The organism is Pseudomonas sp. NFACC02 (assembly GCF_900110765.1).
Classification (GTDB): Bacteria; Pseudomonadota; Gammaproteobacteria; order Pseudomonadales; family Pseudomonadaceae; genus Aquipseudomonas.
The window spans coordinates 1-115343 of sequence record NZ_FOEO01000015.1 but is presented as its reverse complement, the minus strand read 5'-3'; the positions used below and the strand labels follow the sequence as shown (position 1 = coordinate 115343).

Annotated in this window: 91 protein-coding genes, 2 tRNA genes, 1 other RNA gene and 1 pseudogene (1 of these 95 running past the window's edge); 57 read left to right on the top strand and 38 right to left on the bottom strand. The window is 57.8% G+C overall.

The annotated features are described in order from the left end of the window. The 4 genes from BMY73_RS14765 to BMY73_RS14750 all read right to left on the bottom strand — a co-directional run. A protein-coding gene (locus tag BMY73_RS14765) for an ABC transporter ATP-binding protein (RefSeq protein WP_092407964.1) crosses the window boundary here: on the bottom strand, window positions 1-888 show its 5' portion. Its footprint begins 129 nt before the window's first position; 888 of the gene's 1017 nt are visible here — the first part of the coding sequence; it begins with the start codon at window positions 886-888; its stop codon lies beyond the left edge, outside the window. 50 nt (window positions 889-938) lie between these two features. Continuing rightward, the gene (locus BMY73_RS14760) at window positions 939-1841 is read right to left on the bottom strand and encodes an ABC transporter permease (RefSeq protein WP_092407962.1); all 903 of its coding nucleotides are present in this window, start codon (window positions 1839-1841) and stop codon (window positions 939-941) included. A 9-nt stretch (window positions 1842-1850) separates the two neighbouring features. Beyond that, window positions 1851-2768 carry an ABC transporter permease gene (locus BMY73_RS14755; protein WP_062378674.1) on the bottom strand — a complete coding sequence of 306 codons (918 nt, stop codon included), beginning with the start codon at window positions 2766-2768 and terminating at the stop codon, window positions 1851-1853. 105 nt (window positions 2769-2873) lie between these two features. Further along, window positions 2874-4394 carry an ABC transporter substrate-binding protein gene (locus BMY73_RS14750; RefSeq protein WP_092407960.1) on the bottom strand — a complete coding sequence of 507 codons (1521 nt, stop codon included), beginning with the start codon at window positions 4392-4394 and terminating at the stop codon, window positions 2874-2876. A 188-nt stretch (window positions 4395-4582) separates the two neighbouring features. Between BMY73_RS14750 and BMY73_RS14745 the strand changes: the two genes are divergently transcribed. The 5 genes from BMY73_RS14745 (at window position 4583) to BMY73_RS14725 (ending at window position 13404) form a co-directional block, all read left to right on the top strand. Next, window positions 4583-5500, top strand: a complete 918-nt coding sequence (locus BMY73_RS14745) for a LysR substrate-binding domain-containing protein (protein WP_092407958.1) — start codon at window positions 4583-4585, stop codon at window positions 5498-5500. A gap of 417 nt (window positions 5501-5917) precedes the next feature. Continuing rightward, entirely contained in the window at window positions 5918-7417 is a 1500-nt protein-coding gene (locus tag BMY73_RS14740; RefSeq protein ID WP_092407956.1) for a type I restriction-modification system subunit M, read from the top strand. Then, on the top strand, window positions 7414-7593 hold the full coding sequence (locus BMY73_RS14735; protein WP_092407954.1) for a hypothetical protein: 180 nt from the start codon (window positions 7414-7416) through the stop codon (window positions 7591-7593). Before BMY73_RS14740 ends, BMY73_RS14735 begins: the two co-directional genes overlap by 4 nt. After that, window positions 7586-10351 carry an N-6 DNA methylase gene (locus BMY73_RS14730; protein WP_092407952.1) on the top strand — a complete coding sequence of 922 codons (2766 nt, stop codon included), beginning with the start codon at window positions 7586-7588 and terminating at the stop codon, window positions 10349-10351. Before BMY73_RS14735 ends, BMY73_RS14730 begins: the two co-directional genes overlap by 8 nt. 2 nt (window positions 10352-10353) lie before the next feature. Further along, a complete protein-coding gene (locus tag BMY73_RS14725; RefSeq protein ID WP_092407950.1) occupies window positions 10354-13404 on the top strand; it encodes a type I restriction endonuclease subunit R in 3051 nt (1016 codons plus the stop codon). Between the two features lie 277 nt (window positions 13405-13681). Here the strand turns inward: BMY73_RS14725 and BMY73_RS14720 are convergent, their stop codons facing one another. The 5 genes from BMY73_RS14720 to BMY73_RS14700 form a co-directional block, all read right to left on the bottom strand. After that, window positions 13682-15472: a TIGR04141 family sporadically distributed protein gene (locus BMY73_RS14720; RefSeq protein ID WP_092407948.1), complete on the bottom strand. Its 1791-nt coding sequence runs from the start codon at window positions 15470-15472 to the stop codon at window positions 13682-13684. Window positions 15473-15613: 141 nt separating this feature from the next. After that, complete coding sequence (locus BMY73_RS14715) at window positions 15614-15895, bottom strand: hypothetical protein (protein ID WP_092407946.1); 282 nt, start codon at window positions 15893-15895, stop codon at window positions 15614-15616. Next, window positions 15892-16872, bottom strand: coding sequence for an integrase domain-containing protein (locus tag BMY73_RS14710; RefSeq protein WP_092408000.1), 981 nt, complete (start codon window positions 16870-16872; stop codon window positions 15892-15894). The genes BMY73_RS14715 and BMY73_RS14710 overlap by 4 nt, the downstream gene beginning before the upstream one ends. After that, window positions 16850-17209 carry a hypothetical protein gene (locus BMY73_RS14705; RefSeq protein WP_092407944.1) on the bottom strand — a complete coding sequence of 120 codons (360 nt, stop codon included), beginning with the start codon at window positions 17207-17209 and terminating at the stop codon, window positions 16850-16852. The genes BMY73_RS14710 and BMY73_RS14705 overlap by 23 nt, the downstream gene beginning before the upstream one ends. Further along, window positions 17193-18593, bottom strand: a complete 1401-nt coding sequence (locus BMY73_RS14700; RefSeq protein WP_092407942.1) for a YfjI family protein — start codon at window positions 18591-18593, stop codon at window positions 17193-17195. The genes BMY73_RS14705 and BMY73_RS14700 overlap by 17 nt, the downstream gene beginning before the upstream one ends. Before the next feature lie 1409 nt (window positions 18594-20002). Here BMY73_RS14700 and BMY73_RS14690 point away from each other — a divergent pair. The 6 genes from BMY73_RS14690 (at window position 20003) to BMY73_RS14665 (ending at window position 30020) form a co-directional block, all read left to right on the top strand. Then, window positions 20003-22165, top strand: coding sequence for a type I restriction enzyme HsdR N-terminal domain-containing protein (locus BMY73_RS14690; protein WP_092202081.1), 2163 nt, complete (start codon window positions 20003-20005; stop codon window positions 22163-22165). Then, entirely contained in the window at window positions 22162-23337 is a 1176-nt protein-coding gene (locus BMY73_RS14685) for a hypothetical protein (RefSeq protein WP_092407940.1), read from the top strand. The genes BMY73_RS14690 and BMY73_RS14685 overlap by 4 nt, the downstream gene beginning before the upstream one ends. A 234-nt stretch (window positions 23338-23571) precedes the next feature. Beyond that, entirely contained in the window at window positions 23572-25356 is a 1785-nt protein-coding gene (locus tag BMY73_RS14680) for a GmrSD restriction endonuclease domain-containing protein (protein WP_092407938.1), read from the top strand. After that, window positions 25353-27536, top strand: coding sequence for a DUF262 domain-containing protein (locus BMY73_RS14675; RefSeq protein WP_092407936.1), 2184 nt, complete (start codon window positions 25353-25355; stop codon window positions 27534-27536). Before BMY73_RS14680 ends, BMY73_RS14675 begins: the two co-directional genes overlap by 4 nt. A gap of 362 nt (window positions 27537-27898) precedes the next feature. Continuing rightward, on the top strand, window positions 27899-29068 hold the full coding sequence (locus BMY73_RS14670) for a hypothetical protein (RefSeq protein WP_139214231.1): 1170 nt from the start codon (window positions 27899-27901) through the stop codon (window positions 29066-29068). A 193-nt stretch (window positions 29069-29261) separates the two neighbouring features. After that, window positions 29262-30020, top strand: a complete 759-nt coding sequence (locus tag BMY73_RS14665; RefSeq protein WP_092407932.1) for a restriction endonuclease — start codon at window positions 29262-29264, stop codon at window positions 30018-30020. A gap of 483 nt (window positions 30021-30503) precedes the next feature. Here BMY73_RS14665 and BMY73_RS14660 read toward each other — a convergent pair whose 3' ends face one another. The 6 genes from BMY73_RS14660 to BMY73_RS14635 form a co-directional block, all read right to left on the bottom strand. Continuing rightward, entirely contained in the window at window positions 30504-31760 is a 1257-nt protein-coding gene (locus BMY73_RS14660) for an integrase domain-containing protein (RefSeq protein WP_092407930.1), read from the bottom strand. Between the two features lie 187 nt (window positions 31761-31947). Then, window positions 31948-32348: a transfer-messenger RNA gene (gene ssrA / locus BMY73_RS14655) on the bottom strand. 113 nt (window positions 32349-32461) lie between these two features. After that, window positions 32462-32752 (bottom strand): hypothetical protein, encoded by a 291-nt coding sequence (locus BMY73_RS14650; protein WP_092407928.1) that lies wholly within the window; start codon window positions 32750-32752, stop codon window positions 32462-32464. 208 nt (window positions 32753-32960) lie between these two features. After that, window positions 32961-35771, bottom strand: a complete 2811-nt coding sequence (locus tag BMY73_RS14645) for an FAD-binding and (Fe-S)-binding domain-containing protein (protein ID WP_092407926.1) — start codon at window positions 35769-35771, stop codon at window positions 32961-32963. A 75-nt stretch (window positions 35772-35846) separates the two neighbouring features. After that, a complete protein-coding gene (gene lldD / locus BMY73_RS14640; protein WP_092407924.1) occupies window positions 35847-36992 on the bottom strand; it encodes an FMN-dependent L-lactate dehydrogenase LldD in 1146 nt (381 codons plus the stop codon). 67 nt (window positions 36993-37059) lie between these two features. Then, a complete protein-coding gene (locus tag BMY73_RS14635) occupies window positions 37060-38757 on the bottom strand; it encodes a lactate permease LctP family transporter (protein ID WP_092407998.1) in 1698 nt (565 codons plus the stop codon). A 415-nt stretch (window positions 38758-39172) separates the two neighbouring features. On the opposite strand from BMY73_RS14635, the gene BMY73_RS14630 reads away from it, so the two are divergent. Beyond that, window positions 39173-39940, top strand: a complete 768-nt coding sequence (locus tag BMY73_RS14630) for a GntR family transcriptional regulator (protein ID WP_062389791.1) — start codon at window positions 39173-39175, stop codon at window positions 39938-39940. A gap of 133 nt (window positions 39941-40073) precedes the next feature. Here BMY73_RS14630 and smpB read toward each other — a convergent pair whose 3' ends face one another. Then, window positions 40074-40556, bottom strand: a complete 483-nt coding sequence (smpB, locus tag BMY73_RS14625; protein ID WP_062389795.1) for an SsrA-binding protein SmpB — start codon at window positions 40554-40556, stop codon at window positions 40074-40076. 128 nt (window positions 40557-40684) lie between these two features. Between smpB and BMY73_RS14620 the strand changes: the two genes are divergently transcribed. The 3 genes from BMY73_RS14620 to BMY73_RS14610 are packed head-to-tail and all read left to right on the top strand — an operon-like array spanning window position 40685 to window position 42843. Then, window positions 40685-42088, top strand: coding sequence for a sodium-dependent transporter (locus BMY73_RS14620; protein WP_062390105.1), 1404 nt, complete (start codon window positions 40685-40687; stop codon window positions 42086-42088). Between the two features lie 7 nt (window positions 42089-42095). After that, window positions 42096-42530 carry a type II toxin-antitoxin system RatA family toxin gene (locus BMY73_RS14615; protein WP_062389798.1) on the top strand — a complete coding sequence of 145 codons (435 nt, stop codon included), beginning with the start codon at window positions 42096-42098 and terminating at the stop codon, window positions 42528-42530. A gap of 4 nt (window positions 42531-42534) precedes the next feature. Next, window positions 42535-42843 carry an RnfH family protein gene (locus BMY73_RS14610; RefSeq protein WP_092407996.1) on the top strand — a complete coding sequence of 103 codons (309 nt, stop codon included), beginning with the start codon at window positions 42535-42537 and terminating at the stop codon, window positions 42841-42843. 89 nt (window positions 42844-42932) lie between these two features. Here the strand turns inward: BMY73_RS14610 and BMY73_RS14605 are convergent, their stop codons facing one another. Then, the gene (locus BMY73_RS14605; protein WP_062389804.1) at window positions 42933-43457 is read right to left on the bottom strand and encodes an outer membrane protein assembly factor BamE; all 525 of its coding nucleotides are present in this window, start codon (window positions 43455-43457) and stop codon (window positions 42933-42935) included. A 98-nt stretch (window positions 43458-43555) separates the two neighbouring features. Here BMY73_RS14605 and fur point away from each other — a divergent pair, with 98 nt between their 5' ends. Then, a complete protein-coding gene (gene fur / locus BMY73_RS14600; RefSeq protein ID WP_062389807.1) occupies window positions 43556-43969 on the top strand; it encodes a ferric iron uptake transcriptional regulator in 414 nt (137 codons plus the stop codon). Window positions 43970-44033: 64 nt separating this feature from the next. On the opposite strand, the gene recN is transcribed toward fur, so the two are convergent. Beyond that, window positions 44034-45707, bottom strand: coding sequence for a DNA repair protein RecN (recN, locus tag BMY73_RS14595; protein ID WP_092407922.1), 1674 nt, complete (start codon window positions 45705-45707; stop codon window positions 44034-44036). 277 nt (window positions 45708-45984) lie between these two features. On the opposite strand from recN, the gene grpE reads away from it, so the two are divergent. The 7 genes from grpE to greA all read left to right on the top strand — a co-directional run bounded on the left by grpE (window position 45985) and on the right by greA (window position 56115). Continuing rightward, on the top strand, window positions 45985-46551 hold the full coding sequence (gene grpE / locus BMY73_RS14590; protein ID WP_062389814.1) for a nucleotide exchange factor GrpE: 567 nt from the start codon (window positions 45985-45987) through the stop codon (window positions 46549-46551). 104 nt (window positions 46552-46655) lie between these two features. Next, window positions 46656-48575, top strand: coding sequence for a molecular chaperone DnaK (gene dnaK / locus BMY73_RS14585; RefSeq protein WP_062389817.1), 1920 nt, complete (start codon window positions 46656-46658; stop codon window positions 48573-48575). A gap of 337 nt (window positions 48576-48912) precedes the next feature. Further along, window positions 48913-50043, top strand: coding sequence for a molecular chaperone DnaJ (gene dnaJ / locus BMY73_RS14580; protein ID WP_074756386.1), 1131 nt, complete (start codon window positions 48913-48915; stop codon window positions 50041-50043). Window positions 50044-50053: 10 nt separating this feature from the next. Continuing rightward, window positions 50054-50860, top strand: coding sequence for a 4-hydroxy-tetrahydrodipicolinate reductase (gene dapB / locus BMY73_RS14575; protein ID WP_092407920.1), 807 nt, complete (start codon window positions 50054-50056; stop codon window positions 50858-50860). Window positions 50861-51152: 292 nt separating this feature from the next. Beyond that, window positions 51153-52289 carry a glutamine-hydrolyzing carbamoyl-phosphate synthase small subunit gene (gene carA, locus BMY73_RS14570; RefSeq protein WP_062389826.1) on the top strand — a complete coding sequence of 379 codons (1137 nt, stop codon included), beginning with the start codon at window positions 51153-51155 and terminating at the stop codon, window positions 52287-52289. A gap of 125 nt (window positions 52290-52414) precedes the next feature. Beyond that, window positions 52415-55636, top strand: a complete 3222-nt coding sequence (carB, locus tag BMY73_RS14565; protein WP_092407918.1) for a carbamoyl-phosphate synthase large subunit — start codon at window positions 52415-52417, stop codon at window positions 55634-55636. 2 nt (window positions 55637-55638) lie between these two features. Further along, entirely contained in the window at window positions 55639-56115 is a 477-nt protein-coding gene (gene greA, locus BMY73_RS14560; RefSeq protein ID WP_062390108.1) for a transcription elongation factor GreA, read from the top strand. A gap of 141 nt (window positions 56116-56256) precedes the next feature. Here greA and yhbY read toward each other — a convergent pair whose 3' ends face one another. After that, complete coding sequence (gene yhbY / locus BMY73_RS14555) at window positions 56257-56565, bottom strand: ribosome assembly RNA-binding protein YhbY (RefSeq protein ID WP_062390112.1); 309 nt, start codon at window positions 56563-56565, stop codon at window positions 56257-56259. Between the two features lie 102 nt (window positions 56566-56667). On the opposite strand from yhbY, the gene rlmE reads away from it, so the two are divergent. From rlmE to BMY73_RS14455, 20 genes are all read left to right on the top strand, one after another. Then, a complete protein-coding gene (gene rlmE / locus BMY73_RS14550; protein WP_092407916.1) occupies window positions 56668-57318 on the top strand; it encodes a 23S rRNA (uridine(2552)-2'-O)-methyltransferase RlmE in 651 nt (216 codons plus the stop codon). A gap of 187 nt (window positions 57319-57505) precedes the next feature. Further along, on the top strand, window positions 57506-59416 hold the full coding sequence (gene ftsH, locus BMY73_RS14545; protein ID WP_062389837.1) for an ATP-dependent zinc metalloprotease FtsH: 1911 nt from the start codon (window positions 57506-57508) through the stop codon (window positions 59414-59416). Between the two features lie 8 nt (window positions 59417-59424). Further along, entirely contained in the window at window positions 59425-60276 is an 852-nt protein-coding gene (folP, locus tag BMY73_RS14540; RefSeq protein WP_062389841.1) for a dihydropteroate synthase, read from the top strand. 15 nt (window positions 60277-60291) lie between these two features. Continuing rightward, complete coding sequence (gene glmM, locus BMY73_RS14535) at window positions 60292-61635, top strand: phosphoglucosamine mutase (RefSeq protein WP_092407914.1); 1344 nt, start codon at window positions 60292-60294, stop codon at window positions 61633-61635. A gap of 66 nt (window positions 61636-61701) precedes the next feature. Further along, complete coding sequence (gene tpiA / locus BMY73_RS14530) at window positions 61702-62457, top strand: triose-phosphate isomerase (protein WP_092407912.1); 756 nt, start codon at window positions 61702-61704, stop codon at window positions 62455-62457. A 4-nt stretch (window positions 62458-62461) separates the two neighbouring features. Continuing rightward, window positions 62462-62845: a preprotein translocase subunit SecG gene (gene secG / locus BMY73_RS14525; protein WP_062389851.1), complete on the top strand. Its 384-nt coding sequence runs from the start codon at window positions 62462-62464 to the stop codon at window positions 62843-62845. Window positions 62846-62889: 44 nt separating this feature from the next. Next, window positions 62890-62975: transfer RNA gene (locus BMY73_RS14520), tRNA-Leu, on the top strand. Between the two features lie 98 nt (window positions 62976-63073). After that, window positions 63074-63150 (top strand) — tRNA-Met (locus BMY73_RS14515). A 130-nt stretch (window positions 63151-63280) separates the two neighbouring features. Then, window positions 63281-63739: a ribosome maturation factor RimP gene (gene rimP, locus BMY73_RS14510; RefSeq protein WP_062390115.1), complete on the top strand. Its 459-nt coding sequence runs from the start codon at window positions 63281-63283 to the stop codon at window positions 63737-63739. A 47-nt stretch (window positions 63740-63786) separates the two neighbouring features. Then, the gene (gene nusA / locus BMY73_RS14505; protein WP_062389856.1) at window positions 63787-65268 is read left to right on the top strand and encodes a transcription termination factor NusA; all 1482 of its coding nucleotides are present in this window, start codon (window positions 63787-63789) and stop codon (window positions 65266-65268) included. A gap of 27 nt (window positions 65269-65295) precedes the next feature. Next, the gene (gene infB, locus BMY73_RS14500) at window positions 65296-67827 is read left to right on the top strand and encodes a translation initiation factor IF-2 (protein WP_092407910.1); all 2532 of its coding nucleotides are present in this window, start codon (window positions 65296-65298) and stop codon (window positions 67825-67827) included. A 157-nt stretch (window positions 67828-67984) separates the two neighbouring features. After that, the gene (rbfA, locus tag BMY73_RS14495; protein ID WP_062389862.1) at window positions 67985-68386 is read left to right on the top strand and encodes a 30S ribosome-binding factor RbfA; all 402 of its coding nucleotides are present in this window, start codon (window positions 67985-67987) and stop codon (window positions 68384-68386) included. Window positions 68387-68390: 4 nt separating this feature from the next. Continuing rightward, on the top strand, window positions 68391-69308 hold the full coding sequence (gene truB / locus BMY73_RS14490) for a tRNA pseudouridine(55) synthase TruB (protein WP_062389866.1): 918 nt from the start codon (window positions 68391-68393) through the stop codon (window positions 69306-69308). A gap of 150 nt (window positions 69309-69458) precedes the next feature. Beyond that, entirely contained in the window at window positions 69459-69728 is a 270-nt protein-coding gene (gene rpsO / locus BMY73_RS14485) for a 30S ribosomal protein S15 (RefSeq protein ID WP_046820615.1), read from the top strand. A gap of 202 nt (window positions 69729-69930) precedes the next feature. Further along, window positions 69931-72036 (top strand): polyribonucleotide nucleotidyltransferase, encoded by a 2106-nt coding sequence (gene pnp / locus BMY73_RS14480; RefSeq protein ID WP_062389870.1) that lies wholly within the window; start codon window positions 69931-69933, stop codon window positions 72034-72036. 297 nt (window positions 72037-72333) lie between these two features. Next, window positions 72334-72684 carry a BON domain-containing protein gene (locus tag BMY73_RS14475; RefSeq protein ID WP_062389875.1) on the top strand — a complete coding sequence of 117 codons (351 nt, stop codon included), beginning with the start codon at window positions 72334-72336 and terminating at the stop codon, window positions 72682-72684. A gap of 400 nt (window positions 72685-73084) precedes the next feature. Beyond that, a complete protein-coding gene (locus BMY73_RS14470; protein WP_092407908.1) occupies window positions 73085-74575 on the top strand; it encodes a sensor histidine kinase in 1491 nt (496 codons plus the stop codon). Beyond that, complete coding sequence (locus BMY73_RS14465; protein WP_092407906.1) at window positions 74575-75195, top strand: response regulator transcription factor; 621 nt, start codon at window positions 74575-74577, stop codon at window positions 75193-75195. The genes BMY73_RS14470 and BMY73_RS14465 overlap by 1 nt, the downstream gene beginning before the upstream one ends. A 301-nt stretch (window positions 75196-75496) precedes the next feature. Beyond that, entirely contained in the window at window positions 75497-75862 is a 366-nt protein-coding gene (locus BMY73_RS14460) for a response regulator transcription factor (RefSeq protein WP_202967457.1), read from the top strand. An 11-nt stretch (window positions 75863-75873) separates the two neighbouring features. Further along, a complete protein-coding gene (locus BMY73_RS14455; protein ID WP_092407904.1) occupies window positions 75874-76194 on the top strand; it encodes a GGDEF domain-containing protein in 321 nt (106 codons plus the stop codon). Window positions 76195-76280: 86 nt separating this feature from the next. Here the strand turns inward: BMY73_RS14455 and BMY73_RS14450 are convergent, their stop codons facing one another. The 5 genes from BMY73_RS14450 to vapB form a co-directional block, all read right to left on the bottom strand. After that, complete coding sequence (locus BMY73_RS14450) at window positions 76281-77042, bottom strand: hypothetical protein (RefSeq protein ID WP_256571184.1); 762 nt, start codon at window positions 77040-77042, stop codon at window positions 76281-76283. A gap of 279 nt (window positions 77043-77321) precedes the next feature. After that, window positions 77322-78209 carry an SMP-30/gluconolactonase/LRE family protein gene (locus BMY73_RS14445; RefSeq protein ID WP_092407900.1) on the bottom strand — a complete coding sequence of 296 codons (888 nt, stop codon included), beginning with the start codon at window positions 78207-78209 and terminating at the stop codon, window positions 77322-77324. A 66-nt stretch (window positions 78210-78275) separates the two neighbouring features. After that, window positions 78276-79100 carry an NAD-dependent epimerase/dehydratase family protein gene (locus BMY73_RS14440; protein WP_092407898.1) on the bottom strand — a complete coding sequence of 275 codons (825 nt, stop codon included), beginning with the start codon at window positions 79098-79100 and terminating at the stop codon, window positions 78276-78278. A gap of 219 nt (window positions 79101-79319) precedes the next feature. Continuing rightward, the gene (gene vapC / locus BMY73_RS14435) at window positions 79320-79724 is read right to left on the bottom strand and encodes a type II toxin-antitoxin system tRNA(fMet)-specific endonuclease VapC (protein ID WP_092407896.1); all 405 of its coding nucleotides are present in this window, start codon (window positions 79722-79724) and stop codon (window positions 79320-79322) included. Next, window positions 79724-79954 carry a type II toxin-antitoxin system VapB family antitoxin gene (gene vapB / locus BMY73_RS14430; RefSeq protein ID WP_092407894.1) on the bottom strand — a complete coding sequence of 77 codons (231 nt, stop codon included), beginning with the start codon at window positions 79952-79954 and terminating at the stop codon, window positions 79724-79726. Before vapB ends, vapC begins: the two co-directional genes overlap by 1 nt. A 197-nt stretch (window positions 79955-80151) precedes the next feature. Here vapB and BMY73_RS14425 point away from each other — a divergent pair, with 197 nt between their 5' ends. The 6 genes from BMY73_RS14425 (at window position 80152) to BMY73_RS14400 (ending at window position 87385) form a co-directional block, all read left to right on the top strand. Then, entirely contained in the window at window positions 80152-81099 is a 948-nt protein-coding gene (locus tag BMY73_RS14425) for a substrate-binding domain-containing protein (RefSeq protein ID WP_062389899.1), read from the top strand. A gap of 90 nt (window positions 81100-81189) precedes the next feature. Beyond that, on the top strand, window positions 81190-82701 hold the full coding sequence (locus tag BMY73_RS14420) for a sugar ABC transporter ATP-binding protein (RefSeq protein WP_092407892.1): 1512 nt from the start codon (window positions 81190-81192) through the stop codon (window positions 82699-82701). Window positions 82702-82705: 4 nt separating this feature from the next. Beyond that, entirely contained in the window at window positions 82706-83665 is a 960-nt protein-coding gene (locus BMY73_RS14415; RefSeq protein ID WP_062390118.1) for an ABC transporter permease, read from the top strand. Between the two features lie 140 nt (window positions 83666-83805). Next, window positions 83806-84891: an alcohol dehydrogenase catalytic domain-containing protein gene (locus tag BMY73_RS14410; protein WP_062389905.1), complete on the top strand. Its 1086-nt coding sequence runs from the start codon at window positions 83806-83808 to the stop codon at window positions 84889-84891. A 221-nt stretch (window positions 84892-85112) separates the two neighbouring features. Beyond that, entirely contained in the window at window positions 85113-86645 is a 1533-nt protein-coding gene (locus BMY73_RS14405) for an FGGY-family carbohydrate kinase (RefSeq protein ID WP_092407890.1), read from the top strand. Between the two features lie 2 nt (window positions 86646-86647). Further along, a complete protein-coding gene (locus tag BMY73_RS14400; RefSeq protein ID WP_092407888.1) occupies window positions 86648-87385 on the top strand; it encodes an SDR family oxidoreductase in 738 nt (245 codons plus the stop codon). Between the two features lie 132 nt (window positions 87386-87517). Here the strand turns inward: BMY73_RS14400 and BMY73_RS14395 are convergent, their stop codons facing one another. Then, entirely contained in the window at window positions 87518-88534 is a 1017-nt protein-coding gene (locus BMY73_RS14395) for a LacI family DNA-binding transcriptional regulator (RefSeq protein WP_092407886.1), read from the bottom strand. Window positions 88535-88807: 273 nt separating this feature from the next. On the opposite strand from BMY73_RS14395, the gene BMY73_RS14390 reads away from it, so the two are divergent. After that, on the top strand, window positions 88808-90013 hold the full coding sequence (locus tag BMY73_RS14390; protein ID WP_092407884.1) for an MFS transporter: 1206 nt from the start codon (window positions 88808-88810) through the stop codon (window positions 90011-90013). Between the two features lie 3 nt (window positions 90014-90016). Further along, window positions 90017-90484 carry a metallophosphoesterase family protein gene (locus BMY73_RS14385; protein ID WP_175500183.1) on the top strand — a complete coding sequence of 156 codons (468 nt, stop codon included), beginning with the start codon at window positions 90017-90019 and terminating at the stop codon, window positions 90482-90484. Window positions 90485-90540: 56 nt separating this feature from the next. Here the strand turns inward: BMY73_RS14385 and BMY73_RS14380 are convergent, their stop codons facing one another. The 3 genes and pseudogenes from BMY73_RS14380 to BMY73_RS28870 form a co-directional block, all read right to left on the bottom strand. Further along, window positions 90541-91332 carry a substrate-binding domain-containing protein gene (locus BMY73_RS14380; protein WP_092407882.1) on the bottom strand — a complete coding sequence of 264 codons (792 nt, stop codon included), beginning with the start codon at window positions 91330-91332 and terminating at the stop codon, window positions 90541-90543. A 185-nt stretch (window positions 91333-91517) separates the two neighbouring features. Then, a complete protein-coding gene (locus tag BMY73_RS28875; protein ID WP_370588166.1) occupies window positions 91518-92381 on the bottom strand; it encodes a methyl-accepting chemotaxis protein in 864 nt (287 codons plus the stop codon). Then, a pseudogene (locus BMY73_RS28870) lies at window positions 92373-93326 on the bottom strand (methyl-accepting chemotaxis protein); the annotation flags it as partial. The gene BMY73_RS28875 and the pseudogene BMY73_RS28870, both read right to left, overlap by 9 nt. Window positions 93327-93971: 645 nt before the next feature. Here BMY73_RS28870 and BMY73_RS14370 point away from each other — a divergent pair. Continuing rightward, complete coding sequence (locus BMY73_RS14370) at window positions 93972-95153, top strand: acyltransferase family protein (RefSeq protein WP_062389928.1); 1182 nt, start codon at window positions 93972-93974, stop codon at window positions 95151-95153. Window positions 95154-95194: 41 nt separating this feature from the next. Here BMY73_RS14370 and BMY73_RS14365 read toward each other — a convergent pair whose 3' ends face one another. Both BMY73_RS14365 and BMY73_RS14360 read right to left on the bottom strand, forming a co-directional pair. After that, window positions 95195-96430, bottom strand: coding sequence for a TIGR03862 family flavoprotein (locus BMY73_RS14365; protein ID WP_062390124.1), 1236 nt, complete (start codon window positions 96428-96430; stop codon window positions 95195-95197). A gap of 196 nt (window positions 96431-96626) precedes the next feature. Beyond that, a complete protein-coding gene (locus BMY73_RS14360; protein ID WP_062389931.1) occupies window positions 96627-97544 on the bottom strand; it encodes a histone deacetylase family protein in 918 nt (305 codons plus the stop codon). A gap of 127 nt (window positions 97545-97671) precedes the next feature. Between BMY73_RS14360 and BMY73_RS14355 the strand changes: the two genes are divergently transcribed. The 3 genes from BMY73_RS14355 (at window position 97672) to BMY73_RS14345 (ending at window position 99833) form a co-directional block, all read left to right on the top strand. Continuing rightward, a complete protein-coding gene (locus BMY73_RS14355; protein ID WP_062389936.1) occupies window positions 97672-98235 on the top strand; it encodes a GNAT family N-acetyltransferase in 564 nt (187 codons plus the stop codon). A 126-nt stretch (window positions 98236-98361) separates the two neighbouring features. Further along, entirely contained in the window at window positions 98362-99231 is an 870-nt protein-coding gene (tesB, locus tag BMY73_RS14350; protein ID WP_092407878.1) for an acyl-CoA thioesterase II, read from the top strand. Continuing rightward, entirely contained in the window at window positions 99228-99833 is a 606-nt protein-coding gene (locus tag BMY73_RS14345) for an HAD family hydrolase (protein WP_062389942.1), read from the top strand. Before tesB ends, BMY73_RS14345 begins: the two co-directional genes overlap by 4 nt. 162 nt (window positions 99834-99995) lie before the next feature. Here BMY73_RS14345 and BMY73_RS14340 read toward each other — a convergent pair whose 3' ends face one another. Together BMY73_RS14340 and BMY73_RS14335 are read right to left on the bottom strand one after the other, a co-directional pair. Further along, complete coding sequence (locus tag BMY73_RS14340; protein ID WP_092407876.1) at window positions 99996-100985, bottom strand: hypothetical protein; 990 nt, start codon at window positions 100983-100985, stop codon at window positions 99996-99998. Between the two features lie 4 nt (window positions 100986-100989). Further along, window positions 100990-101883, bottom strand: coding sequence for a KPN_02809 family neutral zinc metallopeptidase (locus BMY73_RS14335; RefSeq protein ID WP_092407874.1), 894 nt, complete (start codon window positions 101881-101883; stop codon window positions 100990-100992). A gap of 308 nt (window positions 101884-102191) precedes the next feature. Here BMY73_RS14335 and BMY73_RS14330 point away from each other — a divergent pair, with 308 nt between their 5' ends. Together BMY73_RS14330 and BMY73_RS14325 are read left to right on the top strand one after the other, a co-directional pair. Next, a complete protein-coding gene (locus BMY73_RS14330; RefSeq protein ID WP_139214229.1) occupies window positions 102192-103274 on the top strand; it encodes a type III secretion system chaperone in 1083 nt (360 codons plus the stop codon). After that, window positions 103271-105088, top strand: a complete 1818-nt coding sequence (locus BMY73_RS14325; RefSeq protein ID WP_092407870.1) for a hypothetical protein — start codon at window positions 103271-103273, stop codon at window positions 105086-105088. Before BMY73_RS14330 ends, BMY73_RS14325 begins: the two co-directional genes overlap by 4 nt. A 345-nt stretch (window positions 105089-105433) precedes the next feature. On the opposite strand, the gene BMY73_RS14320 is transcribed toward BMY73_RS14325, so the two are convergent. The 6 genes from BMY73_RS14320 to BMY73_RS14295 all read right to left on the bottom strand — a co-directional run bounded on the left by BMY73_RS14320 (window position 105434) and on the right by BMY73_RS14295 (window position 115100). Next, window positions 105434-106399, bottom strand: coding sequence for a hypothetical protein (locus tag BMY73_RS14320; protein WP_062389959.1), 966 nt, complete (start codon window positions 106397-106399; stop codon window positions 105434-105436). After that, window positions 106386-107129, bottom strand: coding sequence for a hypothetical protein (locus tag BMY73_RS14315; protein WP_062389963.1), 744 nt, complete (start codon window positions 107127-107129; stop codon window positions 106386-106388). The genes BMY73_RS14320 and BMY73_RS14315 overlap by 14 nt, the downstream gene beginning before the upstream one ends. Further along, a complete protein-coding gene (locus BMY73_RS14310; RefSeq protein ID WP_062389966.1) occupies window positions 107122-110619 on the bottom strand; it encodes a T6SS effector BTH_I2691 family protein in 3498 nt (1165 codons plus the stop codon). Before BMY73_RS14310 ends, BMY73_RS14315 begins: the two co-directional genes overlap by 8 nt. Then, the gene (locus BMY73_RS14305) at window positions 110616-111497 is read right to left on the bottom strand and encodes a DUF4123 domain-containing protein (RefSeq protein WP_062389969.1); all 882 of its coding nucleotides are present in this window, start codon (window positions 111495-111497) and stop codon (window positions 110616-110618) included. The genes BMY73_RS14310 and BMY73_RS14305 overlap by 4 nt, the downstream gene beginning before the upstream one ends. A 474-nt stretch (window positions 111498-111971) precedes the next feature. Further along, on the bottom strand, window positions 111972-113603 hold the full coding sequence (locus BMY73_RS14300) for a methyl-accepting chemotaxis protein (protein WP_092407868.1): 1632 nt from the start codon (window positions 113601-113603) through the stop codon (window positions 111972-111974). 204 nt (window positions 113604-113807) lie between these two features. Continuing rightward, window positions 113808-115100 carry an MFS transporter gene (locus BMY73_RS14295; RefSeq protein ID WP_062389975.1) on the bottom strand — a complete coding sequence of 431 codons (1293 nt, stop codon included), beginning with the start codon at window positions 115098-115100 and terminating at the stop codon, window positions 113808-113810. Between the last annotated feature and the right edge of the window lie 243 nt (window positions 115101-115343).

The window sequence follows — 115343 nt, the reverse complement described above, 5'->3', positions numbered from 1 at the left end:
CCGATTGCGGAACGCACACCCTTGCTGTTCACCCACCAGGCTCGGCACCAGGCCTGGAATCGAACCCAGCGCCTCACCCGGTCGGGTCCGACCAGGGATTGGAATACTGGCCAGCAGACCACGGGTGTACGGATGCTGCGGGCTCTCGAACAGTTGCAGGGCAGGGGCGGTTTCGACGATTTCCCCGGCATACATCACGGCGACCCGATCGGCGATCCGGGCCACTAGCCCAAGGTCGTGGGTGATGAAGATCACGGCCAGGCCGAGTTCTTTCTGAATGTCGCGGATCAAGCGCAGGATCTGCGCTTGAATGGTCACGTCCAGCGCCGTGGTTGGCTCATCAGCGATGATCAGGTCCGGCTCGCACATCAACGCCATGGCGATGATCACCCGCTGGCGCAAACCGCCAGACAGCTGATGCGGATACTGACGCAAGCGCTCGGTAGCGTTGCTGATGCCGACTTTCTCCAGCATCTGCGCGGCGCGAGCCAGCGCCTCCTTGCGCGACACCTTGCGATGCTGAGTCAGCACTTCGCTGAGCTGATCGCCAATGCTGTAGGCCGGGTTCAGCGAGGTCATCGGTTCCTGGAAGATCATCGCCAGGCGGTTGCCGCGCAAGTCGCACATGCGCCGTTCGCTCTGGCTCAGCATGTCGATACCGTCCAGCGTCAGCCGGGACGCGGTGCGTTTGGCCTGGCGTGGCAACAGGTCAATCAGCGCCAGCGAGGTCAGGGATTTACCGCAGCCGGACTCGCCGACGATGCACAGCATTTCACCGCGCTCGACTTCAAAATCCAGACCACGCACGGCATGCAGCATGTCATCCGGCGTCGGGCTGTTGCCCATGGGGATGTCCACGCGCAGGTTTTCCACATGGAGTAGTGCCATGATTCGGTGCCCTCTATCAGTTACGGCGGTCTATTAGTGACGGTCGTCTATCAGTTGCGGCCGTCAGGCAGGATCAGATCGCGCAGACCATCGCCGACCAGGTTGATGCCCAGCACCAGAATCATCAGGGCGACGCCAGGAATGGCGATGACCCATGGGGAAAAGAACATGTAGGGTTTGCCTTCAGCGATCATCAAACCCCAGGATGGCGTCGGCGGCTGCACGCCAACCCCGAGGAACGACAGTGCCGACTCCAGGAGGATCGCGTGGGCCATTTCCAGCGTCGCGACAACGATCAGCGGGCCGACCAGATTGGGCAGGATTTCACTGACCAGAATGCGCAGGGTCGAGCAGCCAAGCGCCTGGGCTGACGCCACGTATTCAGCGTCGCGAATCTGTTGCACCGAAGCCCTGACGACCACCGCGAAGCGATCCCATAACAGGCAGCCGAGCAGCACGATGACCACTTTCAGTGAGCCGCCCATCAGTGAGGCCGATGCCAGTGCGACCATTACGACCGGCATCGCCAGTCGGGTGGTGATCAGGTAGCTGATAAACGCATCGACCTTGCCCCCGTAGTAACCCGCCAACAGCCCCATGACGGTGCCGATGAAGCCGGAAATCATCGCCGCCGCAATGCCGATGAACAGCGAAATGCGTGCGCCGTAGAGCAGTCGTGACAAGTAGTCGCGGCCCAGCTTGTCGGTGCCGAGGACGTATTCCCAGGTGCCGTGGGCCATCCATACCGGCGGTTTCATGCGCAGCATCACGTCTTGCGCATAAGGGTCGTAAGGCGCCAGCCACGGCGCGAACAGTGCACCAACGAAGATGATCAGCAACAACGCCGCGCCGATGGCGAACCCACGGTGACGAAAGCTCTTGCCAAGTACTCGGCTCAGGCTGCTCGGGGGTGGCAGGTAGTCATTGATCGCGAGGGTCGTGGGGGTGCTCATGTAAGCCTCCTAGCGCACGCGAATGCGCGGGTCGAGCAATGCGTTGAGCACGTCGGCCAGCAAGGTGAGGATGATGTAGATCACCGCAATCAGCAGGACCACGGCCTGTACCACCGGAAAGTCGTCACGGGCGATGGCGTCCCAGGCGAGTTGTCCGATGCCTTGCAGGGAGAACACGGTTTCGATCACCACCGAACCGCCGAGCATGAAGCCGAACTCCACCGCCGCCAGCGCGACGACCGGAATCAAGGCGTTGCGCAGTGCGTGCTTGAACAACACGCGGGCAGGGCGCAGGCCCTTGGCGCGAGCGGTGCGGATGTAATCGGAACTGAGCACATCAAGCATGCCGGCGCGGGTCAGACGCATGATGGCCGGCGTCGCGTAGTAGCCCAAGGCAATGGCCGGCATGACGAAGTGCAGCAGGGTTGAGTTGCCGGACACCGGCAGCCACTTGAGCGTCACCGCAAACACCACGATCAACATCAGCGCGAACCAGAAACTTGGCATTGCCTGACCCAGCACCGCAACGCTCAAGGCCAGTCGGTCAACCCAGGTGTCGCGTTTGACCGCCGCCAGCACGCCCAGTGGAATCGCCACCAGCAACGCGATAGCCAGCGCCATGGCACCCAATCCGAGGGTAATCGGCAAGCGGCTGGCGACGAGGTTGTAGACCGACTCCTGAAAGAAAAAAGAGTTGCCCAGGTCCAGCCGCAGCAAATCGCCCAGCCAGTTGAAGTACTGGGTCGGTAGCGGTTTGTTCAAGCCGTATTGCACGCGGATCTGTTCGATCTGTTCGCTACTGGCTTCCGGTCCGCCGATGGCCGTGGCCAGGTCGCCGGACAGATGCAAAAGAGAAAAACTGATCACCGACACGGTAATCGCAACGCAAATCGCGATGCCCAGACGGCGCAGAAGGAATCCAAGCATGGCAAGTTTCCTCGTATCCAATGGATGGCAGGTGTGAGGACGTGTCCGTGGTGAGGGTGAGTCCGCTCGCCACGGCACCTCTCGGTCAATCCGTCCGGTCGCGGATTATTTCCAGCTGGACTGAACGAAACGCGGCAGCTCATCCGGGTACGGCGTGAACGCGAGTTCGGAGGAGTAGGCGTAGTTCATCGAGTAGTTGAACAGCGGCGCCCAGTACGCCTGTTCGCTGATGCGCTGCAACGCCTTGCGGTAGTTGTCCTTGCGGATTTGCGGGTCGAGGGCGTTATCGGCGGTCTGTAACCAGCCCTGGACTTGTGGATCTTTGATGTTGTCGTCCGGATTGCCCTTGAACCAGGTGCCGGCCGATGCCGAGGTGTCGAGGATCGAGAACGAGCCCCAGGCCTGAAACGAAATCGGCACCTTGCCGGCACGTTGCTGATCGCGCAGGGCGGCGTACTTCAAGTAGCGCAGCTTGGCATTGATGCCCACCGCGCGCAGGTTGCCGATGATGGCTTCGACGTAGTCACGGTCGCGATAAGCGAAGATTTCCGTCTCGAAACCATTGGGGTAACCGGCTTCGGCGAGCAGTGCCTTGGCCTTGGCCGGGTCATAGTTGTAGACCGTGGCCGCGGTGGTATCGCAGCCAAACTGGCCTGGATAACACGCCACCTGCAAGGGTTTGGCTTCGCCACCGACCAGTTGCGTGGCCAGCGCACTGCGGTTGATCGCATAGTTGATGGCCTGACGCACCTTGAGGTTCTTCATCGGCGAGTTTTCCGTGGAGGTCCCACGAGCATCAAGAATCAGGAAGCCGATGCGCATGGTTTCGCCGCTGGTCACGGTCAGGTTCGGCATGCCTTTGAGGTCAACCGCCTGATCCGGGGTCACGCGCCAGATCCAGTCGACACCACCGGTCATCAACTCGGCCAGGCGGGTTTCTGCATCCGGGATCACCCGGAACCTGAGGTGGCCGATATGGGGCTTGCCTTGTGGGCTGTCCGGAAAGTAGTCCTTGTTGATCTCCATCGTCACGCCTTCACCAGCCACCACCGACACGGCTTTATACGGCCCGGTACCAATAGGCTTGCGACTGAATTCGGCCAGGCCGACCTTCTCGAAGTACTGCTTGGGGAATATCGGGACGGCATTGGACAGGTATTCCAGTGCCGGAGGGAAAGGCTTCTTCAAATGCAGGCGGACGCTGTAGTCACCGGTCTTTTCGGCGCTCTTGATCCAGTCCACGTTTTGCACGGCAACGACTTTCGCTTCGGGCGACACCACGTAGTTGAGGGTGAACACCACGTCGTCGGCGGTGAAGGCGTCGCCGTTGTGAAATTTGACGCCTTTGCGCAGCTCAAAGTCGATGGTGGTGTCGTCGACCTGTGTCCAACGGGTGGCCAGCATCGGTTTGTATTCGCCGCTGTCGGGATCGCGGTAGATCAGGTTGTCCCAGATCAGCCGGCCGAGAATCACTCCTTCGCGCAAATCGTTGTGATAGGGGCTGATGTTTTCAGGCTCGCTGTCGGAAGCGTAAATCAGGGTGTCGTTGGCTTTACCGGCATGAGCCGGAAAACTGCTGATGAGGCCCATCAGCGCAATACTGCAGGCGAAACCTTTGATGCCCATGCCGTCGTCTCCGTTGGCGAGAGTGGTTGAATCAAAGGGCAGCGGGTCGCAAATGCGTAAAGGAGGGTAAAGAAGGTCAGGTCATGTTGTTTTGATCTGGACACGAATGTAGGGAAAGGCTATCTATGCCACAAGAATAATATTTCGATACTTCCATTGCCGAAAAGGCAATCCTTGGGGGAGCGCCGATGCAGCTCTATGGTGTGCAGTCCACGGCACTGCGCTATTTTCTGGAAGTGGCGCGATGCGGATCGGTTAGCGAAGCCTCGGTGCGATTGAATGTCGCGGCATCAGCGGTGAGCCGACAGATTTCCAAGCTTGAGCTGGCCCTGAATGCCAGCCTGTTTGAGCGTCGTGCCCGGGGCATGGTGCTCAGCGAGGCGGGGGCGCGACTGGCGGCGTATGCGCGCAAGTCGCAGATTGAGGCCGAGCAGGTGGTGCTGGAAATCACCGAGCTGCATGGCCTGCAACGGGGTCATGTGCACGTCGCCTGCTCGGAAGGATTTGCACTGGAATACATGCCCAGGAACATCAGCGCGTTCAGGCGGGAGTATCAGGGCATCCATTTCACACTGGAGGTCTGTGCGCCTGCGGAAGCGACCGAGAAGGTTCGCTCCGGCGAAGCCGATCTGGCGATGACCTTCAGCCTGATGCCGCAAAAGGAAATCAAAGTCGAACACGTCCTGAGCGGGGCGATTTTTGCCGTCGTCGCCAATTCTCACCCCCTGGCCGGGCGTGAAGCGGTCACTCTCGCCGAGTTACAACCCTGGCCCATCGCCTTACCGAAGGCCGACACGACGATACGGCAACTGTTCGACATCTGTTGCGGCGTACAGGGCCTGCTGTTCGACCCGGTGCTGACCACCAATTACGTCGCCGCCCTCTACAGCTTCGTCCGCGAAGAAGGCGTGATCAGCCTGGCCAGCGAAATGACCTTGCACAAACAAGTGGCCGACAAGGTACTGCAATGCTTGCCGATCCTGGACGAAGGCATGCAGGCACGGCGCATCGAACTGCAAAGCATGGCTGGACGCAATCTACCGGCGGCGGTGTCTGCGTTCCGGGATTTTCTGATCGCCGACCTGGCGAAGGCGAAGCTTCGTTGAGGGGATGAGGGTAGTTGATGCTTCTGTCTTGTAGTCGGTCTGGCGTTTAGGTCGTGAAACCAACGTATTTCCTAGATTTCAGGAATAAAAAAGACGTCTGTGAACGTCTTTTTTTGAGCCGGGGTAAGTTGAACAGTATTTTTAACTTGTTGATTTTTATAGGTAATTATCTTTTAGAGATTTGTCTGGAATACCTTTTGGAATACCAGAGGTTTCCGCAGGCTGTTGGGATTCTCAGCGATATCTCTGCCAATTGTCTTGACTAAGCTGAAGCGCTTCCACCCTCACAGCGCTAAGGCCTCCGTGGTTTCGACATGCGGACCTTCGATTCAGTGATATCCAGTACACTTGCCCTATCTCTAGCCTGCCAGCGGAGCAGGCTACCCGAACAGCTGCTCAAGATTTTTTCGAGTAAAAATGACCCTGATTAAACTAAAAGACCTTGAAGCGCACCTATGGCACGCCGCACACATCATCACCGGCCCCATTGACGCCTCCGACTACAAAACCTACATATTCCCGATCCTATTCTTCAAACGGATCTGCGATGTATATGACGAAGAGTTTGAAGAGGTGCTGGCCAAGGTCGGAAGCGCGGAGCTGGCGCGCGAGAAAATCTTCCATCGCATCGAGGTTCCTGTTGGCAGCCACTGGGATGACGTGTTTGCCAAGTCCCACGATATCGGCAAGGCACTTAAGGATGCTTTTCTAGGCATAGAGCAAGCCAACACCCAGTTGCATGGCATCTTCGGCGATGCCAGTTGGACCAATAAAGAGCGCTTGCCGGATGAGCTGCTAGCCACGCTGCTCAACCACTTCAACAAAGTCGATCTAGGGGTTGCCAGCGTTCGTAACGACGATATGGGGCGCGCCTACGAATACCTGATCAAGCGCTTTGCTGACAAAGCCAACAAGAAAGCCGGTGAGTTCTACACCCCGCGCACCATTGTGCGGCTGATGGTCAACATTCTTGACCCCAAAGCGGGCGAAAGCGTTTATGACCCGGCTTGCGGTACGGGCGGCATGTTGCTGGAGACCATTCACCACGTTCGAGAAAACACGGGTGATCCCCGGCTGCTGAAGCTCAAAGGTCAGGAAAAGAACTTGACCACTGAAGCCATTGCCCGCATGAACCTGTTTCTCCACGGCCAGGAAGACTTTGAGATTGTTCGTGGAGATACCCTGCGTGAGCCCAAGTTTCTGATCTACGACCGGCTCGAAACCTTTGATTGTGTGATCGCCAATCCACCGTTCAGCCTCAGTGAGTGGGGTCATGAACAATGGGCGGCGGACGCCTACAGCCGCAACAGTCACGGCCTGGCCCCGAAAACCAACGGTGACTTTGCCTGGGTACAGCACATGTTCGCCTCCCTCAATGCCGATGGGCGAATGGCGGTTGTGTTGCCCCATGGCGTGCTGTTCCGTGGTGCGGCAGAGGGCCGAATCCGCACCAGCCTGCTCCAAGAAAACCGCATCGAAGCCATTATCGGCGTAGCGCCCAACCTGTTTTACGGCACCGCTATCCCGGCTTGCATCCTGTTGCTACGCAAGCAGCGCCCTGATGAGCATCGTGACCATGTACTTATCATCAATGCCGAGGAGATTTTCACCAAAGGCCGCGCGCAAAACACCCTGAGCAATGCCCAGGCGGATCAGATTTACCAGATCTACCTAGAGCAGTATCAGCAAGGCCCCTCTGCCATAGCATTGGAAGGAGTAGCGCGCTGGGTGCCGCTGGGTGAAATTGCCGAAAACGACTTCAACCTGAACATTGCTCGCTATGTGCAAAAGCCACTGGAAGAAGAAACAATCACCGTCGAAGAGGCGCTGAAAGACTTTCAGCAGAAACTGGCCGCACTGGAGCAGGCCGAGCAGGAGCTGGAAGAACTGCTGATCAAGGAAGGATTTGAGCTATGAGCATGGATAGCGCTGACAGCAACATCTCGCAGTTCATCAAGCAACACGCCGAGTCGCAGTACGAGCAGTTTCACCAGAAACGCCAACATGAAGTTGCCGCCAGCGCAGACAAACGCCTCGCCGACCTGAGCCAGCTTGCTCATCAGCTATTAGACAAGACTCGTAAGAATGATTGAGTACCAGAAAAACCAAGCCTCTCAACTTGGCAAAAAGAAACTCGAAGACCTCCTTTGGGGAGCGGCCGAGTTTCTTCGCGGGCAGATCGACGCCTCCGATTATAAGCAGTACATCTTCCCGCTATTGTTCTATAAACGCCTATCCGACGTTTACCTGGAAGAGTATGTCGAGGCCATGGAGGTCAACGAGGGCGATGCCGACTATTCCGTCATGCCCATGTTTCACCGCTTCCATATTCCCCAGGAGGCGCGCTGGGAAAAGGTACGCCATACCAGCAAGAACATTGGCGAAGCCATCCAGAATGCCCTGCGCCTGATCGAGACCCACAACGAACGCCTGCACGGCGTATTCGGCGATGCCCAGTGGACCAACAAAGAGCGTCTACCCGACCACCTGCTGGCCGACCTGATTCAGCACTTCAGCAAGATCCCCCTTGGCATCAAGTCGGTGGCCCAGGATGACCTGGGCGAAGCTTACGAATACCTGATCAAGAAGTTCGCCGACGACTCTGGCCACACCGCCGCCGAGTTCTACACCAATCGCACCGTGGTGCACCTGATGACCCGCATCATGGGTCTCAAACCCGGTGAAACCGCCTATGACCCCACCTGCGGCACCGGCGGCATGCTGCTCAATGCGGTGATGGACCTGCGGGACGAAGGTAAAGAATGGCGCAGTGTCAAACTCTATGGCCAGGAAGTGAACCTGCTCACCTCCGCCATAGCCCGTATGAACATGTTCCTGCACGAGATCGAAGAGTTTGAAGTGCTGCGCGGCGATACCTTGGCCGAGCCCAAGTTTATCGATAACGACCAGCTCAAACAGTTCGACGTGATCTTCGCTAACCCGCCGTACTCCATCAAAAAATGGAACCGCGACAAGTTCGCTGCCGACCCTTATGGCCGTAACTTTTACGGCGTGCCACCCCAGGGCTGCGCCGACTATGGCTTTTACACCCATATCATCAAGAGCCTGAAGCCCGACACCGGCCGCGCCGCCATGCTCTGGCCCCACGGCGTGCTGTTCCGTGACTCGGAACAGGCCATCCGTAAGCAGGTGATCGAGTCGGACATTATCGAAGCAGTGATTGGCCTTGGCCCCAATCTCTTCTATAACTCGCCGATGGAATCCTGCGTGGTGGTGCTCAACTGCAACAAACCCACTGAGCGCAAAGGCAAGATCCTGTTTATCAATGGAATCGAACATGTCACACGCGAGCGCGCACATAGTCGACTCTCGGACGATGACCTCGCCGTACTAACCGAAGCCTACTTCGCGCCGGACAAATCTCCGGCCATTACTGCGCTGGTGGATATCGAAGCGATTCGCGAGAACCAACACAATTTGTCGATACCGCTTTATGTGCAGTCCCCCAGCGATGGGGATTTGCATGAGATCGAACACGCCATTGAAGCCTGGAAAGTCAGTCGCGTCCGTTTGAAAAAGCAAACTAGCAGATTGTTAAAAAACCTCGCTGAATTGGGTTTTTCTTCAGAAGAAATATCTACCACCAAAACCTTGAGTCCAGTAATCGAGCGATTTGAAAGAGCATTGTCTGATGGTTGGCAGAGATTAAAATTTAGCGATGTCGCTAGGCAGTGTAAGGAATCTGTAGATCGAGAGAATAACCCCTTCGAAAGATATGTAGAGGGTGGTCATATGGATACCGAAGACTTAAGAGTGAGGAGGTATGGCACCTTCTCTGATGACTATGTGGGGCCCGCATTTCATCGCATATTTCGAAAAGGTCAAATACTCTATGGCTCAAGACGAACATATTTGAAGAAAGTGGCTGTAGCGGATTTTGATGGGGTCACCGCAAACACCACTTATGTCATAGAGCCAGCGGATTGTGATTTTTTTGATGGGCGCCTACTGCCATTCATCATGTTGTCCGAAGGATTCACGCGACATTCCGTTGTTAACTCAAAGGGGTCTACAAACCCATATATAAACTGGTCGGATATTGAAGGGTATGAGTTTTATATCCCTGATGTTAAGGCGCAGGCGGGGATATTGAAGATCCTCCAGAGAGTCGCTGACCAAGAAGAGGCAATTAGATCTATAATTTTCGCCCTTGAAGAATGCTTACGTGCAGTTCAATTGAACGCATTCAAAGACAGTTCCGATGTGGATGCAAAAAATAACTGCGAACTTGGTAGTGGCTGGATTAATTATCAAATTAAAGATATTTTGATGAGTCCCCCAGAAAGCGGAGACTCGGTTTCTGCAGTTGATAAAGAAACTGGTTTTTATGTCTTGAATCTAAACTGCTTGACCCGGCACGGATTTCAAACTAATGGATATAAATCTATAGAGGCTCAGAAATTTTCAAGAGAATTGAGGCTAGGCAATGGAGATCTATTGGTTTCTAGGGCAAACACAGCGGATTTAGTTGGTTTTGCAGGAATTTACAAAGATGAACTTGAAAGGAGTGCTATATTCCCTGACACAATGTGGCGATTGAATGTAAAGGAAAATCTTGTGTCGAAGGAGTTCTTAAAAAATTATCTGCTTTCGCCATGCGCTAGATCTCAAATAAAAATGATAGCTGCTGGCACAAGCGGGAGTATGAAAAAAATTAACAAGAGTTCATTTTCCAAGCTGAAAATAGCGATTCCTTCAGACACGCAGCAGAAGTTGATCAATAATTCCATTGGAGAACTTTTGGAATCTATCAATATTGCATCAATCAAGCTTTCTGATCTGAGAAGGTTAAGAACATCTATTTTTGAAGATTTCCTTAGGCGGGCGTGAGAATGTTTAACGAGCATACTGTCACCGAAAATGGAATTATCGACCGCTTAAAAAATTTAAGTGGGGGAAAGTGGACTTACTGCCACGGCGAGAGCCTGCCCAAGAAGGCGCAGGATATATTTGTCGATGAGTGGCTAAAAGACGCGTTGTGTTCGTTAAACCCAGCTATCGACAAACAGCCGGATTACGCCGATGAGGTAATTCATAAGCTGCGCGGTGTAATGCTGGAGGCCCCGCACAGTGGCCTGGTCCGGGCCAACGAGAATTTCCAGGCGTGGCTGCTGGCCGAAAAAACCTTGGCCTTTGGTGAGAATGGTGAACATGTCACCATCAATCTGATCGACTTCGAAAACCTCGACAACAACCACTTTGTAGTGGCCCAACAGGTGCACTATGTCGCGGCTGGCGAGGTGTTCTTCGATATTGTGCTGTATGTAAACGGCATCCCGCTGGTGGTAGGTGAAGTGAAAAGCGCCACTCGCCCCAGCGTCAGTTGGCAGGACGGTGCCGCTGACTTTATGGGCGGCAAAAAACACTATTGGCAGCATGCAAAAGCCTTTTTCGTACCCAACCTGCTGTGCTTCGCCAGTGAGGGCAAAACCTTTGCCTACGGAGCGATCAATGCCCGGGTCAAAGATTGGGGCCCCTGGCACCACACCGATCAGCGTGAGGATATTCCCGACACCCTGGCCTCCGTGCTGGCGAGCACCGAAGGGCTACTGAACCCGCAAACCCTGCTGCAACTGCTGGCTTCTTTTGCGCTGTTCTCTACCCATAAAACAGGTAAAGACACACCGCCCAAACGCATCAAATTGCTGCCGCGTTACCCGCAGTTCGAGACGGCCAAGCAGATTGTTGAGCGGGTCAAACAGGGTTACCCGAAAAAAGGCCTGATCTGGCACTTCCAAGGTTCGGGCAAGTCGCTGCTGATGCTTTATGCTGCCAAGATGCTGCGGGCCGACAACGAGCTGAAAAACCCCACCGTGCTGATCGTGGTCGATCGTCGCGACCTGGACAGCCAGATTAGCGAGACCTTCGGCGGCGCCGATGTGAAAAACCTGATCAAGGTGCAGAGCTGTAAAAAGCTCGGTGAACATATCGAGCAGGACAGCCGCGGCATCCTCATCACCACCATTTTCAAGTTCAAAGATGTTGAGATCGATGAGCACAACCTGGCGGGCCTAAACAGTCGCGACAACATCATCGTGCTGGTGGATGAAGCCCACCGCACCCAGGAAGGCGGCTTGGGCGAGAAGATGCGCTGGGCGCTGCCCAATGCCCACTTCTACGGCCTGACCGGCACCCCGATCTCCAGTATCGAACGCAATACCTTCAAGTTGTTCGGCGCCGATGAAGATCCCGGCCGCTATATGAACCGCTACAGCTACAAACAGTCGATCCGCGACGGAGCCACTAACCCGGTTAAGTTCGAGCCCCGTTTAGCCGAATTGCGGGTCGACCGTGAGGCGATCAACGAAGAGTTCGAGCAACTGGTCAAAGACAACAACCTGGACGAGGACGAAAAGGCCACTTTGTCCAAACGCGCCGGCAAGCTGGCCGTGATGCTTAAGGCACCGAAGCGCATGGAGGCCATCAGTGCCGACATTGCCGAACACTTCACCAGCCATGTGCAGCCGAAAAAGATGAAGGCCATGGTGGTGGTCTATGACCGCGATGCCTGCGTGCAGATGTATTACCTACTTGGTCACATGCTGGGTTTCGACGCACTGGAGGTGGTCATGAATCTCGACCAGGCTCCGGTGAAGGATGAGAACGGTAAGCTCAACAAGGACTGGAACAAGTGGAAGGAAGAGCTCGCTCTACCGATCAAGCAAGCCGACTTTGAGCGCTGGCAGAAATTCGATGGTGAAGAGCAGGCGCAGAAAAACCTGCTGGAAACCTACAAAGACCCGAAACAACCCCTGCAACTGCTGATCGTGACCGCCAAGCTGCTGACCGGTTTCGATGCGCCGATCTGCTACTGCATGTACCTGGATAAACCGCTGCGCGACCACACCTTGCTGCAGGCCATGTGCCGCACCAATCGCCTGTATGAGGCGGACGGGGTGGTCAAGCGTATGGGCCTGATCATCGATTATCTGGGCGTATTCGAAAACCTGCGCACGGCGCTGGCCTATAACCCGGAAGAGATCGACGGGATTGTCGAAGGTATCGAGAAATTCAAGGAGTTGCTGCCAGAGCAGTTGAAGCTGTGTCTGGCCTTCTTCCCGAACGTGGACCGCACCCTGGCAGGCTTCGACGGCATCCTGGCCGCACAGGAATGCTTGCCGGACAATAAAAAACGCGATGAGTTTGCCGCAGCCTTTGGCGTGCTGGCCAAACTCTGGTCGGCCATCAACCCCGACCCTTTCCTGACACCCTACCGCCAGGATTACAAATGGCTGGCGCAAATCTATGAATCAGTACGCCCGGTTGGTCAAACGGGGGCGCTGGTCTGGGCCGCGTTAGGGCCCGAGACCATCAAGATGATTCACGAGCACACCGATATCAGTCGCATACGCGATGACATCGATGAGCTAATCATGGATGAACACGCAATCTTCACCCTGACCGAGAAAGAGCAGGAAAAACGTGCCCGCCGACTGGAAATAGACTTGATGGGGCGTCTGCGCGGCCATGGCGAGGCTGTGTTCGTCGAGCTGGGCGAGCGCCTGGAGAAACTGCGCCGAGAATATGAAGCGGGTGTAATCAAGGCCATCGACTGGCTCAAGGGCCTATTGGATGCCGCCAAAGATACGGTGCAGGCCGAGCGTGAAACCGGTGACCCTGTAGTAACGGAGGCAGACAACAAGCAGGCGCTGACCAAACTCTTCCTGGAAACCCGCCCGGAAACAACGCCGAAGCTGATTGGTGATGTGGTCGAGCAGATCGACAAAATTGTGAACGCTACCCGCTTTGAGGGCTGGCAGAACTCCAACAGTGGTCCACGCGAAATCCAGAAAGCACTGATGCTGACCCTGGCGCAGTTTGGCCTAAGCAAAGACAAGGACCTGTTTGAAAGGGCATACGCCTATATTGAAGAACATTACTAAGTCGATGATGACGTACGGCCGTGCGATGAAGTTAGCTAAGCGCCCCCACCGTGAAGACGGTGGGATTTAGGAAGCGCTTACATTGCATCGACGAAATGCATGCTTACATTTGCTTGAGGCGCAGCTTTGGGTCACAACTGGCAGTTTCGACCCAAAGCTGCGCTTCACGAAGAAAGACGCGTAAGCCTCCCCGACCACTACGCCCGCTTTGAACGAGTAAAAGGGGCGTTTTCTGATTGAGAGAGGGCTTTTTGCCATTGGAAACAGGCACTTCAAGTCAAACTCCGGATTTTGGCTGGACGGTCTTCTTGCGGACTGTTTTTTTCTTTGTAACTGTTGTTTTCTTTTTGGAAGCTTTTGCTGCAGTTTTCTGGGCGACACTAGCAAGGTGAGCGGCAGATTCCGGAATATGCATCAACTTTACCCCGTAGCCGTATGAGTTGATGGTCTTTCCGTAGTTTTGTAGTGTTACCTTACTGAAAAAAGGTATATCTAGAGCTGTCGAGGCGGGTCCATCAATGATGGCATAGATAACGTCATTGCCACGCGCTTCAAAATTAACAGGAATTGCGTCAAATTTATTCTTCGCCAGTTGCAAGTTTACGTCTTTTACAAAGCCTGGCTCTCTTACCATGAGGGTCGAGGCCACAAAACCCTGCGCGAATAGATGGCTTAGCGTCGATGAGCCACGACCGCGTTTAACATGAATAAACTCACCCCGTTCGTTTTGAGTTTTCACTCTGTAAATGTCACAGACCTCAATTTTATCGTAGCTACCACCAAATCTGATCATTTGTCTGTCGAGCATTGCATGGGAACTCTGCGCTTGGGCGCAAACGTACTCATTATACGGACCTTCACCGGCGTGCGAATACTCTGTAAAAGGTGGCGCGAACTGTTTTCTCGGTAGTTCCGCGAAATACTTCTCTACTGCCGTCTGAAAGGACGCTTCTACCTTAAACCAATTCCCTGCGTTTAAAATATATAAATTTGCATCATGCTTGACTTCCGCATAGAGACACTTAAATGCAGGGAATGGTCTTGGAGGACTGCCGCTTGAAAGAATCAGAAAAATTTCGCGTCGCTTTAGCGTATCTAAAGTTGCTCCTTTCCTAAACGTAGAAAAAAATCTTCCCAAATCTAGCACAGGATCAATATCATCACTGTCAGGGGTTCGGTTGTAAGCGAATCCTGTAACGGAGGTCCAGTCAATTAGATCCGGTATGGCGAGCCACATGTCTTTGGTTTGATTAGAACTTAGAGAATTCCAAAGTTGAATGTCGAGAGCCTCGGAAAGCTCTTTGTCTTTAACCGGGAGTAAATTCTCAACCCAAGAAAACTCACTGGCATGTCCGTCTACATCTTTAGTGAGGTAGTCTTTTGAGGCGGAGCGCTCTAATGCCAGTTGCAGGAAGTTGCCTAGATCAGCAAGGTCTATCGCTATGGATGCCTTGAATGAATCAATGCCGGCGATTATTTTTCCAAAAACATCTGAGTAAGCGCTTTTTGTGTGTCCTACTAGTCCGCGAAGCAAGTCCTGCTCAGCATTAATCATATAATCTGACACAGATGCTGCTTTGATCGTTTGTGTCCTGCTTAGTCGTGGGGACGCGTCGAATGTCTGACGATCAATTGATGCTATCTTGTCGGGTGAGACACTGTTTAAAACGACCTTTATGCCAAATCTATCCTCGATTAATCTCGGCTCAATCAGATAGCGCCCATATCCAAAAGAAATAGCAAACTGGCGAGAGCCATTTTTCACAATCAGAATGGCGGAGATGCTTTTATTTTTCCACTTGGAAGTTTTCACTCCTTCATCTAGGCCCTTCTGAATGAAGTTCAACCATTCTGGAGCGGCCTCTACAAAAGGTTTCCGAATGAAGAGAGTGCCATATTCCCCTTCAGGACCAAGAGGGTACTGTTCTGTCCCAATTTGTTTAGGCTTTCCGTTCGGACCTATGGGGCTCGCTATAAAATCTTTATCTGTCCAGTAAGAGGCCGAATTTGGTGCCTCTTTGAGTAAGTAAACGTTCAGCGTAATCCTTTTGGGCTTTCCTGTGCTCATCAACGCTCCTCCTAAGCTTTGCGACCGGTATTTTGCTATCTCCGGCCTGATAGCTCCGTAGATATGGAGCGTGGCCTATAGCCATGACTTAGCTTACGTTAGAACTGGAGCTACTGTCAGTATTCGCTTTCATGGATAGGTCTACCCCATCATCAGGTGCGTTCGGCTTTTACCCATCCTCATCCAGATCAGGGCGGCGGTTAGTCGATAATAATATTGAGTAGATCCGGAACGGTCGTTGAGATAGTGAGCAAAAAACCAATGCACGTGCTTCAGTTGCCAGGACCAGGGGTTATCGCGCTGCCATCGTTGTTGAATGGCAGCTTGCATGATTTTGGCTTGCCGTAGGTGGCGTTGCTGCGTGATCTTCGAGCCGGTCAGTACGCCGCTCAGGAACAGCGCCATATCGAAGGGCTTGGTCACGCTCTACCTCCAATGTAAGCCGAAATCACATCAATCCGGTTATGCCCAAGCTCAAGGCTGATTTGTTGGCGCGCCCGTTGATCAAGGTCGCGGTCAATTCGATAGCAGTGGCCACCATTGACTGGGGCCGCGTGGCCAGTGAGCTGTTCGTAACGCTGGCAGGCATAGGCCGCTCGCAGTTCATGAAAGCCCTTCAGCCCTTGTTCATGCAGCACTTCGCGGGCGGGGAGTACGGTCTGTTGCAGGAATGCGGCGTAGCTTTCGCCTCGGGCCAGCAAGTTGCGGCTGCGGGGCGGCGACGCATTTCGGGCGAGCTGTAGCGCCACCTTCACCTCTTCATTAGCATTGATCCATCGCGGCGCTGATGCCCCTGAGCGGCCGCCTTTGGTGCCGTCCTGGATGTTGATGCGACCGAAGTGCTCGGCTTCACGGTGGAGACGTGGCAGATCAGCGAGGATCGCTTCGCGCAGGCGCATACCGGTAGCGCGGGCCAACAGGACTATCGCGGCCACCCGCTCGTGTTGCTGTTCGCCAAGCGCCTCGAGTACTCGCCGCACCTGCTGGTGGTCTTGGCCATCCGGCGCGTGGGTGCGTACGCCCGAGCGATGCTGTCCCAACGCCTGACTCGGGCTGGCGATTCTCACGTCTTGATCACCGCGCAGCGCGGCGAGGGTGCGGTTGACGCTGCTCAGGCGGTTCTGCGCGGTCGCGATGCAGAGTTCGCCTTGCAGGATCTGCTGGCGAAGGTAAGCGGCGTAGTCTTGCAGCGTCCGTCGATCGATCTGACGCGCATCGTTGAAACCGGGGCCGTCCTCTGACCGACACCAACGCACGAACGCTTGCCAGCGATCGCTATGCGCTTTGACCGTAGCGAAGTGGCCGCCGGCAAACAGATCCTTGAGCGCTTGTGGGCCGGCGTAGCTCAGCTGGCGGCCATAGCCAAAGTTGCGACCATCATGCCGACCGACCAAGGCCATCGTCATCACCGTTTTCGTTCGTTTGCAGAAAGAGCAGCAGGGCTTTCCAGTGAGGGCTGAGCCTGTCCATCTGCCGCCAGTGTGTCGGGCGGATCAGGAGGGCGTTCTCCTGGTGTTGCAGCAGTGCTCCTTCCTCACGCAGTTGCTCGATCAGTCGGGCGAGGTAGGCAGGGTCCAAGGGTGGTGTGGCGACAGCGGCGACAGTGGCGACAGCCCGCGTCGTTTCTGGCCTGGTGCGTGGCGACAGGGTGGCGACAGCGGCGGCGACACGCCGCGATTCTGGCTGCGGTTGATGTTGCGCCTGGTAACGGCGCACCGCGTCATTGAGGCGAAACATGGCGGACCTCGAAAGTTTTCCCGTCGCGGCTGCTCAGCCAGCGATGGGTGATCAGCACGACCAATAAAGAGGCAGTATGGTCAGCGCTCTTGCGGGCAAAACGAGGGCCGTTGCGATTGACGTCGCGAATGGTGAAGTGCGTCCAGCCTTTCTGCACCAGCCAGCGCAGCAGTCGATCCGCCTCTTCGCATCGGCTATTGACCGGCTCCTGTTCGGTAAGGCGCTGGATCTCGGCCAGGTAGTAATCCATCAGTGCGGAGGCGCGCTGGATGTGTGCTTCCTCCAACGCACTGGCCTCTTCAACCATGGCCAACACGCCCGCGATACGCAGTACATTTGCCGCCGCCTTGCTCGCGACAGGCTGGACGCCGGCCAGCTCGCCGAACTCGCCAGACTGGCACTCGATGGTGTCGTGAATATCAATCCAGGCACGACGGGCGCGGGCAGTCAGCTCCAGTGTGGCGGGATTGAGTGAGCCATCCTTGTGAAGCGACCAGGGCTTTTGCAGTAGGGCCGTGATCCGCTGTTGGTAGCGCTGGACTTTGGTATCCCGACTCAAGTCGATCGCCTTGTAGAGCCGCTGGCCGGCCAGGCGCTCGGGCCAACTGATCAGGCAACGACCGAGGATGCCTTGGCCATTGATCATCGGGTCTTTGAACAGCTGATTGGCTAGGTAGGGCTGCAGCATCAGATGCAGACTGAGGCGGCGGTCATAGGCACGTAGGCTTTCTCCGGCCATGGAGCGGGCCCGGTCGATCGGGCTGCCATCCCACAATGTCGACAAGGTGGTGATCGCCTTAAGCAGATTCTCTTTGCTCATGGTGCTGCTGCCCAAGAACTGGCCACCTTCATCATTGAACAAGCCCATGCTGGGCAAGCCATGGCACAAGCTTTTGACCAGGGCCTCAATGGTCGGCTCGGCAATGATCAATCTCGGCGGTACCGGCTCGGATAGTCCACCGCCTTCCGTATCCGAGTGTTTCTTTGAGGTTTTGGGTTTGGCAATGATGCTGCTGGCTGCGCGATAGGCTTTGAGCTTTTCCGCATACAGGGTCCACTGCTGTCGTTCCCAGTCGCGCGCCGCTTTCAGTGCCAGCTGATCCACCGCACTTTTGCGATCACCCGAGGACGCCACCGTCAGTAGGTAGAGGGACAGCGGATAGGTTCGACCGTCGAGTTGGGCATTGGCATGACCCTGGCTCGCCAAGGCCGTGGTAGCCAGCACCGATTGTGCAGCCATGGCGCAGGGCACGCCGATCACTTCGGCCAGTCGTTCGACCGCAGGGCTCAACAGATCCCCGAGTGCTTCGACCGGGTAGGGCAGTGGCACCTGCTGGTATTCCAGCAATGGTTGTGGTGGCTCGAACGCTTCGCGCAGTTGCATCGCTATTCTCCTGAGATTATCGACTTCGTCCTCACTCATCCCGCCACGGTTGTTGAGTGTTATCAGGGATCAAGGCCCCTGCGACCTGTGAGGTTTGTCCACTAACGTGGGACTGACGGCTCCTTACGGCCGGGAGCTTGGGCATCTCATGATCTGGCCTCCTGAACACTTCCGAAGACGTGGGCGGGTGGAGGCTGCGCTGGCTGACGAGACCAATGCCGCGAGATCCAGAGTCGGGTGAAGGCAGTGATGCGATGACCGGGGCATGCCTGACTGTCAGTCAGGTGCAGTCCATTCCTTGGGCTGCGGCACCATCATCGGCATCGCTGTGGCGAGTGAGCATTCGGTGTTTGTCACGCCGATTGTCACGAGGGGGAAAGCCGCAAAGCCCCATGCGAGCGGGGCTGCAGCAATGTGAGATGCGCCCGTCTCTTTAGGGAGCAAAGAGACGGGCAAAAGGTTGGCGCAAGAAATGGCCAAGCGGATAAGTTGCTGCAGAACAGCCAGGAGGGGGCATGAGTTGCCGCAGTGGGCATTCTGGAAGAAGTGGCATCCATCACATCGCTGTGACCGTGCGAGCCGCCGGACGCTAATCGCACTTGGGGAGAGCCACCACGATGTGGCGTAGCCTCAAAGGTTCTGGCTACCTGGGTACTGTCGAGGACAGCGCTGGTACGGTTCTGGTTTAGCGCTCGTTCTGCTTGCGGTCAACCGGATTTTGGGGGCGAATCTTGCGCCAATCGGTAGCGCTGGAAGACCTTGGAGGCCGGTGGCTTTCCATGGCCGGGTGGTCGTTCGTCGGTTTTTAATGTGAGCCTGCGTCATTGCATGGACTTGACCACCCATTTGCATCGTCACTGACCAGTCAATTGCATTCGTGCTGATCAACCGTTTGCATTCGATTTGACCAGCACACGCCGTAGTGACGACCGGCGGAGAACGGCCAGGAGCTGACACTCACCAAGGCCTGCTTCGGACTCGTGTTACCGGTGTTGGATGCCGTGTGACCAGGCGTAGATCACCCCCGGATGCTCGCCTTGCTACACAACAATAGGTGGGCGCAGATGGGCATCGAGGGTCAAGCCGAAGTTGAACTGCCTAGGGGACTACTCTCGAAACAGCCACGGGATGCCAAAATGCATATCGCGTAGTTGTGCTCCTGCCAACATGCAATTAAATCTCTAGGCCATAGCTTGATGATGTCGCACGTGCTCCGTGAGCTTTCTAACGCGGCAGAGTGCACAAGACATCGGTTGCCGGCAATGCCGACACACCCTTAGCATCCTGACCCAGTTATTCCACTCGATGTGTACTGCTATATCGTTTGATCACATGATAAAGTCCGCCTCCAGGCCTCGGACGATCGTTGTAGATCACTCGCCAGGACGGACAACGGAAGGGCAAGGAAGATGAATGAAAACCAGGCAGTGCAGCGTATCCATGCCTACCTGACTCATGAGCTCGGATACCCCACCGAACTGATTCAACGAGAATACCAGACTAGTCGTAACGCGCGCCTGGACTTGGTCGTGATGCTGGACGGTCGCATTAGGATCGTCTGTGAAGCCAAGCGCCTCGACAATCTGCCTCGGGACTCCAGGCTACTTCCGTTCGACGCCCTGATCCGCCAGATCCAATTCGCGGCGATCGAAGTTGGGGCGCGTTTCTTCCTTGTGTCCGATGGCCAGCAGATGCTCTGGTTCGAGACTGACGAATCGGGCCGGCCCTTGCGGCTAGCGACGCCGAAGACCTATCGAGACATGGTCTATGGAGGCTCCGACAGTCAGTCCCGCGCCAGTCGGATAGCGGGAGTCAGACGCACTTTGCGCAACATACTGGAGCTCTCGCGCCAGCAACGGTGGTCGCCCGAAGCCCTAGCCCTAATCTTTTATGCGCACCTGCAGCGGCGACGCGGCCGCGAGATGTTCTGCGATTTGCTGGTCGGCGGTTCCCATTCGCAGGCGGCGCTTGCCGCGGCCCGGTCGGAATGGCCGGGTGCATCGGACACCGGTTTCGAAGAGACGCTTGCCTTCGTCGCCAGACAGGACCTAACTCCGCCGCGAGCCTACGAAGAAGCACTCGACCTGCTCAATACCTCGGCGCTGGACAAGCTCGCGCCCGCCGACGCGCTGCCGCTGCTCGACGAGATCCTGAGCCGCTATCCCAAGTCATCGGGAGCCACCCGATTGCCGCGCTGGACCGCGGATTTGCTTGTGCGCCTCGCAGACATCGAACCCGGCGACCGGGTGCTCGATCTTCATTGTGGCCTGGGCAACTTATCAGCAGCTGTGCGCCTAGCGGGAACCACACCGCCCTCGCACATGGTCCTGTTTGCTCGCCATGCGACTGATGCCATGTGGGCCTGCGTGCAGCAGTTGGTGTTCGGTGCCGACCTACCCTCGATCTCGATCGGCGATCCACTCAAGTCCACGCGACCTCCGCACCGGCGGGAGGATCTATCCGACCGCATTTTCGTAGCGCCGCCCTTTGGGCTGACCGTCCGTCATGAGAGATTCAGCGACCGGCAAGGCGGCGTGCTGTCGAGCTCGGAGGCTTATATTCACCATGCGCTAACGCGCCTGTCTCCCACGGGCCGGATCGTCGCGTTGCTACCGAACGGTCCACTGGGCAATCCTGACAGGTCTCAGCTGCAGGAACTCCTGCTGCGTAATGGGCTGCAGGCCGTGCTTGACGTAGGCACCTTCCAGCCCGATTCGGGCGTGGCAGCGAGCATCGTCGTGCTCGACAAGTCGGCGCCCACAAGGGACGTCCTTTTCTTTGCAAAAGCCCAGAATCGCCAGCAGCAGGACAGCTTCGACTGCACGTCATTACCCGGGCTGCCCCATGTCTTGGAGCGATTTAGGTCGTGGATGCAGAATTATGACGTCGGGGACGATGACCTCGGTCTGACCGCGACGGCGACGCCTGCGCAAGGCGTGCTGAGCGCCGGCCCGTATCTTGCGCGCCAAGCGCAACGGCAGCTTCCCCTCGCCTCCTTCAAGCATCATTCGCTGGAAAGCCTCGCTCTCGTGACCAAAGGCGGCGCCATCCGACGCTCGAAGGACGCTGGAGATGTCGTGTTCATTGGGCCTGGCGCGATACGTCCGTTGGAGATACAGCTGGACCCGATGGATCGAGCAGACGACGCCGAGGTGCAGCAATACCCCAAGGCGGTCGCCAACGAAGGCGACATCGTGATGAACGGTCTGAGCACCTATTTAGGTGCCGCTGCGCTCATCGAGAGTGGCCGGTTTCCCATCAACCGGCACATCTTCCGCATTCGCGTGTACAACGCGCTCGTGCTGCCAGAGTACCTCGCGATCGCGATCAACAGTCGCTATGTGCATGAGGCCTTAATTGCGCGCGCCGGCGGGAGCGTAATGACGATGCTGAGGTTAGAGGCCTTGAAACAGGTTTTGATCCCCGTGCCTCCTCAGAATATCCAGGCCGAGATTGTCCGTCGAGTCGCCTTTGCCAAGGAGGAACGCGACGTTGTCGAAAGGTCGCTCCAGCAGAAAGAGCAGGCGCTCTCGGTCCTTGTGCGTGATCTCGACCTTGGAGAGACGGTATGAAGTACCCCGTTCATGTCAGCGGCAGGGTGCTAGAGCGGACACTTGATACTGTGCTCGAACTCTTGGGCGGCTCGCAACACCTGCTGTTCGCTGCCATGGACCGGTTGACAGTGGGCACGCCTTCGCATGTCGTCGCGCCGACCGGTCCCGCCGAATTCGGCAGGAAGAGAAACGAGATCGCGAGGATCTTCCAATCGCCGATGATGCTGCGAGGCCTAGCGATAGCGCTTCAACTGTTCGAGGAGGTCTACCGCGACGTCGACGAGCAAGGCGGCGTTCCGGGCTACCGGCCGCAAGATCTGCTGGATCGGCTGCGCATCGAGACAGAACAACCCGACGAAACAATCTCGCTTTCCACGGACATGCGTTGGATCGTGGAATGGCCTGTTCGCTTGCCGGCTGACGGACCGGAGACGCGCATGAGCTGCGAGTGGTTCGCTCGTCCCTGGGGCGCTGTCGTGCCGCCCTACGTCGTCAACTACCTCTCAAGCGCTGCGACGGCGCGACGGCAGAAGCGCAACGACGCTGCCGTGGCGCTGCTATCGATTGCGGCCGAGGCGACGCTGCGCGACGTCCTTTCGAGCCACGGCTATTCCTTCACGCACGGTGCGGTATCAAAGGACGTCTACGCCTACAGCCGCGCGCAGGTCACCGCGGACACCGCAACGGGCACCTACATCGTGAAGTTCCACGACCCGATGCCATTAGGCGTCACCGATTTCAGCGACTCGTTTGCCGATGCACCGGTAGAGATAAAGCTGAAACGCGTGCTGAAGAACATGAGCGGAACGCGCGTCGATCTCAACATCGTCGCGCCGAATCCACTCCACGAGCACTGGACAACCGCGACGGTGGAAACGGCCGGAGTTCCAACCGTTGGCGGCCTCGGCGTAGCGCTGGAGATCGCCCGGAACCAGCTAGCCTGCGTTACGGCGGAAGACCTCGCCCTGGATTTCGACGAAGTGCTGCAGGCGGTCCGGAACAACCTAGTGCACCTGTCGGGCGCGGCGCTCGATACACCGCTTCCGCGCTTCGACGTCCTCCAGAGCGGCTTCGCCTTGCGGGATTTCCTATTGAACGACCTACTGGTGCAGGATTTTGTCGCCGCCATCTCCAGGTTCGTCACGACCCAATACGTCAAGCTTCGTCACTCCGGGACGCTCTACACCTGAGCTGCTCAGAGAACACGCCGTCGACGATGCTAGGGGCGATTCAAGGTGCCCGGCAGATGGTAACATCTTGCCGATTTCCCCCAGCCTTGGGGAAATTCGCGGCCCAGGGTTAGCACGGTTTCAATCGGTCTGCTAGCGAACAAGCTTTAGCTATTTAAGGGAGAGCTGCCTGGAACGGACGGCCATCTCAAATCACACGGTTTGCGCTATGCGGGAACTACCCAACGAGGTCCTATGAGCACAGGTGATCTTCAGCTGCGCTCGGTCAGCCAGCTAATGACCGAGTCGTTCTTCATCCCCGCTTACCAGCGTGGCTATCGCTGGACCTCTCGGCAAGTTACTGAGTTGCTTGACGATGTGGCCGCTTTCACAGAAAGGAAAAGGCAGGTTCAGGGAGAGTTTTACTGCCTGCAGCCAATCGTCGTTACACAACGCAACGGCCACTGGGAACTCATTGATGGGCAGCAACGGCTTACCACGATCTTCCTGATCCTCTCCTATTTCAACAACCGCTTGGTAGCTGACGAGCGCAAGACTCTGTTCGCACTCAACTACGAGACTCGTCAGAACAGCGCGAGCTATCTGCGCACCCTCGACGAAGAGCTACATGAGGAGAACATCGATTTTTTCCATATCTGGCAGGCGTACCAAGCCGTTCGCGATTGGTTCAAGCCTAGGAGCAACCGGCTGAACTACATCGAGGCCGCCTTTCTGAATGAGGTCAGAGTCATCTGGTACGAGGTTGACCAGTCCGTCGAGCCGATTGACGTATTCACGCGCCTGAATGTTGGCAAAATCCCGCTCACGAACGCGGAGCTTGTGAAGGCCCTGTTCTTGCGAGGTGGCAATTTCGACGGTGAAGGAATACGCGCCAAGCAATTGCAGCAGTTGAGGATTGCCCAGGACTGGGATGAGATCGAGCGACGTCTGCAGGAAGAGGCTTTTTGGTACTTCTTGGCCAATCGACAACAAGAAGCGAATCGGATTGACCTAGTCCTTGGGTTACGGGCCGACGAACTACAGCAGGTTGCGAATCGCTGGGATACCAACAGCCTGTTCCTTGCATTCAACACGCATCTAACTGAAAAGCAGGACGCGGTTACAAGCGAGTGGGACGCAGTAAAACGAATGTTTCTGCAACTCGACGAGTGGTTCAGGGACCGGTTCTTGTATCACATTGTTGGCTTTCTCCTAAGCCAAGACGTCAAAGTGGGACAGATACGCGACCTCGCGCGAAGCTCTGGTTCCAAGACAGCCTTTCGAGCTGCGCTCAAGGCAGAAGTGTTCAAGCTGGTCTTTGGTAAATCTCGAAGTGTCGCGGGTGAAAGCGATTTGGCCCGGTTCGTTGAAGACCACGTCGCGCAGTTGGACTATGAGTCGCATCGTGAGTCCATCCGCCGTCTGCTCCTGCTGTTCAACATCGCTTCGTTACTGGAACTCGGCGATAGCGGGCCGTGGTTCCCTTTCGACCACTTTAAGAAAGATCAGTGGGACTTGGAACATATTCGCTCGGTAAAGTCTGACATGCCTCAGCGTATTGACGCCCAAAAAGCCTGGCTCGGACAGGCTGTCGAATACTTCTCCGAGCCCGAGTTGGCAGCGGTAGGCCGTGTCCCCCCCACATCCGAGCAGGAGCTGGTTGAGCGCTTGCGGACGCTGCGTGACAAGGAGCCCTTCGACGCTTCCGCATTTGAAGTTGCGTTCAACGACGTCATAGATCGCTACGATCCGGGTTCAGATATTGAAGTCGACAACAGCATTGGTAACTTGACACTGCTTGACGCTGGTACAAACCGAAGCTACGGGAACGCTATCTTCCCTCACAAGCGGCGCAAACTCATCGCGCTGGACAAGGCGGGGCGCTTCGTTCCGCCTTGTACAAAAAATGCCTTCCTGAAGTACTACAGCACCAAGATCGACGAAATGCTGGTCTGGAGTCGAGTAGATGCGAAGGAGCACCAGCACGCACTCAGTAGTACGCTGGTTCGCTTTTTCACATATAACGGAGCATGCGCATGAGCGAGGCACGGCAGCATTCATTCGCGACGCTCTTCTCAAGCGTAGATGGCGTTGAAATCCCTATCATCCAACGTGACTACGCCCAAGGCCGCAAGCAGTCCACCGACGTTTTGGATGGCTTTCTGACATCGTTGTGGGACGCATTGAACAGTGAGCACGAGTACGGGCTTGATCTCGACTTCATCTATGGAACATTCGAGGACGGCGCAGGAAGGGTGCTCTCGCTACTTGACGGCCAGCAGCGCCTAACAACTCTGTTCCTCCTGCACTGGTACACCGCAATGTGCGAGGGGCAACTGGAAGATTTCAGGGGGCGCTGGACAAAAGGCGGACGCTCTAGGTTCACCTATGCCACGCGGCCTAGTTCTGCTGAGTTCTTCGATGCGCTCGCAAACGCCGTCATTGCGCCCCCAGCGGACGGGAAGCATTGGAACGGCAAACTCTCGGCACACTTGGTCGACAGCAATTGGTTCTTCCTGTCGTGGCGCAGCGATCCTACTGTCGCGGCTTGTCTGACCACACTCAACTCCATTGCCCAGAAGTTTGGTGTCACTAAAGGCCTGTATGCGCGACTCGTGGATGAGCAGCAGCCCAAGATTACTTTCCACTTTCTCGACTTGGAGCGCTTCGGCCTGACCGACGATCTGTACATTAAAATGAATGCCCGGGGCAAACCGCTCACGCCCTTCGAGCATTTTAAGGCATGGCTTGTCAGGAGTGTGGCGTCAGAGCCTTGGGCCAGCAGATTCGATCTAGCAATGGACCAGAAGTGGATGGACCTTTTCTGGCGCCTTGCCTCCCAGAAAAAGGGCTTAGCCATTGGGCAAGCGGTTGACGAGCTTTACCTTCGCTTCATGTACGTGATGGCATTCTTCGACTCCTGTAATCGAATCGAGCGTGCTTATGGCGCATCAAGATCGACAATAGAATGGATCACGAAGTTGCGCCATGCGCGCGGCTACATCCCGCTGCGGGAACTCGAGGCCCAAGGGGCATTCAATCCCTCGAGTGCGCAAGTCGTCTCGGTGGTATTGGACCACTTCTGCGACACTGCCTCGGCGTCAGATCTGAAAACGCTGGAGAAAGCACTGGCACCTAACAGCGATTACCTCGATCTAATAAGACTGTTCTGCGTGGTTGCTTGGGTGGATAGTCCCGCGGCGAAGTCAGGCTCGCCTGAACTGGAGATAGAGCGGTCTAGATGGGATCGCATCACCTCAAACCTTCTCGCTAACCATCGTGTCGACGATGTCTACATAGCCATCCTTGCTGTCAAAGGGGTGCAGGCCCTGGCTTCTCACGTCGGAAATCTGTACGAATCGCTATCCAAAGCGATCGAGCCTCCCGCCGGCTTCAGTGGCGAGCAGGCAAAGGAAGAAGTGCGCAAGGTGGGACTGATTGTTGAAGATCCGACACGGGAGGCCTCGTTTATTGAAGCGGAGGCACATCCATACTTGCAAGGAAAAATTGGGTTTCTGCTTGACTTCAGCACTCCATCCGACGGGCCACTTGACCTTGACGCATTTGCCCGCTACTCGGAGCGAGCTAGAGCCGTCCTCGATGAGGGCGTGCGCGCCTCCACAGATCACCTTCTTGAGCGTGCTTTGTTGTCCATGGACGACTACCTGATTGGGCGTGGATCGTCCAAGTTCTCCTTCTGCCAACCCGATGCTGGTACCTATCGTGACAGGTCGGAGAATTGGTTGAGGGTGATCGGCCGGCGCGAGTTCCAGAATCTGCTCGACCGCATCGAAGGCAATGCGAATGCTGCGCTGCAGCAAATCATCGAGACTGCAGTCTGCACGGATTGGCGGAGGTATGTCGTAGCGGAGCCGCAGCTTATTGACTATTGCGGGGAACGTCTCATACACCGTGAAGAATCAGGTGACATTTATTTGTTGTCACGCAAGCGCCTTTCCGGGTACCACGCGGAGCTAAGTAGTTACGCTCTGTTCCTTGCGCTGAAACGTTCGAAAGGTGCATTGCCGGGAATGACTTACTACTACTCTGAGACCTATGACGACACCCAACCCGCACTTGTGCTTCAAGGCTCTCAGGAGTTGAGAGTCAGCTACGGTGCTGGCGCCTGGCAGTGCAGTGGCCCAACCGGACTGGCACCGCTCCCTGAGCTCTTGCTGAAGTTCATGGGCGAGCATTGCTTCATCGCGGCGAGAGACTAGCTTGGAGGCTCACTGGGCGGTGAGCTGAGGGACTCTGACGGCCAAAAGGAGCCGGTCTCGAACGGCAGCTTTCGCCAATAGCGGACGCTCAGGAACGACCGTTTCCGACCCATACAGTGCGACCTCTACGCTACGCAGTTAGCGGCTTGGGTCGAAATTGGACCGGAATATTGGTTAAATTGCCCCCTCGCCTTATTGGCTGGCTGGCGGTTGCAGTAGGCCCTATGAGCAGATTCCCTGGAGGCATCCGAAAACAGAAGGCTCAATGACATCATCCTGATATATTGGTTTGGAGAATACCTGGCCCGTTTCGACTCTTCACCTCAAATCCATGCACAGCTTTTCAGCCAAAAGATTTTGAAATGGAATATTCAGTTATGAAACCATTAAGGCGCTCAATTCAAAGTAGCATTCACAGTGTAAAACCACCGGAGAGCGACCCTGAGTTTGAGGATATCTGTCTAGATCTTTTCAAATTCATACTGAAAGATCATAACGTAAAGATACATAACAAAATAAGCCCTAGCTATGTAACTTACAAAGGCACGAAAGGAGACAGACAATATGGGTTTGACATCAAATGCAAGGCAAGCCTAGCCGTAGCTCAATGCAAACTTGTTGAGGGCTTATATCCCAGCGACTTAGAGCAAGAACTTACTAAGCTCAAAAAATATCAAGGAGTTGTATCTCACTATTTTTTTCTTATTTCGAATGACAGAGTGAAATCCTCACTTCAAGTTTGGGTAGATGAAAAAAACAGTGAAACAGAAGAGAAGGCAAACGAAGATAAACGGTTCCCGGTCGAGCCGGCTGTCCGTCTTCCTTGGTTTCACATAATTGGCTGGACCGAGATCAGAAACTACCTTCTAGAAAGCACCCTGCTTTCACTTAAGTGGGGGGCTTTACAAAGCCTCACCAATAAATACCCTTACCTTCATGGTCTAGATATAAGCCGACTTAAAGTCGCAGTCGAAAATATTTACCAAGCTAGCGAAAGCCTCTCCTGCTCCATAGCCGTTTCAGGTTGTGAAAGCTTAACTAGCCAGCTAAACCATAATGAAATCTCCCAGCTTGGTCGTTCATCAAGAGTCAGCTTATTTACGCTTAATGGAGTTTCAGGTTTTATCAAGCTTTACGAAGAAGCCCATAAAATCGCGCAAACCTATCACGGCACACTTAAGAAGCTAGAGTCCGAAGATCCTATAACTTACGAAGAAGGTTTGAGTCAGCTAAACACTCTTTCTTTATACTCTGCGAGAATATTCGCCCTTCAGTATTTGCGAAGAGCATATCTTGCCGCCCTCGATTTGAATGACATACTATTTCGAGATGAAGGCTACTATCACGAGGAAACTTATGGAGAGGAAGGCGAGGGTGGCTTTGACGAATTTTTGACCGGATATTTGCTTTTCAATTTTAGTAATCCTGATGAAAATGATAGTCCGTGGTATATCAACCCAACACCAGTTCAAGAATCAGCCTCTACACTTGTTAAGATGTTGCAAAATATTCATATATATCAGGCCGAGTGAGGTTTTCAAGCAGTCCGAGAGCCCTTCTATAAGAATGCGTTATTTTTGAAGCGGTGTACGCTAGTGCCTACATCTGCAATCGTCTGATTTTGGTCCATTGCCACCGCATTAGAATAGGGATTCGAAGCCCTTCGGTAGCTCATCCGGACCGCTCACTCTGGGCGAATATTTAAACAAAAGGAATGTTGGGATAATGTGGAAATTTTCTGGAAATATTCAATATGCCTGCGATTGCTGTAGTTACAGTGATTCGATATCAATTGAGGACTTTGATATTGAATGTGTCGGCGGATCAGAAAGAGGCATGGGTCAAGAAAATATTTATGAGGTTTTTTATGGGTTCGATTGCATAAAATGCGAAGATACGATCTTCCTGAGTTTTGAAGTTTCAGAATATCCTGAAGGTCTATTAAATTTCGTCATCAATAACTCAAAAGGTGTAGAAACACTTGGTGAGCCTTGCATCGAGCATCTTAGGGAAATATACAGCGCGGAGGATCTGCTACTATTTTATGAGTCAATACAAGAACTAGTAATCGCATTACAAATGAGTCCGGTTCTGGTGCGAGAAATCACAGCGAGAGAGTTCGAAGAGGTCGTAACTGAAATTTTCAGAGCAAAGGGATTTGAGGTCGATTTAACTCAGAGAACCGCCGATGGGGGTAAAGATATAATTGCAATACATACGGACTCACTTGGCATTCGCAACAAATACTTCATTGAGTGCAAGCGCTATGCAGAGGATAATAAAATTGGCGTAGCATTGGTAAGAGCGCTGCAAGGAGTGAAAAATACAAAAGATGGACCGAATAAAACAATTTTAGTTACAACTTCTACATTTACATCTGGAGCCAAAAAATTTGTCGAACATGAAACGTCAAGCAAATGGGATGTGACTTTGGCGGATTATGACGTATTAGTTCGATGGCTGAATGATTACAAAGAGGTATAGAGACCGGTAGTAGATACTCAAAACGGGAGCCAAAATCCCAAGCCAGTAACCGTATGTTTTTGAGTTCGGTTAGAGAGCTTAAGTCGGATCGTTTTCACCTTCTGAACGTCTGCTTCTGGCCGGTTGAGCCCTTCAGTACTTGGCTGACGCACTCGCACTGAGTGGCACCCGCTGACACCCATCAACTGCAAACGGCTGGTCAGCGCGAATCCAAATAACTGGTCAGTGGCAATGCAATTAGGTGGTCAAGTGAGATGCAATTACGCAGAGCCCATGCGAGTGGGAATGCGGAGCCTTCCCGCTCGCGTGGGCTTGGCCGAGAAGCCCAAGAGTGAGGCTTGCAACGGCGACAGTCGCCACTTTTGTCGCCATGCTGCAGGCCAGGTATTGCGCGGGTTGTCGCCGGTGTCGCCGGTGTCGCCAAATCAACCATCACTCCATCTAAGGAGTCATTTTCGGTTACCGGCGGCGTCCGGCGAGCGCTCACCGTATCGGCACGACGTTGTGGTCCCTGGTTTGATTGATCGCAGATGCCGAGAGGTTGCCAGTGGCCGCTTTCTGGATGTGCTCACTCCACCAAGCCATCATCGGACGCCGGCGTTCGATGTAGTCAGCTCGGTTGTAAGCGCTTCGGACTTCGTCCTTGTCGACATGCGCCAGCGCGACTTCGATCAGCTCCGGATCCCATCCATGCTCGTTCAGGATGGTGCTGGCCATGGAGCGCATGCCGTGGCTCACCAAGCGGTCCTGGAAGCCCATGCGTTTCAACGCCATGTTGGCGGTCTGGCTGTTGGCGTGGGTGCGCGGATTTCTATCTGCCGGGAACACGTATTCCCTGTGGCCGCTGTGGGGCTTGAGCGCCTCCAGTAACGCGAGTGCCTGTTCGGTCAGCGGGATGGTGTGCGGACGACGCTTTTTCATGCGCTCCGGCGGGATGGTCCAGATGCGTTTGTCGAAGTCGATGTCTGCCCACCGGGTGGTAGCCGCTTCGGCAGGACGGGTCATGGTGTGCAGTTGCCATTCGATCAGGCAGCGGGTGATCCGCTTGATGCTGGCGTTCGCGATTTCGATCATGAGCTCGGAAAGCTCATCGGGTCGTAGCGCGGCCATGTTCTGTTTTTTGGGTTTCTTGAATACCGCCCGAATGCCACTGAGGGGGTTAGCGAAAATCAACCCGGAGTTCACCCCGTAGGTCATGATCTCGTTGAGCCGTTGGCTCAATCGCTTCACTGTCTCGAGGCTGCCTTTGGCCTCGATTGGGCGAAGCAGTTCGATGACCATCGGTGCGGTAATTTTCGAGAGCGGCGTTGTTTTCAGGTCTGGAAATACGTGCAGCGTGAGCGATCGCCAAATGTCCTCGGCGTACGCTGGCGTGACGGAGTCCTTCTTCAGCTCGAACCAGGCGGTGGCCACGTTCTCGAACGTGTGTTCCGTCTCCGCTCGTTTGGCTTCGTCCTGTGTATTGCGTTGCACCTTGGGGTCAATGCCTTGTGCAAGCAGCTCGCGCGCTTCAACCACTTTTTTCCTGGCGTTCGCTAGTGAGAGCTCTGGGTACGTGCCCAGCCCCATATTGATACGGTTTTTGGTTACCGGCTCGCGGTAGTTGAAGTTCCACAGCATCGAGCCATTGCTCCTGACTCGGAGCTGAAGGCCGTCACCATCGCTGAGGACGTAATCCTTGTCTTCTGCCTTGACTGCCTTGAGCTGGCGGTCGGAAAGGCGAAGGGCTGGAGCAGGCATGAGAGCTACCTCTGACACCGTTTTGGTATTCCAAAAAATAGCACCGGATGGCTTGGAATACCATTTGGAATACCCAAACGGCTGGAACTCAAAAAACCTCTCCAGCGCCAAATAGCGCTTAAGCCCTTGATTTTGCTGGATTTCAGGCAAAAAAAAAGACGTCCGTGGACGTCTTTAGTTGATCAAATGGTGGAGCCGGGGGGATTTGAACCCCCGTCCGCCAGTACTCCGCTTTCGGGCCTACATGCTTAGCCGTGTCTATTAAGTTAACCCTCAGCGACCCGACGGGCAGGGTGCTTTGGGCGAGCTGTGTAAGTTTTAGCCGATTCGTCCACAGCGTACTGCACGGCGATCCTGTTCTGTATGACAATCACTTCGGGTTTACAGGCATCCCCTGGTGATTGCTGGAGCCGAAGCTGCCAGAACCAATTAGTCTAGTGACTGCAATTAAGCAGCCATCAGATCCTTTTGGCCGTAGGTATCGTCATTGGCAACTATAGAAAGTTGCAACAGTGGATTTACGACTTCTGTTACCAAGTCGGCATGCCCCTAGAGTTTCATCACCGGCGTCGAATCCTAATCGGCCCCAATTCTGCTGCTCTAGCAGTCAGGTCGCAGAGTGTACCCGAATCAACGGGATACGTCACCCCGAGCCTTCGCGCAGATCGGCGGGCCGGCTCGTGGCCGGCCCAGGCCGGGCATTACTTGGCGGTACCGCCGTCGGAGCCGTCACCGCCGGTTTTGAGGTCGGTGATCTCTTTGGTGGTCAGCTCGATGCATTTTTTCTCATCGTGCGCGGCTTGAGCCTTTTCCGCAGCATCAATCGTTTTTTCCAGTTCAGCCTTGCTGTCAGCACTCAGGTTGGTGCTGGTGGACGTATGGGCGTCCTTCAGGGTCTGCAGGTTGGCGCCGCACAGGTCATCAGCAGCGAATACCGGGGAACCCATCAGTGCAGCGGTCAGAAACAATCCAGTCAGTGCTGTGCGCTTCATGTGTATCTCCTTAAGCCTGTGGACTCGGTATGGCCGGTTCAATGAGGCGCATGTCCGAGATAGAGGAATAAGCGTCCCGTGGTGTGGCGCTTAAAGAGATGGACTGCCCTCGTACGCAGGGGTTCTATTTATTTTCGAAGTGGTGTGAAAAAGCCATGTTGCAGAATGTGTCATCCAAATGGGGCGAAAATCGCCCCATTTGGGTGCATCAAGCGGATCTTGGTTTTGTCACGCGGTCGACCAGATACACCAGTCCGTGGTAGTCGATCCCGCCGTGTTGCGTCAGACCGATCTCGCAGGTGCGGCTGGTGGAGATGCCTTCGCTGCAATACTGGACGGCATCCTTCAGGGTGCGCAGTGAATGGGCGTTGAGCTCGGGCGTCGTGAAGCCTTTATCGCCTGCAAACCCACAGCAATGAATGCCTTCGGGAATGACGACGTTGACGCTGCACAGCCGGGCCAGCTCGACCAGCGCCTGGCTTTCGCCAAGGTGTTGAGTGCTGCACGTGACGTGTACCGCGACGGCTTCCTGTTGCGGGGTAAACACCAGTTTGTCCAGCAGATGGGTGCGAATGAAGCGGACGGGATCGTAAAGGTCGAGGCGCGTGTCCTTCAAATCCTGAACCAGTCGAAGCGTGCAGGGGCTGGTGTCGCAGTAGATCGGGTCGAGCCCTCCACGACTGGCTTTGATCAGCGCCGCAAGCAGTTGCTGACGCTTTTCCTCCGCCTGCTCTGCGTAGCCTTTGGAAGCGAAAGGCTGGCCGCAGCACAGGCTGTCCTGGTCGTCGGGGAACACCACTTGATAGCCGGCTTTTTCCAGCAGGCCGCGGGTTTTGTCCATCAAGGACATTTGTTCATGGTCCGTGGCGGCCGGGCCCATGACCCGAGAAACGCAGGCGGCGAGGTAGACCACCCGCGGGCGTTGATCGTCAGCAGGAGGCGTGAAGCGAATGGCGTTCTCCGGCTGTGGCATGGCGGGTGTCCATTGCGGCACGCGGCCCGAAGAGGCCTTGGTTAGCGCGGCCGACACCTTCGCCAGCCGTGGCGCGCCCAATAGCATACGTGCGCCGTTAGCGGCATGGAGCGTGAAGCGCGCGCCTTTGAGCGCCGTCGTGAAGTGATGCGCCAGCCAGACGGCGGTCTTGCCGTGCGTGGCTTCTTGTCCCCGCAGCTTTTTCACCAGTTCCCCGGTGTTGATGCCCACCGGGCAGCGCTGTGCGCACAACCCGGTGGCGGCGCACGTCTCGATGCCCTGATAGTGGTAATCGCGTTCAAGTTCGGTGGTGTCGGTGCCGGCGCGTTTTTTGGCCTGGATGTCGCGCCACATGACGATGCGCTGGCGCGGGCTCAGGGTCAGTCCTTTCGACGGGCAGACCGGCTCGCAGAAGCCGCACTCGATGCATTTGTCGACGATGGCGTCGGCAGCCGGCATCGGTTTGAGGTGCTTGAGGTGGATCTGTGGGTCTTCGCTGAGCACCACGTCAGGGTTGAGGATGCCGTGGGGGTCGAGCAAGCGCTTGAGTTGCCACATCAGTTGATAGGCATCGCTGCCCCATTCGAGCTCCACGAATGGGGCCATGTTGCGCCCGGTGCCGTGCTCGGCCTTGAGGGAGCCGTTGAATTCAACGGCAACCAGTTGCGTCACGTCGTCCATGAAGGCCGAGTAGCGGGCGACTTCCTCAGGATCGTTGAACCCTTGGGTAAAGACGAAGTGCAGATTACCCTCCAGTGCGTGGCCGAACAGGATGGCTTCGTCGTAGTGATGTTTGTCGAACAGCTCGATCAGGCGTCGCACGCCGATCGCCAACTGCTCGACGGGGAAGGTGACGTCTTCGATGATCACCGTGGTGCCCGTTTCGCGTACGGCGCCGACGGCGGGGAACGTGTCTTTACGTATGGCCCACAGGCGGGCGTTCTCGGTGGGGTCTTCCGTGAAGTCCACTCGCTTTTCAACCGGAAAGTGCGCGATCGAGGCCATGATCTGCGCCAGTTGTTCGTGCAGTAAAGGCTGGGTCGCCGCGCGGGCTTCGATCAGCAACGCGCAGGCGTTTTCCGACAGCTCACGCACGAACGCGGGCATGCCCGGTTTGTTCTGGACCGAGCGCATGCTGCGCCGGTCAAGCAATTCGACGGCAGAGACGGGCTGGGTTTTCAGCACGGTGACCGCATTGCAGCAGGTTTCCACATCGGGAAACACGATCAGCGCAGACGCCTTGTTCGGGTGATCGAGCACGGTGTCGTAGGTCACTGCGCTGATGAACCCTAGCGTGCCTTCGGAGCCGACCAGCAGGTGGCTGAGGATATCGAGGGGTTCTTCGAAGTCGACCAGCGCGTTAAGTGACAGGCCGGTGGTGTTTTTAAGCCGGTACTTGTGACGAATCTTTGCGGCGAGCTCGGTGTTGGCGCGGGTTTCGCGACCCAGTTCGCGCAGACGCTCGAGCAGCGTGGCGTGAGTGGCACGGAATGCCGAGACGCTTTGGGCGTCTTCGGTATCGATGCGCGTGCCGTCGGCCAGCACCAGTCGCATGCCTGCGAGGGTGTGATAGGTGTTTTGCGCCGTGCCGCAGCACATGCCGCTGGAATTGTTGGCGACGATGCCGCCAATCTTCGCCGCATTGATGGAGGCCGGGTCAGGCCCGATTTTGCGTCCGAACGGTGCCAGCCAGGCGTTGGCCTGCGCGCCTATCACGCCCGGTTGAAGGCGAATCTGTTCGCCTTCACGACGGACTTCGCGCCCGTTCCAGTTATCGCCGAGCACGATCAGCACCGAGTCGCTGATGGCCTGACCCGACAGGCTGGTGCCGGCGGCACGAAACGTCACGGGAACGTGATCCACCTGCGCCAGCTTGAGCAACGTGACCACTTCTTCTTCGGATTCGACGCGGATCACCAGTTGGGGGATCAGCCGGTAAAAGCTGGCGTCCGTGCCAAAGGCAAGTGTCGACAACGGGTCGTCGAAACGGCGGTTGGCAGGGATCAGGCGCTTCACATCGTCCAGGAACGAGGCGGGCAGGCTCATACGGTTTTCCTCACGGGATCATCATCGTGGCGCCGCGGCATCTGGCGTGCCGCGTGCGTTTTCTAAAGCGTGCGCTCAGGCGCCGAGCTCACGAACCAGCGAGTCTCGGGTGATTTCGCTGACGGATTTGGCGCCCGTCAGCACCATGGCCACGCGCATTTCCTTTTCGAACAGTTCGAGCAAATGTTTCACGCCTGCTTCACCGTGGGTGGCGAGGGCGTAAATGAACGCGCGGCCGATCAATACGGCGTCGGCGCCCATGGCAATCATGCGCACCACGTCCAGGCCGCTGCGAATACCCGAGTCGGCCAGAATCTTGATCTCGCCCTTTACGGCGTCAGCGATGGCGGGCAACGCACGGGCGCTGGACAGCACGCCGTCGAGCTGACGACCGCCGTGGTTGGAGACGACGATGCCATCCGCGCCGAATTTTACGGCGTCGCGGGCGTCTTCAGGGTCGAGGATGCCTTTGATGATCATCGGGCCGTCCCAGAAGTCGCGAATCCATTCCAGGTCTTTCCACGAGATCGACGGATCGAAGTTGTTTCCGAGCCAGGCGATGTAATCCGTCAGACCGGTGGGGTTGCCGCGATAGGCCGACACGTTACCCAGATCATGTGGACGGCCGTTCACGCCGACGTCCCAAGCCCATTGCGGATGGGTCATGGCTTGCAAGACGCGACGGATCGGGCCGTTCTTGCCGCTCATGCCTGAGTGCAGGTCGCGATAGCGGGCGCCAGGCACCGGCATGTCCACGGTGAACACCAGGGTCTTGACCCCGGCGGCTTTGGCGCGCTCCAGGGCGTTGCGCATGAAGCCGCGGTCCTTGAGGACGTAAAGCTGGAACCACATGGGGCGGTCGATGGCCGGGGCCACTTCTTCGATCGGGCAGAGCGAGACGGTCGACAGCGTGAACGGAATGCCTTTGGACGCTGCAGCGCGGGCGGCCTGCACTTCGCCACGGCGGGCGTACATGCCGCACAGGCCGACCGGCGCCAGCACCACGGGCATGCTCAGGGTTTCATCGAACAGTCGGGTTTCCAGACTGAGCTCGGACATGTTCTTGAGCACGCGCTGGCGCAAGGCAATCTCGGACAGGTCCGAGACGTTGTGCCGCAGCGTGTGTTCGGCGTAGGCGCCGCCGTCGGCGTAATGAAAGAGAAACGGAGGCAGCTTGCGTTGCGCAGCGGCGCGATAATCGGTGGAAGCAGAAATGATCATGGGGTCTCGCATCATTGAGTGAGCGGGGCAGCGTCGGGTGCGGTCAACACACCCGACGCTCGTCTCGTTAATGAACCAGCATGCCGGTCAGCCAGTACGCCTGAACGTAGGTGATGCAGCCCACGATGGCCGCGAAGAAGATGCTGTGCTTGAGCGTGAAACGGAACAGGTCCGATTCCTTGCCGACCAGACCGGTCGCGGCACAGGCCACGGCGATCGACTGCGGGGAAATCATCTTGCCCGTCACGCCGCCGCTGGAGTTGGCTGCAACCATCAGCACATCACTGACACCCAATTGGTGAGCGGTGGTCGCTTGCAGCGAGCCAAACAAGGCGTTGGATGAGGTGTCGGACCCGGTCAGGAACACGCCGAGCCAGCCGAGGAATGGCGAGAAGAACGGGAATGCAGCACCCGTACCGGCCAGGACCAGCGCCAGTGTCGACGACATGCCGGAGTAGTTCATGACGAAGGCGAAGGCCAGCACCATGCCGATGGACACGATGGCCCAGCGCAGCTCGATCAGCGTCTCTTTGAAAGTGGTAATACCGGTTTTGGCGCTGATACGAAGTACGATCATTGCCAGAATCGCCGAGATCAGGATGGCGCTGCCTGAAGCCGCCAGCAGATCGAACTTGTACACCGCAGGCATCGCGGTGGCGTTCGCGACAATCGGAGCACCTTTCATGACCAGTTGATCCAGGTGTGGAACCGGGAAGTTCATGGTCAGCGACGCCAACGGCCCACCAGCGGCAAACAGGGCCTTGAACGGCTTCAAGGTCCAGATCGTCACGATGACGGTCAGAATCAGGAACGGTGACCAGGCCTTGATGATGGTGCCCGTGGAGTACGGGGATTTCTTGGTGGTGCGTGGCTGACCGAAGCCGCCAGGACCGCCACCCATCACGACGGCACCGCCGCCAGCGCTTGCCACTTGCATGTCGGCTGCGCGAGCCGGCTGCCAGACTTTCAGGAAGAACGTCAGTGATACCAGGCTGACCAGCGCCGAGGTGATGTCCGGCAATTCCGGTCCGATGAAGTTGGACGTCAGGAACTGCACGATGGCGAAGCTGCCACCGGCCACCAGCGCGGCTGGCCAGGTTTCCTTCACGCCTTTCACGCCGTCCATCATGAACATCAGCCAGAACGGTACGAAGACCGACAGCAGCGGCAATTGACGGCCGGCCATTGCACCGATCTTGAATGCGTCGATGCCAGAGACCTGACCGGCGACGATGATCGGAATGCCCAGCGCCCCAAATGCAACCGGTGCGGTGTTCGCGATCAGACACAAACCTGCGGCGTACAGCGGGTTCAAGCCAAGGCCTACCAGCAAGGCTGCGGTAATCGCTACCGGAGCACCGAAGCCTGCCGCACCTTCCAGAAAAGCGCCGAAGCAGAACCCGATCAGCAGGACTTGCAGGCGTTGATCGTCAGTGATCGACATGACCGAGCTGCGAATGATCTCGAACTGGCCGCTCTTGACCGTCAGTTTGTAGAGGAACACGGCGGCAACGATGATCCACGCGATCGGCCACAAGCCGTACAGGAACCCGTAGATCGCCGAAGCGACTGCCATGTCGGCTGGCATCTGAAATGCGAAGATCGCGATCAGGACGGCAAGCAACAACGTGATAGCGCCTGCAATGTGACCTTTGAGCCGGAATACGGCCAGCGCCAGGAAGAAGAACACAATGGGAATGACAGCAGCAAATGCCGATAGGCCCAGGCTGCCGAGAGGTGTGTAGAGCTGTTGCCAGGTTTGCATGTAGGAGGCCCCTAATTGTTGTTGGTTAGGCCCGGTGTCCATGCTTTGCGTGCGCTGCTCCTGCAGGGACGACAGTCTGTCGTCCTGCCGGGGCTGACGAACGAAGTCGCACAGCTCACCAGCTCAAGCGTTCCGCCGTCGCGAATTGCTTGCGGCGCGTCGTGGAGGATGACCACTAGTCGCCGGCATTCATAAATTGGTAATACCAATTTACAATGTCTTGTCGCTAGGTTAAAAGCCTTGGCATTGATGTGTCAATTTAAGGCTCTAGAACTTTTGTAGCAGTTATCCAGGTTTTCGCCTGAATCGGAGATTTGTCCTACATCTGCTGGGTGAATGTCTGATCACAATCGGCGAGAATAATCGCCCCCCGCCGTCGTGTCGGACGGGGCAGATGAGGATGTGGAGAAAGGGGATGGGCTTCGATCAGGTGCGTCAGCGCCGCTTGTCAGACGATATTGTCGAACAGCTCGAGAGGATGATTCTTGAAGGCACGCTGAGGGCGGGGGAACGCTTGCCGGCCGAGCGTGCGTTGGCCGAGCAGTTCGGCGTGTCGCGTCCGTCCCTGCGCGAAGCGATTCAGAAGCTCACCGCAAAAGGGCTGCTGGTCAGTCGTCAGGGTGGCGGCAATTACGTCGTGGAGAGTCTGGGTTCGACCTTCAGCGATCCGTTGCTGCATCTTTTGGAAGGCAGCGCCGAGGCGCAGCGCGACCTGTTGGAATTCCGGCACACCCTCGAAGCGTCTTGTGCGTACTACGCCGCGATTCGTGCCACGGACGTCGACCGCTCACGGCTGCGCGAGGCCTTTGACGCCTTGCAGGACTGCTATGCGCGGGTCGATGAGGTCAGCCGTGCGGAAGAGGGCGCGGCCGATGCCAATTTCCACCTGGCGATTGCCGAGGCCAGCCACAACGCGGTGTTACTGCACACCATTCGCGGTCTGTTCGATCTTCTGCGGCGCAACGTCGTGACCAACATCGGCGGCATGTACAAGCAACGCTCAGAGACCCGTGACATGCTGATCAATCAGCATCGGGAGCTGTATCTGGCGATTATCGAAGGTCGGGCGGACGACGCCCGGGAAGTGTCCAGTCGACATCTGCTGTACGTGCAGGAAGTGCTGGAAGAGGTGCGTCAGCAGGTGCAGCGCACGGCGCGGGCCGAGCGGCGTAACGGGATCTGATTGATAGAGCCCTGTAGGAGCGCGCTTGCCCGCGATGTCGGTCTGTCAGTCACGAATATATCGTCTGACACCCTGCAATCGCGGGCAAGCGCGCTCCTACAGGTCTGGCGCAGACCGTAGAAACCCGAAAGATTCAGTCTTCCTTGCCCTTGTTCCGCACGGCACGTTGCAGCTCGCGATTGGAGTCGCGTTCGCGCTCGGTATCACGCTTGTCGTATTCCTTCTTGCCTTTACCCAGAGCGATTTCGCACTTGATCAAGTGCGCCTTCCAGTAAAGGGCGAGGGCGACCGCGGTGTACCCTTTCTGCGCAACAGCAGCGTTGAGCCTTTCCAGCTCGCGCTTGTTGAGCAGCAGTTTACGGGTGCGTGTCGGGTCAGCGATGACGTGGGTACTGGCTGTCGTCAGCGGCGTGATATGGCTGCCCATCAGCCAGGCTTCACCGTCCTTGAGCAGCACGTAACTGTCCACCAACTGCACCTTGTTGGCACGCAGGCTTTTTACTTCCCAACCGGCCAGGACCAGACCGGCCTCGAACTTGTGTTCGATGAAGTAATCGTGACGCGCCTTTTTATTTTGCGCGATGGTCCCTGTGGGATGTTTCTTGAGCTTAGCCATAGGCGACGCATTATAGGGATCAACGGTGCTCTCGGCTACGGGCTCGACGACGTGAAGCGGTGTGCTTGAGCACGTTGAGTGAATCCCGGACAATGCGCGATCTTTTTTGCGTGTTGGACGTGTCAACGATGTCGACGGACAAGGTTTCGGTTCACGGCAGCTGGGCGAGCCGCTGGGTATTTATCCTGGCCGCCACCGGCTCGGCTGTGGGCTTGGGAAGCATATGGAAATTTCCCTACATGGTCGGCGTCTACGGCGGCGGTGCATTCGTGCTTGTGTTTCTGGCCTGTATCGCGTTGATCGGCATTCCGGTGATGATGGCCGAAACCCTGATCGGCCGTCGTGCCCGCCAAAGTCCGGCCAATGCGTTGAAGGTGCTGGCGCTGGAAGCGAAGCATTCGAGCAAATGGTCCTGGGGCGCATTTGCGGGAATGATCACTGCGCTGCTGATTCTCTCTTTTTACAGTGTCGTGGGTGGTTGGTCGCTCGAATACATCATCGATGTTGGCAAGGGCGACTTTCAGGCCGTCACGCCGGATGGCGTCGGCGCGTTCTTTGGCGAGATGATCGCCGATCCATGGCGTCTGGTGGCGTGGCACACGCTGTTCATGCTGCTGTCGGCGATCACCATTGCCAAGGGCGTCAATGCCGGTCTTGAACGAAGTCTGCGTATCCTGATGCCGCTGCTGTTCGTGCTGATGGTGATTCTGCTGGGCTACAGCCTGACCACCGGGCACTTCATGGAAGGGGTGCATTTCATGTTCGACTTCACGCCCGAGAAACTCCTCGACGGATTGCTGCCTGCCATGGGGCATGCATTCTTTTCGCTGAGCGTCGGTGTAGGTTCGATCATGATATATGGCGCCTACATGACCAAAGAGGCCTCGATCAGCGCGACGGTGGTCGGTGTGGCACTGCTGGACACCTTCGTTTCGTTGCTCGCCGGTCTGGCATTGTTTCCGATTGTGTTCGCAGCCGGGCTGAACCCCAGTGAAGGTCCGGGCCTGATGTTCGTCACCTTGCCTTACGCGTTTGGTAACGTAGCGTTCGGCACGGTCATGGGGGTGGTGTTCTTCATTCTCGTCGCCGTGGCAGCCTGGAGTTCGGCCATCTCGCTTCTGGAGCCGATGGTTGCCTACCTGGTGGAGCGCACCCGGGTGCGTCGTGGTTGGGTAACGTTCTGGCTGTCGTTCATCTGTTGGTTCGTGGGGCTGGGAACAGTGTTCTCGTTCAACATCTGGAAGCAGGCCAAATTTTTCGTGAACGAAGGCGGCGCGTTTCATCTCTACCAGTGGGGCGCGACGGCGGGTCTGGATTTCTTCGGCGTGATCGATTTCTTCACGTCGAGGATCATGCTGCCGCTGGGTGGATTGTGCTTTGTGATTTTCGCAGGTTGGGTGATGGGCCGTGAGGCCGTGCGCGACGAGCTGTCCGTGCGCAGTCCGGTTCTGTTCGCTCTAACGTTCTTTTTGATGCGCTATGTGGCGCCGATCGGCATTCTGATTGTCTTTGCCGCTCAGCTTTGGAAATGACGCTGACATGACTACGCATATTCAACGTTCGGCCCTGTTGCCGTATCCCGCTCAGGCGCTGTACGACCTGGTCAACGACGTGGCTCGCTATTCGGAGTTTCTGCCCTGGTGCTCTGGTGCAACGGTTCTGGAGCAGAACGACACGATGATGCGTGCCCGCGTCGAGGTGGCCAAAGGCGGTCTGAGCCAGCATTTTGTGACGCGCAATACGCTGACGCCCGGGCAGATGATCGAGATGAATCTGGAGGAAGGGCCGTTCAGCCAGTTGCACGGCATCTGGACCTTCAAGGCGCTGGGCGAGAAAGCCTGCAAGATCAGCCTGGATCTGTCCTTCGATTATTCCGGTTCCATCGTGCGTGCCACGCTGGGCCCCTTGTTCAATCAGGCCGCCAATACGCTGGTCGATGCCTTCTGCCAGCGCGCTAAAGAGTTACATGCCTGAGAGGATGATCACCGTCGAAGTGGTGTACGCCGCTGTCGATCGTCAGGAGTTGCTCAGGATCGAGGTGCCTGACGGGACCACTGTGTCGGGGGCTGTCAAGGCCTCCGGGATCGCCGAGCATTTCGCGGATGTGCCGTTCGACCAGTGCGCGCTTGGAATATTCGGCAAGGTCATTCCTGATCCTTCAACGCGTCGAGTAGAGGAGGGCGACCGGGTCGAAATCTACCGCCCGCTTCTGGCTGACCCGAAAGAAGTGCGCCGGTTGCGCGCGGAGAAGGCCGCGAAGGCCAAAAAACAGCAAACGCCGATTTAACGTTCTCATCGCTTCGATAGAAAGGCGTAAAAAAGCCCGGCACTGCCGGGCTTTCGTTTTTTGCAGCTGCTGTTGGCAGCCCGCGAGGATCAGCGTGGATTGGTATCCAGCGGTTCCTGGGTCGGGACCGGAACGGTTTCGACCTTGTCGACATCGTTCTGGATTTGCTCGAGCAGAGAGCCAGGTTTTGGCGGCTCTTCCTTCGGCTGCTGCTCCCCTTTGTTTTCGGGGGTTGTGGTGGTGTCGCTGCTCTTGCCGAGGATGGCTTCGTCGCGGCTCACGCCTGGTTTGAAGTCACCGGAAAGGCTTGCCAGCTGATCGTTACTATTGAAGATCAGGCTGACACGTTCCTGTTGGCGTTCACCGCCGCCGGGCTGAAGGCTGTACAGGTAGTCCCAGCGATCAGGGTGAAAGGTGTCGGTCAACAAGGGGTTGCCCATGATAAACCTTACTTGCCGACGGGTCATTCCCGGCCGTAACTGGTCTATCATGTCCTGCGTGACGACATTGCCCTGTTGGATGTCGATTTTATAAACCCCGGGGAATGAACAACCGGCGAGTGCGAGCAGTCCCACGAAGGTGAAACTGGTTAGCAAGAGCTTGGTGTTTTGCATCGGTGGGCGACTTCCACTATCTTGGCTGGGACAACGTAAACCCCGATCATACCTGCATTAAGAGAAGCTGCGAAGCAGCGTCTGCGAGAAAGCTGACCATGGTTGAAAATAGCGAACTACGCAAAGCTGGACTTAAAGTGACTCTGCCACGGGTCAAGATCCTTCAAATGCTCGATTCTGCCGAGCAGCGCCACATGAGCGCGGAGGACGTCTACAAGGCACTTATGGAGGCCAACGAAGACGTCGGTCTGGCAACGGTTTACCGTGTTTTGACTCAGTTCGAAGCAGCCGGGTTGGTGGTTCGCCACAACTTCGATGGCGGTCATGCCGTATTTGAACTCGCCGATGGAGGCCACCACGATCACATGGTGAACGTGGAGTCCGGTGAGGTGATCGAATTCTTCGACGAAGAAATCGAGAAGCTGCAGAAAGCCATTGTGACCAAGCATGGCTTTGAGCTGGTGGATCACAATCTGGTGCTTTACGTCCGTAAGAAAGAGAAGCTGGCCTGAGTCTTTTTCGGATACAAAAAAGGCGACCCTCGGGACGCCTTTTTTAATTTCAGCCGGGCCGTTTTCAGGATTTGGCGGTAATCACCATCTTTTTCGCATGGGCCAGGGATTCCTTGGTCAGGTCGATCCCGCCCAGCATCCTCGCGACTTCTTCCACGCGCTCGCTCTTGCTCAGTTTGGAAACGGCGGTGCGCGTCACGTCTTCCTCGCGAACCTTGTGCACGAACAAGTGCTGATGCCCTTGCGCCGCGACTTGTGGCAAATGGGTGACGGTCATGACCTGGCCACGCTCACCCAGCCTGCGCAGCAGCTGTCCGACGATCTCTGCCGTCGGGCCGCCGATGCCGACGTCGACTTCATCGAAGACCAGTGTCGGCACGCGTGAGGTCTGTGCGGTAATGACCTGAATCGCCAGGCTGATCCGGGAGAGTTCACCGCCAGAGGCCACTTTGGCCAGTGCCTTGAGCGGTTGCCCGGGGTTGGCGCTGACGAGCAGCTCGACCTGCTCAAGGCCATGAGGCGACAGCTCTTTGTCCGCGTTTCCACGCAATTCAATGTTGAAGCGGCCGCCCGGCATGCCCAGGCGTTGAATTTCGTGCTCCACGGCATGGGCCAGTTCGGGGGCTGCACGGTGGCGAAGGTCGCTCAGCTCGCGGGCCTTTTCCTGATAGTGGCGGGCATACGCGCCGAGTTCGTGCTCCAGGCGTTCGACAGCTTCATCGTTGGCGTTCAGCGTTTCGATCTCGTCCAGCAGCTTCTGATGCAAGGCCGGCACTTCGGCTGGCTGAACCCTGTGCTTGCGGGCAAGCGTGTAGATGGTGTCCAGACGTTCTTCAATTTGTTGCAGGCGCGCGGGGTCGGCTTCGAAACGATCCAGGAAACGATTGATTTCGCCGACGGCTTCTTCCACCTGAATCTGTGCGCTGGAAAGCAGATTGGTCGCTTCATTCAGCGCATCTGGCGAGTTGTTTACGCTGGTCAGCCGGTTGAGGCTCGCGGTCAGGGCGTTCAGTGCATTGCCTGAGTCACTTTCGCTGCACAGTTCGACGACTTGCCGGCAGATGCCCAGCAAGCTCTCAGCGTTCGTCAGCGTGGTGTGTTCCTGCTCCAGATGTTCAAGCTCGTTTTCGCCCAGGCTCAGGCTTTCGAGTTCTTCCAGCTGATAACTCAATAGCTGGTGCTTGGCCCGTTGCTCGTCCCCGGAGTTGGCCAGTTGCTCAAGCTCCTGACGCGTCTGGCGCCAGCGTTGGGCAGCCAGTTGTACCTGACGCGCGAGATCGGTGGCGCCCGCATATTCGTCCAGCAGCCGACGATGAGTGTCGGTTTTAAGGAGCGACTGGTGCTCGTGCTGGCTATGAATATCGATCAGCAGTTCACCCAAGGCTTTCAAGTCGCCCTGTGGGCAGGGGGTGCCGTTTATATAAGAGCGCGAACGGCCCTCGGCAGTGATTACCCTGCGAAGAATGCAGGGGCCGTCGGTTTCGAGGTCGCGATCCTTGAGCCAGGCGTCCGCTTCCGGGATGTCGGACACATCGAAGGTCGCCAGGATGTCGGCCTTGTCGGCGCCCGGTCTCACTACGCCGCTGTCTGTACGATCTCCCAGCGTCAGGCCGAGCGCGTCGAGCATGATCGACTTCCCGGCACCGGTTTCACCGGTGATCACGCTCATGCCGCGATCCAGTTCCAGATCGAGATGTTCAACGATGGCGTAGTTATGTATGGACAGGTGCACCAGCATACGGGCGGCTCCCAAGCGATTTGTCTGGTTATTTATACAGTGTTTTGCTTTGGGCTGACAATGCCCGGCGTTAGCTCGATTTGGCAGGGTCAGGATATTTCTTAGCACCTATTGTCGAGGTTGGTTGGCCGGAATCCCGAAATAGACCATGTCGGAATATTTGTAGGGTTATTCACCCCATCCTGCATCGAAACCCCTTGAAGCCGAAAATTACGGCCCCATATAGCCCGGCAGAAGCGTGAGTTCGGCTCACGGAAGCAATTGGAAGGAGAGAACTATGGCTGACGAACAGAACCCGGATACGCAGGCTCAGGATCAGGCTGCGGGCGCGGCGAATTCCGGAGAAGATTTGGCAACGCGTGTACAGGTGCTGGAAGAGCAACTGGCTGCGGCACAGGACCAGTCTCTGCGTGTCGCTGCGGATCTGCAAAACGTCCGCCGCCGTGCCGAGCAAGATGTGGAAAAGGCTCACAAATTCGCACTGGAGAAGTTCGCTGGCGATCTGCTGCCGATCGTCGACAGTCTGGAGCGTGGTCTGGACCTCTCCAACCCGGATGACGAGAGCATTCGTCCGATGCGTGAAGGCATCGAGCTGACCCTGAAGATGTTCGCTGACACCCTCAAGCGTTATCACCTGGAAGCCATCGATCCGCACGGTGAGCCGTTCAACGCGGAGCATCACCAGGCAATGGCGATGCAGGAAACCGCGGATGTTGAACCGAACAGTGTGCTGAAGGTGTTCCAGAAGGGTTATCAGCTTAACGGCCGTTTGCTGCGCCCGGCCATGGTCGTGGTCAGCAAGGCGCCGTCGCCTGTTGCGCCGTCAATTGACGAGCAGGCTTGAAATCAGCTGAGTGGCCCCCATTTACAGGCCATGCGTTTAAAGAATTACCGCAATTTGTAAACGCAGTTGCGGCAACCTAATTAAAAGTTTCGGGAGAGTCAAAGATGGGCAAGATTATCGGTATCGACCTGGGGACCACCAACTCCTGCGTCTCGGTTCTGGAAAACGGCGTGGCGAAAGTCATTGAGAACGCCGAAGGCGCGCGTACCACGCCTTCGATCATCGCTTACGCCAACGACGGTGAAATTCTGGTTGGCCAGTCGGCCAAGCGTCAGGCAGTGACCAATCCGCACAACACCCTGTACGCGGTGAAGCGTCTGATCGGTCGCAAGTTCGACGAAGAAGTTGTTCAGAAAGACATCAAGATGGTCCCTTACAAAATCGCCAAGGCTGACAACGGTGACGCCTGGGTTGAAGTAAACGGCCAGAAAATGTCGCCACCTCAGATTTCTGCGGAAATCCTGAAAAAGATGAAGAAAACCGCCGAAGACTACTTGGGCGAGACGGTGACTGAAGCGGTCATCACGGTTCCGGCCTACTTCAACGACAGCCAGCGTCAGGCGACCAAAGACGCCGGCCGCATTGCGGGTCTGGACGTAAAACGTATCATCAACGAACCTACCGCGGCTGCACTGGCTTACGGTATGGACAAGGCGAAAGGCGACCACACCGTCATCGTTTATGACCTGGGTGGCGGTACTTTCGACGTGTCGGTCATCGAAATCGCTGAAGTCGACGGTGAGCATCAGTTCGAAGTGTTGGCCACCAACGGCGACACCTTCCTGGGTGGTGAGGACTTCGACATTCGTCTGATCGACTACCTCGTTGACGAATTCAAGAAAGAAACCAGCATGAACCTCAAGGGCGATCCGCTGGCCATGCAGCGCCTGAAAGAAGCCGCTGAGAAAGCCAAGATCGAGCTGTCTTCCAGCCTGCAGACAGACGTCAACCTGCCGTACATCACTGCAGACGCCACCGGTCCCAAGCACCTGAACGTGAAGATTTCCCGCGCCAAGCTGGAATCGCTGGTAGAAGACCTGGTTCAGCGCACCATCGATCCATGCCGTATCGCACTGAAAGACGCTGGAATCGACATCAGCAAGATCAACGACGTGATTCTGGTCGGCGGTCAGACCCGTATGCCGCTGGTTCAGCAGAAGGTCACCGAGTTCTTCGGTAAAGAAGCGCGTAAAGACGTGAACCCGGACGAAGCCGTTGCCATGGGTGCTGCGATTCAGGGTGCGGTTCTGGCCGGTGACGTGAAAGACGTTTTGCTGCTCGACGTCAGCCCTCTGACCCTGGGTATCGAAACCATGGGCGGCGTGATGACTGCGCTGATCGAGAAAAACACCACGATTCCTACCAAGAAATCGCAAGTGTTCTCGACGGCCGACGACAACCAGAGCGCAGTGACCATTCACGTGCTGCAAGGTGAGCGCAAGCAAGCGGCTCAGAACAAGTCTTTGGGCAAGTTCGATCTGGCCGACATTCCACCTGCTCCACGTGGCGTACCGCAGATCGAAGTGACTTTCGACATCGATGCTAACGGCATTCTGCACGTCGGCGCGAAAGACAAGGCCACTGGCAAGACTCAGTCGATCGTGATCAAGGCCAACTCGGGTCTGTCCGAGGAAGAAATTCAGCAGATGATTCGTGACGCTGAAACCAATGCCGACGAAGACCGCAAGTTCGAAGAGCTGGCGTCGGCCCGTAACCAGGGTGATGCACTGGTTCACTCGACTCGCAAGATGGTCGCTGACGCAGGTGACAAGGTCACTGCCGAAGAGAAGACAGCCATTGAAGCGGCTGTGGTAGCTCTGGAAGCCGCTGTGAAGGGCGACGACAAGGCTGCCATCGACGCGAAGGTCGAGGAGCTGTCGAAGGTGAGCGCTCCTGTTGCTCAGAAGATGTACGCCGAGCAAGCCGAAAAGCCTGAGGGTGGCGCGCAGGCCGCACAGGAAGAAGGCAAGCCCGCTGACGACGTGGTCGACGCTGAGTTCGAAGAAGTGAAAGACCATAAGTGACAGTTCCTGAAAAGGCGAGTGTCACTTGATGGCCGGTTGACCTCTTTCGAGTGGTCGCTGGTAGGATGTCGCCGCGCGGGAGCTTGCTCCCGCGTTGGCGTGTCTGGAACACCCAAAATTTTTTAGCGTCTGCAAAGCTGCTTTGCGGACTGTGTGGCAAAGCCGGAAGCTCCTGCAACCCGGCTTGTTCTGCCGCTTTCTCGGTCGATCAAAGGCCGTTGAACCAAGACCAGGATCGTTTAATTGACGTGAGTTGGGTCCGGGCCTGAAAGGGGCTCAACGAGTTCGGCAAACTCAGGAGGGTTATGTCGGACGTCCTCAAGAGTGCAGAAAACTTATGTCAAAGCGTGACTATTACGAAGTATTGGGGGTGGAGCGAGGCTCCAGCGAAGCGGACCTGAAAAAGGCATACCGCCGTCTCGCGATGAAGTATCACCCTGACCGCAATCCCGGCGACAAAGCCTCGGAAGACGCCTTCAAGGAAGCCAACGAGGCTTACGAAGTGCTGTCCGATGCCAGCAAGCGCGCGGCGTACGATCAATACGGCCATGCCGGTGTGGATCAAGGTATGGGCGGTGGCGGCGCGGGTTTCGGCGGCGCGAACTTCTCCGACATTTTCGGCGATGTCTTCAGCGACTTCTTCGGTGGCGGGCGTGCCGGTGGCGGCGGTCGTGGCGGCGCTCAGCGTGGCAGCGATCTGCGTTACACCCTGGAGCTGAACCTGGAAGAAGCCGTGCGCGGCACTACGGTCAGCATTCGCGTGCCAACGCTGGTCAACTGCAAGCCGTGCGATGGCAGCGGTGCCAAGAAAGGCTCCTCTCCGGTGACGTGCCCGACGTGTGGCGGTATTGGTCAGGTGCGCATGCAGCAGGGTTTCTTCTCTGTTCAGCAAACCTGTCCGCGTTGCCACGGCAACGGCAAAATCATCTCTGATCCTTGCGATTCCTGCCATGGCGAAGGCCGTGTCGAAGAGTACAAGACGCTGTCGGTCAAGGTGCCTGCGGGTGTCGACACCGGCGACCGCATTCGTCTGTCGGGCGAAGGTGAGGCGGGTGTTCAGGGTGGCCCTACCGGCGACCTGTACGTCGTGATCAATGTGCGTGAGCACGCGATCTTCCAGCGCGACGGCAAGCACCTGTATTGCGAAGTGCCGATCAGCTTCACCGACGCCGCATTGGGTGGTGAGCTGGAAGTGCCGACGCTGGACGGTCGCGTGAAGCTCAAGATCCCGGAAGGCACTCAGACCGGCAAGCAATTCCGTCTGCGCGGCAAGGGCGTTGCCCCTGTGCGTGGCGGCGGCGCAGGCGACTTGATGTGCCGGGTCGCGGTCGAAACCCCGGTCAACCTGGGGCGTCGTCAGCGGGAGTTGCTCGAAGAGTTCCGTGCATCGCTTGAAGGTGACAGCTCTCATTCGCCTAAAGCCAGTGGCTGGTTTGAAGGCGTGAAGCGTTTCTTCGGCGATCTCTAAGGAGCAGGGCATGCGACGCATTGCTGTGATGGGCGCCGCCGGGCGCATGGGCAAGAACCTGATCGAGGCGGTGCAGGATCGTGCGCCGCTCACCGGGCTGACGGCGGCAATCGTTCGGCCCGGCAGTACCATGATCGGTGCCGACGCGGGTGAGCTGGCATCGCTGGGGCGTATCGGTGTTCAGTTGACCGGTAATCTGGAGCAGGTCGCCGACGAGTTCGACGTGCTGATCGACTTCACATTGCCGGACGTCATGCTGAAAAACCTGGCGTTCTGCCGGAAGGCTGGCAAGGCCATGGTCATCGGGACCACCGGGTTGAGCGTTGAGCAAAAGCACCTGCTGACGGAAGCGGGCCAGGACATCCCGATCGTCTTCGCCTCCAATTTCAGCGTGGGCGTGAACCTCTCGTTCAAGCTGCTGGATCTGGCCGCGCGGGTAATGGGTGAGGATGCGGACATCGAGATCCTCGAAGCCCATCACCGCAATAAGGTCGACGCACCGTCGGGTACGGCGGTCAGCATGGGTGAAGTGGTTGCCAACGCCTTGGGGCGCGATCTGAGCAAGGTCGCCGTCTATGGTCGTGAAGGGTACACGGGTGTTCGGGACCGCGAGACGATCGGCTTCGCCACGGTTCGCGGTGGGGACGTCGTAGGCGATCACACCGTGCTGTTCGCAGCCGAAGGTGAACGTCTGGAAATTACCCATAAGGCGTCCAGCCGCATGACGTTTGCCAAGGGCGCTGTGCGTGCCGCGCTGTGGCTCGATGGCAAAACGTCTGGTTTGTACGATATGCAGGATGTGCTCGACCTGCGGTGATCGGCGATTCCTCTGACGCTGTCTGTCGCGCAACAATGCGGGCGGGAAGGGTGTTTTACCTGTATCCTGCCCGCAGTTTTGACCCGCTACGCGATGTCCTGTCGCATTCCCCGGCCTTAAAGGCGTTTTAGCGGTGGATTAAAAAAGCCTTTTTCTGTAAGCTACAGCTTTAGTGTGTCCACTAAAAGCGCGCAGATAATTCGATGAAAAAAGCGGGGTGACGTGTCTATACGTCATTCCGCTTTTTTACAACCTGCGATCGCCCTTTCAGGCTTTATTACGGGAGGTCTTCTTGACTAAGCCAGCCATACTCGCCCTTGCTGATGGCAGCATTTTTCGCGGCGAAGCCATTGGAGCCGACGGTCAAACCGTTGGTGAGGTGGTGTTCAACACCGCAATGACCGGCTATCAGGAAATCCTTACCGATCCTTCCTATGCCCAGCAAATCGTCACCCTGACTTACCCTCACATCGGCAACACTGGCACCACGCCGGAAGACGCCGAATCCGACCGCGTCTGGTCGGCGGGCCTGGTGATTCGTGACTTGCCGCTGGTAGCGAGCAACTGGCGTAACAAGATGTCCCTGGCTGACTATCTCAAGGCCAATAACGTCGTCGCCATTGCCGGCATCGACACTCGCCGCCTGACCCGCATTCTGCGTGAGAAAGGTGCGCAGAATGGCTGCATCATGGCCGGCGACAACATTTCCGAAGAAGCAGCCATTGCAGCAGCGCGCGGCTTCCCGGGCCTGAAAGGCATGGATCTGGCGAAAGAAGTCAGCACCAAGAAGCGCTACGAATGGCGCACCAGTGTCTGGAGCCTGAAAACCGACAGCCATCCAGAGATCGCTGCCGCTGATCTGCCGTACAACGTGGTGGCCTATGACTACGGCGTCAAGACCAACATCCTGCGCATGCTGGTCGAGCGCGGTTGCCGCGTGACCGTGGTACCGGCTCAGACGCCTGCCAGCGAAGTGCTCGCCCTGAACCCCGATGGTGTGTTCCTCTCCAACGGCCCTGGCGATCCAGAGCCTTGCGACTACGCGATTCAGGCGATCAAGGACGTGCTGCAGACCGAGATTCCAGTGTTCGGCATCTGCCTGGGTCACCAGCTGCTGGCGCTGGCCTCCGGTGCCAAGACCGTCAAGATGGGTCACGGCCACCACGGTGCCAACCACCCGGTTCAGGATCTGGACACGGGCGTGGTCATGATCACCAGTCAGAACCACGGTTTCGCGGTGGACGAAGCCACCTTGCCGAGCAACGTTCGCGCCATTCACAAGTCGCTGTTCGACGGCACCTTGCAGGGTATCGAGCGCACCGACAAGGAAGCGTTCAGCTTCCAGGGTCACCCTGAAGCGAGCCCGGGACCGAACGACGTCGCGCCGCTGTTTGATCGCTTCATCACAGCTATGGCCAAGCGCCGCTAAGCGGCGGATTCCAACTGTAGCGAGCAGGTGCCTGCGGCAGGCCGGATACGTCCGATGACCCGCCGGGCACCTCAGAGAATGTTCAAGACGGCTTGCCGACTGACACAGGATTCGAGTGACAACCCATGCCAAAACGTACAGACATTAAAAGCATCCTGATTCTTGGCGCTGGCCCGATCGTGATCGGCCAGGCCTGTGAATTCGACTACTCCGGTGCCCAGGCGTGTAAAGCCCTGCGCGAAGAGGGCTACCGCGTCATCCTGGTGAACTCCAACCCGGCCACCATCATGACCGACCCGGCCATGGCCGACGCCACCTACATCGAGCCGATCAAATGGGCGACCGTCGCCAAGATCATCGAGAAGGAGCGCCCGGACGCACTGCTGCCGACCATGGGTGGCCAGACCGCTTTGAACTGCGCACTGGATCTGGAGCGCGAGGGCGTTCTGGAGAAGTTCGGCGTAGAAATGATCGGCGCCAACGCCGACACCATCGACAAGGCGGAAGACCGCTCGCGTTTCGACAAGGCCATGAAAGCCATTGGTCTGGAATGCCCGCGTTCCGGCATCGCTCACAGCATGGAAGAGGCCAATGCGGTGCTCGAGAAGCTGGGCTTCCCGTGCATCATCCGTCCGTCCTTCACCATGGGCGGCACCGGTGGCGGTATCGCGTACAACCGTGAAGAGTTCGAAGAAATCTGCGCCCGTGGTCTGGATCTGTCACCGACCAAAGAGCTGCTGATCGACGAATCCCTGATCGGCTGGAAAGAATATGAGATGGAAGTGGTCCGCGACAAAAAGGACAACTGCATCATCGTCTGCTCCATCGAGAACTTCGACCCGATGGGTGTCCACACCGGTGACTCCATCACGGTCGCTCCGGCACAGACCCTGACCGACAAGGAATACCAGATCCTGCGTAACGCCTCGCTGGCGGTCCTGCGCGAGATCGGTGTTGAAACCGGCGGCTCCAACGTGCAGTTCGGTATTTGCCCGGACACCGGCCGCATGGTCGTGATCGAGATGAACCCGCGCGTTTCCCGTTCCTCGGCGCTGGCCTCCAAGGCCACCGGTTTCCCGATCGCCAAGGTCGCGGCCAAGCTGGCAGTGGGTTACACCCTCGACGAACTGCAGAACGACATCACTGGCGGCAAAACACCTGCCTCGTTCGAGCCGTCCATCGACTACGTCGTGACCAAGCTGCCGCGCTTCGCGTTCGAGAAATTCTCCAAGGCTGACGCACGCCTGACCACCCAGATGAAATCGGTCGGTGAAGTCATGGCCATCGGCCGTACCTTCCAGGAATCCCTGCAAAAAGCACTGCGTGGCCTGGAAGTCGGTGTGAGCGGTCTCGATCCTAAACTGGACCTGAGCAACCCTGAAAGTGCGAGCATCCTCAAGCGTGAGCTGACCGTGCCGGGCGCCGAGCGTATCTGGTATGTCGCGGACGCTTTCCGTGCAGGCATGACCGTCGAGCAGATCTTCGGCATGAACATGATCGACCCCTGGTTCCTGGTTCAGATCGAAGATCTGATCAAGGAAGAAGAGAAGGTCAAGACCATGGGTATGTCGGCCATCGATCGTGACGTGATGTTCCGTCTCAAGCGCAAGGGCTTCTCCGACGCGCGTCTGGCCAAGCTGCTGGGCGTCACCGAAAAGAGCGTGCGCACGCACCGTCACAAGCTGGACGTGCTGCCGGTCTACAAGCGCGTGGATACCTGCGCCGCCGAATTCGCGACCGACACGGCGTACATGTACTCCACGTACGAAGAAGAGTGCGAGGCCAACCCATCGAACCGCGACAAGATCATGATCCTGGGCGGCGGTCCTAACCGCATTGGTCAGGGTATCGAGTTCGACTACTGCTGCGTACACGCGGCACTGGCGCTGCGCGACGACGGTTACGAGACCATCATGGTCAACTGCAACCCGGAAACCGTGTCCACCGATTACGACACCTCCGATCGCTTGTACTTCGAACCGGTGACCCTGGAAGACGTGCTGGAAATCGTTCGCGTCGAGAAGCCGAAAGGCGTCATCGTCCAGTACGGCGGCCAGACACCGTTGAAGCTGGCGCGTGCACTGGAAGCGGCCGGCGTGCCAATCATCGGCACCAGCCCTGATGCCATCGACCGCGCTGAAGACCGTGAGCGCTTCCAGCAGATGGTCGAGCGCCTGAACCTGCGTCAGCCGCCAAACGCCACCGTGCGCAGTGAAGACGAAGCGATTCGTGCTGCCGCCAAAATTGGTTACCCGCTGGTGGTTCGTCCGTCCTACGTACTGGGCGGCCGTGCGATGGAAATCGTCTACGAAGAAGAAGAGCTCAAGCGCTACCTGCGTGAAGCGGTTCAAGTGTCCAACGACAGCCCGGTGCTGCTGGACCACTTCCTCAACTGCGCCATTGAAATGGACGTGGATGCTGTGTGCGATGGCACCGACGTCGTCATCGGCGCCATCATGCAGCACATCGAGCAGGCGGGCGTTCACTCCGGTGACTCCGCGTGCTCGCTGCCGCCGTACTCGCTGCCGGCCCACATCCAGGACGAGATGCGTGAGCAGGTCAAGAAAATGGCCCTGGAGCTCGGCGTTGTCGGTCTGATGAACGTTCAACTTGCACTGCAAGGTGAAGACATCTACGTGATCGAAGTGAACCCGCGTGCCTCGCGTACCGTGCCGTTCGTTTCCAAGTGCATTGGTGTTTCCCTGGCCATGATCGCGGCGCGCGTCATGGCGGGTAAAACCCTGAAAGAGCTAGGCTTCACCAAGGAAATCATCCCGAACTTCTACAGTGTGAAAGAAGCCGTGTTCCCGTTTGCCAAATTCCCTGGCGTTGACCCGATCCTCGGGCCAGAGATGAAGTCCACCGGTGAAGTCATGGGTGTCGGTGACACCTTTGGCGAGGCGTTCGCCAAAGCCCAGATGGGTGCCAGCGAAGTCTTGCCTACCGGTGGTACGGCGTTTATCAGCGTGCGTGACGACGACAAGCCGCTGGTGGCGGGCGTTGCGCGCAACCTGATCGAGCTCGGTTTTGAAGTCGTAGCAACGGCCGGAACTGCCCGCTTGATCGAAGCGGCCGGTCTTAAAGTGCGCCGCGTGAACAAAGTGACCGAAGGTCGCCCTCACGTGGTTGATATGATCAAGAACGACGAAGTAACGTTGATCATCAACACCACTGAGGGTCGCCAGTCGATCGCGGACTCTTACTCCATTCGTCGCAACGCCTTGCAGCACAAGATTTACTGCACCACCACTATTGCTGCGGGCGAGGCCATCTGTGAAGCGCTGAAGTTCGGTCCGGAAAAGACCGTGCGCCGCTTGCAGGATCTACATGCAGGGCTGAAAGCATGAGCATTACCAAATACCCAATGACCGTTCAGGGCGCTCGCGCCCTGGAAGAAGAACTGCAGCACCTGAGCAAGGTCGAGCGTCCGCGCTTGAGTCAGGCCATTGGTGAAGCGCGTGAACTCGGCGACCTCAAGGAAAACGCCGAGTACCATGCTGCCCGCGAAGAGCAGGGCATGGTCGAAGCGCGGATCCGTGATATCGAAGGCCGCTTGCAGAACTCGGTCGTGATCGACGTCACCAGCATCGCTCACACGGGCAAGGTGATTTTCGGCACGACCGTAGAGTTGGCCAATGTTGAAACCGACGAACAGGTGATCTACCAGATCGTGGGCGAAGATGAAGCCAACATCAAACAGGGCAAGATTTCTGTCGGGGCACCGATTGCCCGGGCCATTATTGGCAAGGAAGAAGGTGATGTCGTGGCGATCAAGACGCCAAGCGGTCTGGTCGAATACGAGATTGTCGAGGTCAAGCACATCTGATCTGTGCCTGCGGAGGTCGTCCCAAGGGCGGCTTCCGGCAGCGAGCGGGTTTGGGTGGGAAGTGGCGGAAATGCTGCTTCTTGCTAATGACCAGGGGTTCCGGTCAGGGCGCGCAATCGGCGCCCCTGACGGGGTTCACCCTTATTTGTAGCGGTGAATGTTCGACAGCTGTTTGTTAGGCTGTGGGTTCTTGCGGTAGATCAGCGCCATCTTGCCGATGGTCTGCACCAGTTCCGCGCGACCTTGTTTGCACAGTTCTTCGATGACGGCACGGCGATCGTCGCGATCTTCCAGCTTGATCTGAACCTTGATCAGTTCATGATCGACCAACGCGCGATCAAGCTCGGCCAGCACGCCCTCACTCAGGCCGTTGCCGGCAACCATCAGGACCGGCTTCAGGTCATGTCCAATGGATTTGTACTGTTTCTTCTGCTCGTTAGTGAGCGGCATAATCTGACCCTTTTCGTCTGATTCTGTAAAATTGGCGGCCATTTTACCCGAGGGCTCGTGGCTCCGCCCAGTTAATCACGACGCATATCATCGAGGTGCCCCGTGGCGCAGCGCTCCAAGAGCAGCCATAACTGGCTGAGAGAACATTTCGACGACAAGTACGTCAAAATGGCACAGAAAGATGGCTACCGCTCCCGTGCCAGTTACAAGCTTCTGGAGATCCAGGAGAAGGACAAAATCATTCGGCCCGGGATGACAGTTGTTGACCTCGGTGCAGCCCCGGGAGGCTGGTCGCAAGTGACCAGTCGTCTGATTGGGGGTAAAGGTCGCCTGATCGCATCCGACATTCTGGAGATGGACAGCATCCCCGATGTGACCTTTATTCAAGGGGATTTCACCGAGGACGCGGTGTTCAAACAGATCCTCGAAGCGATCGGTAATACTCAAGTAGACCTTGTGATTTCCGATATGGCCCCCAATATGAGTGGATTGAGCGCTGTGGATATGCCACGCGCCATGTTCCTCTGTGAGTTGGCGCTCGACCTGGCGGGTCGGGTTCTGCGTCCGGGTGGTGATTTTTTGATCAAGGTCTTCCAGGGTGAAGGCTTCGATGTCTACCACAAGGACGTTCGCAAAATGTTCGATAAGGTACAGATGCGCAAGCCTCTGTCCTCCCGTGACCGCTCTCGCGAGCAGTACCTTCTGGGCCGTGGTTTCAAAGGCGGTTATGAAGCCCCGGGCGATATTGAGTGAAGGCCATAGCTTTTTTTAAATGGCTTTATTCATGAAGCGTAACGAACATCGTGTAGTCAAAGTTTCACAAAGGGTTACAGACGCCGCCTGCCACGCCTGTAGGATCTGTAGTAAGTTAGGCCGGTGAATATCATGCGAGGCACGCTCCAGCGTGGAGCTTGCTTCAGAGGGTAGCTAATTGAACGATATGGCAAAGAATTTGATCCTGTGGTTGATCATCGCCGCGGTCCTTGTGACGGTGATGAACAACTTCTCCAGCCCGAACGAGCCGCAGACCCTCAACTACTCCGAGTTCATCCAGCAGGTCAAGGATGGCAAGGTCGAGAAAGTTGCCGTTGACGGCTACGTCATCACGGGTAAACGCAGCGACGGCGATACCTTCAAGACCATTCGTCCGGCGATCCAGGACAACGGCCTGATCGGTGATCTGGTCGACAATCACGTTGTGATCGAAGGCAAGCAGCCTGAACAGCAAAGTATCTGGACACAGTTGCTGGTTGCCAGCTTCCCGATCCTGGTCATTATTGCGGTCTTCATGTTCTTCATGCGCCAGATGCAAGGGGGCGCCGGAGGTAAAGGCGGGCCGATGAGTTTCGGCAAGAGCAAGGCGCGCCTGCTCTCCGAAGATCAGGTCAAGACCACGCTGGCCGACGTTGCAGGTTGTGACGAAGCCAAGGAAGAAGTGGGCGAGCTCGTAGAGTTTCTTCGTGATCCCGGTAAATTCCAGCGCCTGGGCGGTCGTATTCCGCGCGGCGTATTGATGGTCGGCCCTCCGGGTACTGGTAAGACCTTGCTGGCCAAGGCCATTGCCGGTGAAGCGAAGGTGCCTTTTTTCACTATTTCCGGTTCTGACTTTGTCGAGATGTTCGTGGGCGTCGGTGCGAGCCGGGTTCGTGACATGTTCGAACAAGCCAAGAAACATGCGCCTTGCATCATCTTCATCGACGAAATCGATGCGGTAGGTCGTCACCGTGGCGCCGGTATGGGCGGCGGTCACGATGAGCGCGAGCAGACCCTCAACCAGTTGCTGGTGGAGATGGACGGCTTTGAGATGAATGACGGCATCATCGTCATTGCGGCGACCAACCGGCCTGATGTCCTGGACCCTGCATTGCTGCGTCCAGGTCGTTTCGACCGTCAGGTCGTGGTCGGTCTGCCAGACATCCGTGGTCGTGAACAGATTCTCAAGGTCCACATGCGCAAGGTGCCAATGGGTGACGATGTCAACCCGGCGGTCATCGCGCGTGGTACGCCGGGTTTCTCCGGTGCAGATCTGGCGAACCTGGTCAACGAGGCCTCGCTGTTTGCCGCCCGTGTCGGTAAGCGCATCGTTGAAATGAAGGAATTCGAACTGGCCAAAGACAAGATCATGATGGGCGCCGAGCGCAAATCCATGGTCATGTCCGAGAAAGAGAAGCAGAACACGGCTTACCACGAGGCGGGGCACGCCATCGTCGGTCGTGTGGTGCCCGAGCATGATCCGGTCTACAAGGTTTCGATCATTCCTCGTGGTCGTGCGCTGGGTGTGACGATGTTCCTTCCCGAGGAAGATCGTTACAGCCTGTCCAAGCGCGCGCTGATCAGTCAGATCTGTTCGCTTTACGGCGGTCGTATCGCTGAAGAGATGACGTTGGGCTTCGACGGTGTTACCACCGGTGCATCCAACGACATCATGCGGGCCAGTCAGATTGCCCGGAACATGGTCACCAAGTGGGGCCTGTCCGAGAAGCTGGGTCCGTTGATGTACTCGGAAGATGAAGACGGCGGTTATCTGGGTCGTGGCGGTGGCGGTCAGAACGCCAGCCTGTCGGCCGACACCGCTCGTATGATCGACTCCGAAGTGCGCAGCATCATTGATCAGTGCTATGGCACCGCCAAGCAGATTCTGACGGACAATCGCGACAAGCTGGACGCGATGGCGGATGCGCTGATGAAGTACGAAACCATTGATGCTGAGCAGATCGACGACATCATGGCGGGTCGCACGCCTCGCGAGCCGCGTGACTGGGAAGGTGGCTCTGGTGCTTCCGGCACCCCTACCGCTCCAGTGGGTCCACGCCCTGAAACTCCGATCGGCGGCCCCGCTGCTGACCACTAAGGCCTGACATGACTTCTGCGCTGTACCCAACCCGGTTGCCTTGCGGCAACCGGGTTCTTGATTTATCCCGGACGCACGTCATGGGAATTCTCAATGTCACCCCCGATTCGTTTTCTGATGGCGGTCGTTTCGCCCAGCGCGATCTGGCGTTGCGTCACGCTGAAGCCATGGTGAGCGCGGGCGCTACCCTGATCGATGTCGGAGGGGAGTCCACGCGCCCTGGCGCTCGTACGGTTTCGCCGGTCGAAGAGCTGGAGCGCGTTGCACCCATTGTCGAAGCGATCAGTCGTGAGCTGGATGTCATTATTTCGGTGGACACCTCAACGCCTGCGGTCATTCGTGAGACGGCGCGCCTTGGCGCAGGCTTGATCAACGATGTGCGCTCGTTGCAGCGTGACGGTGCTCTGGATGCGGCGGTGGCGACCGGGTTGCCGGTGTGTCTGATGCACATGCGTGGCGAGCCGACGGACATGCAGAGCGATCCTCGATACGACGACCTTCTCGGCGAAGTCAGCTCGTTCCTCAGGGAGCGCATAAACGCTTGCGTTGCCGCCGGCATTGCCCGGGAGCAGATCATCCTCGATCCCGGTTTCGGGTTTGGCAAGACGCTCGAACACAATTTGAGTCTGTTCAAGCACATGGAAGTCCTGCATGAATTGGGGCGGCCGTTGCTGGTAGGCGTCTCTCGCAAGAGTATGATCGGCAAGGTGCTGGATAAGCCTGTGGATCAACGGCTTTACGGAGCGCTCGCCCTGGCCGGTATGGCCATTACCAAGGGCGCGAGAATTTTGCGTGTGCACGATGTCCCGGAAACCGTCGATGTCGTCCGCATGATTGCCGCTGTTGAGTCGGCAGAATAAGAATCTGGAGCACCCATGAGTACCAAGAAATATTTCGGAACTGACGGCATTCGCGGTCGCGTAGGCCAGTTCCCCATCACGCCTGATTTCATGCTCAGGCTGGGATGGGCTGCCGGCATGGCCTTTCGCAAGATGGGGGCGTGCCGCATCCTGGTGGGCAAGGACACCCGCATTTCGGGTTACATGTTCGAGTCTGCGCTCGAGGCCGGCTTGTCCGCAGCCGGTGCTGACGTCATGTTGCTCGGTCCAATGCCCACACCTGCGATCGCTTACCTGACTCGCACCTTCCACGCGCAAGCGGGCATCGTGATCAGTGCGTCGCATAACCCGCATCACGATAACGGCATCAAGTTCTTCTCGGGGCAAGGCACCAAGCTGCCTGATGAAGTCGAGATGATGATCGAGGAGTTGCTCGACACACCGATGACGGTCGCCGAGTCGGAGCAGTTGGGCAAGGTCTCCCGTATCAACGATGCGGCCGGCCGTTACATTGAATTCTGCAAAAGCAGTGTGCCGACCAGCACCAGTTTTGCAGGGCTCAAGATTGTGGTCGATTGTGCCCATGGCGCGACCTACAAAGTGGCGCCAAACGTCTTCCGTGAACTGGGTGCGCAGGTGACGGTGCTGTCGGCTGCGCCCAATGGGTTGAACATCAACGACAACTGCGGTTCGACCCACATGGGCGCTCTTCAGGCGGCTGTCGTTGCCGAGAAGGCCGATCTGGGTATTGGCTTCGATGGTGATGGTGACCGCGTGCTGATGGTTGATCACACCGGAGCGATCGTCGACGGGGATGAGTTGATCTATGTCATCGCTCGGGACCTGCATGAGCGTGGCCGCTTGCAGGGCGGTGTCGTGGGCACGCTGATGAGCAACCTGGGTCTTGAACTGGCGCTTGCCGACCTGAACATTCCTTTCGTGCGGGCCAACGTCGGTGATCGCTACGTCATTGCCGAATTGCTGGAACGCAACTGGCAGGTCGGGGGTGAGAATTCGGGTCATGTCGTCTGCTTCCAGCACACCACCACGGGCGATGCGATCATCGCCGCGCTGCAGGTGCTTCTGGCGCTCAAGCGCTCGGGGCAGAGCCTGGCGGAGTCTCGTCAGGGGCTGAGAAAGTGCCCACAGGTACTGGTTAACGTGCGCTTTGAGGGAGGAGGTGTGGACCCGGTCCAGCACCCGGCAGTCAAGGAGGCGTGTGAGCGTGTGACGGCGGCGATGGGGGGCCGAGGTCGCGTGCTGCTGCGCAAGTCCGGCACCGAGCCGCTGGTGCGTGTGATGGTCGAGGGTGAGGACGAAACACTGGTTGCCGGCTACGCCGATGAACTCGCAAAACTGGTTGCTGAAGTTTGCGCCTGATTTCGGCTTGCCAGTGTTGAAACTGTTGGGTAACATCTGCGCCCACTTTGACCGACGAGGTACAGCATGCGTCGCCCTATGGTAGCTGGTAACTGGAAAATGCACGGTACCTGCGCCAGCGTCGCCGAGCTGGTCGAAGGTTTGGCAAATATGGCCATTCCTGATGGTGTCGATGTTGCGGTATTCCCTACGAGTCTGCACGTCAGCTTCGTTGTCGAGTGCTTTGAAGAGCACCCGATTTCGGTAGGTGCGCAGAACTGCGCGCACGAAGCGGGGCAGGGGGCACTGACAGGTGAAGTCTCGCCGACTCAGTTGAAAGATGTCGGTTGTGAGTTTGTGCTGGTGGGGCACTCGGAGCGTCGCCAGATCATGGGCGAAGGCAATGAAGTCCTGAATCGCAAGTTTGCGGCAGCACAGGCAAGCGGCCTGGTTCCGATCCTGTGCGTCGGTGAAACACTTGAGCAGCGCGAAGCTGGCAAGACGCTTGAAGTTGTCGGGCAGCAGCTCGACAGCATCATCGAAGAGCTGGGTATCGATGCTTTCGTGAAAGCCGTAATTGCTTACGAGCCGGTCTGGGCCATTGGTACCGGATTGACCGCCTCGCCGGAGCAGGCGCAGGAGGTGCACGCAGCCATTCGTGCGCAGTTGGCGAAAGAGAATTCTGAAGTCGCGCAAGGTGTGCGCCTTCTATATGGCGGCAGCGTGAAGGCGGCCAATGCGGTCGAGCTGTTCAGCATGCCGGATATCGATGGGGGGCTCATTGGTGGAGCGTCCCTGAATGCAGATGAGTTCGGTGCGATCGTTCGCGCCGCGGGAAACTGAAAAAATGCTGGAAACAGTCGTAGTCGTTCTTCATCTGCTGGGTGCTCTGGGCGTTGTTGCTCTGGTATTGCTGCAGCAGGGTAAAGGTGCGGACGCTGGCGCGTCGTTCGGGGCAGGTGCATCAAATACTGTCTTCGGAGGCCAAGGTTCCTCTACCTTTCTTAGTAAGTTTACTGCTATACTTGCCGCCTGTTTCTTCATGACTAGCTTGGGGTTAGGTTACTTTGCTAAAGAGAAAGCTCACCAGCTGACTCAAGTAGGTTTGCCAAATCCAGCGGCGTTGGAAGTCAAGCAAAAGCCGGTAGCAGATGATGTTCCGGTGCTGGAAGGGCAACAAAAGCCGGCCGCAGCGCCAGCTGATGTTCCAGCCGCTCCAGAGCAGAAGTAACACAGGATTCGCAGTCGAGTTCGGACTGCAAAAAGAGTTGTAATGCCGAGGTGGTGGAATTGGTAGACACGCAACCTTGAGGTGGTTGTGCCCATAGGGTGTAGGGGTTCGAGTCCCCTTCTCGGTACCAATTAAACAAGTCAGCCCGCAGTAGCGGGCTTTCTTGTAGGTGGATGTGTCGGATTGACCCAAATCGGGATCAGTCGTATACTTCCGCCCCAGCTTTGTCGCGGGGTGGAGCAGTCTGGTAGCTCGTCGGGCTCATAACCCGAAGGTCGTTGGTTCAAATCCAGCCCCCGCAACCAGTTTTAGCGGAGCCCCTTTTCAGGGGCTTTTTGTTAGCTGGACACTTTATTACGCCGCTGTTCAACGGCGTTTTTCATGATGGGCGCTTTGCCCATTTTTTATTTGCACAGCATGCACGAGGGGGTTCAGGTGTCGAGCAAGCTAGAACAGTTGCAGGCCTTGTTGGCCCCGGTGGTCGTGGCCCTTGGCTATGAATGCTGGGGTATCGAGTTTTCGGCCCAGGGCCGTCACTCACTGTTGCGCGTTTATATCGATAAAGAGGGCGGCGTGCTGGTGGACGATTGTGCCATTGTCAGCCGCCAGATCAGCGGTGTTCTGGACGTAGAAGATCCGATCAGCACCGAATACACGCTCGAAGTTTCTTCTCCTGGCATGGAACGCCCACTGTTCACGATTGAACAGTTTGCCTCGTTTGCCGGGGAACAAGTGAAGATAAAGCTGCGTTCGCCCTTCGAAGGGCGGCGCAACTTTCAAGGCCTTCTCCGCGGGGTGGAGGAGCAGGATGTCGTGGTGCAAGTGGAAGATCACGAATACCTGTTGCCGATCGATCTGATCGACAAAGCCAACATTATTCCCACGTTTGACTGAGACGCGGATCCCGCGGATCCAATGGCTTGCGAAAGGCGAGGCGTACGATGAGCAAAGAAGTACTGCTGGTTGTTGAGTCGGTATCGAATGAAAAAGGCGTACCGGCCAGCGTGATTTTTGAGGCGCTTGAAATTGCTTTGGCCACGGCCACTAAAAAGCGTTTCGAAGACGAAGTTGACCTTCGTGTGGAAATCAATCGCCACACGGGCGCTTACGAGACGTTCCGTCGCTGGACGGTTGTCGAAGAAGAAGATCTTGACGATCCGGCGATCGAAACCTGGCCTAGCAAGGTTGCGCAAACGCACCCGGGCGCCAAGGTTGGCGACGTTGTAGAAGAGAAAATCGAATCCATCGAGTTCGGCCGTATCGCGGCTCAGACTGCCAAGCAAGTCATTGTGCAGAAAGTCCGTGAAGCCGAGCGCGCTCAAGTCGTAGACGCTTATCGTGAGCGTCTGGGCGAAATCATTTCCGGTACTGTTAAAAAAGTTACACGTGACAATGTCATCGTCGACTTGGGTAACAATGCCGAGGCTTTGCTGGCGCGTGAAGACATCATTTCCCGGGAGACTTTCCGTGTCGGTGTCCGCGTCCGTGCATTGCTCAAAGAGATCCGCACGGAAAACCGTGGTCCTCAGCTGATCCTGTCGCGTACTGCGCCAGAGATGCTGATCGAGCTGTTCCGGATTGAAGTTCCGGAAATTGCCGAAGGTCTCATCGAGGTGATGGCTGCCTCTCGTGATCCTGGTTCGCGTGCAAAAATCGCAGTTCGCTCCAAGGACAAACGCATTGACCCGCAAGGCGCTTGCATCGGCATGCGCGGTTCGCGTGTCCAGGCAGTTTCCGGCGAGTTGGGCGGCGAGCGTGTGGATATCGTGCTGTGGGACGACAACCCGGCACAGTTCGTCATCAACGCCATGTCGCCTGCCGAAGTGGCAGCGATCATCGTTGATGAAGACGCCCACGCCATGGACATCGCTGTAGGCGCAGACAATCTGGCCCAGGCGATTGGTCGCGGCGGTCAGAACGTGCGTCTGGCGAGCCAGTTGACTGGCTGGACCCTGAACGTGATGACTGAATCGGACATCCAGGCCAAGCAGCAAGCGGAAACCGGTGACATCCTGCGCAACTTCATCGACGAGCTGGAAGTCGACGAAGAACTTGCTCAGGTACTGGTGGACGAAGGCTTCACCAGCCTGGAAGAGATTGCCTACGTACCGTTGGAAGAAATGCTCAACATCGACGGCTTTGACGAAGACATCGTCAACGAGCTTCGCGCTCGTGCCAAGGATCGCTTGTTGACTAAAGCCATCGCTACTGAGGAAAAGCTGGCAGACGCCCATCCGGCCGAAGACCTGCTCTCGCTTGAGGGTATGGACAAGGATTTGGCGATGGAACTGGCGGTGCGCGGCGTAATTACCCGCGAAGACCTGGCCGAGCAGTCTATTGACGATCTGCTCGACATCGACGGCATTGACGATGATCGTGCCGGCAAGTTGATCATGGCCGCCCGAGCCCATTGGTTCGAGTAAGTAAATGCGGCCTGAGGAGAGAAGTGCATGACGCAAGTCACGGTGAAAGAACTGGCCAAAACGGTCGACACACCGGTAGAGCGCCTGTTACAGCAGATGCGTGAGGCAGGTCTGCCGCACACCGCCGCCGAGCAAGTTGTGACCGATAACGAAAAACAAGCCCTGTTGACGCACCTGAAAAGCGGTCACAAGGCGAAGGTGGAAGAACCGCGCAAGATCACTTTGCAGCGTAAAACCACCAGTACGCTGCGTGTTGCTGGCAGCAAGAGCATCAGCGTTGAAGTGCGCAAGAAGAAAGTCTTCGTCCAGCGCAGCCCGGAAGAAATTGAAGCCGAGCGCAAACGCGAGCAGGAAGAACGCCGTGCGGTAGAAAATGCCGCTCGTCAAAAGGCTGAAGAAGAAGCCCGTCAGCGTGCCGAAGAAGAAGCGCGCCGTCAGCCTGCTCCTGCTCCGCAAGTCGCTGAAGCGGTAGCAGCGCCTGCACCGGAGCCGGTGGCACAATCGGTGTCCGAGCCTGTTGTAGACGTCGCCGCTGCAGCGCCGGCTCCGGTGGCCGACGTTCGCAAGAAAGACGAGCAGCGTCGTCCTGACAAACCACGCAACGACGACAACAATCGTCGCGGCAGTGGCGATGGCGAGCGCAAGAACGCTCCACATCGTGCTTCGGTCAAGGAAAAAGCGCCGGCTCCACGCGTTGCTCCACGCACCACCGACGAAGAAAGCGATGGTTTCCGTCGCGGCGGTCGTGGCAAGGCCAAGCTGAAGAAACGTAACGCTCACGGCTTCCAGAACCCTACCGGTCCTGTGGTTCGTGAGGTGAAGATCGGTGAAACCATCACTGTGGGCGATCTCGCCCAGCAGATGTCGGTCAAAGCCGCTGAAATCATCAAGTTCATGTTCAAGCTGGGCACTCCGGCCACCATCAACCAGGTTCTGGATCAGGAAACTGCCCAGCTGGTCGCTGAAGAGCTGGGCCACAAAGTGACCCTGGTCAGCGATACCGCCCTGGAAGATTCCCTGGCCGAGTCGCTGAAGTTCGAAGGTGAGACGGTTCCTCGTGCGCCGGTCGTGACCGTCATGGGTCACGTTGACCATGGTAAGACCTCGCTGCTCGACTACATCCGTCGTGCCAAGGTGGCTGCGGGCGAAGCCGGTGGCATCACCCAGCACATCGGTGCTTACCACGTCGAAACCGATCGTGGCATGGTGACCTTCCTCGACACCCCGGGCCACGCTGCGTTTACCGCAATGCGTGCTCGTGGTGCCAAGGCGACCGACATCGTGATTCTGGTCGTCGCTGCTGACGACGGCGTGATGCCGCAGACCATCGAAGCCGTGCAGCACGCACAGGCAGCCGGTGTTCCGCTGGTCGTCGCCGTGAACAAGATCGACAAGCCGGGCGCCGACATGGATCGCATCCGCAGTGAACTGTCGGTTCATGGCGTAACGTCCGAAGATTGGGGTGGTGATACCCCATTCGTTCCTGTGTCGGCGAAAGTCGGTACCGGTGTCGACGAGCTGCTTGAAGCCGTTCTGCTGCAAGCCGAGGTTCTGGAGCTGGTTGCTACGCCATCGGCACCGGGCCGTGGTGTCGTGGTTGAATCGCGTCTGGACAAGGGACGTGGTCCTGTTGCGACGGTTCTGGTTCAGGACGGTACGCTGCGTCAGGGCGACATGGTGCTGGTCGGTTCGAACTACGGTCGCGTTCGCGCCATGCTCGACGAGAACGGCAAGCCCATCAAGGAAGCCGGTCCATCCATCCCTGTCGAGATTCTCGGCCTGGACGGCACGCCGGACGCTGGCGACGAGATGAGCGTGGTAGCCGACGAGAAGAAAGCCCGTGAAGTGGCGCTGTTCCGTCAAGGCAAGTTCCGTGAGGTCAAGCTGGCCCGTGCTCACGCCGGCAAGCTGGAAAACATCTTCGAGAACATGGGTCAGGAAGAGAAGAAGACGCTCAACATCGTCCTCAAGTCCGATGTCCGTGGATCTCTGGAAGCGCTGCAGGGCGCTTTGAATGGCCTGGGCAACGACGAAGTACAGGTGCGTGTAGTGGGCGGCGGCGTCGGTGGTATCACCGAAAGCGATGCCAACCTGGCGCTGGCTTCCAACGCTGTACTGTTCGGCTTCAACGTGCGTGCCGATGCTGGCGCGCGCAAGATCGTCGAGCAGGAAGGTCTGGACATGCGTTACTACAACGTCATCTACGACATCATCGAAGACGTCAAGAAAGCCCTCACCGGTATGCTTGGCAGCGACGTCCGGGAGAACATCCTGGGTATCGCCGAAGTGCGTGACGTGTTCCGCTCGCCGAAATTCGGTGCGATCGCCGGTTGCATGGTCATCGAAGGTGTTGTGTTCCGTAACCGTCCGATCCGTGTACTGCGTGAAGACATCGTTATCTTCGAAGGCGAGCTGGAATCCCTGCGCCGCTTCAAGGATGACGCGTCCGAAGTACGTGCCGGCATGGAGTGCGGTATCGGCGTCAAGAGCTACAACGACGTCAAGGTCGGTGACAAGATCGAAGTCTTCGAGAAGGTCCAAGTGGCTCGCAGCCTCTAAATCGCGAGCCTCAGGAGTCATGGTTGTCGTCGCATGCAAATGCCCAGCGCCAGTCATGGACTCTAAACGCAACGCCCGGTCCGGCTTCTGCCAGGCCGGGCGTTTGCCGCTTTCAGACCGTACGGCTTTTTATGCCGTAGGTGACAGGTAACAAGACATGGCAAAAGAATACAGCCGTACCCAGCGTATCGGCGATCAGATGCAGCGAGAGCTGGCTCAACTGATCCGTCGCGAAGTCAAGGACCCCCGCGTGGGCCTGGTCACGATCACCGCCGTCGACGTCAGCCGTGACGTGGGCCACGCCAAGGTCTATATCACCGTGATGGGTGAAGACAGCGCTGAAGACATCAAGCAATCGATCAAGGTGCTCAACGCCGCAGCAGGCTTTCTGCGCATGCAGTTGGCACGTGAAATGAAACTGCGCAGCGTGCCTCAGTTGCACTTCCACTATGACGAAAGCGTTGCCCGTGGTGCGCATTTGTCCGCGCTGATCGAGCGCGCCGTGGCTGAAGACGGTCAGCACGAATCCGCTGCCAAGCAAGACGGTTCGGAGGAATAAGGCCGTGGCTCAGGTCAAGCGCATTCGCCGCAATGTCAGCGGCATCATCCTGCTCGACAAGCCGCTGGGTTTCACCTCCAACGCTGCCTTGCAAAAGGTTCGCTGGTTGCTCAACGCGGAAAAGGCCGGTCATACCGGCAGTCTCGACCCATTGGCCACTGGCGTGTTGCCATTGTGTTTTGGCGAGGCGACCAAGTTCTCCCAGTACCTGCTCGATTCCGACAAGGGTTACGAAACCCTGATGCAACTGGGCAAGACCACCACCACGGCGGACGCCGAGGGTGATGTTTTGCAGACGCGTCCGGTGACCGTTGGTCGCTCCGATATCGAGGCTGTACTGCCCGAATTTCGTGGCGAAATCAGTCAGATACCGCCGATGTACTCTGCTCTCAAACGTGATGGTCAACCTTTGTACAAGTTGGCGCGTGCAGGGGAAGTGGTGGAGCGCGAAGCGCGTTCTGTTACTATTGCGCGCCTGGAATTATTGGCAAGCGAAGGCGAGACCGCGCGCTTGGCCGTCGACTGCAGCAAAGGCACCTATATCCGTACCCTGGTGGAGGATATAGGCGAGAAACTGGGCTGCGGTGCGTACGTTGCCGAATTGCGCCGCACGCAAGCCGGACCTTTCACGCTGGCCCAGACGGTCACGCTGGAAGAGCTGGAGGCCGTGCACGCCGAAGGCGGCAATGAAGCGGTTGATCGCTTCCTGATGCCTTCCGACAGTGGATTGCTCGACTGGCCGCTGTTGAAGTTTTCCGAGCACAGTTCGTTTTACTGGTTGCACGGGCAGCCAGTCAGAGCCCCGGATGCGCCGAAGTTCGGCATGGTTCGGGTGCAGGATCATGAAGGTCGCTTCATCGGGATCGGTGAAGTGAGCGAAGACGGGCGCATTGCGCCGCGTCGGCTGATTCGGTCAGAGTGACCGAACCCGTCGAGTCAGGGTTCCTGACACGGCGGTAAGAGGGTGGCTGTCAACAGGCACGGTCACTCCTCTCTTATAGATACAGGGATTTGTCCCTGGCCTGTTGAAGCTGTTTCCTTGAAACAGTTTCCTGACAAGAAGGATTGCCTCATGGCTCTCGACGTTCAAGAAAAAGCTCAAATCGTTGCTGACTACCAGCAAGCTGTTGGTGACACCGGTTCGCCAGAAGTGCAGGTTGCACTGCTGACCGCCAACATCAACAAACTGCAAGGTCACTTCAAGGCCAACGGTAAAGATCACCACTCCCGTCGTGGTCTGATCCGCATGGTTAACCAGCGCCGTAAGCTGCTGGACTACCTGAAAGGCAAAGACGTGAGCCGTTACAGCGCTCTGATCGGTCGCCTGGGTCTGCGTCGCTAATTCAGCGATTGCGCTAGAGGTTGGTTGTCTGTCTTGCGTCTGTGGGTCTCCCGCAGGCGCAGGGCAGGCTCCCAGCCTCAAGTTTTATCTGGATACACGTTTTACGTTTCACCCTGGACTGACGAAGGGGCCGATTCCCCTCACTGCCCAAGAATTCGCAAGAAACCAGTTCCCCCAAGAGCCACAAAGAAGGTAGGAAACCGTGAACCCGGTAATCAAGAAGTTTCAATTCGGTCAATCGACCGTCACCCTGGAGACAGGCCGCATCGCCCGTCAGGCTTCTGGTGCAGTATTGGTCACCGTTGACGACGACGTCACCGTTCTCGTGACTGTGGTCGGCGCCAAACAAGCAGACGCTGGCAAAGGCTTCTTTCCACTGTCCGTGCACTACCAGGAAAAAACCTACGCTGCCGGCAAGATCCCTGGCGGTTTCTTCAAGCGTGAAGGCCGTCCTTCCGAAAAAGAAACCCTGACCTCGCGTCTGATCGACCGTCCGATCCGCCCCCTGTTTCCTGAAGGCTTCATGAACGAAGTGCAGGTTGTCTGCACCGTCGTTTCCACCAGCAAGAAAACCGATCCGGACATCGCTGCGATGATCGGTACCTCGGCTGCCCTGGCCATCTCGGGCATTCCTTTCGACGGTCCTATCGGCGCTGCCCGCGTTGCGTTCCACGAAAGCACCGGCTACCTGTTGAACCCGACCTACGAACAACTGAAAGCGTCGAGCCTGGACATGGTCGTGGCCGGTACCGAAGAAGCGGTGCTGATGGTTGAGTCGGAAGCCAAAGAGCTGACTGAAGACCAGATGCTGGGCGCAGTGCTGTTCGCCCACGACGAATTCCAGTCGGTCATCAAGGCCGTTAAAGAGCTGGCCGCCGAAGCTGCCAAGCCAACCTGGACCTGGGCTCCTCAGGCAGAAGCCACCGAGCTGCTGGGCACCATCCGCTCCGAATTCGGTGCGGCCATCTCCGAGGCCTACACCATCACCGTCAAGGCTGATCGCTATGCACGCCTGGGCGAGTTGAAGGAACAGGTCGTTGCCAAGCTGGCGGTCGAAGACGGCAGCCCATCGGCTTCCGAAGTCAAAGCTGCCTTTGGCGAAATCGAATACCGCACCGTTCGCGAAAACATCGTGAACGGCAAGCCGCGTATCGACGGTCGCGACACTCGCACCGTACGTCCGCTGAACATCGAAGTCGGTGTTCTGCCGAAGACTCACGGTTCGGCGCTGTTCACCCGTGGTGAAACTCAGGCGCTGGTCGTTGCCACGCTGGGTACCGCACGCGACGCACAGCTGCTGGACACCCTGGAAGGCGAGAAGAAAGACCCCTTCATGCTGCACTACAACTTCCCTCCGTTCTCGGTGGGCGAGTGTGGTCGTATGGGTGGCGCGGGTCGTCGCGAAATCGGTCACGGTCGTCTGGCCCGCCGTTCGGTTCAAGCGATGCTGCCATCGGCTGACGCATTCCCGTACACCATTCGTGTGGTGTCGGAAATCACCGAGTCCAACGGTTCCAGCTCCATGGCTTCGGTCTGCGGCGCTTCCCTGGCGTTGATGGATGCGGGCGTTCCAATGAAGGCCCCGGTTGCCGGTATCGCCATGGGTCTGGTCAAAGAAGGCGAGAAATTCGCGGTTCTGACCGACATCCTGGGTGACGAAGACCACCTCGGCGACATGGACTTCAAAGTGGCCGGTACCGCCAATGGCGTCACCGCGCTGCAGATGGACATCAAGATCAAAGGCATCACCGAAGAAATCATGGAGATCGCCCTGGGCCAAGCCCTGGAAGCTCGCCTGAACATCCTCGGCCAGATGAACAAGATCATCGGTCAGTCGCGCACCGAACTGTCGGAAAACGCGCCGACCATGATCGCGATGAAGATCGACACCGACAAGATCCGTGATGTCATCGGTAAAGGCGGCGCGACCATTCGTGCCATCTGCGAAGAAACCAAAGCCTCGATCGACATCGAAGACGACGGCTCGATCAAGATCTTCGGCGAAACCAAGGAAGCGGCTGAGGCAGCACGTCAGCGTGTTCTGGGTATCACCGCAGAAGCCGAGATCGGCAAGATCTACGTGGGTAAGGTTGAGCGCATCGTCGACTTCGGCGCCTTCGTCAACATTTTGCCTGGCAAAGACGGTCTGGTTCACATCTCCATGCTGAGCGATGCTCGTGTCGAGAAAGTCACCGACGTGTTGAAAGAAGGTCAGGAAGTCGAAGTGCTGGTGCTGGACGTGGATAACCGCGGCCGTATCAAGCTCTCGATCAAAGACGTTGCTGCTGCGAAGGCGTCGGGCGTTTAATCGCTCGCCGTTAACGCTGTTAAGAAAAGAGTCCTTCGGGACTCTTTTTTTTTGAGTGCAATTAATGGCTTACGGCAAAAATCGCAGCCCGTCGCCTGCCCGGAACATGCATCTTGCAAGCGGAACTTTCTGTAAACGGGCAATCTGCACGATCAAGCAGGATCCATAAAATCATAAGTGATTGATATATAAGGGTTAATAGTTCGCGGCGTGTTTGGCACACCGCTTGCGATATATACCGTAACCCTGCTGCCGACGACGTTGGCGCAGATTCTGAGAAAAACAGGAGTTACTCGTATGAAGAAGTTCGCTATTGCTGCCGCTACCGCCACTGCTCTGACTCTGACCATGGCAAACGTAGCCATGGCCCAGACCTCTACTCAAGCTCCGATGGTGGTTGCTGCAGGTGAAGTCGCAAAAACCAAAGAAGCCACTTCCGATACCTGGATCACCACCAAGGTCAAATCCGACCTGCTGACCGAGAAAGGCATCCCTGGCTCCGACATCAAGGTTGAAACCAACAAAGGTGTGGTTTCCCTGTCGTCGACTGTTGCGATCACCGAAGCGCAGAAAAACACCGCAGTGGCCATCACCAAGAAAATCAAAGGCGTCAAAGCTGTTTCGGCTGACGGCCTGAAAGCTGAGTAAACCGATTTCCTAGAACCGGTAGAACGGACGATTGACGGCCAGGGAGGCCGTTGGTTGGTCGATTGAAGGTTCATGCGAAGGCCACAGGGATGTGGCCATTACAGGCCCTGACGCTCGCGTCGGGGCTTGTTCTATTTAGCCCCGCCTCATCAGAAACAGCACATCCGCTCAAGATTTCCCCGCAAACCCAGCCTTAGCCTGTCTCCTCGTGCCAATCCTGCGTATATTCGTATCCCGTTCGAGACGGGTTGTTGATAGGCGAACGTTCACTAAAAATATGACTGTTCTGGCGTCGCTCCGTTTTTCATAACGGTAGAGGCCATCGCGAGCATCTTGTGTTCGCCCGATTTGATTTTGCGCTGCCACCCAATGACTAAAAAAACAAGGCAAAACGGTCGCAATGAATACTGTCCCTGCTGCCCTGGCGGCGGCCAACAGGCTTGAGGCGTCGCCCAGCGTCTGGTTACTGAGACTGGGTGCGGTGATACTCGCGTTGATCATCTTTCTGATCGACTGGCTCAGCTCGCTCGATGTTGCGATTGCCGTGCTCTACGTCGCGGTCATTCTCATGTCCGGCGATCTTTTTTCCCGCAGAGGCGTTGCGCTCGTCTCGATTGCTTGCGGTTGCCTGACGTTGGCCGCCTTCCTGTTATCCCATGGGCCGGAATGGCTCGTGCCGCCGTTCGCCCGGTGTCTGGTCAGCTTGTGCGCCATTGCCATCACGGCTTTTCTGGCGTTGAAAAACAAGGCGGCGCGTGATGCGTTGCAAGAGCAGGTGCGGCTGCTGCATCGCAGCGAAGCGTTTCTGGCGGGCGCTCAGCGATTGAGTCAGACGGGCAGCATCGGGCTGAAAATGCCCAGCGCGGAAATGTACTGGTCTGACGAGGCGCGGCGCATTTTTCAGTTCGACGACCCGTTGCAGCCGACACTTGAGTACATGATCAGTCGCACGCACCCTGAAGACACTGACGATCTGAAATCGCTTATCGAGCAGGCTTATGCACGTCACTCGAACATGGAAGCCGAATTCCGGCTGTTGATGACCGATGGCTCATGCAAATTCGTGCGGATGCTCGCCAGGCAGGTTCATGATGCGTCGGGTGATTGCGAATACATCGGAGCGCTGATGGATGTCACGGCCGCCAAGAATGCCGAGGAGGCGCTGCATCGCTCTCAGAGTCAGCTGGCTCATGTCACCCGCGTCACTACGTTGGGAGAAATGGCAGCGTCTATCGCCCATGAAGTCAATCAGCCGTTGGCGGCAGTCACCACCAACGCCGAAGCAGGCCTGCGCTGGTTGAACCGCAATGTGCCGGATCTGGACGAAGTACGCAGCGCGATCGAGCGCATCAAGAGCGAGGCCCATCGCGCCAGTGAGGTGATTCGACGCATCCGCGCGTTGTCGCGCAAGACTGACCCGAAACACATTCGGATCGATCTGCAAGATGTTGTGCTGGAGTCGATTGCGTTGGTGCGCAGGGAGGTGCTGCGTCACCGCGTCAACTTCGATTTCACGCCCGCCAGCGAGCCGATGTGGGTCAAGGGCGACAAGGTGCAATTGCAGCAGGTGATCATTAATCTGCTGATGAATGCCCTGCAAGCCATGTCCGGGATGCACGGCAAGGAGCGGGCGCTTCAGGTGGCACTCACGACTGCACCCAATGGTGACGTGACGTTGCGCGTTCAGGACAACGGGCCAGGTATCTCCACGCAGAACCTGACCAGTCTGTTCAATCCGTTTTTCACCACCAAACCAGAGGGGATGGGCATGGGCCTGTCGATTTGCCGTTCGATCATTGACGCTCATGGCGGCCGCATATGGGCGCAAAGCGATCTGGGCCACGGCGCAGCGCTGAACTTCTCTCTGCCCGCCTGTGAGCAGATATCGTGATGACCGTTGCTGATCAGAGTCCCGTTGTTTTTGTGGTTGACGACGACCCGTCGATTCGCGCCGGGTTGGACAGCCTGTTGCGGTCGGTGGGGATGCGCGTCCATACCTATGCCTCCGGTACGGACTTTTTACAGCACCCTTTCGAGGACGTTCCGGCCTGCCTGATTCTGGATGTGCGTCTGCAAGGCGAGAGCGGCCTGGACTTTCAGGTGCGTCTGGCCGAGATGAAGGTCACGATGCCTATCGTGTTCGTCAGCGGTCACGGTGATATCGCAATGTCGGTGAAGGCGATGAAGGCAGGGGCGCTGGATTTTCTGGTCAAACCCTTTCGCGAACAGGACCTGCTCGACGCCGTGACGCTTGCGCTGCAGACGGATGGCAAGCGTCGCGAGTCCGGCAAGGCCGCCGCCGAGCTGCGTGCCCGCTATCAGACGCTGACGGCGCGCGAGCAAGAAGTGATGGCTTTCGCGGTGACAGGCCTGATGAACAAGCAGATCGCCGCCGAAATGGGATTGAGCGAGATCACCGTCAAAATCCATCGTGGTCATGCGATGAAAAAAATGCAGGCACGCACCTTCGCCGATCTGGTGAAAATGTCGCAGGCGCTTTCGGGCGTCTGAATGGTCATGGCATCAGTGGATGCCTGGCCCCGCCCAGGGTCGCTCATACAGATGTATGGCGGCGCATGTTCAGCGGACGAGCATCCCACACGTCCCTGCCGATTGTTCGTTTGCTGCTGACAGTGATCCACACAGCCGGATGACCGTGCCTCGAATGTTGTCGAAATGGTCAGGAACCTGCCCGGCCGTCGCGGTCATACCCCTGTATACTTCTCGGCCCGTGGTTGGGTCGTTAACGTATGAGCTGTTGTGATGTGCATCGTTGCGCATTGCGTTAAGTCTGCCATCAAAGGTATCTCGTTTGTCCAGCCCTCCAATGATCGCCGTGGTCGATGACGACAATGCCGTCCGCGCCAGCATCGACAGCCTCGTTCGCTCCCTGGGTTTTCTCGTCTGTGTTTTCCCCTCGGCCGAGGACTTCCTGGCGTCTGTGGACGTCGACAACGCTGATTGCCTGATCACCGATGTACAGATGCCTACCATGAGTGGTGTCGAGTTGCATGAGCACCTGACCGCAAAGGGTATTCAGATCCCCACCATCTTCATCACTGCATTTCCCGAGGAGTCCGTGCGTAAGCGGGCGATGACAGGGAGTGCAATATGTTTCTTGAGTAAGCCGTTTCAGGCACAAACGCTGATCGATTGTCTGGAGTCGACTTTCGTTTAACGGCGTCTTGAATGCTCAGGGTGATGGGGTTGCCGATGTGGTTCGCGAGCGCATTCGTGATTCGGATATTGCCGGACACCGACAAGTACGGTGGAGGCATGTTTGCCGAGCGCCTGCGCGTGGTGATCGAGGCTCACGAAATCATGCACGAAGGCGAGATCATCCGTTGCACGGTCAGTCTCGGCGTGGCCGACATGAACTCACCTTTGAACACGTACAAGACCCTGATCGAACGTGCCGATGAGGCGCTGTATGCGTCGAAGAAGAGCGGACGCAATCAGGTCTCGCTGCATCAGGCAAGCTCACCCGCTGGAAACGAACTGCAGGCATGAGCCTGCTCGCGACAGGGTAGCGTTCCCATACGCCATATCGGTTGAGTCCCGATCGCGAGTAAGCCCACTTTTGCAGGTACAGCGGTTTATGTTTGAGGCACATCCTCATGCGTCGGCTGCCCTTTCACCGTACCCAGCGCCTTTCTTAACCGGCCCGCCAGTGAGCTGCTGCCATGCACGTTGTGGTAGTGGAATACCGCAGTCGCACGCAGTGCGTCGGCGGCGACTGGCAAGTTGGTGTGCAGTGAGCGGTAACCCCAGAACAGATACAGATGCCCGGGCTGCATGACGATGCGGGTGAAGGCCCGATCATCACTGAAGCATCGCTTCTTCAGGTAACGCTGCACCCACGTGTTGTCTACCAGCAGTTTGTCGATCAGGTTGCGCACATAGCTGCGTCTGAGCGGTCTGCGGTTCGGCAACATCAGCAGGTCACCCCGTTCGCCGCTTTGAGGCATGCAGACCGGCATGATCGTGGTCAGCACAAACGAGTCGTAGTGAAAGATCAGCGATTCCTTGCGGCCGCCATCGCCTGTCAGGCAGCGCAGGGTCTGGGTCAGGCCGGTGTCGGTTGAGCGTTCACCTGTCGCGCCTTCCGTGATGCGGCGGCAAAGGTCGATGAAGTTACGTGAGCCGCCCAAGTCGTGAAGTGGCGTACCTTCTACGGCCCGACGGCCGGAAAGAGCAACATACTCGTTGCCGGCGGAGGCCACGGTCTGGGTGACCCAATCCTGCAGATCCTTGAGTTGCGCCGGGCTGGCCCAGCCCGGCAAGACAGCGTATCCGTCACTGTCGATTGCCCTGATCAGGCTCGCTACCTGAGCCTGTGAAAAAGTCGAGTGGGGCATCGGAATAACCTCATGACAGTCGTCTCTGGAACGTTGGAAGCCCTCGGACTACTGCCTGAGATGTACCGTTTCAGCCGGGCGAAGCGACAGCCTAGCACTTAGCACAGCTTTAGCTATTGGCCAGGGGAAAATATTTCAAATTATGTTTTTTAGCAGGGAAATGGCGGGTTTTATGTCCGATTTTGTAACAGATCGCCGCAAAACGGCCGTTTTGCGGGGGGATGAACGTGTAAGGATTTTGTGTCACTTTTTGCTACTTGCAAGCCAACGTGACTCAACTCATGGTCGAAACAAGGGCTCGTCGAGACCTTGAACACCCGGTTGAAGCGCAAATACGCCGCCAGCCAAAGGCTGATCGGTAAGGTCGCCCCCTGGCCGGATTGAGGTCACGAAAAGCGTCTCCAGATTCCGTCCACCGAATGCGCACATTGAGGGCTTTTTCACCGGCACGGTCAGCGAGCGGTCAAGCTTCCCGGAGGGGGTGAAGCGATGAATCAGCCCTTCGTCATTCCCGCAAATCCAGTAGCAGCCATCGGCGTCGACGGCTGCACCATCGGGCCGGCCCGGGTATTGGTTCATGTCCACAAACAGGCGACGATTGTGCGGCGTGCCGGTGTCGATGTCGTAATCGAATGCCCAGATTTTCTGCACGGACGGGTGCGAATCCGAGAGATACATGAGCGTGCCGTCCGGGCTGAAGCCCAGTCCGTTGGGCACGATCATGCCGGTCACATGAGCGTTGAGCGGTGCGGTCTGGCCACCCTCGTAGCGATACAGCGCACCCACGACAGACGCTTCGCCCATGTCCATGAACATCGTTCCCGCCCAGAACCGACCCTGGCGGTCGCAGCGGCCATCGTTGAAGCGCATGTTCGGGCGAGGGTGGGTGATCTCGATCTGCAACGCCGACGCGAGCGTGCCATCGTCCTGAGGACGAACGCGGTACAGGCCGTCTTCCATGCCGGCCAGCCAGGTGCCGTCGCCGCAACTCGCCACGCACGCCAGCATCTGCGGCGCTTCCCAGCTCGAGGTTTTGCCGTCCTGCGGGCGCCACCGGTAAAGGCGTCGCGCCGGGATGTCCACCCAGTACAGTGCTTGTTCCCGTGCATTCCAGACCGGGCACTCACCCGTGGCGTTACGGGCATCGAGGATCAACTCAGCCTGCATGGCGTTCATTCCGTGGTGTGAGTTCTGGAGGGTCGCCCGCGCCGACGACCCTTTCAGTGCAGCGACTCACTCGTCGCCAAACGGGCCTGAGGCAACGAACGCGCCGCCCTGATAGACCATCGCCGGATCGTCCGCCGCAGGCATCGGCTGGGCTTCGACCTTGGCGCGGAATTGCTCGGAGCTGTCTTTGGGCTCGTAGCCCAGATGGTTCGCCAGGCGGTTGTCCCACCAGACTTTTGCGTTGTCCGAGGCGCCGTAGACCACGGTGTGACCAACATTGGGCGTGAACAGGCCACGTTCAATCAATTGGGTCAGGTCGTCGTAGCTCAACCAGCTGCTGAGCATGCGCCGGTTCTGTGCTTCCGGGAACGAGGAGCCGATCCGGATGCTGACGGTTTCGATGCCATAGCGATCGAAGTAGAAGCTGGCCATGTCTTCGCCGTAGGACTTCGACAGGCCGTAGTAACTGTCCGGACGGCGTACGGCGCTGGCATCGATGGTTTCGTCCTGGCGATAGAAACCGATCACATGGTTGGAGCTGGCGAAAATAACCCGCTTCACGCCATGGCGACGCGCCGCTTCGTAGATATGGAAAATGCCGCAGATGTTCGGACCGAGTATCTCTTCGAAGGGGCGTTCAACCGAGACACCGCCGAAATGCACGATGGCATCAACGCCTTCTACCAGTTGATGCACCGCTTGCTTGTCGGCCAGATCACAGACCTGGACTTCTTCATGAGGACCGGCGGCAGGGGCCATCTCGGCAATGTCGGAAAGACGCAGAACCTTGGCGAACGGACGAAGGCTTTCGCGAAGCACTTTGCCAAGCCCGCCAGCGGCACCCGTCAGCAGAATGCGATTGAGAGGCGCCTGGGCAGAAGATTGAGTCATCGTGGGAGGCCTGATAGGAAGTTGTTGTTATTTGTGTCATCGGTCGTCGTATGACATGTCGGCGGATTATCGACACTCGCTGCAAAATTTGTCAACGCGGGGGAGCGTGGCCCATACGCTTGATCGCGCGCTCCTGGGCGTTAGCGTCAGTCACGACTGGCGGATTGCTTGCTGAAGGTTGCCAGTGACGACTTGCAAAGTTTCAAGAGGCTCAACTGCTCAACGCTGAAGCCAGTCCTCCAGTCTCAGCCCCTGGACTCGCTCGAACTCCTTGGAATTATTTGTGACGACCACCAGCCCCTGCGATCGAGCATGCCCGGCGATCATCTGGTCATACGGGCCAATCGGAGTGCCGGCCCGGCTGAGTTCGGTCCTGATCATGCCTGTATGAGCAGCAGCGTCTGCATCATAGGGCAGGACGTCGAGGCGAGCTGCAAACCCTTCTACCACCGAGAGGTTCTTCTCGGGTGTGGCAGACTTTTCAGCACCGTAGATCAGCTCCATCAGCGTTATGGTGCTGATGCACAACTGTCCGTGATGGCGGTTGAATGCCTCCCGCACATGTGCCGGCTTGTTCTTGATCGTAAAAATACACATGTTGGTATCAAGCATGTATCTGAGCATTAAAACGACTCGCGCGGCTGGTCTGAAGGTTGCTCCCGATCATCCATGAAGTCTGCGCTGACGCTCTCGCCGTTGAACCAACTGTCCCAGGATTCCCCCGCAGGGGTAATGATCCGGGTTCTGCCGATAGCGATCACATCGACACGCTTGACATCGTCGGGGAGCGCAACGGCTTTAGGCAGCCGTACCGCCTGGCTTCGATTGCTTTTGAACAGTGTGGATTGCTCCATGACTCATCTCCATTGGGATATACCGTGAGGATATGCAAGCTTAGTGGGGCATAGGTATATGTCAATGGGATATACAAAATCCATAACATGATCTCTGCGACCCACGGCTGTTGCGAACACCATCTTTCTCTGCTAATTTCAAAAATGTTAACGATGACATTTCCGCTTTAACAATAAAAACAACGGGATTTTTCGCTATGACAACTCGCCTCAAGAAGGGCTTCTCCGCCGTCTTTTGTTCGCTCGCTGTGGCTGTAGCGTGCGCCGGCTCCTTCACCGTTCACGCGGCCGATGCTGCCAAAGCCGGTCCGCTGAAAATCGGTGCTTCGTTCCAGGAAATCAACAACCCTTACTTCGTCACCATGAAGGACGCCCTTCAGGATGCCACTGGCAGCATCGGCGCGACCTTGCTGGTGACTGACGCACGTCACGATGTTTCCAAGCAGATCAGCGACATCGAAGACATGCTGCAAAAGGGCATCGACATCCTGATCATCAACCCGACCGACTCCGTGGGCGTGCAGTCCGCTGTGAAGCAGGCGCATGACAAAGGTGTGGTGGTCGTCGCGGTGGACGCTCAGGCCAACGGTCCGCTGGACTCCTTCGTGGGCTCCAAGAACTATGACGCTGGCCTTCAGGCCTGTGAGTACCTGGCCAAGAGCATCGGTGGCAAGGGCGACGTCGGCATCCTCGACGGCATCGCCGTGGTGCCGATTCTTGAGCGTGTGCGTGGCTGCAAAGATGCTTTGGCCAAGCACCCTGACATCAAGATCGTCAGCATTCAGAACGGCAAGCAGGAACGTGATCAGGCGCTCAGCGTGACCGAGAACATGCTTCAGGCGCAGCCCAACCTGAAGGGTTTGTTCAGCGTCAATGACAACGGATCGCTCGGTGCGCTCGCGGCCATCGAATCCAGCGGCATGGACGTCAAACTGACCAGCGTGGACGGGGCCCCGGAAGCCGTTAAGGAAATCCAGAAGCCGAACAGCAAATTCATCGCCACGTCCGCTCAATACCCCCGCGATCAGGTCCGTCTGGCGCTGGGCCTGGCGCTCGCCAGGAAGTGGGGCGCGCAAGTCCCGGCGACCATCCCGGTGGACATCCTGCTGGTCGATCAGGCCAAGGCAAAAACCTTCACTTGGTGATGAGTGTGCTGACGCTCGCCTGACCTGTCTGGCGAGCGTCACGGACTGACGCTCTGCTGGGACAGAGAGCCGTGCTGCGATGAGGTGCGTATGAGCTGCCTTCTGCAATTGGAAAACATCTGTAAAAGCTACCCCGGCGTGCATGCGCTCAAGTCGATCAACCTGTCGGTCGAGCGCGGTGAAATTCATGCCTTGCTCGGCGAAAACGGCGCGGGTAAATCCACGCTGATGAAGATTCTCGCCGGGGTCGAACATCAGGATCAGGGCAGTATTCGTATCGACGGCGCGGAGCAGCATTTCGCGACCTACAACGAAGCCATCGCTGCCGGCATCGGCATTGTCTTTCAGGAGTTCAGCCTGATTCCGTATCTGAATGCCGTGGAGAACATTTTCCTCGGCCACGAGATCGTCAATGGCTTCGGGCTGCTGCGCAAACATGAGATGCGCGAAAAGGCCATCGGCCTGTTCGACCGTCTGGGCGTGAAGATCAATCTCGACTGTTCCGTGGAGCACCTGAGCGTGGCCGAACAGCAATTCGTCGAAATCGCCAAGGCCCTGGCCCTCGAAGCACGCCTGCTGATCCTCGACGAGCCCACCGCGACGTTGACGCCTTCGGAGGCCGAACTGCTGTTCGACATCATGCGCGAGCTGAAAAGCCAGGGCGTGGCGGTGATCTTCATTTCTCACCATCTGGAGGAGATCTTCCAGGTCTGTGACCGCATCAGCGTGTTGCGCGATGGCGCCAATGTCGGTGCGCTGACCGTGGCCGACAGCGACATCGACACGCTGGTGGAGATGATGGTCGGGCGCCGTCTGGAGGCGAGTTTCCCGCCCAAGCCGGCCCGCCCCCTTGGCGAGGTCGTGCTTCAGGTGCGTGATATTCAGCTGACGCGCAACGGGCCTCACAACAGCTTCAGTCTGCACAAAGGCGAGATTCTCGGGTTTGCCGGTCTTGTCGGTTCCGGGCGCACGGAGCTGGCGCTGGGCGTGATCGGCGCGCTGCCGGTGGTGAGCAAGGACGTGTTGTTGCGCGGCCAGCCGGTCGACCTCAGCGACCCGGCGCATGCGTTGGCCAACGGCATTGGTCTGCTGCCGGAAAGCCGCAAGAGCGAAGGCCTGATCGTTGATTTCAGCATTCGGGAGAACATTTCGCTGAACAACCTGGGCAAGTACGAAGGCGCGGCGCATTTGCTGGACCGGCACAAGGAAGACACCACCACCGCCGCGCTCATGAAGCAGTTGTCGATCAAGGCACCGACGTGCGAGAGCCGCGTGCTGAACCTCAGCGGCGGCAACCAGCAGAAAGTCGTCATCGCGCGTTGGATCAACCATCACTGCGACATTCTGATCTTCGACGAACCGACCCGAGGCATCGACGTCGGCGCCAAGGCAGAGATCTATAACCTGATGCGCAAACTCACCGAACAAGGCTTCGCGATCATCATGATCTCCTCGGAACTGCCAGAAATCATCGGCATGTGCGACCGCGTAGCCGTCTTCAACAAGGGCGCCATCGTCAACGTGCTGCAGGCAAGCGACATCAATCCCCTGGAAGTGATGCGCCATGCCACCGGGAGTCTGAACAGTGAACACCTCCATTAAAGCCATGACTGCACAACCGAACCGGATGAAGCTCAACTTCGCCCAACTGATCCGCTCGCCGGCGTTTTATCCGTTCGTAGGGCTAGTCGTGGTAACCGTCTTCATGGTCTTCGCCAGCGACAAGTTTCTGACCGGCGCGAACCTGGAAAACATCGCGCGGCAGGTCTCGATCAACGCCATTATCGCCGTCGGCATGACCTGTGTGATCCTCACCGGCGGGATCGATTTGTCGGTCGGTCCGGTGATGGCGCTGTCAGGCACGTTGACCACCGGATTGATGGTGGCAGGCGTTCCGGCGCCGATCGCGATCCTGATCGGTTTGCTGATCGGTGTTGGCTTCGGCGTCGGCAACGGGATCTTCGTCGCCTACCTGAAAATGCCGCCGATCATCGTCACGCTGGCGACCATGGGCATCGCCCGCGGACTGGGCCTGATGTACACCGACGGCTATCCGATTTCCGGCATGCCTGACTGGTTCGCCTGGTTCGGGCGCGGCACGTTGTTTGGCATTCAAGTGCCGATCCTGATCATGCTGGTGACCTACTTCTTCGCCTGGGTGTTGCTGCAACACACCCGCATTGGTCGATACGTCTACGCCATTGGTGGCAACGAAGAGGCGGTGCGTCTGTCCGGCGTGCGCGCGTCACGTTTCAAACTGCTGGTGTACTCGATCAGCGGCCTGACGGCGGCGATTGCCGGGCTGGTCCTGTCTTCGCGATTGATGAGCGGCCAGCCGAACGCCGGCGTCGGTTTCGAGCTGGACGCGATCGCTGCGGTGGTTCTGGGAGGCGCGTCGATTGCCGGCGGTCGTGGCGTGATCATCGGAACCCTGGTCGGCGCCATGCTGCTGGGCGTCCTTAACAACGGATTGAACATGCTCGGCGTGTCGCCTTACGTGCAGAGCGTGATCAAGGGCGGGATCATTTTGCTGGCGATTTTCATCAGTCGGCAGCGGCATAAATAAACCGATTTGAACACTGCACCTGTAGGAGCGCGCTTGCCCGCGATGACGTCAGCCCTGAAACATATTGTCGTCTGACATGACGCAATCGCGGGCAAGCGCGCTCCTACAGAGCACCCATCAGCCTCATAGGGAAACCCGACATGGAACACAACACAAAAACCACCATGCAAGCCGTCGTCTGCCATGCCCCGAAGGACTACCGCCTGGAGCGGATCACCAAGCCGGTTGCGCGCGTCAACGAGCTGGTCATTCGCATCGGCGCGTGCGGCATCTGCGCCAGTGACTGCAAATGCCATTCAGGCGCTGCGATGTTCTGGGGCGGCGAAAGCCCGTGGGTCAAGGCGCCGGTCGTGCCGGGCCACGAGTTCTTCGGTTATGTGGATTCGGTGGGCGAGGGCGCCGAAGAACACTTCGGCGTGAAGGTCGGCGACAAGGTCATCGCCGAGCAGATCGTGCCGTGCGAGAAATGCAAATTCTGCAAATCCGGCAAGTACTGGATGTGCGAAGTACACAACATCTTCGGGTTCCAGAAGGACGTTGCCGAAGGCGGTATGGCGCAGTATATGCGCATCCCGAAAACCGCCATCGTGCACAAGATCCCTGAATCGGTGTCGCTGGAAGACTCCGCGCTGATCGAGCCGATGGCGTGCTCGATCCACACCGTCAACCGCGGCGATGTTCAGCTCGATGACGTGTTGGTGATTGCCGGAGCCGGCACGCTGGGCCTGTGCATGGTGCAGGTCGCGGCGCTGAAGACACCAAAAAAGCTGGTGGTCATCGACATGGTCGACGAGCGTCTGGAGCTGGCGAAGAAGTTCGGCGCCGACGTGGTGATCAACCCGAGTCGCGACAACGCGAAAGAGATCATCAATGGTCTGACCGATGGCTACGGTTGTGACGTGTACATCGAAACCACAGGCGTTCCGGTTGGCGTGACGCAAGGCCTGGATCTGATCCGCAAGCTGGGTCGCTTCGTCGAGTTCAGCGTGTTCGGCGCTGAAACCAGTGCCGACTGGTCAATCATCGGTGACCGCAAGGAGCTTGACGTGCGCGGCGCACACCTGGGCCCGTATTGCTACCCGATCGCCATCGACCTGTTCGAACGCGGCCTGGTGACCTCCGAAGGCATCGTCACCCACGACTTCGGTCTGGACGACTACGCCGAAGCGTTCGAACTGGCGAACTCGACGAAGTCGATCAAGGTGCTGCTCAAACCGGTGAGTTGATGCACCGGCCTCTTCTGTAGGAGCGGCTTGTCCGCGACCGGCGACGGAGTCGTCGCGATACCTGAAAATGCGGTCTTGCTGACATACCGCATTTATTGAATTTACGACGACTCCGTCGCCGATCGCGGGACACGCCACGCTTCTACAGGTGGCAAGATCAGGTCTGAAGCTGTCCACCTTCGGACCGTCATAAAAAACTAATAACAAGAGAGCGGACGAAGATGGAATACGTCATCGGGGTCGACATCGGCACCCAGAGCACCAAGGCTTTGCTGGTCGATGCTCAGGGCCGCATCGTCGCGCAGCACAGTCACAGCTACAAGGTCGACACCCCTAAACCGCGCTGGGCCGAGCAGTGGCCTCAGGTGTGGCTGGACGCCGTGGAACGCTGCGTCGCCGCCTGCATGAAGGAAAGCGCGGTGCCCAGAGACAGCGTCAAATCGCTGTGCGTCAGCAGTCTGTATGGCGGCTCCGGCATTGCGGTCGATGCTCAGATCAAACCGCTTTATCCGTGCCTGATCTGGATGGATCGGCGCGCCGAAGAACAGGTGGAGTGGGTCAGGCAGAACGTCGATCTGGAACGCCTGTATGCCATCACCGGCAACTCGGTGGACAGCTATTACGGCTTTACCAAGATGCTCTGGCTCAAGGACAAGCAGCCACGGGTCTGGGCTGACACCCGGTATCTGCTGCCGCCCAACAGTTACGTCAATTACTGCCTGACCGGCGAAGTGGCGGTCGATCACAGCTCGGCCGGCAATATCGGAGGCATTTACGACGTCGAGGCGCGTGGCTGGTCGACAGAAATGCTCGACGCCCTGGGCATCCCGCAATCGATGATGCCTGAGCGTCTGGTGCATTCAGGCGACGTGGTCGGCGGCCTGTTGAACACATGGGCCGAGCGTCTCGGTCTGGCGCCGGGCACGCCTGTGCTGGGTGGCGGGGTCGACGCTGCGATGGCGACGTTCGCTGCGGGCGTAACCCAGGCGGGAAACCACGTTGCGATGATCGGCACCAGCATGTGCTGGGGTTACCTCAATCAACAGGTCGATGCACGGCATGGATTGGTCAGCTTTCCCCACGTCTTCAACGGCGCCAATGACCTTTACATTTTTGGCGGCGCGATCACCGCTGGCGCTTCTGTCAGCTGGTTTCGCGAGCAGTTTTGTCAGGCGGAAGAGCAACAGGGGCGTGAGACGGGCGAAGACAGCCACGTCATCCTCGAACGCGCTGCGACACGGATTCCGGCAGGCAGCGATGGCGTGTTGTTTCAGCCTTATCTGATGGGCGAGCGCAGCCCGGTCTGGGACGCGAAAGCCAGTGGCAGTTTTGTCGGCCTGAGTCTCTATCACACCCGTATTCACCTGTACCGCGCGGTGCTGGAGGGCGTCACCTATGCGCTGCGCCACAACATCGAGGCCGGCACCCAAGGCGCGCAATCGCTGGACCCACGGTTGATCGTGGTCGGCGGCGCGAGCCATTCGGACCTGTGGATGCAGATCATTGCCGACGTCACCCACTTCCCGGTCTACACCATCGTTCAGGAGGTCGAGGCGGCGCTTGGTGCCGCGTTGCTGGCTGCACATGCGGTAGGGCTGGTCGATGAGGCGCAGGTCCACAAAGGCTGGGTGCAACTGGAACGCCGGGCGGAACCTCAGGCGGAAAACGTCGCGCTGTATTCGCGCCTGTTCGCCGATTACGTGGCGCTGTATCCGGCGCTGAAACCGATCATGCATCGTCTGCAAGGAGCGTGAATGTGAACACCGCCCGTTTTGATTTCAGCGGTCAGCGTGTGCTGGTCACCGGCGCCAGCAGCGGCATCGGTTGGGAGGTTGCTCAGCAACTGCTCGGTGCTGGCGCACGCGTGTACGCCATGGGGCGTGATGCGGCTGCGTTGGAAAAGCTGGCCGCTCAGGGCTGTGAGGTCTTGCGTGTAGACATGGCTGATCAGGTGCAACTGGCCTCAATGCTCGCCGAATTGCCGGTGATGCACGGTCTGGTCAATTGCGCAGGCATCTCCATTCTGGAGGCTGCAACGCAGGTCACTGCCTCGGCATTCGATCAGGTCATGACAGTCAACGTACGCGCGGCCGCCATGGTGGCGGCCAGCGTGGCCAAGGCCATGATCGGCGAAGGGATCAAGGGCAGCATCGTCAATGTGTCGAGCCAGGCGTCGCTGGTGGCCCTGGACGATCACCTGAGTTACTGCGCGTCCAAAGGCGCCATGGACGCCATGACCCGTGTGCAGTGTGGCGAATGGGGCAAGTACGGCATTCGCGTGAACAGCGTCAACCCCACCGTGACCCTGACACCAATGGCACAGATGGCCTGGAGCGAGCCGAGCAAGCGCGATCCCGCCCTGGCCGCCATCCCCCTCGGACGCTTTGCCGAAACCTCGGAAGTGGCCGCGCCGATCCTGTTTCTGCTGAGCGATGCGGCGTCGATGATCAGTGGCGTGTCATTGCCGATTGATGGCGGGTACACCAGCAAGTAACGTGCAATCTGTAGGAGCGCGCTTGCCCGCGAAGGCGTCGTGTCAGGCAACGCGTTTGTTCCAGATATATCGCCATCGCGGGACAAGGTGGAGCGCCACCCCGGCAGCTCCTACAGGTTCTATATCAGCCAATCAGCCCGACACCCCATTCTCCAGTTCTCCCACGATCACCACCTTTGCCTTTGGCAGATACCGATCCTGAATTCGCTCCAGCAACAGGCTCACCGCGCTGCTGCCTGCGCGTGACGCGTCGTGTGCGATGCAGGCGATGGGGATGCCGAAGATGTCAGCGAACGGAAGCCGGTCGATGCCGCAGATCGGGACGCTCTCGTGAGCGATGTCTCGGTCACGCAACGCCTTCATCGCACCGAGCGTGATCAACTGGTTGAAACCGAAGATTGCATCGGGCACCGACTGTTCGCGCAGGTAATCCAGCGTGCTTTGGTAAGAAGGCGCCAAAGTGTAGTCGCCCGCAAATACATCCAGTTGAACGGGCTTGCCGCTCTCAGCGAGTGCAGCTTTTACCCCCTTCAGGCGCTCCTCGGAAATCCGCGAGTTTGTCGGTCCCGACAACACCAGTAGCCGCTTCATTGCCGGGCTTTGCGACAACAGGTAACGCGCGCCTTTTAGGCCGCTGTGGTAGTTGTCCAGCACGACATGGCTGAACGGGGCGTCGTGGAGCGCGCGGTCCAGTTGCACGACAGGAATCTCGCCGTTGCTGAGGCGACTGAGGTACGCGGGCTGATACGCCGGTTCATCCGACACCGGAGACAAAACGATGCCTGCAACGCGGTAGCTGAGCAGGGTGTCGACCGCCTTGCGCTCCAGTTCTTCCGAGCCATCGGTGTCCACCAGCATGATGGTGTAGCCGTGTTTCTTCGCCTCGCGGGAAATCGCCTTGATCATCTCGCTGTAGAAGGGGTTGTCTACCGAGGCGGTGATCACGCCAATGATCATGCTCTCGCTACGCTTGAGGCTGCGTGCGAAGGCGTTGGGTACGTAGTCCAGCTCCTGAGCCACTTCCAGAATCCGCGCCAGCGTGGCGGGCTTGACCAGATCGGGCTTGTTCAATGCACGGGAAACGGTGACCGGCGTCATGTTCACGCGGCGGGCAATGTCGGAAATGGTGACGGGCGTTTTTTTGCTCATTGGACTTCAGACGACCTTGAAACGGGACAACATGCGGGGGAGATCGCATCGTTGCAGGATTGCGCAAGGCTAGCACGGTGAGGGTGGAAAGCGGCGCTGCGATGAAGGGTAATGTTAACGTTTTCATCGCCGTATTTCGTGACCTTGCGAGGATGCCTGAATCTAGGTGCGAACCCAGAGTTTTCGCTGCGGTCCACTGGCCGGAGAAACTTTTTCAACGTTTTGTACGCAATCGGCCAATAATGTGTGTCCGTTTTTTGGCCTGGAGGATTCATGACCTTGCCCGCTTCACCTTCGTCGCGCGACTTCTTTATCGCGGCCGTCGCGTTGCTGATCGCTATGGTCGGCACGACGCTGCCGACACCGTTGTACGCGATTTATCAGCAACGGCTGGGTTTCGATGCCAGTTGGCTGACGATCATTTTTTCCATTTATGCGGCGGGCGTGATCGCCGCGTTGCTGGCTGTCGGAAGTTGGTCGGATCAGCTAGGGCGTCGCCCAATGCTGCTCGCCGGGTTGTTGATGGGGGCAATCAGTGCGGTGATTTTCCTGTGCGCCGATTCGATGGGTGGCTTGCTGATCGGGCGCCTGTTCTCGGGGTTCTCGGCCGGCATTATGACCGGTACGGCCACCGTAGCCGTGATTGAACTGGCGCCCAGGTCCTGGAAGAACGCCACACTGATGGCGACTGCGGCGAATATGCTGGGGTTGGGGCTCGGGCCCTTGCTGGCGGGGTTTACCTCACAATACCTGGCTGATCCCCTGCACCTGATTTTCTACGTGCACCTGGCCTTGTTGCTGCTGGCTGCGCTGGGCATTGCGGTGATTCGCGAAACCGTCAAGCGGCCGGCGCAACTGAAACTGGGCATCCAGAAACCCTCGGTGCCAGCCTCGGTTCGCAGCGTTTTCATTTCTGCTTCCATTGCCGGACTGGCGGGTTTCAGCGTCGCCGGATTGTTCACCAGCATGGTGCCCTCGGTGATGATTCACATCATGGACGAGCGTGGCGGACTGTTGATCGGTGCCGTCATCGGTTTGTTCTTCGTGGCCTCGATCATTGGCCAGGCGTTGTTGCAGTGGCTCCCCAAATCGCAACACATGAACCTGGGATGCGTGGGCTTGATGCTCGGCATGATTTCCCTGGGGCTGAGCATTGCCACCGCGCAATTGCTGCTGCTCATCCTTGCAGGCCTGCTCGCGGGCATCGGGCAGGGCATGATTCTGCGCGCCGGCATGGGCGCGGTGACCGCGAGCAGCCCGCCCGATCATAAAGCGGCAGTGACTTCCGCCTTCTTTGTAGTGCTGTACGTGTCGATCTCAGTACCGGTGGTGGCCGTCGGTTTCAGCGTGCAGGCGTTCGGTTTGCCTCATGTGGGCGAGTTCTTCGCTTCGCTGGTGGCGCTGGTCGCCTTGCTGGCGATGTTCAGCATGAAGCGGGTGCAGTCCCGGCAAGCGGCCCTTTCATCGGCGGGGCGCTGACCGATGACGATCAAGGTCGGTCTCATTTCGGACACCCACGGCCTGCTGCGTCCCCAGGCGCTGGAGGCGCTGCGCGGCTGTGATTACCTGATCCACGGTGGCGACATCGGCAAGCCGGACATTCTGGATGCCTTGAGAAACCTCGCACCGCTGACGGTGGTGCGAGGCAACAACGACACCGACGATGCCTGGGCGTCGGAGGTGCCGTACGAAGCGATCCTTGAGGTTGGGGAGCTTTCGATCTACGTCACCCATATCCTGGCGGACGTGCCAGACCCCTTGCCGTCCGGGGTGCGCGTGGTCGTGACCGGGCATTCCCACAAACCGGCACAGCAGACGCGTCAGGGCGTGCTGTTCATCAATCCGGGCAGCGCAGGCCCACGGCGTTTCAAGTTGCCGATCACGGTCGGGATGCTGCACATCGACGGGCTCGATGTGCGAGGCGAGTTGATCGCATTGGACCTGAATTGACCCGCCTGACTGTGGGAGTGCCGTTTTACACGTTTGTGTGGGTGTCGCAGAAGGACCTACTTCGCAATCGGGTCCAGTCCGCTGGCCTTGATCGCAGGCGCTGCCGCCGACGAACTCAGGAACTCCAGGAACTGCTTTGCCTGGTCGGGGTGTTTGCTCTTGGTCACGACACCCGCAGAATACAGGGTCATCTGCTGGGCCTGGTCAGGAATCAGACCGATGATGTCGATGCCGTCCACCGGTTTCAATTCGCTCAGTTGCTGAAAGCCGATCTCGGCGTCCCCGCGCGCAACCACTTCACCCACGGGCTCGGCCGGGATCATGTGGCTCTTGCTCTGGATACGGTCGGCGATGTGCATCTGGTTGAACAGAACGCGTGACAGGTAAACGCCGCTCGCGCTGTCGGAATACGCGATGCTCTTGGCGTCGAGCAAGGTTTGTTTGAAAGCGTTCATGGTGCTGATGTCAGGGTGCGGCGCGCCGTGACGGACCGCCATGGCGATATAGGATTTGCCCAGATCGACGCGGGTCTTCGGGTCGACTTTCCCGTCCTTGATCAGCTTGTCCAGCGCGGCACCCACCATCAGCACCACGTCGGCAGGCTCCTGACGCGCAAGGCGATTGGGGATGGCTTGCGGGGTTGCACCCATGGACGGTGCCACCTCACCTTGCAGTCGGACGCCCATGCGTTGTTCGTAATCCGGGGTCACAGCCTTGAAGGCGCCCATGATGCCGCCGGAACTCAGAACGATCAGTTGAACGGGGGCTGTGGCCGTTGCGGCATGGGTAAAAGCCGCAGGAATGAATGCGATGGCGGCGCTCAACAGATAAGGCAGGATTTTTTTCATGAAGATGAACCTGGCGTTGTTAGAGGTGAATCTGACGAAATAAAAACAGCGCGGGCAGTATGTGGCAAATGAGCGCTGAGTAAACCCTTTCTTGCGAACGGGCTTACAGACGCCTGATGCCACACTGGGTTCAGTCAAAAAAAAGCCGCGCCGGGCGTTAAACCCGGCGCGGCCTTTTTTCCGGTTTATACCTTGAAATGGCTGACCAGCATCTGCAACTGGTTGCCCAGACGCGCCAGCTCGACGCTGGACGCAGCGGTTTCTTCGCTGGCGGCGGCGGTCTGTTCAGAGACGTCGCGGACGTTGAGAATACTGCGGCTGATTTCTTCGGCCACCGAGCTTTGCTGCTCGGCTGCGGCCGCAATCTGCTGGTTCATCGCCTGAATGTTCGAGACGGTGTTGGTAATGCTTTCAAGTGACGTACCGGCCTTGCGGGTCAGTGCCACGCTGCTGTCGGTCAGGCCGCGACTGCTGAGCATGATGTCCGAAACCTGGCGCGTGCCGTTCTGGAGGGCGGCGACCAGGCCTTCGATTTCTTCAGTCGATTGCTGGGTGCGCTGCGCCAGGCCGCGGACCTCATCGGCCACCACCGCAAATCCACGACCGGCTTCGCCCGCACGGGCCGCTTCGATGGCGGCGTTCAGCGCCAACAGGTTGGTCTGCTCGGCGACGGCCTTGATCACGTCCATCACCTTGCCGATCTTGTCGCTTTCCTGTTCCAGAATGCTCATGGCGTCAGTGGAGCGGATGACTTCGTTGGCCAGTTTTTCAATCTGTGCAATCGCTTCGCCAACGACCTTGTCGCCATCACGGGCCTGCTTGTCGGCATCGGAGGCTGCGACCGACGCCTGCTCGGCGTTGCGGGCGACTTCGTGAACGGTGGCTGACATTTCGTGCATGGCCGTGGCGACCTGATCGGTTTCCACCTTCTGACTGTTGACGCCTGCGCTGGTCTGCTCGGTAACGGCAGACAGCTCTTCGGCGGCGCTGGCGATTTGCGTGACGCCGTCACGGATGCCGCCAATCAGTTCACGCAGGGTGGCGCCCATGCGCTGGATGCCGGTTTGCAGCAGCCCCAGTTCATCCTTGCGGGTGACGACCATGTCTTGAGACAGATCCCCGGACGCGATGCGATCGACAACCGCCAGGGTTTCCTGCAATGGGCCTGTGATCTGGCGAGTAATGAGCAGCGCCGCCAAAGCACCGAAGATCAGCGCCAGCAGGGTGCCGCCGATTTGCAACGTGCGCGCCTCCCGAATATCGGACTCGCCCAGAGTGTTCTGAATGTCGACCAACTGCTGGCTCAGTTTGATGATCTGATTCTGCTCTTCGGTCATCTCGGCGCGCGCGGAGTTGATGTTGTCATTGGCGACCTTGAAGCCTTGAACCGAGTCGCGGTACCCGATCAGCGAAGCTTCCAGTTGTTTTAACCGATCGGTTTGCGTGCCGCCGAATGTCGAGTTGAGCTGCTCAAGGCCGCTGATGGCGGCAGACAGTTGGTGAGTCGCCGCTTCTTCGGTCTTGGCGGTCACGTTGCCGGTGTAGCCGCGCACTTCGTAGCGCACCAGCATCACGTCCTCCTTGGCCTTGACGATGGTCTGGTATTGCTCGAAACGGCGCTCGTCGGTCGGGTCCAGTTTCATCACGTCATCGTTGATCGCGGCGATCAAGTCGGCCGCTTTCACAGCGTTGACCCCCATGTCCGCGCGGACCTTGGCGCTGGTCTTGTAGCCATCGCGCATCTTGTTCAACGAGCTCTGGTAAGCGTCGACCTGATCCCCCAACGCTTTGATCAGCGGCACGTTCAGCGGATTGCTGAAGGTAGTCGTCAGGTACTGCTGCTGAGCCTTGAAGGCGTCCAGCGCACCCTGCGCGGTCTGTGCCGCGGCGTCGTCGCCGTTGCTGAGCATGTATTGCAAACGCGTCACGCGCAGGTCGGTGAGTTTAAAGCCGAGCTTGGTGATGTCAGCCACGCGTTCACTGCGGTATGTCATGTTGCCCAGGCTGTTCCAGCCGATCAGCGCAAGCAAGGCAGTAAAAACAAGTACAACACCGAACCCGAGGGCCAGCTTCATATTGACGCTGATGTTGGCGAACCAGCTTTTCATCACAAATCTCCAGAATGTCCATTTTTTGAAGTCGTCAGCTGGAGAGTTGTTGTTCTTCAAGGCCAGCAAAACATTCAAATGTACGAGTGCATCGGCGGGGATCGGAAAATCTGTAAGAAAAGTCGGTTCAACGGTGGAGTTTTTCCTACCGCAGTCCGTGGAGCGCCCTGGCATGGGGATGTGCGAGGTCCAAAAACAATCCAGCCCGGCAAAGGCCGGGCTGGAAAAAAACGGAGCTTGAGTCAGTTCAGGCGATTTGCACCTAGCTGGCCGGTGCCATCTACCAGTGGAGCAGGGTTGACGGTCCTGATGGCGCCAGCATTTCGTCGTGCGTTCGAAAGAGGTAGTGAACATTAGGTCAGAGCATGACTGATCGGTCACTGTCATCGAACGCTGGCGTCAACTTTCTCTCTCTCCTGTGTATCAGGGATGAAATATTTCAACTGTCGGGGGGACGCTGAACGAAATACCGTGTACTGGCTTGGCCCCGCCAAGGGTGGCGGCTTTTTAAACCAGTATGGAAGGTGCGTTATGAAACCTGTTCAGCGATTCACCACACTCGACAGTTTCAGAGGTGTTTGCGCATTGCTGGTCGTGTTCTTCCATTTGCACGTGGTCGACACGTTTATCCAGCTGCCGTTCTTCCGACGAGACGAAGTGCTGCTCAATTTCTTCTTTGTCCTCAGTGGTTTTGTTCTGGCTCATACCTACGGCATGAAGCCGAACCTTTCGTTTAAGTCGTTCTTCATCTCCCGGGTTTTTCGCCTTTATCCGCTGCATCTGGTGATGCTGGCCGTGTTCATCCTGTTCGAGACCGTTCGCTGGATCGCTTACAACAAAGGTTTCTATCTGAATAACGTGCCGTTTACCGGGCTGTTCGCGCCGAAGGAAATCCTGCCCAACCTGTTTCTGGTTCAGGCCTGGACCACGCTGACGGAAACCATGTCGTTCAATTACCCGTCCTGGACCATCAGTATCGAGTTTTACATCTACATGCTGTTCGGCGCGCTTTGCATGTTCTCCATGAAAAACCGCTTTCTGTTGTTCGCCGCCATATCCCTGACGGCCTTCGCGTTGATCTTTTCCGAGAACGAGCCGCTGGTCGAGCGGGCGATGCTGGGGTTGTCATGCTTCTTTGCCGGCAACGTGACGTATGTGGTGTACCTGCTCATCCGGGACAAGTTCGTGCCCCGGCTGTGGCTGATGACCGTTCTGGAGTGCGCGATGATGTACGCCACGTACTGGATCGTGGTGAACGACTTTGCCTACCGTTCGCCCATTGGCAGCCTGATGTTTTGCGCGCTGGTGCTGTTGTTCGCATTCGAGGGCGGTCTGGTGTCTTCGCTGCTCAAGACCGGGGTGTTCATCCTGTTGGGTAAACTGTCGTTTTCGATTTACATGACTCACGCAGCGTTCCTGTTCTGCCTCTCGACGGTCTTCATCGTGGCGCAGAAAGTCACGGGCCTGGAGCTGGCGCCGATGATCAACGGGCAGCGCTTCATGGACACCGGGTCGATGCTCGCCAACAACGTCTTTGTGGTGGTGGTTGCTGTGCTTTGCGTCGTGATCGCAGGGTTCGCGCACAAATACATCGAGATGAAAGGCTACGAACTGGGCAAGCGCGTGGTCGGCGGTTCTTCCAAGGTCAAAGCGCCGGTGGACAAGCCGGATTCCGTGCCCAGCCTGAAGCCGCGCGTCGATCGAGTGGCGTGAAATCTTGAGCGCTCACTGCGGCCGCGGGCGTGACGAGCCGGTCAACTGCGCAACCACTGTGCTATCCCCATACCCGCCGCGCGGCCGCTGGCAAAGCAGGCCGTGAGCAGATAGCCGCCGGTGGGCGCTTCCCAATCGAGCATTTCCCCGGCGCAGAACACGCCGGGCAAGGGCCTGAGCATCAGTCGCTCGTCCAGGGCCTCGAAGGGAACGCCCCCCGCTGTGCTGATCGCTTCGTCCAGCGGTCGGGGTTTGATCAGTGTTAGCGGCAGCCGCTTCACCGCCCTGGCCAACTGCGCCGGATCAGCGAACGCCTCTGCGGGCGCCAACTCACGCAACAATGCCGCCTTCACGCCGTCGATGCCGAGCTGACTGTGGAGGTGCCTGGCCATTGACCGAGAGCCGCGTGGCTTGTTCAGCGCTTTATGCACGTCGGTCAGGCTTTTCGCCGGCAGCAGATCAATCTCCACGGTGGCCGAGGATTGTTGATTGATCACCTCGCGAATCTGCGCCGACAGCGCGTAAACCAGACTGCCTTCGACACCGGTCCGGGTCAGCACGCATTCGCCCAGCCGCAGCGGTTGCCCCTGCAGGCCGATGGCGATGTTCTTCAGGGGCGCGCCGGCAAATTTGTCGCGCAACAGATCGCTCCAGGACGACACCTCGAAACCGCAGTTGGCCGCTTGCAAAGGCACGACCGGCACGCCCCGTTCCTCAAGTAATGGCAGCCACGCGCCATCGGAGCCCAGGCGTGCCCAACTGGCGCCCCCTAATGCAAGCAACGTGGCGTCTGGCCGGAGGGTCAACTCGCCGTCCGGGTGCGCAATGCGCAGGCTGTTGTCGGCATTCCATCCCAGCCAGCGGTGACGGGTGTGGATAACGACACCTGCGTCGCGCAGGCGCTTGAGCCAGGCGCGCAGCAGCGGCGCGGCTTTCATGTCCGTTGGAAAGACGCGCCCCGAACTGCCGACGAATGTCTGAATGCCCAGCCCATGAATCCATTCGCACAACGCTTGGGCACCAAAGCTTCGCAGCAGCGGGGCGATCATCGGTGCGCGCTCGGCATAACGCGACAGAAACGCGGGGTAGGCCTCGGAGTGAGTAATGTTCATCCCGCCCACCCCGGCCAGCAGAAATTTGCGACCCACCGATGGCATTGCGTCGTACAGATCGACCTTGAAGCCCGTCTGACTCAGCACTTCGGCTGCCATCAAACCGGCAGGGCCGCCGCCGATGATGGCGACTGTTTGGGCAGAGGAGGGGTTGTCTGAAGTCATGAGCGAGCTGCGGATCATTAGGATGGGCGCGCATTCTAACCGAGGCACATCGCAAACGAACGGCCTGTGGAAAACTATTGAGCAAAAAATGTACAGCCCTCGGAACGCCTTGCGCTGTATGACGTGCATCGCGTTGCGCTCAGGTTATCCACAGGCGGTTCCACAGTGGTTGTGGGTAAACCTGCTCGCGCACTTTCTACAACCCTTCCGACCTCCACACCCGTTGCGCGCTGTGATGCAGAATGCCGTGCCGGCGTGCCAGGGCTTCACGGTCCTTGCTGTACCCGCCTCCAATGACGCCCATCACCGGGATGTCTCGCCCCAGACAGTGGCGCATCACGGCTTCATCCCGCCGCGCCACGCCATCGTCGGTCAACTGCAGGTAACCCAGCGCATCGTCCTTATGCACATCGACACCGGCGTCATACAGCACCAGGTCAGGTCGATACAGCGGCAGCAGGTAATTGAGCGTGTCGTCGACTACTTTCAGGTAATCCTCGTCGCCCATGCCCATCGGCAATGGAATGTCCCAGTCACTCTGGGCCTTGCGTGCCGGAAAGTTCTTTTCGCAATGCAGCGAAACGGTGATCGCGTCGTCGGTGTGTTCGAGAATGCGCGCCGTACCATCGCCCTGATGGACGTCGCAGTCGAAGATCAATACTCGGTCGACCCGGCCGCTCTGCAGCAGGTAATGACTGATGATCGCCAGATCATTGAAGATGCAGAACCCCGCGGGATAATCGTAATGCGCATGATGGGTGCCACCCGCCAGGTGACAGGCCAGGCCGTGCTGCAGCGCTTTTTCGGCAGTCAGCAACGATCCGCCGACGGCGCGCACGGTACGTCGGGCCAGGTCCTCGTTCCAGGGCAACCCCAGACGACGCTGATCTTCGCGCGACAGGTCGCCGTCCATGTAGCGCCTGATATACGAAGGGTCATGGGCAAGCGCGAGAATGTCGTCGGGGCAAACCTGTGGACGGAATAACTGAGCATCTGTGGTCAGTCCGCTGTCAATCAAGTGGTCGTGTAGCAGACGGAATTTATCCATCGGGAAACGGTGGTCGGGCGGGAACGCCGGGCTGTAGTCTTCGTGATAGATAAGCGGCAGAGACATGTGTGCATACGCGTAAGGTTCGTCGGGAAATCTTGCCAGTTGTGACCGCGAACGCACAGCGATTTGGCTGAACCCGTTGTGGCGATACTGGTGAACACTTTGAGGTGCGGGGCAGGGGAGATGTTCAATGGAGCCGATACTTGAGCTCAACAGCGCACGCTTGTTGATGCGTCAGTGGCGAGATGATGATTTGCCAACCTTTGCTCACATGTGCGCCGATCCGCAGGTGATGCGGTATTTTCCTGCGCTGCTCACGCGGCTCGAAAGCGCCAAGATGATCGGCCGCATGCGGGGGCATTTTGCCGAATACGGCTTTGGTCTGTGGGCGCTTGAGCGCAAGGATACGGGCGAGTTCATCGGTTTCACCGGTTTGAACGTGGTGGGCTTTGACGCCGCGTTTACCCCGGCGGTGGAAATTGGCTGGCGCCTGGCACGAGAACATTGGGGCCTTGGGTATGCCAGTGAAGCCGCGTGGACGGTCCTGGGCTGCGGATTCGAACATGTCGAGCTGGATGAAATCGTGTCGTTCACGGCGGTCAGCAATTTGCCGTCGCAGAAGGTCATGCAAGCCATTGGCATGCAGAACGATCCGGCCAATGATTTCGATCACCCGAATCTGCCGGAAGGCCACCCGTTGCGGCCTCACGTGCTCTATCGCATCAACCGCCAGCAGTGGTTGGCGACCTTGTGATTCGTGGGAATCGAGCTACAAACACCTGTATCATTTCGCCCACCGCCCCATGACCGCCATTCTTCGTCGTCTATGGGCGGTTCGTGCAATGAATGGTGTGTGAAGACCGTGTGTGAGGAATCCCGAATGAGCCATGTGCTGGATGATCTGGTATCGCTGTTGAGCCTGGAGCCGATCGAAGAAAACCTCTTCCGGGGGCGCAGCCAGGACCTTGGTTTCCCCCAGCTCTTTGGTGGCCAGGTGCTGGGCCAATCGCTGTCGGCGGCGAGCAAGACGGTCGAAGACGAGCGCCATGTGCATTCCTTGCACGGCTACTTTCTGCGCCCCGGCGATGCGCACCTGCCGGTTGTCTATCAGGTAGACCGCGTGCGCGACGGCGGCAGTTTCAGCACCCGCCGCGTGACGGCCATCCAGAAGGGCCAGCCCATTTTTACCTGCAGTGCCTCATTCCAGTACGACGAGGAAGGCTTCGAACACCAGAGCCAGATGCCGCAGGTCGTGGGCCCGGAAAACCTGCCGTCCGAAGTCGAACTGATGCGTCAGCGCGAGCACCTGATTCCCGCACACATGAAAGACAAACTTCTGTGCCCCAAACCCATCGAGTTTCGCCCGGTCACCGAGTCCGACCCGTACAACCCCAGGCCGACCGAGCCGGTAAAGTACGTCTGGTTCCGGGCGGATGGCACGCTCCCGGACATTCCGGCGTTGCACAAGTACATGCTCGCTTACGCTTCCGACTTCAATCTCCTCACAACCTCGTTGCTGCCTCACGGCAAAACGGTCTGGCAGAAGGACATGCAGATCGCCAGCCTCGACCATTCGTTGTGGTTCCACGGCGAGCTGCGGGCCGATGACTGGCTGCTCTACGCCATGGACAGTCCGTGGGCAGGCAACTCACGGGGTTTCTCACGGGGCAGTGTCTACAATCGGGCTGGCAAGCTCGTCGCTTCGGTGAGTCAGGAAGGCTTGATTCGCCATCGCAAGGACTGGTCGTGAGTCTCCGGCAACTGCGTCACTGGGTGTTCGACATGGACGGCACCCTGACCATCGCGGTGCATGATTTCCCCGCCATCAAACGCGCCCTTGGCATCCCGCAGGAGGACGACATTCTCAGCCACCTGGCGGCATTGCCGGCGGACATTGCAGCGCAGAAGCATGCGTGGTTGCTGGAGCATGAGCGCGAACTGGCCGTGGCATCGAAACCTGCGCCGGGGGCCGTCGAGTTGGTACGGGAGCTGGCCGCTCGCGGTTATCGACTGGGCATTCTTACCCGCAATGCGCGAGAGCTGGCGCACGTCACGCTCGAAGCGATTGGCATTGCCGACTGTTTCAATGTGGAAGACGTGCTGGGGCGCGATGAAGCACTGCCCAAACCTGATCCGGGCGGCCTGCTGAAACTGGCCCAGGCCTGGAGCGTCGAGCCATCGCAGATGGTGATGGTCGGCGATTACCAGTTCGACCTGGCCTGCGGGAAAGCAGCCGGCACGCACACGGTGCTGGTCAACCTGCCGGAGAATCCGTGGCCGGAATTGACGGACTGGCATGCGCGGGATTGCAGGGTGTTGCGTGAGATGGTGCAGGAAGGACGCGAGCCCTGATACTGAGATGATCGTTCCGCGTGGTAACGGGGACCGTCACAGGATGCCATTACCACGCGGAGCGTGGGAACGATCATGGGCGCTGAACCTTACGCTCGAAATTGCAGGAGCCATTGAGCCGGCTCCTGCAGTCGATCGGGGTGGATCATGAGCACGCGTTGATCAATTCCCCTTGAACAACGCCGCCTGGCCCTCAGGCGAGGTGAACATCCCGTTGCCGCTGTGGCCTACGCCTTTGACTTCCACCAGACGCTGATTCAGGCCTTCAGGATGGCGCTTGGTCAGGTAATCGAAGTAGTTGTGGCCACGCGCCAGCCGATAGGGCCCTTGGGCTTCGGCGGCGCAGTCTTTGTCCAGCGCAGGATGGTTCGGATCGGTGTCCAGTTCGCCCAGCAAGTACGTGATATCACGCTTCACATACCCGGCCTCCAGCTCTGCGGCGGTTTGCTTGTCCGCATAGGCCGGCAGCTTGTTCAGACCGTATTTCCAGGTGTCGAACGTCGGGCACGTGGCGGTCGTCACCGGCAGCGGCCGCGTGGCGTCGAAGTACGCATAGGACGACGGGTTGGCGATCACATAGCGCAGCTTGATGCCTTCCTTCTTCAGCAGCGCGTCTTCCTTCCCGCCGATCATCGCGTAGCGTTGCACCACCTGTGCCCCACCCGAGTGCCCGGCAATCACGATTTCTTTCAGGTTCGGGAACAGCTTGCTGTCGCTCAACCGCTTGAGGATATGATCGATGACCACGAACGAGCTGACTGGCTTGGCCCCGATCGATTTGTCACCGGCCATCCAGTCGTTGCCGTGCCAGCGCAGGATCGTTTCCGGCAAATGGTGAGCGGCGATGTCCTTTTCGTTGAGGAACTGTGGCGCGATCAGCAGGGTTCGGGAGCGCTGCTTGGACTGGTTCGCCGCGCGTTCGACACTGCGTAGATAGGTCTGCGCATTGCGCAGACGTCCGTGAAAGACAATGACCACCCGCTGAATCTGCGGGCTGGGACGCACCCAGCTTTGGCTCAGGCCCAGTGTGGCCTGTGACGTTCCGTTGATCAGTAGCCGGTCGGGGCTGATGGCTTTGACCGCCTGATCCGCAGCATGAGCAGTGACGCTCATCAGGGTGCCCAACAACAGGATCGAAAGCGGTTTCATCATGTGATCAGAGGCTCTTGGCGGCGAATGTATCGCATTGGTTGATTTGTCCTTGGGCAAAACCTGTCTTGAACCAGCGCACTCGCTGGGCAGACGTCCCGTGTGTGAACGAGTCCGGTACTACACGCCCTTGGCTCTGCTGCTGCAAACGGTCATCGCCAATGGCGTTGGCGGCGTTCAGCGCCTCTTCAATATCACCCGGTTCAAGCCAGTTCAAACGCTTTTGCGCGTTATAGGCCCAAACACCGGCAAGGCAGTCGGCTTGCAACTCCTGACGCACCAACAGACCGTTGTCTCCCTCCATGCGCATGCCACGCTGGCGGGCGGCGTCAACTTTAGCTGAAACGCCCAGCAAGGTCTGCACATGGTGGCCAACTTCATGTGCAATCACGTAAGCCTGAGCGAAATCCCCGGCGGCCTTGAACCTCTGCGTCATTTCCCGGAAGAACTCCATGTCCAGGTACACCCGCTGATCGCCGGGGCAATAAAACGGCCCGCTGGCCGAGGTCGCATAGCCGCAGGCCGACTGAACCTGCCCACGGAACAGAATCAGGGTCGGATTTTTATACTGACGCCCGCCCTGTTGGAAAATCTGCCCCCACGTGTCTTCGGTGTCCCCAAGAATCGCCCGCACGAAGTCCGCCTGCTCGTCATTGGCGGGCGGCGCCTGTCGCGTTTGCGGATTGACCGCCGAGGTTTGCTGCGTTCCCACCTGACCAGCGATCTGCCCGAGAATCTGCATGGGGTCCTGCCCGGTCAACAGACCGATGGCGACGATGATCACAATCCCGCCGATGCCCAGGCCCTTGCCGCCAATGCGCATTCCACCGCCGCCACCGCCACCGGTGTCGTCGCGCGCGTCGACGACGTTGTCGCTGCGACGTCCTTTTTTCCAGAGCATGGGGAAATCCTCTTTTTTGTCGTGTAGGAAGTGTAGACGGCGGGGGATGCCGGTTGTCTGGGACTAAGAGAGGAAGTCCGTCGAATGGTTCAGATCCTGGCGTCGACGCCTGCCATGTCCGCCACCCTGCGGTGATTCACAGATGACGATTTCGTGACGGCTGCGGGAACCGGTCCAGCGCGGCGGGCCACTCACCGGAAAACCCGTGAACACGAAGGGCGATGCTCGTAGACCAAGGGATCCATGGCGCGGCCGAGAGCGCCGCAGTGTTCACGCCCACTCGACTCGCTGACAGGAGAGTAGCCACGATGAATACCGCCCCACCCACAACGACCTTGACGATGGGCGACCTGCGCGCGATGACCGACGACGTCGCCCAGCCCGCTTCAAAAGCAAAACGCTTCCGTGAAGAGCCTGTGCGTAACTCCGGATCAGGCTCGGCGCTGGACATCTCGCCGACGCTGCAATCGTGGTTGCTGAAAGGTGCGCAGGGCGCCTCGGTCGAGAAGCCCCAGGCACTGGCGTTCTCTACCAGCGGCTTGCTCACGCTGGGCTCGACTCGAATCATGATGTTCAACCGACCGATAGGACCCGTGACCGAGTGGTGGGTGCAGGGTTACCTGCAGCCGCCTTCTATGGTCGCCCGGCATCAGTGGCATGAAATGCTGCTGTGGGCGAACAGCGTTGCCCCGGGTCTGGATCATTGCTCGTTCGGGCTGAACGAACAGGGTACTGCCGTCGCCAGCCTGCGCATTCCTTTTCATCTGGAGGGCGACGTTCAGGCATTGAGTGGGGCGCTGTCATTGATGGGATGTCTTGCCGACAGCCTGGCGCTGGGCATCAGTCATCAGCCCTCCGCGGACGCGTCGGTGCAAATGGAGCCCATCGAAGGGGGCCCAGTACTGGACGCCGACGGGCAGGTGTTCCGTGAGCGGCTCAAGCAGCACGCCGCCGCTTCTGCCGCGCAGTCGTTGACGCTCGACTGGCATCTGGGGCTGGTGGATCAGATGTTGGGTGTACTGGACATCGAGCGCAAACAGCCGTTGGGCACCGTCAGTTCAGTCACCTTGATGGGGCTTCCTGTTGAGATCATGGCGGATGGCGATGGCCGGAGCCTTTTGCTCAGCACGGTCATCAAGCGGCCGCTGCGCACGGCCGCCCAGCACAAAGAGGCATTGGTCATGAACCTGCACCTCATGACGCTGGCGGGTGCCTGTATCGCGCTCGATCCCAAAGGCACCCGTCTGTTTACGCGGTGGGACGCCACAGGGCTGGATGGCCAGGCCTTGGCGGACACGTTGATGAGTTTCGTCATGCTGGCGTTGTCTCTGCAAACGCCCGATCAGCCCGTTCGGGCGACCACTTCTTTGTCCGCGAGGACCTTCCAATGATCCCCATAAACGCACCGTCTCCTCATGCGTTGGCTTCCCGTCTGCGAGCGGAGGAACCGACACCCAATGAACTGGAAAGGGGTCAGGCCAACCCTTCACGGCTGAATGCATTCGTTCAGGCGTTTCGGGATCGCACTCACGCCGCACAGCCTCATCTTGAGACGGCGCTGGCGACTGCGGGCGCTTTCGTCGGGCAGATGGCGCAGCAGGCGATCACCTGCGGGGGGCCGACCTTCATGCGTGAAGAAGTGTCGATGCAGTTGTTTTCCGCGCTGCGGGAAAAACACCCGGCGATCGCGGTGTCCCTGCAAGTGGCTATGTCGTTGGCGACCATCCTCGCCCACACCCACGTGCGTGAAGGACGAATGAACCGCGCGACCGAGCACAACGTCGGCGTGGCAGGGCATATGGGGGTGAGTCGCGACGAGTTTGCGGGCCTGCCTGATGACGTCAGAGCCCGCAAAATAGCCAGCCAGGAGCGCGACTCCAAAGCGGTCACACGGGCTCAGATCAGTGCTGAAGCGCTCTTCGCGACCGTTTCCGTGATCGGTCTGGCGGCGGGCAACCATGACCTGACTTCCCGGTTGTTTGCCACGCAAATGCGGAATCTGGTGTATGCCGCAACACGGGAAAGCGGTCAGGCCACGCTTGCGTTCACCCGCTCATCGGGCGCCACCCACGGCGTCAACGAGAAGAACATGACGAAAATGGCGTGCGTTTATACGGTCATGACCCTGGCGATGGGCATGGCTCAAGATGCCCTGGCGCGGCGTCTGCTGCCGGATGGACAGCAGGTGTCCGGCGGCGGTGTGAGTGGGCCTGACGGGAAGCAACTGACAGGGAGCGAGTTACAGAAGGCCATCGCGCTGGTCGCCACGGCGCGCGCCGTTTGCAACACGGCGGTCGAGGTGGTCGATGCTTTCCTGGGCAAGCATTTCGAGAACAAGCAGGTCGGAGGACAGCAAAGCGCACAACGGTTCGACGCGGCGGCGCTACTTCCGGCCAAAGACTACCAACGGCTGCTGGATCATTCCCCGACGCGGTTAGCGTGGAATAACAGTGCCAACGCCGCATCCTTGATCTTTCAACAAGTCACAAACGCAGCGGGCCACCCCGCCGCAGGTGTTGTCAGCCTGTTGAATAACTCGGTCAGCGCCGCTGCGTTCGGACTGATGTATCCGATGATCAACCAGACCTACCAGGCCCACGCCAAAATTCGCGCCGAAGTCGCCGCTGCCCCAGCGCTCCCTGAGGTGACCGACGTGGTGGATGACGAAACGGCGGCGCCGGGCACCCCGGTCAGTGAAACACCTCCGCGGCCTGCGTCTAACGAATTTGTGCTGGGTGAGCTTCCATCAACCCGCTCCAGGCCGGGTGAGGAGGGCTCAGGTCACGTGTCGAGGCAGTCGTCCAGGGCGCCATCGCCTGCTCCGAGAACACCCGCCAGTCCTTTAGCGAGCGAACACCGCGCGGGTTCACCCGTGGCTGAACCGCTCGCGGCTTCTTCCGACAGCGACGAAGAAGTGATCGAAATCGAAACGCCCGGCGCGGCACTGCTGAGGGAAAGTCTGGCCGCCGAAGCACTCCAAGCCGCGCGTAGCGAGGGCGGACTGGATGGGGCGAGTCTCTCCAGCCATGAGCGCAGCCCTTCCGAATATTCGACAGAGACGATCAGTTCGGCGCCACTGCCTCCTCTGCCGCCGTCACCCGCCTCATCGTCCTCTGTTCCACCGTCAAGATCGCAATCTGTTGAACCGCCGAGCACACACCGGGAGGACACCGAAAACACCCGCCCACGCTCGGCATCGTTTTAAGCACTGCGGGGCTGGCGAATGTTGACCCATCGCTGGTCTCTGGTGAAGCGAACGGCGAAATTCATTGTTTTGTGGGTTATGCCCAATATTGCGAAAACACAGGGCAGTGTAAAAATATGTGCTGATTAGTATGTTGGGTAAATAGTTTCCAAGCGACGGGGAGAATGGATCTAGGCATAAGTTATCCCCAGTAATGCCAAAGAGCTAATCATGCAGCTCGCAACAAACGTGTTGTAGTTGCGTGTTCGAATTGTGCGGCCCGTCAGCTCCGACTCGTCTGCACGCTTCCATCGCAGCTGCGCTGGAAGCTCAAGGGGGTTGTCGAAATTAAGTACTCCACTCATCTCAATCAGTACTCATAGGTACATTAACTTTGGCTCTAACGGACGGTACGCTGGGCAGCAGGTGCGGAGTGATGAACGCGGCGATAACTTCTTTCTGGTTTCGTTTGCAGTAGATATTTATGTTCCATTCAGTTTCGAATTGATCACCGTCTAGAATCATTTTATATTTTAAGTCAACCAGTTCTCGGTTAGTTGCAATGGCGATTTGGGTGAACTCATTCCACGTGAACACCAGATGATGGTACTGCCTGTGCAGTGCCCGGAAATTCTTCGAGTATGCCATTTGGAGATACATCAATCCTACGCCTCCGGGTCCAACCAACGCGCCGATCAAGAAACTGGGGTCGATGGTGGCCATGGAAATAAAAATGATTGCAGTTATTCCAGCGATCCATCTGAGGGCGGGTAGAGCCCATTTAGGGAAGTCTTTCCATTCGCAGCACTCTAACCCCGAGTGTGTGAAGCGATAGGCGAAATTCATTTTTTGGTGGGTCATGGTTGAAATTGTGAACAATAACACTGTAAAAAATAATGCGCTCCACAGTATCTCTGAAGAGGAGCTTGCGCTGAAAGTTTTGCTGGGGTGTCCTATGTATGTGAGTAGAGATATTAGTGTGGCCATAAAGGCAAATATGCAGTTGGCAACAGTAGTGTTGTAATTGCGTGTGCGGATTGTCCATTCCATCAGAGCAGGCTCATCCGCAAACTTCCAATTCAACTGAGGCGGTAGCTCAAGGGGGCTGAAGAACTTAATCATTCGCCAGTCCTGCATTGGGAACAACAAAAGTATGATTGGTCGAGTGGGCTCTTTCTCCAAGACAATGTCATCTTCTTCCTTCAGCTCGCCGCTGAAAGCATTGTTGAGCCGGTCTACTTCGCGGGCAGTTTCTGCAAGCGCGACGCGAAAATATTCGCGTCCGTCACTGTGTTGGGTAACTGCACTTTCGTTAGGCTTAACGAAAAACATTTACATGCGCCACCCTGCAAGGCGTGTTGGCAGGCATCTGAGATTTAATGATTCTGATAACGTCCTGCTTATTATTTTTTTTGAAAAATATATATTCGTTCCCAATCGCCATGTAGGACGAATCCGGTTTGGAGTAGCTAAAATCGACCTCTACAATGTCCCTGTTGGTTGCAATCGTCACGCCTGTTAATTCCGTCCAATGCATGAATACATGATGGTACCGGGTGTGTAGCGCTCGAAAGTTTTTCGAGTAGGCCATTTGTAGACTCATTAACCCCATTCCTCCAGGTCCCACCAGTGCGCCGATTAAAAAGGTCGGATCGATGGTTGCCATGAATAAAAAAATGACTGCTGTCACTCCGGCGATCCATCTCAGCAGAGGGGGAGCCCATGAAGGGAAGTCTTTCCATTCACAGTGCTCCATTCCGGAGTGTGTAAGCCGGTAGGCGAAGTTAACTCGTTGGTGGGTCATGCTTGAAATAGTGAGAGCCATAACGATGTAGAACAGTGTGCACCACGTCCAACGCCAAAATTGGGAGAGATCCTGATACGCCCAATAAAGGAAAGTTGAGGCCGCTAGTGTTAGTAAGAGCAAGAAGGTGAACACAATGTTTGCAACAAAAGTGTTGTAATTTCGAGCGCGAATCGTCCAGCTCATCAGCTCGGGCTCGTCAGAACGCTTCCATTCTAATTGAATAGGCAATTCGAGAGTTTTTTTGTAATTAAACATTTTGAAGTCTCGGAATAGGGACAGCTAGTGTGAACACTCGAGTGCTTTCTTTACCCAAGACAATGTCATCTTCTTCCTTCAGCTCGCCGCTGAACGCACTATTGAGGCGGTCTGCTTCGCGGGTAGCTCCTGCCAATGCCACGCGAAACAAATAGCCGCGTCCGTCACTGCGTTGCAGTACACCTGAGGGATATTTCACTTCCAGTTCCAGCACGGGCCGAGGTTTGGGCGTTTCGATCCACATTTGCCAGACGAAATGCTGATGCTGCTCGCCATAAACGAAATCCGCCAGGTGCGAGTCACCGGGTGGGGCGTCAGGCAATTTGCCTAGCTGGTTGGGGTCGATCCAGTTGCCATTGAGGAACTGTGCGTAGAACCTGTCGGCCTTTTCAGGCAAAAGTTTCCAGGACGTGTCGTTGTCTTCGATCATCGCCGGTTGGAGGGTCAGCTGCTTGCCTGCGAGCAGGCGTGGCAGCTGGATATGCAACCAAAAGCCGTACCACCGTGCCGACAGGCGCTCTCTGTCCTGATAAAGGGCTTTTCCCACGACACTGGGGCGTTGCAGTGTTTCGAGCAGGGCTTGCATTTGCCGGTGAAAGCCTTCGTGGCCGTTCTGCCATTCGGGGATCGCTCCCCGGCCCCAGCTACAGCGGTAAAGCCACAGTCGCAATCCTTCGCGTTTGTAACGGTTGGCGGCCATGCTGACCAGCAGATAGGCTATTCCTAGAAGGGCCAGAATGATCGTTACTGGCGTGGACATTACCCAAGAAAAGCCGAACCAGTAGCCAACAGCCGCACCAACTGTCTGTACTCCAGGAACCATAAACATGCCCACTACTATGCCGAGTTTCGTATTAAGTAGTGTTTTCTCTGTTTCACTGGTTGCGCGGTCAACATCCTTGTATATCTGCCAAGCCTCCACCGCAGCGGCTACCGCTCCAAACGCCGCCCAGGTCACGGTCCGTAAGATCAATCCCTTTGAGACAGCAGCAAATTCGCTTGCTGCTGCGGCCTGAGCACTCTCGCCAGCAGCCAGCGCGTGCTTCGCTTGTGATAACCAGCGGGTGTAAGCTACTTCGGCAACACTTTGCATTTTTCTGCTCAGTTCCATGGACACCCCACCCGCCCGACTCCAAGCCGGCCCCACCCACAACGCCGCAATCGCATTGGCCGCATACGCCGCGTTGGCGGATACCGTGCGCCATTCGTCTGCGGTGAATCTGCCGTCGTTGATGGCCTGGGTGGCGCTGTTGTGCAGGTTCCATGCATTCAGCCCCACCAACAGCGCGGGCAGTGCGTTGCCCAGGTATTGGTTCATCCACGCTTTGGTGCGGTGCAGATAGTCGTAGGTGCCGTACATTTTCAGTTGTGCGAGGACTTCGGAGCGGCCCAGGTCGGCGAGCCAGGCATTAACCTTCTGTACACCGCCGGTCAGGCGCGTGCTGCCGACAACCTTGGCGGTGATCTGGTTGGGGCGCTGCAACATCAGGTGTTTGAGCTGTTCTTCAAGTCCGCGCAACGCAGTGCGCGCTGCACGTTGGTCATGAGGCGCGCCGGGTCGATGGAGGATGCTTTGATTTCGGTTGATGTCTTTCTGTATCAGGATGACCTCTCGCAGCCAGGCCTGAAAATCATGCGGATAGCGAGGGTTGAAGGTCAGTTGGGTCGCGATGGAGATTTCATGGGAAATCAGCGCTTGAGGAACCGCCAGCAGAAGAGCGGCTTCGCGCTTCATGGCCGGCAACAGCAGGACGCTCAGGCCATGCCAGGCGGCCTTGGCTTCATCGTTGGCCACCCGGATCAGCGTGTCCATCGCCTGTTTGCCGACGTCACTCATGGCTTTGTAAGTCGCGCTGTTCTTGACCGCTTCGAGGTCAAACACCCCTTTTATTTCATTGGCCCGGGTGCCGAGGCTGGTGATGTCGCTTGCGGAGTTCGGGTTGAGTACGGGCGTACTGCCGTCACTCTCGCGGCCCTGGTCGTCGAGGTTGCCGGTGCGGCTGAAATTCAGGGTCACCTGTTTGATTACGGCTGCCACTTCGGGGTTGAAGTTGAACAGCGCCAACCCGAACAAGGTGCTCGGACGCGCGGCCTGTTGGCAAAGCCAGTGCTGCCCTTTTTCGCCGTTGGCCAGCAGTGTGTAGACCATGTTTGCGGTCTGCAGCAGCTGACTGGCCTGTTTTGCGTTGCACGTGTCGTGGTAGATGTCCTCGGCGCTCGGGTCGAGGCGGTCAAGCCAGGCCAGCAGATCACCTTCGCTGCGTTGGCAATGTGCCTGAAGTCGCAGTATTTCGCTGGCGCTCTCACTCACGTACCGGCGCACCTCGTCAAAGCGAACATCTTCACGCCAGAGGCGCTTGTCGTTCCATCCCTCCACAGCTGTCTGCCATTTCTTTTGATCGGGCAGTTGGCCCCATCGGGTTTTGAAGGTGTTCTGAGCGTCAGTGACGAGGGGGCCTGCCGCCCATACCACCATCCCCGATGCTTCAACCCCCGCCACTTCTGTCGCTCGTTCGACTTCGTCGTGGGCAGCCAGCAAGGCATACAGGTCGTCACTGTAGGCCTGGCGTTGCAAAGGATTGGTCAGGGACGTGGGGATAAAAGCATCGACATCGAGGCCGCAAAGGTTCTGCACGGCGATGGCGCTTTCCAGCTTTTGTTGATGCAGTCCCTCGAACTGGCTGTACTCCATGAGACGACCACTCAGGTTCATGCTCAGGTCATCGACCATGGCAAGCGGATCGTCCAGTGCAATGAAAAGCGCAGTGTCCTGGTCCGGAACGCGGCCGCGCACCAGCGCTTCTTCAAAAGCAGCCTTGTACGCCGGATGTACCTCGCTCGGTTGAGTGGGCAACATGGTGTCGGTAAAGGCGGGCGGTTGCTGACCCTGCACCAGAATATCCGCCACGCTCTTGCCCAGCACGTGGAGGTAAGCGCCGTGTGCAACGGTTCCGGTCCTGCAGAAGTCCGACAAATCGACCGCCCGCATCCACTGGGTCTGTGCGTTGGCGCTGCTGCGCATCCGTTCGCAAGTTCGCCATGTCCACTGCACGGGCGAGTAAGCGATCCGCAGCTGGCTTCGTCGGGGGTAAAGCAGGTAGGTGCGCACCTCGCCGGGGTTGTGACGGATGTCCTGATTCAACTGAGCGTCAGTCCACGGATGACGAATGAAATGCTCCGCTTTGACCTGGTACTCATGAAAGGTCCCATCGACGGTGTCCCACACATAGACCCAGCCGTCGCGCAGTTGCCGCAGCGTATAGCTACGGGTGTGCAGCGCCGGCGACGGGGCCGCCCAGCCTTTGGGCAGAGGATTGGGACCTTGGGGACTGCCTTTGCTGGCTGGCAATTCGTCCAGCGCATAACGCACCGGGAAGATCGCCACTTCCTGGGCTGCCAGTGAGCAGAGCGCCATTCCCATCGGCTTGTCGGAAAACGCCTGGTTACGCCTGGCCTGCCTCAATTCGGCTTCTGTTGCGGGCCGGTTCATTGCAGGTTCCTCGGGTTGACGATCAGGCAGTCGTTGTCCATTTTCTGGATCCGTAACTCCGGTGTGAGCTTGAGTGCGTCAGGCACGTGTGCCAGCCATTGGTGGTACGGCCCGTCATGGTCTTGAGTGAAGCCCTCGCCCCAGCGCAAGCTGTATTCGGCCCAGATGGCGATACCGCGCTCGCTGTTGAGTCCCCAGTCCCGGGCTTCGTCGAGCCGGTCATCAAGCCACTGGGTTCGGCGGCCTTTGTCGATGCTCGCCATCAACCCCGGGTAGTTTTGCTCAAGGGACGTGTTCAAACGCTCTCTTAATCCCCAGCGCGTAGCGTGATCCAGAGCGCTGAACTGCCCATCCCCCAGGCGCGTCAGCGTTTCGTCCCACGCCGGGGTCGGTGTCTGTCGAACGTAGCTCTGCCATACGGAAGGCGACACGGGCGCCCAGGTATGGAAATGCTCCGGTACATGCCAGGCATCGATCGGGCCGAGCACCGCGTCTCGCTGTGCGTCCCCGTAGCTGCTCAGCCAGTGGAGCGTCGTCAGCGGATCGGCAAAGCGTAAAATCACCTTGTCGCCGCTGCGGCTGTCTTCAGGGGCAATGAAGCGCTGCAGATGAGTCGTCACGTCGTCCACCGACGCAGTGCTGTAAAGAAGGCTGGCGTCCGGACGGTGCACATTCCGGTGGTAGGTTTCATCGATCAGCGGCGACGACTCCGCCAGCGAGATCAGGATGGGACCTGCCGTGTGCAGCTCCGCAAAACGTGTATTGAGGAAAAGCGGCCTGATCGCCAGTACCTCCGAACGTCGATAGACATCGTGGATGGCGTCTGCGCGCATCGCGCCGTCGATTAACAGGAGGTTGGATTGCGGAGCGCTGCTCATAAAGCGTGACCTGCGTGCGAAAGCGGAACGCGACCATGATCGATTGCTGAGCATGGTGTCCCGCCAATGACGGAAGACGGCGCCGCGTCATTCAGCAGAGCGGGCACCAGAACGCGCGGATTTGAGCACGCAGGCTTGAAAGAATCTGTCAGCTAGGCGCTGGCAATAAGTAGGACATGTCTGAAGTAAGGGGCGTTATTTCCGTCGGATTCTTCCTTGAATCGTCGGGCCGACTGGTGGGTTCAATCTCCTCTGGCTGCGGTATCACCTGCCCAGCCTTCGTCGAATTGATTGCCGATCACCCGCACCGAGTCGGGGTCTTGTCGCAGCATCCATTTTTCGTTTCTGTAGCGCCGACCGGCTCAGGTCCTTTGCCTGGACCTGGGGGTGCTTCGCGTCGGCAATCACACACCTCATCAGGCCCAGGCAAAATCATGCGGCTCGCCGACCAGGATGTCGGGCTCGCGCCGCTGGTCACATCTTGAAATTAAGCACCAGTTGGTTGAGCCCTACTGCCAATTGCGACAGCTCAGAACTGGCGGCAGATGTCTGATTGGCACCTGCCGAGGTCTGCAGCGACAAGTCGCGGATGCTGGTCAGGTTACGGTCCACTTCGCGGGCGACTTGCGCCTGTTCTTCGGTGGCCGAGGCAATGCTTGTGTTGTGTTCGTTGATCTGCACGATGGCCGCTGAGATGTCCGCCAGTGCCCGGCCAGCGGCTTCGGCGACGTCCAGACTGGCTCGGGCTTTTTCGCTGCTATGGCCCATGGCATTGACGGCCTTGTCGGCGCCGGTCTGGATCGAGCCAATCATCTTCTCGATTTCGGCGGTCGATTGCTGAGTGCGGTGGGCCAGGGCACGAACCTCATCGGCCACCACCGCAAAACCGCGTCCGGCCTCGCCCGCGCGGGCGGCTTCGATCGCCGCGTTGAGGGCCAGCAGGTTGGTCTGATCGGCGATGCTGCGGATCACATCCAGCACGGCGCTGATGTTCTGTACTTCACCCGCCAGACCGTCGATCTCGACCGCCGTGGCGTCGACGGTGGTGTGCAGCTCCTGGATCACCAGCAGTGTTTCATCCACCCGGCGTGTGCCGTTCTCGGCAGAGCGTGTGGAGTTGCGTGCTGCCTCGCAAGCGTGCGCGGCGTTGCGTGCAACCTCTTCCACCGCCGTGCTCATCTGGTTAATCGCGGTGGCGGCTTGATTGATTTCGTCGTCTTGCCGCTGGATTCCGCGTAAGGCGTCCTCGGTGACAGCATTCATTTCTTCTGAGGTCGAAGCCAACTGGTTTGACGAATGGGACAGTTCGGACACCGTGGTGCGCAGGTTCTGTTGCATCACGGCGAGTGCCGCCAGCAAACGGCCGGGCTCATCCTTTCCGTCCACCAGGATTGGCTTGCCCAGATCGCTGTCGGCAATCTGTTGAGCCACGGCCAGCGCCTTTTGGATCGGTGCCATCAGGCTGCGAGTGAAAAGAGTGGCCAGCAGCAGTGTTGCAATCAGAGCGATCAGGATTGCTGCGATCACCATTTGCCGCGCCTGCGCGTAGGTGTCGTCAGCGGCTGCGTCGCAGGCTTCCATCTTCTCGCGAGCCAACTGCGAAATGGTGGCGATGTCCTTGGCCAGCACCTCCGCCGCTTGCGTTTGCTCTCCGCCCGGCTGGGTCATTGCCGTGATGACGTCCTCGCGTTTCTGCGCAATGGCCTGCAGATAACGGGCGTGAATCTCAAGATAGGTGGTCAGGTTACGCACCATCTCGGCATACACCGTCAGGCCGCGTTCGGTGATGAGCAACGGTTTGAGCTGCTGAACGTCTTTTTCCAGGTTGAGACGACCCTGATCGACACGCTTGCGCGCATGATTCACGGCGTCGTCGTTTTGTGCCACTCGAAGGCTGGTGTTGGCCAGGCGAATGGTCAACAGGTCACTTTTGATCTCATCGATCGTGAGCAGGGTTGGCAGCACGTTGTCCTGCAGTGTTTCTCGGGCGTCTTTGAGCCTTGTGGTCTGTTGGAGAGAAAACAGTCCGACGACCGTAATCAACAGCGCGAAAAAGCCAAAACAGATCAGTGATCGGGGAGCGATATTAAGATTGCGCAGATTCATAGAGGAGAGCCTATTCATATGGATGTGCTCCCCTATCGACTTGAAACGTTTCAGCTTGAGACAAATAGCCATCCAATTTGGCGTTTTTACCCTACAGGCGGGAATGGGGGCTCATGAGAAGGCTAGGAAAAAAAACAGAAGCCAGACTCTTATATTCGTGGGTCTGGCTTGGTGTTGCCGGGAGGCGGCAGAGAAGGCGTGGCGTCAGACTCGGGCTTTCTGTTTCTCGGTCACTTCGGACGGCGACGCGTCGGCAAAGTGATTCACCTGCCGCAAAGCCTTGAAGCCGACCATCCACGCACCCACCACGCCCAGCGTGCACAGCCCGCCAATGATCGCTGCGGGCACGGCGCCCCACAGTGCGGCGCTGCTGCCCGCACGGAATTCACCCAGCTCGTTGGAGGAACCGATGAACAGCATGTTCACCGCATTCACTCGTCCTCGCATGTCGTCCGGTGTCGAGAACTGCACCAGCGTCGAGCGAATGTAGACGCTGACCATGTCCGCTGCGCCCGCAATCATCAGCGCCAGCAGCGACAACCAGAACAGCGTCGACAGCGCGAACACCAGATTCGCCACGCCAAATACCGCCACCGCGATGAACATGACCATGCCGACGTTGCGGTCGAACGGCCTGACGCTCAGATAAAGTCCGGTGGCCACTTCGCCCAGGCTCATCGCACTGCGCAACGCGCCCAGGCCTTGCGGTCCCAGGTGCAGGACTTCGTGGGCGTAGATCGGCAGCAGGGCGACGACGCCGCCCAGCAGCACCGCAAACAGGTCCAGCGAAATGGTGCCGAGGATGATCGGACGCGAGCGAATGAAGGCGATGCCCGCCGTGAAGCGTTTCCAGGCGGTAGATTCCAGGAGCTGTTTTTTACCGGCATAGAGCACCGGCACGCGGATCAGCAGCAACACCCCAGCAATGAAGCTCGCCATGCACACCGAATAGGTCAGACCGCCGCCACCCGCCGCATACAGAGCGCCGCCCACCAAAGGGCCGGCGATGGTCGCGATGCGCATGATCATGCTGTTGGTGGCGATGGCGGAAGCGAGTTTTTCGCGCGGTACGACTTGCGGCAACAGGCTCTGCAGCGCCGGACCGGTGAAGGCCCGGGCACAGCCGAACAACGCCAGCGTGGCGTAGATCAATCGCGTGTCTTGATGATGGGTGACTGAGAACAGCATCAGCATCAGGCTGCACAGCGCCTGGACAGTCCAGCTGATGGTGAGGATCAGTTTGCGGTCGTAGCGGTCGATGAGGTCGCCGGCGGGCATCAGCAACAGGAGCATCGGGATGAACTGCGCAAGCCCTACATACGCCAGCGAAATCGGGCTGCGGGTCATGTCATACACCTGCCATGCGACCACCACCGCCTGGATTTGCATGGCAAACACAGCGGCGAGCCGGGCAGTCAGAAACTCGAAAAAACCGGGTTGCCGAAGGACGCTTTCTGCGGCAGGTTCGGAGGGCGAAGCAGGCGATTCAGAACTCAAGGTCAAGCATCCATCGAGGCGAAAGACGGCCGACTGTTATACACCGATAAGCAGGTATATGCCTGTGACTGTCAGAGATTTAATGATGAATGGTGCGATGTTATTTGACTTCGCCGCAGCGCCGACTGGCATCTCGCGGACCTGTACAAGCCGGCTTGCTGGCGAAGGCGCCGGGTCAGACACTGATATGTTGAATGACCCACCGCATTCGCCACTGTCGTAACCTCCAGCGGCTCCCACAGG

Bases quoted from the DNA above. Each gene is read 5' to 3' on its own strand.
- BMY73_RS14365 (WP_062390124.1), bottom strand. From the start codon at position 96,430: ATGACTTCAGACAACCCCTCCTCTGCCCAAACAGTCGCCATCATCGGC.
- BMY73_RS14635 (WP_092407998.1), bottom strand. From the start codon at position 38,757: ATGCAAACCTGGCAACAGCTCTACACACCTCTCGGCAGCCTGGGCCTA.
- BMY73_RS14425 (WP_062389899.1), top strand. From the start codon at position 80,152: ATGACAACTCGCCTCAAGAAGGGCTTCTCCGCCGTCTTTTGTTCGCTC.
- BMY73_RS14660 (WP_092407930.1), bottom strand. From the start codon at position 31,760: ATGCCTGCTCCAGCCCTTCGCCTTTCCGACCGCCAGCTCAAGGCAGTC.
- BMY73_RS14730 (WP_092407952.1), top strand. From the start codon at position 7,586: ATGATTGAGTACCAGAAAAACCAAGCCTCTCAACTTGGCAAAAAGAAA.
- BMY73_RS14475 (WP_062389875.1), top strand. From the start codon at position 72,334: ATGAAGAAGTTCGCTATTGCTGCCGCTACCGCCACTGCTCTGACTCTG.
- BMY73_RS14465 (WP_092407906.1), top strand. From the start codon at position 74,575: ATGACCGTTGCTGATCAGAGTCCCGTTGTTTTTGTGGTTGACGACGAC.
- dapB (WP_092407920.1), top strand. From the start codon at position 50,054: ATGCGACGCATTGCTGTGATGGGCGCCGCCGGGCGCATGGGCAAGAAC.
- BMY73_RS14355 (WP_062389936.1), top strand. From the start codon at position 97,672: ATGGAGCCGATACTTGAGCTCAACAGCGCACGCTTGTTGATGCGTCAG.
- BMY73_RS14620 (WP_062390105.1), top strand. From the start codon at position 40,685: ATGTCGACGGACAAGGTTTCGGTTCACGGCAGCTGGGCGAGCCGCTGG.
- BMY73_RS14405 (WP_092407890.1), top strand. From the start codon at position 85,113: ATGGAATACGTCATCGGGGTCGACATCGGCACCCAGAGCACCAAGGCT.
- secG (WP_062389851.1), top strand. From the start codon at position 62,462: ATGCTGGAAACAGTCGTAGTCGTTCTTCATCTGCTGGGTGCTCTGGGC.
- BMY73_RS14710 (WP_092408000.1), bottom strand. From the start codon at position 16,872: ATGGCCTTGGTCGGTCGGCATGATGGTCGCAACTTTGGCTATGGCCGC.
- BMY73_RS14740 (WP_092407956.1), top strand. From the start codon at position 5,918: ATGACCCTGATTAAACTAAAAGACCTTGAAGCGCACCTATGGCACGCC.
- BMY73_RS14455 (WP_092407904.1), top strand. From the start codon at position 75,874: ATGCTCAGGGTGATGGGGTTGCCGATGTGGTTCGCGAGCGCATTCGTG.
- smpB (WP_062389795.1), bottom strand. From the start codon at position 40,556: ATGGCTAAGCTCAAGAAACATCCCACAGGGACCATCGCGCAAAATAAA.
- BMY73_RS14420 (WP_092407892.1), top strand. From the start codon at position 81,190: ATGAGCTGCCTTCTGCAATTGGAAAACATCTGTAAAAGCTACCCCGGC.
- BMY73_RS14630 (WP_062389791.1), top strand. From the start codon at position 39,173: ATGGGCTTCGATCAGGTGCGTCAGCGCCGCTTGTCAGACGATATTGTC.
- BMY73_RS14380 (WP_092407882.1), bottom strand. From the start codon at position 91,332: ATGAAAAAAATCCTGCCTTATCTGTTGAGCGCCGCCATCGCATTCATT.
- BMY73_RS14440 (WP_092407898.1), bottom strand. From the start codon at position 79,100: ATGACTCAATCTTCTGCCCAGGCGCCTCTCAATCGCATTCTGCTGACG.
- tpiA (WP_092407912.1), top strand. From the start codon at position 61,702: ATGCGTCGCCCTATGGTAGCTGGTAACTGGAAAATGCACGGTACCTGC.
- BMY73_RS14310 (WP_062389966.1), bottom strand. From the start codon at position 110,619: ATGAACCGGCCCGCAACAGAAGCCGAATTGAGGCAGGCCAGGCGTAAC.
- BMY73_RS14470 (WP_092407908.1), top strand. From the start codon at position 73,085: ATGAATACTGTCCCTGCTGCCCTGGCGGCGGCCAACAGGCTTGAGGCG.
- rbfA (WP_062389862.1), top strand. From the start codon at position 67,985: ATGGCAAAAGAATACAGCCGTACCCAGCGTATCGGCGATCAGATGCAG.
- vapC (WP_092407896.1), bottom strand. From the start codon at position 79,724: ATGCTCAGATACATGCTTGATACCAACATGTGTATTTTTACGATCAAG.
- vapB (WP_092407894.1), bottom strand. From the start codon at position 79,954: ATGGAGCAATCCACACTGTTCAAAAGCAATCGAAGCCAGGCGGTACGG.
- BMY73_RS14395 (WP_092407886.1), bottom strand. From the start codon at position 88,534: ATGAGCAAAAAAACGCCCGTCACCATTTCCGACATTGCCCGCCGCGTG.
- recN (WP_092407922.1), bottom strand. From the start codon at position 45,707: ATGCTGGTGCACCTGTCCATACATAACTACGCCATCGTTGAACATCTC.
- BMY73_RS14615 (WP_062389798.1), top strand. From the start codon at position 42,096: ATGACTACGCATATTCAACGTTCGGCCCTGTTGCCGTATCCCGCTCAG.
- dnaJ (WP_074756386.1), top strand. From the start codon at position 48,913: ATGTCAAAGCGTGACTATTACGAAGTATTGGGGGTGGAGCGAGGCTCC.
- rpsO (WP_046820615.1), top strand. From the start codon at position 69,459: ATGGCTCTCGACGTTCAAGAAAAAGCTCAAATCGTTGCTGACTACCAG.
- dnaK (WP_062389817.1), top strand. From the start codon at position 46,656: ATGGGCAAGATTATCGGTATCGACCTGGGGACCACCAACTCCTGCGTC.
- BMY73_RS14410 (WP_062389905.1), top strand. From the start codon at position 83,806: ATGGAACACAACACAAAAACCACCATGCAAGCCGTCGTCTGCCATGCC.
- BMY73_RS14665 (WP_092407932.1), top strand. From the start codon at position 29,262: ATGTGGAAATTTTCTGGAAATATTCAATATGCCTGCGATTGCTGTAGT.
- BMY73_RS14680 (WP_092407938.1), top strand. From the start codon at position 23,572: ATGAGCACAGGTGATCTTCAGCTGCGCTCGGTCAGCCAGCTAATGACC.
- BMY73_RS28875 (WP_370588166.1), bottom strand. From the start codon at position 92,381: ATGGGCGCCACCCTGCGTGAACTGATTGGCGGCATCCGTGACGGCGTC.
- BMY73_RS14755 (WP_062378674.1), bottom strand. From the start codon at position 2,768: ATGCTTGGATTCCTTCTGCGCCGTCTGGGCATCGCGATTTGCGTTGCG.
- tesB (WP_092407878.1), top strand. From the start codon at position 98,362: ATGAGCCATGTGCTGGATGATCTGGTATCGCTGTTGAGCCTGGAGCCG.
- BMY73_RS14370 (WP_062389928.1), top strand. From the start codon at position 93,972: ATGAAACCTGTTCAGCGATTCACCACACTCGACAGTTTCAGAGGTGTT.
- yhbY (WP_062390112.1), bottom strand. From the start codon at position 56,565: ATGCCGCTCACTAACGAGCAGAAGAAACAGTACAAATCCATTGGACAT.
- BMY73_RS14650 (WP_092407928.1), bottom strand. From the start codon at position 32,752: ATGAAGCGCACAGCACTGACTGGATTGTTTCTGACCGCTGCACTGATG.
- BMY73_RS14325 (WP_092407870.1), top strand. From the start codon at position 103,271: ATGATCCCCATAAACGCACCGTCTCCTCATGCGTTGGCTTCCCGTCTG.
- BMY73_RS14340 (WP_092407876.1), bottom strand. From the start codon at position 100,985: ATGATGAAACCGCTTTCGATCCTGTTGTTGGGCACCCTGATGAGCGTC.
- BMY73_RS14745 (WP_092407958.1), top strand. From the start codon at position 4,583: ATGCAGCTCTATGGTGTGCAGTCCACGGCACTGCGCTATTTTCTGGAA.
- ftsH (WP_062389837.1), top strand. From the start codon at position 57,506: ATGGCAAAGAATTTGATCCTGTGGTTGATCATCGCCGCGGTCCTTGTG.
- carB (WP_092407918.1), top strand. From the start codon at position 52,415: ATGCCAAAACGTACAGACATTAAAAGCATCCTGATTCTTGGCGCTGGC.
- BMY73_RS14685 (WP_092407940.1), top strand. From the start codon at position 22,162: ATGAAGTACCCCGTTCATGTCAGCGGCAGGGTGCTAGAGCGGACACTT.
- nusA (WP_062389856.1), top strand. From the start codon at position 63,787: ATGAGCAAAGAAGTACTGCTGGTTGTTGAGTCGGTATCGAATGAAAAA.
- grpE (WP_062389814.1), top strand. From the start codon at position 45,985: ATGGCTGACGAACAGAACCCGGATACGCAGGCTCAGGATCAGGCTGCG.
- BMY73_RS14645 (WP_092407926.1), bottom strand. From the start codon at position 35,771: ATGAGCCTGCCCGCCTCGTTCCTGGACGATGTGAAGCGCCTGATCCCT.
- BMY73_RS14445 (WP_092407900.1), bottom strand. From the start codon at position 78,209: ATGCAGGCTGAGTTGATCCTCGATGCCCGTAACGCCACGGGTGAGTGC.
- BMY73_RS14305 (WP_062389969.1), bottom strand. From the start codon at position 111,497: ATGAGCAGCGCTCCGCAATCCAACCTCCTGTTAATCGACGGCGCGATG.
- BMY73_RS14760 (WP_092407962.1), bottom strand. From the start codon at position 1,841: ATGAGCACCCCCACGACCCTCGCGATCAATGACTACCTGCCACCCCCG.
- BMY73_RS14720 (WP_092407948.1), bottom strand. From the start codon at position 15,472: ATGAGCACAGGAAAGCCCAAAAGGATTACGCTGAACGTTTACTTACTC.
- BMY73_RS14390 (WP_092407884.1), top strand. From the start codon at position 88,808: ATGACCTTGCCCGCTTCACCTTCGTCGCGCGACTTCTTTATCGCGGCC.
- BMY73_RS14725 (WP_092407950.1), top strand. From the start codon at position 10,354: ATGTTTAACGAGCATACTGTCACCGAAAATGGAATTATCGACCGCTTA.
- BMY73_RS14415 (WP_062390118.1), top strand. From the start codon at position 82,706: ATGACTGCACAACCGAACCGGATGAAGCTCAACTTCGCCCAACTGATC.
- BMY73_RS14300 (WP_092407868.1), bottom strand. From the start codon at position 113,603: ATGAATCTGCGCAATCTTAATATCGCTCCCCGATCACTGATCTGTTTT.
- BMY73_RS14690 (WP_092202081.1), top strand. From the start codon at position 20,003: ATGAATGAAAACCAGGCAGTGCAGCGTATCCATGCCTACCTGACTCAT.
- BMY73_RS14700 (WP_092407942.1), bottom strand. From the start codon at position 18,593: ATGCAACTGCGCGAAGCGTTCGAGCCACCACAACCATTGCTGGAATAC.
- BMY73_RS14605 (WP_062389804.1), bottom strand. From the start codon at position 43,457: ATGCAAAACACCAAGCTCTTGCTAACCAGTTTCACCTTCGTGGGACTG.
- folP (WP_062389841.1), top strand. From the start codon at position 59,425: ATGACTTCTGCGCTGTACCCAACCCGGTTGCCTTGCGGCAACCGGGTT.
- BMY73_RS14735 (WP_092407954.1), top strand. From the start codon at position 7,414: ATGAGCATGGATAGCGCTGACAGCAACATCTCGCAGTTCATCAAGCAA.
- BMY73_RS14450 (WP_256571184.1), bottom strand. From the start codon at position 77,042: ATGCCCCACTCGACTTTTTCACAGGCTCAGGTAGCGAGCCTGATCAGG.
- BMY73_RS14330 (WP_139214229.1), top strand. From the start codon at position 102,192: ATGAATACCGCCCCACCCACAACGACCTTGACGATGGGCGACCTGCGC.
- BMY73_RS14750 (WP_092407960.1), bottom strand. From the start codon at position 4,394: ATGGGCATCAAAGGTTTCGCCTGCAGTATTGCGCTGATGGGCCTCATC.
- lldD (WP_092407924.1), bottom strand. From the start codon at position 36,992: ATGATCATTTCTGCTTCCACCGATTATCGCGCCGCTGCGCAACGCAAG.
- BMY73_RS14360 (WP_062389931.1), bottom strand. From the start codon at position 97,544: ATGTCTCTGCCGCTTATCTATCACGAAGACTACAGCCCGGCGTTCCCG.
- BMY73_RS14610 (WP_092407996.1), top strand. From the start codon at position 42,535: ATGATCACCGTCGAAGTGGTGTACGCCGCTGTCGATCGTCAGGAGTTG.
- BMY73_RS14315 (WP_062389963.1), bottom strand. From the start codon at position 107,129: ATGTTTAATTACAAAAAAACTCTCGAATTGCCTATTCAATTAGAATGG.
- glmM (WP_092407914.1), top strand. From the start codon at position 60,292: ATGAGTACCAAGAAATATTTCGGAACTGACGGCATTCGCGGTCGCGTA.
- infB (WP_092407910.1), top strand. From the start codon at position 65,296: ATGACGCAAGTCACGGTGAAAGAACTGGCCAAAACGGTCGACACACCG.
- BMY73_RS14705 (WP_092407944.1), bottom strand. From the start codon at position 17,209: ATGTTTCGCCTCAATGACGCGGTGCGCCGTTACCAGGCGCAACATCAA.
- BMY73_RS14670 (WP_139214231.1), top strand. From the start codon at position 27,899: ATGGAATATTCAGTTATGAAACCATTAAGGCGCTCAATTCAAAGTAGC.
- BMY73_RS14335 (WP_092407874.1), bottom strand. From the start codon at position 101,883: ATGCTCTGGAAAAAAGGACGTCGCAGCGACAACGTCGTCGACGCGCGC.
- fur (WP_062389807.1), top strand. From the start codon at position 43,556: ATGGTTGAAAATAGCGAACTACGCAAAGCTGGACTTAAAGTGACTCTG.
- BMY73_RS14675 (WP_092407936.1), top strand. From the start codon at position 25,353: ATGAGCGAGGCACGGCAGCATTCATTCGCGACGCTCTTCTCAAGCGTA.
- BMY73_RS14385 (WP_175500183.1), top strand. From the start codon at position 90,017: ATGACGATCAAGGTCGGTCTCATTTCGGACACCCACGGCCTGCTGCGT.
- BMY73_RS14320 (WP_062389959.1), bottom strand. From the start codon at position 106,399: ATGTTTTTCGTTAAGCCTAACGAAAGTGCAGTTACCCAACACAGTGAC.